The organism is Rhizobacter sp. SG703 (genome assembly GCF_012275445.1).
Lineage (GTDB): Bacteria > Pseudomonadota > Gammaproteobacteria > Burkholderiales > Burkholderiaceae_C > Rhizobacter.
Window position 1 is genome coordinate 55,868 of sequence record NZ_JAAZQK010000007.1, and the last position, 114,463, is coordinate 170,330.

Sequence of the window (114,463 nt, forward strand, 5' to 3'; positions counted from 1 at the left end):
TGAACCTGTCGAAGGTGGCCGGCGCCTTGTCGCTGCTGGCGCTGACCGGCTGCGCGTCCTTCTCGCCCGACGGCGGCTTCGACCGCGTCGCGTCGCTGACGCGCGAGCGCACCGGCATCGCACCGATCGCGCCGCGCGACGCCGGCGCGTCCGACGCGGCACGCACCCGCACCACCGAACTGCTGCAACACCCGCTGACGCCCGACGCCGCCGTCGAGATCGCACTGCTGAACCACCGCGGCCTGCGCGCGAGCTTCGCCGAGCTCGGCATCGCCGAGGCCGACCTCGTGCGCGCCGGCCGCCTGCACAACCCCTCGCTGCGCTTCGGCCGGTTGGCCGGCGGCGGCAGCGTCGAGATCGACCGCGCGGTGATCTTCGACGTGCTGGGGCTGCTGTCGATGCCGACTGCGTCGCGCATCGAGCGCGATCGCTTCGAGATCGCCCAGTTGCAGGCCGCCGCCGACGCGGTGAGCCTGGCCGCCGAAACGCGGCGCGCGTTCTTCGACGCGGTCGCCGCGCAGCAGTTGCTGGGCTATGCCGGGCAGGTGAAGGAGGCCGCCGACGCGTCGGGCGAACTCGCCCGACGCATGCGGGCAGTCGGCAACTTCAGCGGCCTGGAGCAGATGCGCGAGCAGGCGTTCGAGGCCGACGCGCTGGCGCAATGGCTGCGCGCGCGCCACCAGGCAGTGGCCGGGCGCGAGCGCCTGGCGCGCGCGCTCGGCCTGGCCGACGACCTGCCGCCGTTCACGCTGCCCGAGCGCCTGCCCGAGCTGCCAGCCGCGCCGATCGACGCCCGCAACGCCGAGCAGGCGGCGATGGACAAGCGCCTCGACCTGCTGATGGCCCGGCGCGGCGCCGAATCGACCGCCGCCTCGCTCGGCCTGACGAAGACGACGCGTTTCATCAACGTGCTCGACGTCGGCTACCAGAACCAGAGCAGCCGCAGCGACGCCGGTGGCGAGCCGCGTCGCAACGGCTACGAGATCGAGTTCGAGCTGCCGCTGTTCGATGCCGGCAGCACCCGCGTCGCGCGCGCCGAGGCCACCTACCGGCAGTCGGTCGACCGCGTCGCGCAGCTCGCGCTGCAGGCCCGCTCGGAGGTGCGCGAATCGCACTCCGCCTACCTCAGTGCCTACGCACTGGCGAAGCACTACCGCGACGAGGTGGTGCCGCTGCGCAAGCGCATCTCCGACGAACAGATGCTTCGCTACAACGGCATGCTCGGCAGCGTGTTCGAGTTGCTGGCCGATGCGCGCGAGCAGATCGCCGGCGTGACCGGCGCGGTCGAGTCGTTGCGCGACCACTGGATCGCCGAAACCTCATTGCAGACGGCGATCGCCGGACGGAGCCAGCCATGACCCAACGCAGAAACTTCTTCAAGGCCGCCGGCGCGACGCTGCTCGGCGCCGCCACCGTCAGCCGCGTCGGCGCGGCCTCGCTGCCCGAGGCGGTCACGCAGACGAGCGCGACGCTGCAAGCGCCGCCGCCACCGCCCACCGGCCGGCCGTTCAACCCGATCGTCACGCTCAACGGCTGGTCGCTGCCGTGGCGCATGAAGGACGGCGTCAAGGAGTTCCACCTGCTGGCCGAGCCGGTGGTGCGCGAGATCGCCCCCGGCATGAAGGCCAACCTGTGGGGCTACAACGGCCAGAGCCCGGGGCCGACGATCGAGGCGGTCGAAGGCGACCGGGTGCGCATCTTCGTGACCAACAAGCTGCCCGAGGTCACCAGCGTGCACTGGCACGGCATCCTGCTGCCGTCGGGCATGGACGGTGTGACGGGGCTGACCCAGCCGCCGATCGCGGTCGGCAAGACCTTCGTCTACGAATTCGTGCTGCAGCGCTCGGGCACCTTCATGTACCACCCGCATGCCGACGAGATGACGCAGATGGCGATGGGGATGATGGGCCTGTTCATCGTCCACCCGAAGGACCCGCGGCAGCTGCGCGTCGACCGCGACTACGGCTTCATCCTGAACGCCTACGACGTGGAGCCGGGGGCCGCGACGCCGCGCGTGAACACGATGCTCGACTTCAACCTGTGGACCTGGAACAGCCGGGCGTTCCCCGGCATCGATCCGATCGTCGCGCGCACCGGCGAGCGGGTGCGCATCCGCGTCGGCAACCTGACGATGACCAACCACCCGATCCACATGCACGGCCCGCACTTCGAAGTGGTCGGCACCGACGGCGGCTGGGTGCCGAAAACGGCGCGCTGGCCGGAGGTGACGACCGACATCGGCGTCGGCCAGATGCGTGCCTTCGAGTTCGATGCCGTGGCCGGCGACTGGGCGATCCATTGCCACAAGTCGCACCACACGATGAACGCGATGGGGCACGCGGTGCCGACGATGATCGGTGTCGACCACCGCGAGGTGGCGCAGAAGATCGCGAACCTGGTGCCCGACTACATGGTGATGGGCGACAAGGGCATGCACGACATGGCGGTGATGGAGATGCCGCTGCCCGACAACACGCTGCCGATGATGACCGGCACCGGCCCGTTCGGCCCGGTCGGCATGGGCGGCATGTTCAGCGTGGTGAAGGTGCGCGACGACCTGCCGCGCGGCGATCACCGCGACCCCGGGCCGTACCGGCACCCGCCAGGGACGCTGGCGCACGAGTACGGCGGCGAGCCCGGGGCCCCGGCGCGCGCGCCGGCGGCGCAACCCGATGCCGGCACGCTGCAGGTGCGCAAGCCGCAAGGCCATGCAGGCCATTGAAACCCGACCCGATACGACACGACACACGAAAGGACCTGAACCATGAACACCCGCTTCCCGATGACCCTGAGGACACCGATGACCCTGACGACCCTGCTGGCCCTGGCGGCCGCCGCACTGGCGCTGCACGCGGCTCCCGCATCGGCCCACGGCGATGAAGACCATGCCGCGCCGCGCCGCTACGACGCCGCCAAGGTCGAGGAGACCCCGTTCGGCCACGAAGGCAACCCGGCGAACGTGCGCCGCGTGATCCCGCTCGGCATGAGCGATGCGATGCGCTTCACGCCGGCCGACATCACCGTGCAGCGCGGCGAGACGGTGAAGTTCGTCGTGCGCAACGACGGCAAGCTGCTGCACGAGATGGTGCTGGGCACGCCGGCCGACCTGAAGGCCCACGCGGCGCTGATGCAGAAGTTTCCGGAGATGGAGCACGCGAGCCCGAACATGGCGCATGTGAAGCCCGGCGCCAGCGGCGAGATCGTCTGGCAGTTCACGAAGGCCGGCGACTTCCAGTTCGCCTGCCTGCAGCCCGGGCACTTCGAGGCCGGCATGCTGGGCCGGGTGCTGGTGGCCGGCGACGCGCCCGCGATGACGCAGGGCGAGGTGCGCCGCATCGACAAGGCCCAGGGCAAGCTCACGCTGCGGCACGGGCCGATCGCCAACCTCGAGATGCCGGGCATGACGATGGTGTTCAAGGTGTCGGACCCGCGGCTGCTCGAGAACCTTCGCGAAGGCGACACCGTGCGCTTCAGCGCCGAGCGGGTGAACGGGGCGATCGCCGTGACGGCGATCGAGCCCGCCGCGAGCGCCGCCCGGTGAAGGCCGGCGCGCGGGCGGACGCCATCGGTCAGCGCGTCGAGGCGACGCCGCCGTCCGACCGGCCCGACGCCGCGGCCAGGCACAGCAGCCCGAGCGTCGCGCTGCACTCCTCGGCCGTCGCGATGCACTCCAGCCCTTCGCGCTCGACATGCGCCGGCAGTTGCAGCCACGCGGCCGGCGCCTCCAGCATCACCTGCGCGCGCTCGGTGCGGACCCAGCCGGCGTCGGCCAGCTGGCCGAGGTAGATCCAGGTCTGCCGCCGCGACAGCCCGGCCAGCTGCCCCATGAAGGCCTGCGACACCGGCAGCCCGATGTGCAGCCCGCGGGCGCGCGCCTGCGCCGGCGCGAAGGCCGCCGCAAAGGTCGCCAGCACGTTCACCAGCCGCTGGAAGCCGCTGCCGGCGAGCCGCAGCGCGAGCTGCTCCTGCATGCGCAGCGCGGTCGCGGAATGCAGGCGGCCGATGTCGTCGCCCGGCCCGCGGTCGCCGGCATCGCGCGCGGCCCGCACCGTGGCCGCCGGCACCTTGACGGCCACGACATCGATCAGTGCCGTCACGTCATACAGCGCGCGGTCCTGCCCGAGCGGCGAGCCCCAGCCGATCACGTCGCCGCCCCACAGCACCGCGACGCCGACCTCGGTGCCCGCGGCCACGCGGATGTGCAGGCTGACCGCCCCCTGGCGGATCGCCATCCAGTCGGCCAGCTCGCCGCCGGCCCGCACGATGGCCTGCCCGCGGCGGAAGACCTGCTCCACCGCATCGTCGATCCAGTGCGCCGGCATCACCACACCGCGAGCGTCTTGGCCATCACGCGCTGCAACCAGCTGCGCGAAGCCGCCTCGGACACATCGCCGCTGCCGGCGCTCTCCAGCGCAGCATTGGCCACGTCGCGCGAGCTGACGATGTTGCCCAGCCGGATGTCCTGCGGGTTCACGATGCCGGAGAAGCGCAGCGCGCTCGCACCGCCGTTCACGCCGATGCGGCGCTCGCCGGCCACCACCAGGTGGCCGTTGGGCAGCACGTTGATCACCGAGACGGTGAGCTGCGCGCTGAACTCGGTCGCGACCTCGGTGCTGCCGCTGCCCTTGAACGAATCGCTGCTGCCGGCGTTCGCGTCGACGTTCAGGATCTTGTCGAACAGGCCGCCGTTTTTATCTCCATTGCCCGGACCTTTGACCGCCTGCTTGTTGTCGCGGCTGGTGTCGGTCGCGCGCTTCTGCGAGGCCTTCAGGCTTTCGGCGATGTCGACCTTCATCGTGTCGCCCACCGCCTGCGGCCGGCGCTCGCCGGAGAACAGCGAGGCCGCTTCGAGCTGCGGCTGCCAGATCGCGCCATTGCTGCGGCGCTCGATGAACATCGGCGCCAGCGGCGGCGCGGCGCTGACCGGTCCGGGCACCAGGCTGGGCGGCGGGCTCGCGCAGGCCGCCAGCGCCAGCATCAGCATCAGCACACCGGCCGCTGCCGCACCACGTACCGCGTACTTCGGGGGTTTCATTCGAATCCTTGGATGAGCGCCCGCACCACCGGTGCGAGCTTGGTTCTTGTCGTGGCCCACTTGCTGGCGCCGAAGCCGGCGTCGTCGACGCGGTAGCCGCTGCTCGCGAGCAGCGCGCCGCCCGATCGCTGCAGGCTCATCGACGCCGCGCTGAGGTACGGCCGGGTCGTGTCGCCGAACGGCGGCGTGTCCCAGTCGACCGTGGCGGCGTAGCGCAGCCAGACCTCGCAGTCGTCGGCACCGGTAGCCGCACCGGCACCGGCCTCGTAGACGCGGCTCGCGACGCCGATGCTGCGCAGCTCCGCCTGCAGCGCCGGCACCAGGTCGGGCAGCGGCGCGTTGCGGTTGAACTCGATGCACAGCCGCTTCACCGGCGCATCGCCGTAGTGCACGGTGTCGCTCGCATGCGACGGCGAGCGGCCGATCGCATGCGCGGTCGCGCTGCCGGTCGCCTTCACCAGCTCCCAGGTCGGCGCCGGGCTCAGCAGCGAGCAGCCGGCCAGGCCGCTGCAGGCCGCCGCCACCGCGACGGCGAATCGGTTCGGCAGACGTGTCGACACCGCGGCCTCAGGCGATCTCATCGATGCGGCCGGCCAGGTCGAGCCCGGCCTGCGTCGCATAGCCCGCAGCCGCCTGGGCCACGTCGGCGACCAGCCCGTCGGGCTCGCCGAGCACGGCCAGCGCGACGTGGGCGGCCACCCGCGCCGCATCGGCCATGTCGGGCGTGTCGTCGTCGGCACGCGCCCGGCCGGCGTCGCTGAGCGACACCAGCGTGCTGCTGGCGTCGCCGGGCGATGCCGGCGATGGCGGGTGGGCTGCGGCGCCGTGTGCACCGTGCGGTGCCGCGGCCGGGGCCGATGCATGCGCGGCAGGCGCACCGGCGCCGATCGAAGCGGTGTGTTCCATGGGGTCTCCCTCGCGAATTCGCCCGGCGCGGTCTGGGCCGCCGCCGGGCCGGATGCCGGGTGTCAGGCCGCCGGGCGCGGCGTGGTCGTCGCGGCCAGCGACAGCGTCGACAGCTGGCTCGCGAGGTCCGGCTTCGGCGGCGCCGCCGGTGCGGGCTCGGACCCATCGGGCGCCGCAGCCGAAGTGGCTGCAGGCTTCAGGCTGGAACCGAATCCACCCGGTGCCGCGGCCGGCGGGTTGGCGGCCTTCGGGAGTGCAGGGGTCGGCAGGTTGCCGGCGGGGCGGGCGATGTGCATGGTGCGGGGTGTGCGGGTTGCGATGAGTGAATTGTTCTCATCGCCCGCCGGGCCGATCGCCGGAAAAGCATGTCGCGCGGTGACCGCGGCGGGCGCTGGGTGATGGATGTCACCGAGGGCTCGGCGGCGGCGGGGCGGGACGGGGCAGCGGTCATGGTGCGGTGTCATTGCCACAGCCCTGGGGTCACGGCCCCATTCGTGCCACGATGTCCGACCGCAACCACCGGAGCGACCCATGAGCGACAACACCCCGCCCGACCTGCAGGCCGGCATCCCGCTCGAACGGATCGCCGACGGTGCGATGCTCGCCGGCCGGATCGACGGCGAAGACGCGCTGCTGGTGCGCCAGGGCGATGCGGTCTACGCGATCGGCGCGCAGTGCAGCCACTACCACGCGGCGCTGGCCGACGGCCTGCTCGACGGGCACGTGCTGCACTGCCCGATGCACCATGCGCAGTTCGACATCCGCAGCGGCACGGCGCTCTGTGCGCCGGCGCTCGACGACCTGCCGTGCTGGCGCGTCGAGCAGCAAGGCGGCCAGGTGTTCGCGCGCGAGCGCATCGTCGCCGCGCCGCGGTCTCGCCGGCAGGCACCGTCGGACGCGCTCGACGACGTGGTCATCGTCGGCGGCGGCGCGGCCGGCCTGGCCGCCGCCGACACGCTGCGCCGCGAGGGCTACGACGGCCGGCTCGCGATCGTCAGCGCCGATGCCGACCCGCCGGTCGACCGGCCGAACCTGTCGAAGGACTTCCTCGCCGGCACGGCCGAGGCTGACTGGATGCCGCTGCGGCCGGACAGCTGGTACGCCGAGCGCCGCATCGAGCTGCTGCTGGGCACGCGGGTCGACGCGATCGACGTGGCCGCGCGCCGGCTGCAACTGGCCGGCGGCGCGACGCGGCCGTTCGGCGCGCTGCTGCTCGCCACCGGCGCCGACCCGGTGCGCCTCGACGTGCCCGGTGCCGCGCCCGGCCAGGTGCTGCGCCTGCGCAGCTTCGCCGACAGCCGCGCGATCGTCGCGCGGGCGGCGTCGGCCCGCTCGGCGCTGGTGATCGGCGCGAGCTTCATCGGCCTCGAGGTCGCGGCGTCGCTGCGCACGCGCGGGCTGGCGGTGCACGTCGTCGCGCCCGATGCGGTGCCGATGCAGCGCGTGCTCGGCCCGGACCTCGGCGCCTTCGTGCGCGACCTGCATGCCTCGCACGGCGTGGTGTTCCACCTCGGCACGACGCTGGACCGACTCGACGGCACGCAGGCCCGGCTGGCCGACGGCACGGTGCTCGCGGCCGACCTGGTAGTCGCCGGCGTCGGTGTGCGGCCGGCGCTCGCGCTGGCCGAGCAGGCCGGGCTCGCCGTCGACCGCGGCGTCAGCGTCGACGCCTGGCTGCAGACCAGCGCGCCGGGCATCTTCGCGGCCGGCGACATCGCGCGCTGGCCCGACCCGCATTCGGGCGAGCGCATCCGCGTCGAGCACTGGACGCTGGCCGAGCGCCAGGGCCAGGTCGCCGCGCTGAACATGCTCGGCCGGCGTCGCGCCTTCGACATCAGCCCGTTCTTCTGGAGCCAGCACTACGACGTGACGCTGCAGTACGTCGGCCATGCCGAACGCTGGGATGCGATCGAGATCGACGGCTCGCTCGCGCAACACGACTGCAGCGTGCGCTACCGCCTGGGCGGCCGGGTGCTCGCGGTCGTGACGATCGGGCGGGACCTGGAAAGCCTGCGCGCCGAGCGCGCACTGGAGGCCGACCGGGTGCCGGTGGGCTGAAGCGCGTCGAGCGCTACTCGTGGTCGGCCGTCGTGCCGCCGGCCGCATGGCGCAGTCCGTCGAGCGCCGGCTGCACGACCGCCGCATCGGACTCTTCGGCGAACACCGCATAGGCCGGGTACAGGAACTCCGGCGCGCCCTTCACGCGGTGCAGCCGGCCGTTGTCGAGGTGCTTGCGCACGACCGCCTGCCGGAAGTAGCCGGACCCGCCGTTGGCCAGCACGAACTCGCGGCCCAGCGGGCCGAGCCCGGCCGACACCGCCGCATGGCCGAGCTGCGGGAAGGCCAGGCTGTGCTGCTGCGCGAACTCCGGGCCCCAGTCGACGTAGACGTAATCGGCCGGGTCGAGCTTGCGCGCCCGCTTGGTCGTGGGTTCGTGCGTGGTGACCAGCACCAGCTTCTCCTCGATCAGCAACTCGATGCGCAGGCCGGGGCGGCGCTGCGGCGCATAGACGACGGCGATGTCGAGCATGCCGGACGCCACGCGGTCCATCAGCTCGCCGGCGACGCCGACCTCGGTGCGCAGCGCGAGGTGCGGCGCCGCGTTGCGCATCCACAGCAGCCAGTCGAGCAGCAGCGGATCCCACAGGCTCATCTCGCAGCCGATCGTCAGCACCGATTCATGGCCGGCCGGCACCGCCACCTGGTGGCGCGCCCGCTCCCACACCTGCACCATCATCGACGCGTGGCGCACGAAGCGCTCGCCGGCCGGCGTCAGCGACGCGCCGGCCTTGCTGCGCACGAACAAGGTGGCGCCGACCGCTTCCTCGAGCGCCTTCACGCGCGCGCTGACCGCCGTCTGCGTGACATGCAGGCGCTCGGCGGCCCGCACGAAGCTGCCGGTGTCGACGATGTCGAGAAACGTGCGTGCCAGCGTGACGTCCACGGGGCCTCCGGTGCCTGCCTTGAATGCAAGATTATTGCTTTTATCGGCCAATAAAGATCGCTTTACCAGCGATCAATCAACGACCACCATCGGAACTGCTTGAACCACAGGAGTCCACGATGAACGAACGCTCTTCAACCGCGACGCCGCGGCCCGCCACGCAACGCCCGCAAGCCGCATCCGCATCGCGCAGCGATGCCCCGCAACGCGCTCCCGGCCTCCAACGCAGCCCGCCCGCGACCGCGAAGAGCCGCAGCGAGGCGCGCCACGCGACCCGCGTGGCGGCCGAGAACGAGGTGCTGATCGTCGGCGTCTGAGCGCCGTCGCCAAGCCCTTCAGCCCGCCACGGCCTGCGGCAGTTTCGCGATCACCTTGATCTCGAACTGGAAGCCGTAAAGCCAGGTGACCCCGACGCCGGTGAGCGTCGGATGGGGTGCGTCGCCCCAGTACTCCGGCACGATCTTCCAGACCGTCTCGAAGGTCGACTCCGGGTCGACGAGGAAGACCGTCACGTCGACCACGTCGTCGAACGTGCAGCCGGCTGCCGCCAGCACCGCATTCAGGTTCTCGAAGGCGAGCCGCGCCTGGGCCTGCAGGTCCGGTTCGGGCGAGCCGTCGGGCCGGCTGCCGACCTGCCCCGACACGAACAGGAAGCCGCCGGAGCGGATCGCCGGCGAATAGCGATTCCTGTCATACAGCGCCTGCCGCCCGGCCGGGAAAACCACATCACGTTGGCCCATCGTTTCCGTCCTTGAAGGGTCGAAGCCGACCCGTTTGATTGCGATGCAGGGACTCTAGGGAGCCGTGCCGCGCGGATCAACGAGGTCCGTCGACAATCACTGTTTGCGCAAGGCAAACAATCGACTTTCCCGGGAGGCGCCGCGATGGACCGTTTCGACGCAATGCAGGCCTTCGCCCGCGTGGTGGAGGCCGGCAGCTTCACGAAAGCGGCCGAGACGCTGCACCTGAGCAAGACCAGCGTGACGCAACTGGTGCAGCAGCTGGAGGCGCGGCTGCGTGTCAGGCTGCTGAACCGCACGACGCGCAAGGTCAACGTCACCGCCGACGGCGCGGCCTACTACGAGCACGTGCTGCGCCTGCTGGCCGACATGGACGACGCCGAGACCAGCCTGTCTGGCGCCGCGGCGGCGCCGCGCGGCCGCCTGCGGGTCGACGTGCCGAGCCCGCTGGCCCGCTTGATCCTGGTGCCGGCGCTGCCGGCCTTCCACGCGCGCTATCCCGAGATCCAGCTCGACCTGGGCGTCAGCGACCGCATCGTGGACCTGATCGGCGAGAAGGTCGATTGCGTCGTGCGCGGCGGCGAGCTGACCGACCTGTCGCTGGTGGCCCGACGCATCGGCGACCTGCGGCTGGGCGCCTGCGCGGCGCCGGGCTACCTGGCGCGCGCCGGCACGCCGACGCACCCGCGCGAGCTCGAAGACACGCACCACCGCATCGTCGGCTACAAGGGATCGCGCGCCGGCAAGGTCGTGCCGTACGCGATGCAGCGCGATGGCGAGCACATCGTGGTGACCGGCCGCTACGTGGTCGCGGTGGACGACGGCAATGCCTATCTCGCAGCCGGCCTCGCCGGCCTGGGCGTGCTCTGGCTGCCGCACTACATGTCGCAGTCCCACCTGGCACGCGGCGAACTGCTGCCGCTGTTCGAGGACTGGCGCTTCGACCCGATGCCGCTCCATATCGCGTTCCCGCCGAACCGCCACGTGAGCGCCAAGCTGCGGGTGTTCATCGACTGGATCGCCGAGCTGATGGCGCAGCACGCCCCGGTGGGGGTGCGGGACGCGTGACGCGTGACGAGACCAGAGCCCCATCGGCAACCTTGGGGATGGTCAACCGGCCGCCGCGCTTCAGAATGGGCCGATCCTGTGAGTCGTCCGGGCTTGAAGACTCAACCGCATGGGCAACCCCTACGACGATGTCGTTTACCGCTGCAGTCCGATCGAGTGGACCGCACCGGAACGCCTGTCGTTGTCCTCGATGCTGCACGGCGGCCCGCGCGCACCGTCGAACCGGTGCGACGTGCTCGAACTCGGCTGCGGCGATGGCGGCAACCTGCTGCCGATGGCCTTCCACCGCCCGCGTTCGACCTTCGTCGGCGTCGACGGCGCCGCGAGCCAGGTCGGCGTGGCGCGCGACACGGCGGCGCGCCTGGGCATTCGCAATGTCCGGTTCATCCATGCCGATTTCAGGCAGGCCAGCGACCGGATCGAAGGCCGGTTCGACTACGTGATCGGCCACGGGGTGTTCTCGTGGATCGACGACGAGGCGCGCGACCGGTTGCTCGACATCGCGCAGCGATGCCTGCGCGAGAACGGGCTCCTCTACCTGAACTACAACACGCTGCCCGGGTGGGCGGTGCGCGGGCTGGTGCGCGAGTTCCTGCTGGCGCAGACGGCGGGGCACGGCGGGTTGCGCGAGCGGGCCGAGCTCGCCCGGCGCGCCGCCGCCTGCATCGCCGCAGCGTCTGGCGTCGCCGACGACGCAGCAGCACCGTATGCCCGCCTGCTCGCCGACGAATTCCGCTTCCTGTTGAGCCACGACGTGTCCTACATCGCCCACGAATACCTGAGCGAACACAACCGTGCGTACTGGCGCAGCGAGTTCCTGTCGATGCTGCGTTCGAGGGACTTCCACGCCGTCGGCGATGCCGATTTCAACCATGCATCGGGCCGCGTTCGCCCGGGGTTGGACGACGAGCTCCGCCACGCCGGGCTGGTCGGCCGATCCATCGAGGACACGGTCGACCTGCTGCTCCATCGGCAGCTGCATTCGCCCATCCTGTCCTTCGGCGCGTTCGAGCCGGTGCCGCTGACGCTCGCGGAATGCGAAGCGCTCGAGATGGCATCCTGCCTGGCGCCGACCGGGCAGCGAACCGCAGCGGGATCGGCCTTGTTCGAGCATCCGACGACTCGCGTGCAGGTCGAGACGTCGGGGCCGGCGATGGAGCCCGCGCTGCGCCGCCTGCAGGCCGGGTGGCCGGACGGGGCTCCGGTCGCAGACCTGTTCGACGACGTCGCCGGCGCGATGGAGGACCTGCTGCTGCTGCACCGCAACGGACTCGTCGACCTGCGCCTGCCCGCCTTCAATGAAGCGGTCGCCGCATCGCAGCCGCTGGCCTGTTGGGAAGCCGGACGAGGCTACGCCACCACGCGCCATCACCAGCGCATGGATCACGCCACCTGAGATGACGGCATGTGGACCCTTCGCAACCGGACGCCGTACGCCGTGGGCAGGACCTGGGGCCGCGACAGGAACGGCATCCACCAGTGGATCGTCGCCGTGAAGGCCTCGTTCGACTGGGATGCGGCCGGTCGACTGCGACGCTCCGACCGGCAGGTCCCGCCGCTGATCGCGCCCGAATACCACGGCGACCCGGGCGCATCGAGCCTGCGCTACGAAGCCGACCTGACCGAGCCGAAGCCGCTGACCGACGTCCTGGTCCAGGGGATCGCACATGCGCCGGGCCACCGGGCGAGCACCGAGTTCCACGTCGCGTTCCGGCTTGGCGCCGTGCGAAAGGCGCTGACCGTTCGCGGCGACCGCACCTGGGCGGACGGGCGATGGGGTGCCAGGGCCTCTGCCGCGATGCCCGTGACGCAGGTGCCGATCGTCTACGAACGCTGCTTCGGCGGACAGGACCTGACGTCCGACGATCCGTCCCGGCATGTCTACGACCCGCGCAATCCGGTCGGCTGCGGACTGGCCGCCCCCGGTGGCGATCGAAGCGGCCACCGCCTGCCCAACTTCGAATACCCCGACGGCGATGTCGAGAAGACCGGACCGGCCTGCTTCGGACCGATCGACGGACACTGGTCGCCGCGCCGCGAAGCCATGGGCACGTACGACGACGCCTGGAGGGCGCACCGCGCGCCGCTGCTCGCCGAGGACTGGCACCCGCGCTCGCTTCAATGCGCGCCGCTCGACCAACAAGCCCGCGAGCCCCTGCGCGGCGGCGAACCGGTCGACCTGCTCAACCTGACACCGTCGGGCCGCGTGCAGTTCGACCTGCCGCGTGCCGACTTCGTGTTCTCGACCCGCATCGACGGCCACGGCGTCGAAGAGCATGCGGCACACCTGTCCACGGTGCTGCTGGAGCCGGAGCAGGCGCGCCTGACGATGCTCTGGACGACAGCGCTGACCTACCGCGGTGTGCCCGAGGACCTCGACCGGACCACCGTTCACGAGGCCTTCGCCGCGCCATGAACCGCCCCGTGCACATCGTCGCCTGCGGCGCCCGCACCTCCCTCGGGCTGCGCGCCGCATCGAGCGCGGCGGCCTATCGGGCCGGCCTCAGCGCGGCACGCGAACACCCGCATTTCCGCGATGCCAAGGGCAACGGCTTGATCACGGCGTTCGACCAGGCCCTCGACGTCGACGCCACGGGGGTCGAGCGGTGGCTGGCGCTGGCCGACACGGCGCTGCGCGAGGCCCGCGCGGCGGCCTCGCTGCCGCGCGGACAGGAGGTTCCGCTGATGCTGGCGCTTCCCGAGGTCCGGCCGGGCTGGGACGAGGCCTGGGCCGACGCCGTCCGATCCGCCATCGGGTCGGGCGAGGACCTGCGCCTGTGCCGGCTCGACTCGACGGTGCCCGGCCGGGGGCATGCCGGCGGCTTGGCGCTGATCGATGCGGCCGCGCGGCGCATCGCGTCCGGCGAGTTCCCGCTGTGCCTGGTGGGCGGCGTCGACAGCTACGCCGACGGCGCCACGATGAAGTGGCTCGCCGACAGCCGGCGCCTGTCCGGTGCGTCCACGCGCCTGGGCTTCGTGCCGGGCGAGGCCGCAGCCTTCGTGCTGCTGATGAGCGAATCGGCCATGGACGGCGCGGGCCTGCATTCGCAGGCGTGCCTCGTCGCCAGCGCCGTCGGGCGGGAAATGCGCACGGTCACGAGCGACGAGCCGTGCCTCGGCGAAGGCCTCAGTTCGACCATCGGCTCGGTCCTCGACCGGTTGTCGTCACGGCCGGGACGCTTCGATGCGGTCATCTGCGACATCAACGGCGAGCGCCATCGAAGCGAGGAATGGGGCTTCGTCTGCCTGCGGCACGGCGCAGCCTTCGACGATCCGACCGACTACTGGTCTCCTGCTGATGCCTGGGGAGACAGCGGCGCCGCTTCGGGCCCGCTCTTCGCCGCGCTGGCTTGCCAGGCGATGGCGCGCGGGTACGCCCGTGGACCTCGAACGCTCCTCTGGGCTGCCTCGGATGACGGCTCGAGGGCGGCCGCCGTGCTCGATTCCCCCTCACCCGCCGGGACTTGATGACATGAACAGCGTCGCCATCCACCCGCCCAAGACGCCGGTCACCGAAGGCAGCCTCGGCACGGCCAAGGCGACGCTGCCGAACATCTGCAAGATGCCGGCCCCGCCGGCGCCCTTCGTTCCCGCGCCCCTGCCGAACATCGCCAAGTCGAATCTTTCGCCGCAAGGCTATTCGACGAGCGTCACCATCGAGGGGCACGCGGTCGCCATCCGTGGTGCCATGTTCGAAAGCATCGGCGACATGGCCAGCAAGGGCACCGGCGGGGGGCTCATCTCGGCCAACACCCACGGCCCGGCGAAGTTCATCTCGCCGGGTTCGATGACCGTGAAGATCGAAGGCAAGTCGGTGCATCTTCTGGGCGAGCCGATGCTGAACAACTGCGGGCCGAGCGGCAGCCCGTCGAATACCGGCGCGACGATGGCGGGAGTCGATCAGTCCGAGCGGGAGATCGACGACTGCCCCGGCCACGAGATCGAATTCTCCGAACTGACGGACGACGCCGAAAAGAAGCGCCGGGAGGAATTGGAAGCGGCCAGGAAGCAGGATCTCGCCAACAGCGACGAGGCGGCCAAGCTGGCGGCCTTGCATGAGAAGACGGGTCGACCCAAGCTGGCCTACAGGGGCAAGGACAACCTCGACCCGGCAGCGCTGATGAAGATCGCGCTCGATGACGAGGGATATGCCGAAGACAAGGCATTCGAGCAGAAGGTGGCCGAAGACGTGAAAGCCGTCTGGACCAACATCAAGTACAAGTGCAAGCACTGCAAGCTGCACGGCGAGATCGACATCGTGATGCCCAGCGGCGCCATCAAGGAATGCAAGCGACCCGGGACGATCAAGGCCGACCAGGTCAAGAAGTACTCGATTGCGGGCCCGGCCTTGCTCGGCGGCAAGTTCAAGGGAGTGCACCAGGCCATCCCGGGAGACAAGGTGGCGACATTGCGAAAATCTGCCGCCAGCCAGCGCCTGGAGCCGGGCAAGGACTTCCACATCCAACCACATTGACTGCCATGGACACCTGCCTTCTGACCACGGGTATCCCGGCGGCGAACTGCGATGCAGCCTTCGCCCGATTGCGAACCTACCTGGCGCAATACGGATTCAAGGAGCGGCGCTACGCGTCGGACGAAGAGTTCGACGCCTACCGCCACAGTCTGGCCGAATGCGAGGCGCGTTGGCAGGCGTTCCTTGAGTCGGGCATGACCACTGACGTCACGGAATCCATGCAAGAGCCTTATCAATGGCTCCGCGCCGCCGGCGACATCGACATCGAAGGCCGCTTGCATCTCGTGGACCTGTTCGTTCACCCGACCGGCCCCCGCGAGGCCGCACTGTCCGTGCTGTTCGACGCATCCATCTGGGACGCGCTGCACAGCGACCGAGACTATGTCGACAAGATCATCGACGATGCCGTCAAGAAGGACTTCGTGGCGTTCCTGCTGCTGGCAGTCGAAAGTTTTGCACCGGCCGCGTTCGGATTGAAGCGGCTCGACGATGTGCCCGACTTGACCCGTCCGCCGGCCTCCGCCGACGTCGTCGAGTGGCTGGTTGCGCCGACCTTCGACGTCATCCGGCGTTGGAACTTCCAGTTGGCGGGGGTTCGACACGAGACCGTGCAGCGTCGCGAGGTCGAAGCGAAACGGTGGAGTGGGCGGCTGTTCGAGACAAGCTCGGGGTATCTCGTGCTTGACTTGATCGACGTCGCATGAAGGGGCCGGTCACCGCCATGACGGAGACCGAACGACTGGCGAACGAGGGCGTGCTGCCGCTCATGGTCGAGCAGCATTGGGACGATGCAATCTCCTTGCGCGCGCAGCGCAAGCGCATGGTTCGAGCCCCGCAAATCCGTTTGAAGGACCTGATCCGGCACGACGACCGCCTGCTGGCGCATCTGGACGGCCTGTACCTCGCGGGAGACTACGCCATCCGGCTGGCCCGGCAGGGCCTGGCCGAACCCGATGCCGGATCGATCTTCGTCGCGACGATCCTGGCCGTCCAGCATCGCGATGCCGGGGCGATCGATCGCCTGCTGTCGCTCGTCGAGGTCGTTCCCGACGCGGGCCCGGCCATGGCGTCCGCCTTCGGATGGAGCTCGGCGCCGCTGCTGCGCGGCCTGGTCTCTCGGCTGCTGACCCATCGGGCCGGCGTCGTCCGTGCCCTTGGCATCGCGGTCTGCGCGCAGCATCGCGTGGACCCGGGCGACGCGCTGGTGCAGGCGCTGGCGGACACCGATCCCGGGGTGCGCGCGCAGGGCCTGCGCGCCGTCGGCGATGTCGGTCTCGACGCACGGGCCGCGCAGTGCATGCGCAGCCTGGCCGACGGCGATGCACGGTGCCGATTCGAAGCGGCGCGGACCGCGGTGCTGCTCGGCCAGGGTCAGGCGGTCCATGAATGCCTGCACTCGGCGGCCATCGCCGACGACCCGATGGGGCAGCAGGCGCTTCTCGTGTCGCTTGTCGCCGCCGCGCCCGACGAGGCACGGCGGCTGGTGCGGCGACTCGCCGATGCGTCCGCGGACGTGCGCACGATGACGAAAGCGGCGGCCTGGACGGGCGACACCCGGGTGGTGCCCTGGCTCTTCGAGCGCATGGCGGACGATCGGCACGCACGCATCGCTGCCGAGGCCTTGTGCTTCATCACCGGTGCGGACCTCGCCTCGCTCGGCCTGAGGCGTGCCCCGGAGCAGGTTCCGGACGACGAGACCGCGAGCGACGAAGACGACGGACTGCCCTGGCCGGACACGCCTCGCCTGCGATCGTGGTGGACCACTGCGCAGCATCGCTTCCCGCCGGGCCGACGCTTCTTCGTGGGGGGCGCGGCAAACGCAGAGAACTGCCTTCGCGTGCTTCGCGAAGGCGTCCAGCGGCACCGCTCGGCCGCAGCGCTGCACCGGGCCGCGCTGCAGCCGGGGCAGCCCTTGTTCAACACGTCGGCACCCGGCTGGCGACAGCGCCGGCTGCTGGCGCCGGGCGGGCTGGCCGGGACTGGCGGGTAGGCCGGCGCGTTCCAGGCCACCAGGCGGCCTGCGGCGACAGCGCGCTGCAGTGCGGATTCGGACAACGCTTCGATTGACCGGCGTCACGCCGCGCCCGGGTCGACGGCTCCGCCGGGCCCGAGCTTGCGCGGCGGCAAGGTCGGGACGGCCGGAACGCGCTGCAATGGCGTGCCGGGGGATGTTCCCCGCGCACGACCCCACAGCCACAGGAAAGAGACCATGACTCCCCGCTCGATGTTCGCCCGCGCCGCGCTGGCGCTGGCCGCGCTTGCCGCCTTCACCGCCCTCCCCTGCGCCGCCCAGGCGCAGACCCAGGCCTCCGGCCCATGGCTGGTGCGCCTGCGCGCCGTCTACCTGGACAGCGCCAACAAGGACGACACCGGCCTTGACCTGAGCATCAACAGCAAGGTGATCCCCGAGGTCGACATCTCGTACTTCTTCACGCCCGAGATCGCCACCGAGCTGGTACTGACCTGGCCGCAGAAGCACGACGTGAAGGCCGGCGGCACGGTCATCGGCTCGCTGAAGCACCTGCCGCCGACGCTGCTGGCCCAGTACCACTTCACCGGCCTGAAGGGCTTCAAGCCCTACCTCGGTGCCGGCGTCAACTTCACGCAGTTCTCGAACGTCGAACTGCCCGCGGGCGTCGACATCGACCGCCACAGCGTCGGCCTCGCGCTGCAGGCGGGCGTGGACATCCCGCTGCAGGGCAATCTGTCGCTCAACTTCGATGTGAAGAAGGTGCAGATCCGCACCGACGTGAGTGCCGCCGGGACGAACCTCGGCACCTTCAAGGTCGACCCGCTGCTGGTCGGCGTCGGCCTCGGCTGGAGGTTCTAGCGCCGGGCCGGGACCCGGGCCCGGCTCAGGCCGGGACCTGGTAGTCGCGCTCGGTCATCAGGTCGATGCCGCAGCTCAGGCCCTCGGCCCACGTGATGAACTCCTTCACCGCCGGGCCGGCCAGCGGCGCGCCGTGCTGCGGCACCATCATGTCGATGCGCAGCGGGCGCACCATCTGCGCCCACAGCCTCAGCACCTTGTTCGACACCATGTAGCGCCGGTGGAACCCCTCCATCCGCGGCAACACCGCGGCCAGCGACGTGACCGGCTGCTGCGCCTGGGCGCCCGAACCCATCGACGCGCCGAGGTCGCCCGAGAACAGGATGCGGCTCACCGGGTCGTAGAACTGGAAGTTGCCCTCGGCGTGCAGGAAGTGCGCCGGCAGCGCGATCAGCTCGTGGCGCCCGATCGGGATGCGCTGCCCGGCATCCGGGATGCCGACGATGCGCCCCTTCACCTTGCCGGCCTTGCAGAAATGCGGCACGAAGCGCTCCCACACGCGCGAGATGTACAGCTTCGCGCTGCTGGTCGCCGTCATCCAGCGGTCGAGCGACGCGATGATGTCCGGATCGGCATGCGAGGCGACGATCGCCGACAGCTCGTGCGGCGCGAAATGGCGCGTCATCGCCATGTACAGCTCGTTGTAGGCGAGCGTGCCGCCCGGGTCGATGATCGCGCCGGTGCCGCGGTCGACGATCAGGAACTGGTTCGACTGCACCGCGTCGCCGTCCTCGTCGCAGAGGTCGGTGAACATCAGGCACTGGTGTCCGTCGGCATTGAAGAGTTCTGTCGGCATCGTGTGGTTTCGAGTGGGAGCCGGCGACTCTAGGAGCGCCAAGCCCGCCGCGGCTTGCGCCGCGTCAACATTGCTGCCGTCATGGATCCGCGCGCAGCCGCTTTACGTGCGCGGGTGCCTGGGCCACGATGGCGCCGTCCACCGACGGACCTGCCCCGAAGGAGCCCGATGAGCACCGACACCCCGGCCGACACCCGGATTGCCGCCCTCCTCCCCCAGGACATCAGCACCGAGGTGCTGCTCGAGAAATACGCAAAGGGCGACGAGCGCACCCCGGACGACGTGCGCCGGCGCGTCGCGCGCGCGATCGCGCAGGCCGAGCCTGCCGAGGCGCGTGCCGGATCCCGCGAACAATGGGAGGCGCGCTTCCTCGAGGCGCTGCAGGCCGGCTTCATCCCGGCCGGCCGCATCAACTCGGCGGCCGGCACCGAGCTCACCGCCACGCTGATCAACTGCTTCGTGCAGCCGGTGGGCGACGCGATCGCGCAGGAAGAAGACGGCCACCCCGGCATCTACACCGCGCTGACCGAGGCGGCCGAGACGATGCGCCGCGGCGGCGGCGTCGGCTACGACTTCTCGCGCATCCGCCCGCGCGGCGCGTGGGTCGCCAGCACGCAGGCGAGCGCCTCGGGGCCGGTGTCGTACATGCGGGTGTTCGACCGCTCCTGCGAGACGGTCGAATCGGCCGGCGCGCGGCGCGGTGCGCAGATGGGCGTGCTGCGTTGCGACCACCCGGACATCGAGGAGTTCATCCATGCCAAGGACCACGGCGACCTCAGCAACTTCAACCTCTCGGTCGGCCTGACCGATGCCTTCATGGAAGCGGTGCAACGCGACGCCCCGGTCGACCTGGTGCACCGCGCCGCGGCCGGGCCGCAGCAGGTGGCGGCCGGTGCGCACCAGCGCGAGGACGGTCTGTGGGTCTACCGGAGCCTGCCGGCACGCGCGCTGTGGGAACAGGTCATGCGCTCCACCTACGACCACGCCGAGCCGGGCGTGCTGTTCCTCGACCGCATCAACCTCGACAACAACCTGTCGTACTGCGAGACCATCACCGCCACCAACCCGTGCGGCGAGCAGCCGCTGCCGGCCTACGGCTGCTGCTGCCTCGGCTCGATCGACCTGACGCGCTTCGTGCGCGCGCCGTTCGACGCGGGCGCGCGCTTCGACGACGCCGGCTTCGCCCGCCTCGCGACGCTGGCGGTGCGCATGCTCGACAACGTGCTCGACATCAGCTTCTGGCCGCTCGACGCCCAGGCGCGGGAGGCCCGCAACAAGCGCCGCATCGGCCTGGGCTTCACCGGCCTGGGCGATGCGCTGGTGATGCTGGGCCTGCGCTACGACAGCGCAGCGGCCCGCGACGAAGCGCGCCGCATCGCCACGCTGCTGCGCGACACCGCGTATGCCGCGTCCTGCGATCTCGCGGCCGAGCGCGGCGCGTTCCCGCTCTTCAATGCCGACCTGTACCTGAGCCGTGGCACCTTCGCGTCGCGCCTGCCCGCGCCGCTGAAGGAGCGCATCCGCAAGCAGGGCCTGCGCAACTCGCACCTGCTGTCGATCGCGCCGACCGGCACCATCAGCCTGGCCTTCGCCGACAACGCGAGCAACGGCATCGAGCCGGCGTTCTCGTGGCGCTACCAGCGCCGCAAGCGCATGGCCGACGGCAGCATGAAGCAGTACCCGGTGGAAGACCACGCGTGGCGGCTCTTTCGCCATCTGAAGGGATCGCAGGCGCCGCTGACCGACGCCTTCGTCACCGCGCTCGAGATGAGCGCGCAGGCGCACGAGGAAATGGTGGCCGCCGTCTCGCCCTTCGTCGACACCGCGATCTCGAAGACGGTCAACGTGCCGGCCGACTACCCGTACGAGGACTTCCAGGACCTGTACCTGCGGGCGTGGACCTCGGGGCTGAAGGGCTTGGCGACGTACCGGCCGAACGCGGTGCTCGGTTCGGTGCTGAGCGTGGCGAGCGCGGGAAGTGCGGGAAGTGCGGAGCAGACCGCGCTGCCGCTGCAGCTGGCGCCGGCCGTGCACGCCAACCAGCGCCTGGCGATCGAACGGCCGCCGCAGCCGGTGCTGGCCTCGCTGCGCTGGCCGGGCCGGCCCGAGCTGATGGCCGGCAACGCCGCGTGGACCTACATGATCCGGCACCCGCATGGCGAGTTCGCGCTGTTCATCGGCGAGCTGCCGCAGGACGGCCGCAGCGCGCCGTTCGAGGTGTGGGTGAACGGCGCCGAGCAGCCGCGCGGCTTGGGTGCGCTCGCGAAGACGCTGTCGATGGACCTGCGGGCGAAGGACCCGGCCTGGGTCCGGCTGAAGCTCGACGCGCTGGCCACGGTGCAGGAGGAGCGCGCCTTCGACATGCCGTTCCCGCCCGAGGGCGCCGCGCGGCGCTTTCCGGGCGTGGTGGCGGCCACCGCCGCGGTGATCCGCTGGCGCTGCGAGCAGCTCGGGCTGTGGTCGGGCGCCGCCGGCGCACCCGTCTCCACCCCGGTGATCGACGCGATGTTCAGCCGCCAGGAACCGCTGACCGGACCGAACGGCACGCTCGCATGGTCGGTCGACATCCACAACCCGGCCAGCGACGAGGCCTTCACGCTGTCGCTGAAGGAGGTGCAGCTGCCGGAGGGGCTGGGCGGCCAGGGCGCGGCCGTCACGCTGCCGTGCGCGATGGGCTTGTCGGGCAACTACCCGCGGGCGATGGACGGTCTGGCGCGCATCCTGTCGCTGGACATGCGGGTGCTCGACCCGGCCTGGATCGGCATGAAGCTGCGCAAGCTGCTGAGCTATGCCGAGCCGCTCGGCCACTTCATGGCCTTCGTGCCGGGGCTCGCGCCCGGCCAGCAGCGCCAGCAGACCTGGCCGTCGACGGTGGCCTACCTGGCGCGGCTGGTGATCCACCGCTACACGATGCTGGGCGTGCTCGACGACGCCGGCTATCCGCTGCGCGACATGGGCATCCTGCAGCCGCCCGACCCGGGCGAAGCCGCCGCGACCGCGCCGCTGGCCGGCACGGCCTGCCCCGAATGCGGCAACCATGCGGTCATCCACAAGGACGGCTGCGAGTTCTGCACCGCCTGCGGGCACATCGGGAGCTGCGGCTGACCGGACGACATCCATTCGTGTCGCGCATGACACACATGCGCACACCGGCTCATCAAAGTGGGGGCTTGTAGGACAGCTGAGCTCTCCGACAGAATCCGCCGCAGCCGGGCGCGACCGAGATCGCACGCCGGATCACAACGATCCAGAACGTCATGTCACGAGGGAGATCCATGATCACTGCCTCCACGCGCGCCCTGTGGGCGTCCGCCCTGGCCGTTTCGCTGTCCACGCTGGCCGCCTGCGGCGGTGGAGGCGACAGTGGCTCGCCGGCCCCGGTCGCGGGCACGCCGCCGGCACCGGCACCGGCACCGGCACCGGCACCCGCACCCGCACCGGCACCCGCACCCGCACCCGCACCCGCACCCGCACCGGCACCTGCGCCTGCGCCTGCGCCTGCACCTGCACCTGCGCCTGCACCCGCACCGGCGAGCTACTGGGCCCGCACCTTCACGTACGCCTCGGCCGGCAACCATGTGTTGCGCTACTACTACTCCGACAACGTCGTCGACTCGACCGGCCGCAGCACCTACTACGACGTGCGTGAGGCCCAGTCGGGCGGCAAGCCGGCGGTGGTGGTGTACGACACCGTCCAGTTCGTCACCGCCGAGGGCTGGCACACGCCGTTGGACGGTGCCACGCCCAACCACAGCGGCCCGAACGGCGCCTACGACTACAACCACGGCTACATCGGCCAATCGACCTCGGTCGACACCGACGTGGCCGGCCAGACGATCGCGAGCGTCGTGGCCAAGGTGCAGGACCTGGGCACCAACACCTCGTCCACCATCGTCGGCGTCACCGCGGCGACCCTGACCGGCGTGATGCCGGCCGGCGCGAAGATCCGCGCGATCTCGAACACCGAGAGCCTCACCCCGGTCGGCTACCGGCTGACGGACGGCTTCGCCGGCAACAACGTGACGACGCTGGCGAACCTGGTCACCAGCTACCCGGCCGTGTCGAACGCCGCGGCGGTGTCGACGGCCAACACCGTGTCGATGGGCAACCTGCACGGCAGCAACGGCTGCGGGGCCCAGGTCTGCCTGCAGGAGCGGATGCGCGGCAGCTTCAATACCAACGGCACCGTGACCCTGCACCTGTGCGACCTCGACACGGTGTCCGGTGTGTTCTCCAACTGCAGCAGCATCGGCACCGCGAACTACCAGTCGACCACCGCGCTGGACGGCGTCACGCCGATCATGACGTTCAGCGGGTTGCCGGCCGCCGTGTCCACCCAGACCTTCACCCGCGTCTTCGTGCAGCGCGGCGGCCACGTCTACCAGGGCTTCCAGGACAAGCCGGCCGTGATGACGAAGCAGACCCGCCTCAACAAGGTCGCGTTCGAGGCGCTTGCCGCGAGCCTGGGCGTCACGCCGCCGGTCATTCCCGACCATCCGGCGGCCACGGCCGGCACCTGGAGCGTCACCTACGCCGGCGGCGACACCGGCAGCTGCACCGCGCTGTCGGTCAACGCCGCGGCCCACGTGATCGGCACCTGCACCTCGTCCGGCGTGGGCGGCAGCTTCATCGTCAGCGGCACGGTCGATGCCGCCGGCGGCCTCTCGGTGGGCAGCACCAGCAGCGACGCCAGCTTCACCGGCACGCTCGGCGCCGCCACCGGCTCGGGCACCTGGTCGCGCCCGAGCGCGTCGGCCACCGGCACCTGGGCGGCCACGAAGCAGTGACGACCCGGCGGGCCACGGCCCGCCGGCGGCATGCGTGTCTGACACCATCGCGGGAAAACCCCGCGTCACGTGGCGACACCATGCCGGTCAAAGCGCCGAAATAGCCTTGAAACTTCCTGCAGCTCTGCCGCTCCAAGCCCGGTCACAGCTCTATACTGGGTTCGCGTGAAGTCTTCATATCAGGCAGGAAGTGGGTCAATGATGGGTGCCAAACTCAAGGTCGCAGGCTGGATCACGCTGGGGGCCGTCGCTGGCGCGCTGACCACCATGCAGTTGCAGGCCACGGCCCGCAACACCGCCGCGCAACTCCCGCTGGAAGAACTCCAGCAGCTCGCCGCCGTCTTCGGGATGGTCAAGAGCGATTACGTCGAGCCGGTCGACGAAAAGAAGCTGATCACCGACGCCATCGGCGGCATGGTGGCCGGCCTCGACCCGCACTCCCAGTATTTCGACAAGAAGACCTTCAAGGAATTCCGTGAAGGCACGACCGGCCGCTTCGTCGGCGTCGGCATCGAGATCGGCATGGAAGACGGCCTCGTCAAGATCGTCTCGCCGATCGAAGGCTCCCCGGCCTTCCGCGCCGGCCTGAAGAGCGGCGACCTGATCACCAAGATCGACGACACCGTCGTCAAGGGCCTGACGATGGACCAGGCCGTCAAGCGCATGCGCGGCGAGCCGAGCACCAAGGTGCTGCTGACCATCTTCCGCAAGTCCGAAAGCCGCACCTTCCCGGTCACGATCACCCGCGAAGAGATCCGCGTGCAGAGCGTGCGCTCGAAGATCGTCGAGCCCGGCTACGCCTGGTTGCGCGTCAGCCAGTTCCAGGACCGCACCGTCGACGATTTCGCGCGCAAGCTCGAAGACATCTACAAGCAGGAGCCCAACCTGAAGGGCCTGGTGCTCGACCTGCGCAACGACCCGGGCGGCCTGCTCGAAGCGTCGGTCGCGGTGTCGGCCGCGTTCCTGCCGACCGATGCGGTGGTCGTCACCACCAACGGCCAGATCGCCGAATCGAAGCAGTCGTTCAAGGCCTCGCCGAGCGACTACCTGCGCCGTGGCGGCGGCGACCCGCTGCGCAAGCTGCCGGACGCGCTGAAGAAGGTGCCGCTGGTCGTGCTGGTCAACGAAGGCTCCGCCTCGGCCAGCGAGATCGTCGCCGGCGCACTGCAAGACCACCAGCGCGCCACCATCATGGGCACGCAGACCTTCGGCAAGGGCTCGGTGCAGACCGTGCGCCAGCTGTCGCCCGAGACCGCGCTGAAGATCACGACCGCGCGCTACTACACGCCGAGCGGTCGATCGATCCAGGCCAAGGGCATCGTGCCCGACGTGATGATCGACGAAACCGCCGACGGCAACCTGTTCTCGGCGCTGCGCGTGCGCGAAGCCGACCTGGAAAAGCACATCGGCAGCGGCCAGGGTGCCGAGCAGAAGGACGAAGCCCGCGAGAAGGCGCGCGAGGAAGCGCGCAAGAAGTTCGAGGAAGAGGCGGCCAAGAAGAACCCGCTGAAGCCGCTGCCGGAGTTCGGCAGCGAAGAAGACTTCCCGCTGACCCAGGCGATCAACCGCCTGAAGGGCAAGCCGGTCATCGTCTCGAAATCGGTCGTCGAACGGCATGCCGAGGCGCCGGCGACGAACTGATCTTCCCGTCACGTCCTGCCGAACGCCCGCCTTGCGCGGGCGTTTTGCTTGGTGCGAGGCTTCGACAGGCTCAGCCCGAACGGGTGCGACTCAACCCGGCCCTTCGACAAGCTCAGGGCGAACGGGGCCACTACCATCCCGCCATGAACGACGACCAGCTGCTGCGCTACTCCCGCCACATCCTGCTCGACGAGCTCGACATCGCCGGCCAGCAGCGGCTGCTCGATTCGCATGCGCTGGTGATCGGCGCCGGCGGGCTGGGCTCGCCGGTGGCGCTGTACCTCGCGACCTCGGGCGTCGGCACGCTGACGATCGTCGACCACGACACCGTCGACCTGACCAACCTGCAGCGCCAGATCGCGCACGACCTGTCGCGCGTCGGCCAGCCGAAGGCGGCTTCGGCCGCGCGCTCCATCGCGGCCATCAACCCCGACGTGCGGGTCCACGCGCTGACCGAGCGTGCCGATTCGCAGCGCCTGGACACGCTGGTCGCCGACGCCGACGTGGTGATCGACTGCAGCGACAACTTCGCGACCCGCCATGCGGTCAATGCCGCGTGCGTCCGGCACGCCCGGCCGCTGGTGTCGGGCGCCGCGATCGGCTTCGACGGCCAGATCTCGGTCTACGACACCCGCAGCGACACCGCGCCGTGCTACGCCTGCCTGTTCCCGCCCGACGTCGCGTTCGAGGAGGTCGCCTGCTCGACGATGGGCGTGCTCGCGCCGCTGGTCGGCATCATCGGGAGCATGCAGGCTGCCGAGGCGCTGAAGCTGCTGGCCGGCATCGGCAGCTCGCTGGCCGGTCGGCTGCAGATGCTGGACGCCCGCACGATGGAATGGACCGAGATCCGCCTCGCCCGCCAGGCCGGCTGCCCGGTGTGCGCGCAGCGCGGCCCCGCCAAGCTCAGTCGGCTTTGATGTTCGCCGCCTGAATCACCTTCGCCCAGCGGGCGACCTCGTCGCGCAGGAAGGCCGCGAAGGCCTCCGGCCCGCGCGCATCGATGCGAAAGCCCTGCGTGCGCGCCCGCTCCTCGAGCTCGGGCGTCTGCATGATGCGCACCACTTCAGCGGCGAGCTTCTTCACCGCGGCGTCGGGCATCGAGGCCGGCGCCATCAGGCCGGTCCAGTTCTCGGTCAGCAGCTCCGGCAGGCCGGCCTCGGCGGTGGTCGGCACGTCGGGCACCAGCGGGTGGCGGGCGGCGCTCGCGATGGCGATCGCGCGCAGCTTGCCGGACTTGACGTGCCCGATGCTCTCGGGAAAGTTGGAGAACACCACGTCGAGCTGGCCGCCGATCAGGTCGGTCATCGCCGGCGAACCGCCCTTGTACGGCACGTGCTGGATGGTGGTCTTGCTCAGCTCGTTGAACAGCGCCAGCGTCAGGTGCGGCGGCGTGCCGTTGCCGCTGGAGCCGGCATTCAGGTTGCGCGCCTTCGCGGCCGCGGTCAGCTCCTTCAGCGTCTGGATCGGGCTGGCCGCCGGCACCACCACCAGGATCGGCGAGCCGGCCAGCAGCGCGACCGGCCGCAGGTCCTTCGCGAAGTTGTAGGCCGCCTTCGGGAACAGCGTGACGTTGGCCGCATGCGTCAGCGTGATCGCGAGCAGCGTGTTGCCGTCGCCGGGCGACTTGGCGACCACGTCGGCGCCGATCTGCCCGCCGCTGCCGGGCTTGTTGTCGATCACGACGCTGACCTTCCAGCGCTCGCCGAGCTGCTGGCCGACCAGGCGGGCCATCACGTCGGTCAGGCCGCCGGGCGGGAACGGCACCACGTAGCGGATGGCCGCGCCGGGCTTCGGGTAGTCGCCCGCCTGCGAAAAACCCAGCGCCGGCCACAGGCCCGCGGCACCGATCAGTACTGCACGTCGCTTCACGCTCGTCTCCTTGGTCAGAAGGCCGGCATGCTGCCCGGGAGCCGGGCTCGCTGCAAACCTATCGTTATGCGCGGAAAGTCGTAGCTTCAGGACAGCTGTTGTGCCAGCACCTCCGACACCGTCAGTCCATCCCGCTCCGCGGCGCGCCGCAGCTGCTCGCGCCGCGCGCCCGGCAGGCGCACGCCGTCGTCGCGCAGCATCTCGCGCACCAGCACCTCCAGCCGGTCGAGGAACATCTCGCGGCCGGCCAGCGCGCCCGGGTCGATCACGATGAAAGTCTGGCCCAGGTGCGGCCGGTTGCCTTCGTCGACGAAGAAGCTCGACGCCTCGAAGCCGAAGTTCGCGCCGATCAGCGCCGTCACCAGCAGCTCGACCACCAGCGCCAGCATCGCGCCCTTCGGGCTGCTGGCCGCTCCGATCGCGAGCATCGAGCCGTCCATGCCGGCCTTCGGGTCGGTGGTCGGCTCGCCGTTCGCATCGAGCGCCCAGCCGAGCGGGATGCTGCGGCCTTCCTTGGCTGCCACCATCAGCTTGCCGCGCGCGACCTCGCTGAGGCTCAGGTCGATCAGCAGCGGATCGGCGCCGCGCCGCGGGAATGCCGCGGCCACCGGGTTGGTGCCGAAGATCGGGTGCTTTCCGCCGGCCGCCGGCATCGCCGACGGCGAGTTCGAGAAACCGAGCCCCGCCATGCCGGCCGCGGTGACCGCGCGCAGGTGGTCCACGACGACGCCGCAGTGGTGGCTGTTGACGACGCCGACGATGCAGATGCCGAACTCGCCGGCCGTGCGGATCGCCTCGGCGATGGCCAGGTCGCAGGCCGGGAACGCGAGCCCTTCCTGCGCATCGACGACCAGCGCGGCGCCCTTGCGCTTGACGACCTGCGGCTGCGCCGCGCCGTTGACGCGGTCGCAGCGCAGGTGGCCGCTGTACTGCGCGACGCGGCCCAGGCCGTGCGACGCGAGGCCCTGCGCCTCGGCCAGCACCAGCGCGCGGGCGGTCGATTCGGCCATCGCGGCGTTGGCGCCGGCGCGTTGCAATGCGGCGGCCACCCGGCGGCGCGCGTCGTCCATCGTCAACGTGATCACGCGAGGGCCTCCAGCACCTTGGTGGCGATCAGCGACGACACGCGCTCGTTCGCTTCGGCGGTGACACCGGCGATGTGCGGCGTCAGCAGCAGGTTCGGGCAGCCGGCGAGCGGGCCGCCGGCCGGCAACGGTTCGGCCTCGAACACGTCGAGCGCCGCGCCGGCGAGGTGCCCGGACCTCAGCGCGTCGGCCAGTGCCGCTTCGTCGACGACGCCGCCGCGCGCGGTGTTGATCAGCACTGCGCCCGGCTTCATCGCGGTCAGGCGCCGCGCGTCGATCAGGTGGCGGGTGCTGGCCAGCAAGGGCACATGCAGGCTGACGACGTCGGCCTGCGCCAGCAGCGCATCGAGCGACAGCGACGGCACATCGGCCCCCGGCGCCATCGCCGCATCGTGCGCGACGACCCGCATGCCGACCGCGCGCGCCAGCCGCCCGGTCAGCTGCCCGATGGAGCCGTAGCCGACCAGCCCGAGCGTCTTGCCGCCGATCTCGCGGCCGTTCGTCAGCGCAGCGCGCGGCCAGGCGCCCGCAGCCACCTCGGCCGACGACCCATAGGCTCCGCGCAGCAGCAGCATCGCGGTCGCGACGACGTACTCGGCCACGCTCTGCGCATTGGCGCCGGTGGCCGGGATCACGCGGATGCCGCGCGCCTCGCAGCCGGGCAGATCGAGGTTGTCGAGCCCGACGCCCAGCCGCCCGACGACCTTGCAGCGGGCGAGCGCATCGAGCAGCGCCCCGCGCACCTGCGTGCGGTTGCGCACGATGATCGCGTCGGCGCCGGACGCCAGCGCGATCATGCGCGCCGGGTCGTCGACCAGCGTCGCGTCGTGCACCACCTCGTGCTTCGCGGCCAGCTGCGCCACCGCCGGCGCGTCCATGAATTCGGTGATGAGGATCTTCATCGCCGGATCATGCACTCTCGAACAGGCGGGTCAGCACGAACTCGCGGTGGCCCAGCGCCTCGGCCGACGTGAGCCTGCCGTTCGCGGTGCGCAGCATCGATTCGAGCAACTGGTCGCCGGCCTGGTCGAGCGTGATCTCGCGCTGCAGCAGCCCCGAGGTGTCGACGTCGATGTGCTCGCCCATCAGCCGCACGGTGCGCGGGTTGGCGCAGATCTTGATCACCGGCACGATCGGGTTGCCGATCACGTTGCCCTGCCCGGTCGGGAAGAAGTGCAGCGCAAAGCCCGACGCGGCGCACAGCGTCACCATCTCGGCCGCGGCCGACGACGAATCCATGAACCACAGGCCGGGATGCGTCGGGATCTCGGCCTTGTCGATCACGCCGTCGACGGTGCAGACCTTGCCGATCTTCTGGATGTTGCCGAGCGCCTTCTCCTCGATCGTCGTCAGCCCGCCGGCGATGTTGCCCTTGGTCGGCTGGCTGTCGGAGAGGTCGCTGGTCTTGTGGCGGTTGATCATGTCCTGGTAGCGGTTGAACATGAACATGAAGCGCTCGCGCACCGCGTCGGTCGCGCAGCGCGCCGCGACGATCTGCTCGCCGCCGGTGATCTCGGACGTTTCGCCGAAGCACAGCGTGCTGCCCAGCGGGTGCAGCTTGTCGAAGGCGTTGCCGACCGTCGGGTTCGCGCCGCAGCCGGAGGTGGTGTCGGATTCGCCGCACTTGGTCGACACCCACAGCTCGCTGATGGCGCAGGCCTCGCGCTGTTTCTCGCTCGCCCACTGCACGTACTCGCGCGCGATGCGCGACGCACGCAGGATGGTGTCGTGGTCGCCGTGGCCTTCGATGCCGAAGCCGGTGACCGGCTTGCCGGTGGCGGCGATGCCGTCGACCACCTTCTTGGTCCAGCCGTCCTCGATGCCGATCACGACGACCGCCGCGACGTTCGGGTTGCAGCCGGCACCGATCAGCGTGCGGAAGTGCAGGTCGAGGTCGGCGCCGAACTGCAGCCGGCCGTACGGGTGCGGGATCGCCATCGTGCCCTTGATGTTGTGGGCGACGGCCTCGGCCGCGGCGTTCGACAGGTCGTCCAGCGGCAGGATGATCACGTGGTTGCGCACGCCGACGCGGCCGTTCTCGCGGCGGTAGCCGAGGAAAGTGGTGGTATTTGAGATGACGGACATTCAGGTTTCCTCTGGTTCAACGCTGAGGCGGCTCTTCGAGCCGCGAGACGACTACGGGCTGCGATCCCCACTTCGTGGGGCCCCTCTTTCGCCCTCCGCGTCTCACCACCGTTTGGTCTTGATGTTCTGCACATGGGCATGCTCGCCCGCCTTGATCGGCGCGACGACCTTGCCCATGTCGATGCCGTACTTCAGCACCGTGTCGCCGACCGCCATGTCGCGCAACGCGACCTTGTGGCCGATCGGGATGTCCTGCCGCGCGACCAGCTCGGTCATGCGGTCCTCGTCCATGATCCAGCCGGCCAGCGGCATGCCGGCCTTGACGCCTTCGACCACCACCACCGCGACGCTGTCGTGGGCGTCATGCAACACGAAATGAATCATCCGGAAACTCCTGCCGCGCAACGGCGGCTGCCTGCAACGATGGCGGCCAATATCTGCCCGCTCCCGGCGGCTGTCAAACGAGTCATTCATATGACTTGATTGACCTGTATCACCTGGACGTAGAATGGCCGGATGCCGACCGCGCCCCCGACGTCGCCAGCAACCCTGCACTTCGAGGCCATCGCCCCGGAGTCGGCCGGCATGCCGCTGTACCGCGTCGTCAAGCGCGCGCTGCTGCAGGCGATCGAGGGCGGCACCTGGGCCCCCGGCAGCACGTTGCCGAGCGAGACCGAGCTCGCCGCCGCGTTCGGCGTGTCGATCGGCACGCTGCGCAAGGCGGTCGACGAGCTGTCGGCCGAGCACATCCTGGTGCGGCGCCAGGGCCGCGGCACCTTCGTCGCGACGCACTCGCCCGACCGCTTCCTGTTCCAGTTCTTCCACGTCGAGCGCGCCGACGGGCTGCGCGAGGCGCCGTCGGTCGAGCTGCTGTCGTTCGACCGCGTGAAGCTCGACGACGCGCAGGCCGAGGCGCTGAACCTGCGCGCCGGCGATGCCGCGTTCCAGTTCGAGAACCGGCTCGCGCTGCAGGGCCGCGCGGTGATCCTCGACCGGCTGACGCTGCCGGCCGGCCTCTTCAAGGGCCTGACCGAAAAACGCCTGCGCGAGCGGCCGAGCACGCTGTACCAGCTGTACCAGAGCGAGTTCGGCATCACCGTCGTGCATGCCCGCGAACGCGCCCGCGCCGCGGCCGCCGACCGGCATGCGTCGCGGGTGCTCGGCATCGCGGCCGGGCTGCCGGTGATGCAGGTGCACCGCGTCGCGCTGACCTTCGGCGACAAGCCGGTGGAGCACCGCGAATCGATCATCAACACCGCGCACCACGACTACGTGAGTTTGTTGTCCCGAAAGGATGGCGCCCGATGATCGCTGTGCCCGGCTCCCTCGACCTGCTCGCCGCCTACCAGGTGGCCGAACGCGCGGCCCGCGCGGCCGGTGCCCACCTGCAGGCCTCGCGCTCGCGGCTGAACGCGGTGGCGCTGCTGCGCAAGCAACCGGGCGACCTGGCCAGCGAGATCGACCACGAGGCCGAGCAGTTGATCCTCGACGTGGTGCGCCGTGCCTGTCCGGGCCATGCTTTCCTCGGCGAAGAGCTCGGCCGGCACGCGGCTGCCGCGGTCGTGCAGGCGGGCCCGGGCGACGGCGAGCCGCCGCTGTGGGTGGTCGACCCGCTGGACGGCACCGCGAACTACCTGCGCGGCTACCCGCAGTACGCGGTGTCGATCGCGCTGGTGGTGGACGGCGCGCCGGTGCTCGGCGTCATCTTCGACCCGTGCCGCAACGAATTCTTCGCGGCGATCCGCGGACGCGGCGCGCGGCTGAACGGCGCGGCGCTGCAGTGCGCCGACCGGGCCCGGCCGATCGACGCGCTGGCCGCCACCGTGTTCCCGAAGCCCACCTCGCCGCGCATGGCGAGCTACCTGGGCGAATTCGGTCGGGTGCTGCGCGGCTTCGGCGGCGTGCGGCGTTCCGGCTCGATGGCGCTGGAGTTGGCCTACCTCGCGGCCGGCCGCATCGACGCGTTCTGGGAGCACGACATGGGCGCCTGGGATGCTGCCGCCGGCATCGTGCTGCTGCAGGAGGCCGGGGCTGGCATCGTCGCGCGCGACGGGTTGCCGCTGCTCGAGAGCCGGTCGCTGGCCGCCAGCACGCCGGCGATGCGCGAGGCCTTCGATGCGCTGCTGTCGCACGCCGGGTGACGCGGGGTGCCGATCCGGCCTGCGGCGGCGTTAAGCTGCGCGCCATGGACAAGCGAACCGACCTCACCGCCCGCAACTTCCCATCGGCCCGCCAGGAGGCCGACAAACCGAGTGCCCCGAACCGCTACGACGGCCCCGAGAGCGCCTACCGCCTGGCGTTCACCGACACCACCTTCCTGCTGCGCGAAGAGCTGCGCCCGGTGCGCATGCAGCTGGAGCTGCTGAAGCCCGAGCTGGTGCAGACCGAGCAGGGCATCGAATCGACGATCGTGATCTTCGGCAGTGCCCGCATCGTGTCGCCCGACGTTGCGCAGCGGCTGTTGAGCGATGCGCAGGCGGCCGGCGATGCCACTGCGCTGCGCATCGCCGAGCGGCATGTCGCGATGTCCCGCTTCTACGAAGAGGCGCGCCGCTTCGCCGAGATCGTCACGCTCAAGTCGAAGGCGCTGAGCACGCCGATCTACGTCGTGACCGGCGGTGGCCCCGGCATCATGGAAGCCGGCAACCGTGGCGCCCACGAGATCGGCGGCAAGAGCATCGGGCTGAACATCGTGCTGCCGCACGAGCAGGCGCCGAACCCCTACATCACGCCGGAGTTGTGCTTCCAGTTCCACTACTTCGGCATGCGCAAGATGCACTTCCTGATGCGCAGCATCGGGCTGGTGTGCTTCCCCGGCGGCTTCGGCACGCTCGACGAGATGTTCGAGGCGCTGACGCTGATCCAGACCGGCAAGTGCCGGCGCCGGCCGATCCTGCTGTTCGGGCGCGAGTTCTGGACGCAGCTGATCAACTTCGACTTGCTGGTGCAGACCGGCATGATCAGCGAGGTCGACCTGCAGCTGTTCCGTTTCGTCGAGACGGCCGAAGAGGCGTGGGACCTGCTGGAGGCCGAATACGGCTTCGAGCTGCGCGACATCGACCCCGACGACAAGAATCATTTCGCGACGGATCTCTGACATGAGCAAACAGATCAGCATCATCGGCGCCCCGACCGACATCGGCGCCGGCACCCGCGGCTCCAGCATGGGGCCGGAGGCCTTGCGCGTGGCCAACATCGTGCCGGTGCTCGAAGGGCATGGGCTGGAGGTGGCCGACCGCGGCAACCTGACCGGCCCGTCGAACCCGTGGCTGCCGCCCACCGACGGCTACCGCCACCTGCGCGAGGTGGTGGCGTGGAACCAGTCGGTGCACAACGCGGTGCATGCCGAACTGGTGCTGGGGCGGCTGCCGATCCTGCTGGGCGGGGACCACTGCCTGGGGCTCGGGTCGATCAGCGCGGTGTCGCGGCACTGCCGCGAGACCGGCAAGAAGCTGCGCATCCTGTGGCTCGATGCGCATGCCGACTTCAACACCAACATCCTGACGCCGAGCGGCAACCTGCATGGCATGCCGGTGGCCTGCCTGTGCGGGCACGGGCCGAAAGAGCTGATCGAGATCGGCGGGCACGTGCCGGCGATCAACCCGAAGTGGATCCGGCAGATCGGCATCCGCAGCGTCGACGAAGGCGAGAAGCGCTTCGTGCACGAGATGGACCTGGAGGTCTTCGACATGCGCTACATCGACGAGATGGGCATGCGGCATGCGATGGAGTTGGCGCTGGCGACGCTCGATACGAACACGCACCTGCATGTGAGCTTCGACGTCGACTTCCTCGACCCGGACGTGGCGCCGGGTGTCGGCACCACGGTGCGTGGCGGGCCGACGTACCGCGAAGCGCAGCTGTGCATGGAGATGATCGCCGACACCGGGCGGCTCGGCTCGCTCGACGTGATGGAGCTGAACCCGGCGCTGGATGTGCGCAACCGCACCGCGGAAGTGGCGGTGGACTTGATCGAGTCGTTGTTTGGCAAGAGTACGTTGATGAGGAAGTAGGAGCGTACCGCCCACGTTCTTGAAGGGAACTGGCGGGCGGTCTCTGTTACTCACCCTGCACGATGCAGCAGGGATGTCGCCTGCTGACCAAAGCAAAAGGCAGGAGACAACATGACGACCGAGATGCGCCTGTGGCGCAGGCGATTCATCGAGCTGACGGAGTCCCTCTATTGCTTGCGCGGGGAGACGCCCCCCACCGTCGACGATGCCTTCGACGGGAGCTGGCAGACGACGCTGAAACTGCGCGGCATCGGATTCCGGCTCCTGCACGATGATCCTGATGACACAGTCGGGAATTTTCTACTGCAGTGCCATTTCTGCAAGATCCCCCCTGAAGCTCCCGCTGGCGTGTTGCAGGCCGCCCTGGAGCTGAATCATGCATTTGCTCGGCAAGCCGCCGGCATGTTTGTGTTTGATGCGGACGAGAGGGAACTGATCTTCAGCCTGTTGTCGTCCTTGCGGAGCGCTTCCGCGCCTGGCGTCTTGCGAGCGATGGAGGGCATGGTCCCGACGGTTCAGCTTTGGCGTTCGTTCATGCAGCAGGCCGTGTGCCATTGATCGGGACGATGCGAGTGCGGCATTCTCGCCGCAGCGTTCACCAGTTCGCATGTCGCCATGCCACCCCTGTCAATCAACCTCTTCTTGCACGGCGAAGCATTGACGTTGACCCGCGTCTGCAGCATGGGAGCGGGCGATCAACTGATCATCGAATGTCGCGTTGGCCGCATTCCACCCGGGCGTGAAGCGTTCTGGCATGAACGGCTGCTCGTGTTGAATTTTCAGATTTGCACATTGCAACGCAGCGGCTACAGCCTCTGCCCGGACACCGCAGAAGTGACCTGCTCAGCTACATGCCCGCTCGATGGGCTCAGCCCGGAGACGATCTACGCCAGCGCGGTTCGCCTCGCGACGACCGTCCGCCAATGGCGTGTGTCTCTGTCTCAGGCAGATGCCTGACGCCGCTCCGAACGGAACTCCCGTTCTTGTGCTCGATTTCAAGTTCGCACCTTTTGCCCATCATGCTTCATTGCTTCAAGACCACCCGCAACGATCACCCCGAGCACATCGTCATCAGACCCTCGGACGGTGAAGAAGAGGCTTCTGACGATGACGGGATGGAATCCTCATCGGCTCATCGGGGCAGGCCCGCCGTCCGCGGTGGTTTGTCGACCCACGTCGATGTCCGGTCCGCGCTGAAAACAGGCGACGCCCTCGGGAAGACGATCGATGAACTGAATAAAGCCATCAAAGTCGAACGATCGACGTGGCAGAGGAAGTACGAATCGGAGTCCGAGTCCGGGACCAAACTCAAGAAGCTGGTCAAGAAGTACGACGCCGGCTATCAGCGCCTGCTGGAGGATCGGCAGGCCGGCATCGTCGGCCCCGTTGAGCTCGATCGCCGCGCAACCGCGCTCGGAACCTTGCTTGCGCGCGCTTACGGACTTGCCACCGAAGCGGGCTGGACAGACGAGACAAAGCGCCGGTGCAAGGCAATGGGCGATGCTTATGTCTACCCATCGGTATTCGTCAACGACCTCAGCAGCGGACTTCTTATCGCCAAGACCCTGCTCGGCCTGATTCTCGACGTGTCGACGATGGCGGCACCGGCCCATGCAGTTGCGTTGCGTGGCACCAAGATCGCCGTCAATCTCAGCTACGCCGTTCTTCAGTCATTCGTGACTTGCTGTGTAGGCACGGTGGGCAGCGGAACGCATCAGAGCAAGGTCGTTCAGGAGACAGCGCACGTCGCGACCGAATTCATGCCGGACCAGCCGACCACCAGTTACATCGATATGTCCGGCAACGAAGCGCCTCCTCCGTCGCTGCCTCATGTCAAGAAGAGCCTCAGGCTGGTCAATGCGGTCGTCGATACCTTCCAGCTGGACGCGAGCCCCAAGTCGACCGAGACCTTGTTGCACAACCTGGAGACGCGGCGCGAGCGGGTTGGGCGCGCCATTTCGGAGAAGAAGAGGGAGCATCCGGATCCGACGGGACACCAGAAGCTGGAAATGAAACGACTGGGCGAGCACCTGACCTTGATCGAAGATCTTCTCAACGCATTGACACCTGCCGGAACCGTCCTGAATCAGACAGATGACTCCTCTTCCAACGGCGGGACTGACAGCGAACGCGACTCGTATGCTGATCCACACGTCCTGGCGATGAGAACCGTCTGGGGGCACCGGACACGACTGCTGGACGAACTTGCGGTCGGAGACCGACTGCTTCGCGCCAATGTCCAGCACCACGTCGGCAACGGAAAATGGTGGCGCAGCATGTTCAACATGGGCAACGGCCTGGCCTCGATCATCAAAGCTGCTCACGAAGTCGCCGACAGCGACGCGAGCGGCTATGACTTCGGCGTCATCACTGCCGGCCTCGTTTCCACCGCGTTGAGCGTGACTCAGGCATTGCTCTACCGATGCACGCAGGGGTCTGCTTCGGGAGAGGACCACTGCGCCAAGATCGCCACCCTGTTTGCACTGATCGGCCAGACCAGAAAGGGTGACCTGCGGTCCGCCAGGACCGGTGAGATCGATCCGAAAGCGCTGGACAAGCTTGTGATCGGCCCTCGCATGACCCGCATGACGACCTTGGTCAAAGCACTGAATTTCAACAGTGCCGTTCACATGCTGGCCATCATTGGTCACATCAAGTCATCCACGCAAAGCAGCGAGGTTTTCAGCCTGAATGGCAAAAGGAAGGTGCCGCTGACCTTCCTGGGGCTGCAGCGCGAGTTCAATACCATCATCAAATCAAAGCATGACATCCATGCCTTTGTTCGCAAGACCCTGAATCACATCGAGGCAGATGAAGAAACCAAGTCGTCCGTCGAACGCCTTCTCACACAAGTTGCGGTAAACAATTCTGCTGTGAAAGCGTGCAAGAAGGGAAATTTGAGCAAACTCGATAATGCACATCTCCTGGCGCCTGAGGTCATGAAAACGCTTGTCGGGTCGCTCCAGCATGCACAGCACTTGTATTCCGGCGACGACCATGACGCTTTCGCCCAAGCGTGCGATGAGCGCCTCGTCCGCTGGGGAGCAGAAACCGAGATTCGCATGCTGACCGCCAACGCAAGACAGATCTCGAGCAAGGTGGGGCCCACGTTCAGCAACATCATTGGGGGGAACGGCAGCTTCTTCGCCACCAAGGCCATTGGCGGCACGGCATCATCGGTCGCACAACTGGTAGCGGGCATCGACAGTCCGAGCATGGCCAGCCAAGGAATCGATCTCGCCACGGCAATCTGCTCCTGCTGCGGTCCCTGCTGGGGATCGACCTCCGGCTATTCATACAGAACGGTGAAGCTCAAGAACGAGGGTCGCGGCGCCGACAAGGAAGCCGACGTGATCGCGCCACCCAACAGCGGCATTCAGAAGCAGGGCGAACACGACTTCGCCCCGGTATTCAGCTTGTCCACCATGCAGCGGCAAGCCGACAACTTCGACACCCTCATACCGCCGTTCATCGCACCGGGGGACATGCCGCCACCTTTCGACTACGACTGTGAAGTCTCGGTGATGCGCGACATATGGGAGCAAATGACGAAGCCGCAGCCGCTTCTTTCCAGCAAGGTTCTGAAGAAATGGGCCGGCCCGCCGTATCGCAAGCCCGGATCACTGGACCCCGACCCTGACGCGACGCTAGGGCTGGCACGAAAGAGAAAGAACCAGCCGGTAAAGACAGCGGATGACGTTTCCAGTGGCAGTGACTCGGAGGAAGCCTACGACATCGCCGCCGACCCAAAGCCCGTGCGCATCGTCAAAGGCACCAACAAGACGCCAGACGAGTACGTTGAAGGCCTGACTGCCACGACCCTCTTCGTCTGAGATCAATCTCCGAGTGCAGGCACCCGCAGTGCCTGTGCCAGCGCATCCGATGCACGGCGGTCCATCCACAGCCTGTCCCACTCAAGTGTCATCGCCCCCGCCTCCACCATCTCCAGCTGATGCACCCCGCGATGCACCGCGAAGTACAGGCTGACGCCACGCACCCCGAACTCCGCCGCGCTCGCCTCGTCGCTCAACGGCACGCGCAGCACCGGCACGCCGCCGAACGTGAAGGTCTCGATCGCGGCGCCGCCCAGCGGCCGCAGCGTCGTCGTGTCGCGGAAGATCACGCCGCCCTGGCCGTCGAAGCCCAGCTCGACCGCGCTCGCGTCCAGCCCGCGCAGCGCGCGCCATGAGCCGCTGCCATCGGGCTGCACGCGGCGCGTCGCGATGAACTGGTCGAGGCTCGCGAGCGTCATCCCGAATGGCTCGCCCTCTTCGTACGCGCGCGCATAGCCGCCGGCGCGCCACTGCACGCGGGCCTGGTGGCGAAAGCGTTGCGCGCCGGCGGGGTAGGTGCCAGCCACCACGACGTCCGCCGTGCCGCCCACGTCGTCGCGCGTGATGGCTTGGCCCGTCAGGTCCTCAACGTCATGGAACTCCGCGGCAATCGCGACCCCGCTGCGCAGCTGCAGCACGCGCCCCGCATCGAGCCGCTGCGCCAACGTGCCCTGCGGGTCGCCATCCAGCCAGCCGGCCGTCTCGTCCAGAAAGTCCGATCGCTCGCCGATCGGTGCGTAGCCGTGAAACGCGGTGTCCACCGCCGGGTCGAAGGTCCACACGCGCCGTGACGCCAGCATCTCGCCGGCGACCGGTCCTGCGGCCAGCTGCGTCGCCGTCGCGGTGTACACCGGGCCGTCGCGGCCCAGGTCGGCCGACAGCTCGAACACGCCCGCGCCCGACGCCGCGGTGAACCACGACTCCGACGGCCGGTGCAGCATCGCCATCAACCCGCGCGTCTGCTGGCCGAACCAGGCCACCGCCTGCTCGCGCACCCACGTCGCCTCGTCGCGGTGCAGCCCGTCGGCTGCGGCGATGTAGTCATCGTCGATCGCCAGGTCGACCAGGCCGGCACCGCGGCGCACGACGGCCTCGGCCTCCTCGCGCGCCACCCCGCCCCACACGAGTTGCTCGACGCGGGTACGCAGCGGCGTGAACAGGTAGCTGACGCGCCCCGCCTCGTACGGCCGGCTCAGCAGCACATGCTCGTCACCCACCGGCGCTCCCGTCGACGCCTCGACCGCCGCAGCCGGCACCACCGCGATCAAGCGCGTGGTCGCCAGCAGCGTCGCCTGCGCCGCCGTCAGTTCGAGCCGCCAGTCGCCTTGCGCATCGGTCAGCGCTGCCGGCTCGTCGCCATCGCAGTGGAGGTTGTCGTTGGCATCGACGCACACCGTCGCGCCTTGCAGGTAGCCGCGCATCACCTTCCCGCCGAGCGCCAGGCCGCTTGGCGCCGGCGGGCCGGGCTCGGGTGGGACCGCGCCGTCGCCGCCATCGCCGCCGCCGCCACAGGCGCTCAGCCAACAGGCCGCTGCCACGCCCCAGGCCGCCACCGCAGCACCCCGCCCGAAGCGTCTCATCGTCCAACCCATCGACGCTCCCTGTTGCCGTTGGCGCCGATGTTAGGGCGCCGCTGTCACCGATTCGTCTTCCGCCCCGGCAAACGATGTAACGGTCAGTGTGCGCCGACTTTGCAACTCCCATGCATCCTACGGAACACCCGCGGCTCGATCGCCCCGGGCTGCGCGAACAGCCCGCGCCGCGCGGCCTTCGCCTGCGCTTCGAGCGCCCCATAGCGGCCGCCATCGCGCCGCCGGTAGTGGTCGCCCCAGGCATGCCCGTGCGCCACCATCCACGCGGCCACATCGTCGCCGTCGACCGACACCCGCGCAATGCTGCGGTGGTAGCCGTCCTGCGCCACCGTCTCGAAGCGCACGCGCCGCTGCAGCACACGCTGGCCGAGCGCCTCGGCCGCCTGCGGTCCCCAGGCCTGGCAACGCTCCGGTGCATCGATGCCCTGCAGCCGCAGCTTCTTCGGCTTCGCGCGCGGCGATGCGCCGTCGACCCGCACCCACAGCGTGTCGCCATCGGTCACGTGGGTCACGACGCCACTGGCCGCCCCCGCCGGCCCCGCCGCGATCAGCAGGCCGAGCCACCACCCCCACTGCCGCGTCATGCGCCGAACAACCCGTGCCACAACCACCAGACGAAGCCGCCGACCAGCAGCAGCCACACGACGACGACCACGAACGCGCCCCACCACCAGCGCGGCAGCTTCTCGCGCGCCTTCTCGGCATCGACCAGCAACTGCTGCCACAGCGGGTCCGGCGTCATGCGCCGCACCAGCGCGACGCCGAGCGGAATGATCAGCAGGTCGTCCAATTGCCCGAGCACCGGGATGAAATCGGGGATCAGGTCGATCGGGCTGACGGCATACGCCAGCACCGCGACCGCCACCCATCTGGCGCCGCGCGGTGCCTGCGGGTGCTTGAACAGCTTCCACAGCGCGATCAGGTAGGTCGCCAGCCGGGCGGTGTTGGCCGCGCGCAGCAGCCGGGATTTGCGCAACATCATCGGGGGTCCTGGTTGCCGGGACCGGCCGCGCGCTCCATGTCCTTGAGCATGCGGGCCAGGCGGTCGTTGAGCTTCTCGGTGGTGAGTTTCTCGCGAAAGCGCTCCACCATCAGCGGCAGCGCGAACGGGCTGGGCACCTCGAGCTCGACGAACACGACGCGCTGGCCCCGCATGCGCTCCAAGCTGGCGGCGAGCCGCCGGATGTCAAGCTCCTGGCTCAGCACCTCGTTCTCCGCCTGGTCGAGCAGCCGGTTGCCGCCGTCGTACTTGCGGAACACCTCGTAGAACAGCGTGCTCGACGCCTGCAGCTGGCGCGCGCTCTTGGCCTGCCCCGGGTAGCCGGTGAAGATCAGCCCGGCCACGCGCGCGATCTCGCGGAAACGCCGGCGCGCCAGCTCGCTCGAATTCAGGCTCGCGAGCACGTCGTCCTGCAGCTGCGCGTCGCCGAACAGCGCGCCGTCCAGCAGCGGTTGCGGGTCGATCGGCAACGCGCTCAGCAGCTCCAGCCCGTAGTCGTTGATCGAGATGCTGAAGGTGTTGGGCGCGTCGCGCGCGAGCCGCCAGGCCAGCAGGCTCGCCAGGCCGATGTGCACGTTGCGCCCGCCGAACGGGTACAGGAACAGATGCTGGCCCTCGCGCGAGCGGATGCGCTCGACCAGCAGCGTGCCCGGCGTCGGCAGCCGCGAAATGCGCTGCTGCGCCAGCAGCATCGGCCGCGCGGCCTGCAGCTCCGGCGCGTCGAAATCGCCGGCGTCGGCCCCGGCCAGCACATCCAGCACCGCATCGGCCAGCTCGCTCGACAGCGGCATCTTGCTGCCGGCCCAGCTCGTCACGACGCCCTTGCGCCCCTCGGCGCGCCGCACGTAAGCCGTCATCTCCTGCGTGCGCACGTATTCGAGCGTGCGGCCGGCGAAGACGAAGCAGTCGCCGGCGCGCAACCTCGCGATGAAGCCTTCTTCCACCGTGCCGATGCGCCCGCCGCTCAGGTACTTCACCTGCATCGCCGAGTCGGCGACGATGGTGCCCACCTGCAGCTTGTGACGCCGCGCGATGCCGCGGTCGGGCACGCGGTACACGCCGTCGACCAGTTGCACGCGGTGGTATTCCGGGTAGGCCCCCAGGCTGCTGCCGCCGCGTTCGACGAAGGCCAGCGCCCAGTCGAACTCGTCGCGCGCCAGCGCGCGGTAGGCGTGCGCGGCGGTCACCTCGCCGTACAGCGCATCGGCGGTGAAGCCACCGCCGAGCGCCACCGTCACCAGGTGCTGCACCAGCACGTCGAACGGCTTCTCGGGCGTCGCGCGCTTCTCGATGCGACCTTGCTGCGCGGCGCGGCGCGCGGCCACCGCTTCCACCAGCTCGAGCGTGTTGGTCGGCACCAGCGTGATGCGGCTCGGCCGGCCCGGCGCATGGCCGCTGCGGCCGGCGCGCTGCAGCAGCCGCGCGATGCCCTTGGCCGAGCCGATCTGCAACACCCGCTCCACCGGCAGGAAATCGACCCCCAGGTCCAGCGACGAGGTCGCGACGACCGCCTTCAGCCGCCCCTCCTTCAGCCCCAGTTCCACCCATTCGCGCACCGACGGGTCGAGCGAGCCGTGGTGCAGCGCGACGGTGCCGGCCCACTCCGGGCGCTGCGCGATCAGCATCTGGTACCAGGCCTCGGCCTGCGAGCGCATGTTGACGAACACCAGCGTGGTGCCGGATCGCTCGATCTCGTCGACCACCGGCTGCTGCATCTGCTTGCCCAGGTGCCCGCCCCAGGAGAAGCGGCCCGGCTCGTGCGGCAGCAGCGTGTCGATCACCAGCCTCTTGTCGAGGCTGCCGCGCACCGCGGTGCCGGGCGTGTCGCCCAGCAGCACGCGCATCGCGTCGTCCAGGTTGCCGAGCGTCGCGCTCAACCCCCAGGTGACCAGGCCCGGGTTCCAGCGCTTCAGCCGCGCCAGCGCCAGCTGCACCTGCACGCCGCGCTTGTTGCCCATCAGCTCGTGCCATTCGTCGACGATCACGGTGTGCACGCCGGCCAGTTCGTCGCGCGCGGCCTCGCGGGTCAGCATCAGGCTCAGCGATTCGGGGGTCGTCACCAGCACGGTCGGGAAGCGCCGGTCCTGCCGCGCGCGCTCGGCCGACGCGGTGTCGCCGGTGCGCAGGCCGAGGCTCCAGCCGCTGCCCAGTTCGGCCAGCGGCACCTGCAGCGCACGCGCCGAATCGGCGGCCAGCGCACGCATCGGCGTGATCCACAGCACGCCCAGCGGCGGCGACTTGGCCGCCAGCGGGTCGACGCCGCAGCGCGCCGCGTTCGCCAGCGCGCCGAACCACACCGCATAGGTCTTGCCGGCCCCGGTGGTGGCATGCAGCAGGCCGCTGCGGCCGTCGGCCATCGCTTTCCACACCTCGCGCTGGAACGGGAACGGCTTCCAGCCGCGTTGCGCGAACCAGCGCGCGCCGAGGCCCGCCATGCGCCTGTTCATTGCGCCTGCGGATCCCGCGAGCGCAGCGCCATCGCGACCCGCGACACCCGCCCGTCCGCCATCTCCTGCACCTCGAAATGCGCGCCATGCCATTCGACGGCGTCGCCTTCGGCATGCCCGCGCGCCAGGCTGTCGGTCATCCAGTCGCCGAGCGACGGCCCGGCGTTGTGCGGCACCGGCAGCTGGAAGAACGCGAACACGTCGGCCAGCGGCAGCTGCGCGTCGAGCGTCAGCCGGCCCTGCACCGCGCGTTCTTCATCCGGCGGCAGCGCCGGCGGCTCGACCACGCCGAGCCGGTTCGCGACCCAGCGCAGCGAGGTGCCCTGCATCAGCAGCGACGCGAGCACCACGCCGAACGCGATGTTGAAGAAGCGGTAGCTGTCGGGCACCTGGGCCATCAGCGGGAACAGCGCCAGCACGATCGGCACCGCGCCGCGCAGGCCGACCCAGCCGATGAACAGCCGCTGCGCCGCCGGAAAGCGCAGCGGCGCCAGGCACAGCCACACCGCCAGCGGCCGCGCGACGAACAGCAGCGCCGCCACCACCGCGACGATCGGCACCGCCATGCCCAGCATCTGCCGCGGCGACACCAGCAGCCCGAGCAGCACGAACAGGCTGGCCTGCGCGGCCCACGCAAAACCGTCGAGCGCCGATGACGCGCCATGCGCCGCCGCCTCGGCCCGCGCCCGCACCTGCAGCCCGAACAGGTAGACGGCGAGGAAGCCCGAGCCTTCGACCAGGCCGGCCGCCGCGAACACCGCGAGCCCGCCCGACAGCACGATCAGCGCGAGCAGCCCGCCGTGCTCGACGGTCAGCGTCAGCCGGTTCAGCAGCCAGGCGACGCCCCAGCCGCCGGCCAGGCCGATCGCGAGGCCGAAGCCGGCCTGCGTCGCGAACAGCAGCGCGAGTTCGCCGAGCCCGGCGTGCGTGCGGATCGCGGCCGTCATCGCGAGCGTCAGGAACACCGCCATCGGGTCGTTCAGGCCGGACTCCATCTCCAGCGTGGCCGACACCCGCTCCGGCAGCTCGATGCCGGCATGGCGCAGCAGCGAGAACACCGCCGCCGCATCGGTCGACGCGACGATCGCGCCGAGCAGGAAGCCATGGCGCCATTCGACACCCATCACCGCCACCGCGACCGCGCCGACCATCAACGCGGTCAGAACGACGCCGAGCGTCGCGAGCGACAGCGCCGGCTTCAGCCCGGCGCGCACGCTGGCCATCGGGGTGCTGATGCCGCCCTCGAGCAGGATCACCGCGAGCGCGGCGTTGCCGACCCAGGCCGTCATCTGCGTGTCGTCGAAGCGCAACCCGCCCGGGCCGTCCACGCCGATCAGCATGCCGGCGGCCAGGAACACCAGCAGGAACGACAGCCCGAGCCGGGCCGAGAACACGCCCGCGAGCAGGCTGACGAAGATCAACAGCCCGCTCGCCAGCAGCAGGAGGAGGAAGGCGTGCATCGCGGCGACCTTATCAGAGGGCCTTCAACCCGAGGCACACTGGCGGACTGATTTCGCTGCAGTCCTTTGCCTACATCCGCATGAGCCTCGCCCTCGATACCGCTGTCTTCACGCTGACCAACGCCGCCGGCCTGTCCATCCAGGTGATGGACCACGGCGCCACCTGGGTGTCCTGCACCGTGCCGCTGCCCGGCAGCGCATCGCGCGAGGTCCTGCTGGGCTGCGCCCGGCTCGACGACTACCGCCGGCAGACCGGCTACCTCGGCGCCACCATCGGCCGCTATGCCAACCGCATCGGCGGCGCGCGCTTCCCGCTCGACGGGCGCGAGGTGGCGGTGGCGCCGAACGAAGGCCGCAACCAGCTGCACGGCGGGCCGGTCGGCTTCGACAAGCGCGTGTGGACGCCCGTCTCGCACACGCCGACCGAGCTGGTGCTGTCGCTCACCAGCGAAGACGGCGACCAGGGCTACCCGGGCCGCATGGAGACGACGGTGCGCTACCGGCTCGGCGACGACCTCGCCGTGCAGGTGGAACTGGCGGCCACCGTCAGCGCGCCGTGCCCGGTCAACCTGACGAACCATGCGTATTTCAACCTCGACGGCGATGCGCCGGGCGGCGACATCCGCGCACACCGGCTGCGCATCGCGGCGCAGCAGTTCCTGCCGGTCGATGCCGGTTCGATCCCGACCGGCGAGCGCCGCGACGTCGCCGGCACCGGCTTCGACTTCCGCGCGCCGCGCCCGATCGGCGAGGCGCTGATGCGCGACGAGCAGCAGCAGCTCACGCGCGGCTACGACCACTCGTACTGGCTGGATGCGGATTGCGCCGATGGCCGCGCACCGGCGGCCGAGGTGCTGTCGGGCGACGGCCGGGTGACGCTCGCGCTGCACACGCGGCTGCCGGCGCTGCAGTTCTACAGCGGCAACTACCTGCCCGGCACGCCGACGCGCGTGGCCGGCGCCACCTATGCGCAGCACGCCGGGTTCGCGCTGGAGCCGCAGTACTCGCCCGACACGCCGAACCACCCCGAGTGGCCGGGCTGCGTGCTGCGGCCGGGGCAGCGGTTCGAGCAGGCGCTGCGCTACGTGTTCACCGCGCGCTGAAAAGAAGCCTGAATAAAAACGATACACAGCGATACCGCCACGACAAGACGCCGGAAGACGCAGCGCCGAGCATGCAGGCCATGTTCACACCTGCAGGAGGATTCTTCATGCGACCCTGGCTCAAACGCACCTTGATCGGCGTCTTCGGCGCCTCGGCCCTGTTCGGCGGCTTCGCGGCGTGGTCGCAGCATCCGCACGGTTTCGGGCGCTGGGAATCGATGAGCGAGGCCGACGTCGCGCGCTTCAAGTCGCGGGCCATCGACCATGCGACGCGCAGCCTCGACCTCGATGCGGTGCAGCAGGCGCGGCTCGGCGTGCTGATCGACACCTTGCAGCAGCAGCGCCAGGCCTTGCGCGGCAGCGCCGACCCGCGCGCGCAGTTCCAGGCGCTGATGGGCGACGGCACCTTCGACCGCTGGCACGCGCAGGACCTGATCAACAGCAAGCTCGCGAGCGTGCGCGACGGCAGCCCGAAGCTGGTCGCGGCGGTCGGCGATTTCTACGACAGCCTGCGGCCGGAGCAGCAGCGGCAGGTGCGCGACTTCCTGCAGCGCCGGCACGGGCCGTGGAGCTGAATGACGGCCCCCACGTCGCTGCGCTCCTGCCCCCCGAGGGGCCGCCGCTCCAGAGGCCCGGCGAAGCCGGTTCCTCGGAGAGTTGCTTGATGGGTGCTTCGCTGCGCTTGCACAATCGCTCATGCAACGAATCCTGCTGATCGACGACGACGAACACTTGGCAGGGCCGTTGCGGACCTACTTTCACCGCCACGATCTCGACCTCGACGCCGTCACGCGGCCCAGCGCCGCGCTGCCGGCGCTGCGCGGCGTGACCTACGATCTCGCGATCCTCGACGTGATGCTGCCCGAGATGGACGGCTTCCAGGTGTGCCGCGAGATCCGCCGCTTCAGCGACATCCCGATCGTGATGCTGACCGCGCGCGGCGACGTGATGGACCGCGTCGTCGGCATCGAGCTCGGCGCCGACGACTACCTGCCCAAGCCCTTCGAGCCGCGCGAGCTGCTGGTGCGCGTGCAGGCCATCCTGCGCCGCACCCGGCCGAGCTCGCTGCGCCTGAACGCACCGACCCAGCTGGCGTTCGACGGCCTGCAGATCGACCTGCAACGCCGCGAAGCTCGCCGCCACGGCCAGCCGCTCGAGCTGACCAGCACCGAGTTCGAGCTGCTGGTGATGCTGGCGACGATGCCCGGCAAGGTGTTCTCGCGCGACGAGATCCTGGAGCAGCTGCGCGGCCAGGCCGCCGACGACCTCTACACCCGCGCCGTCGACATCCTGGTCAGCCGCCTGCGCAAGAAGCTCGAACCGCTGGACTGCATCAAGACGATGCGCAACGTCGGCTACCGCTTCGCGGCCGGGCCCGCCGCATGAACCCCTGGACGCGCCCCTGGTCTCGTTCCTGGAATCGCGCCCGCCAGCGGGTCAACCACTCGCTGAAGTGGAAGCTGGTGCGGCTGTTCCTGCTGCTCGCGCTCGGCACCACGGTGATCTTCCTGGTCGGCATGAAGGAGATCGTGCGCCTGGGCTGGCAGGGCTGGGGTCGCCCGCTGCTGGCCGACTACGTCACGCTGCTGGCCGCCGACATCGGCACGCCGCCCGACGTCGAACGCGCGAAGGCGCTGGTCGCGCGGCTGCCGATCTCGCTGCACATCGACGGCCCGCAGGTCCAGTGGGATTCGCACCCGCAGCGCCCGGCACCGTGGCAGCGCATCGCCTCGCCCGGCAACCCCGAGGGGATGATCCATATTCGCACGCTGGCCGACGGCCACCGGCTGGTGTTCGGCCTCGCGCCGCCCAGCCCGGCGGCGCACCCGAAATGGGTCGGCTGGGGCACGCTGACGCTGCTGCTGGCGATCACCTGGATCGCGTTCCGGCATGTGCGGCACCTGCTGCGGCCGCTGGACGACATCCGCGCCGGCGCGATCCGCTTCGGCCGCGGCGAGTTCGACGACGCCATTCCAGTGCGGCGCGACGACGAACTCGGCGACCTGGCCCGCCAGGTCAACACGATGGCGCAGGAGATCCGCGCGATGCTCGACGCCAAGCGCGGCCTGCTGCTGGCCATCAGCCACGAGCTGCGCTCGCCGCTGACCCGCGCGCGCGTGAACGCCGAGCTGATCGACGACAGCCCGGAGCGCGCCGCGCTGCTGCGCGACCTGGCCGAGATGCGCGACCTGGTCAGCGACCTGCTGGAGAGCGAGCGCCTGGCGTCCGGCCATGCCGCGCTGCAGCGCGAGCCGACCGACCTGAACGCGCTGGTCGCCGACACGCTGGCGGCGCATTTCGCCGGCCAGCCGGTCGAGCAGCAGCTGGCGCCGGCGCTGCCGATGCTGGCGCTCGACCGGATGCGGCTGCGGCTGCTGCTGCGCAACGCGGTCGACAACGCGCTGCGCCATGCGGCCGACGCCGGCCGGCCGCCGGTCGTCGCCACCCGGCTCGACGATGACGGCGGCGTGACACTCAGCGTGCGCGACCACGGCCCGGGCGTGCCGCCGGAGCAGCTGGCCCAGCTCAGCCAGGCCTTCTACCGGCTCGACCGTGCGCGCCAGCGCAGCACCGGCGGCGTCGGCCTGGGGCTGTACCTGTGCCGGCTGGTCGCGCAGGCGCACGGCAGCGCGCTGCAGATCCGGCTGGCCGGGCCGGGACTCGAGGTGTCGATGCGCTTCGCCCCCCCTGGACATGGGGGAACCAACGGGGCAAGAACGGAGCCCTGACCGTGAAGAAGTGACTTTCGGCAGATGTGGAGGACTCCCCTCCTTTCTAGAGTCCACCCCATCGTCACTGCCTGCCGTCCTGCACCTCCATGAACGCCCTCCCCGTCGAAGAACTGCTGGCGCCGCTCTCCGACGACGCGCCCTGCGGGCCGGACCTGGAGTACGACCCGGCGTTCCTCGCGCTGGAAGAAGCCTCGCGCGGCAAGCCCGAGCAGCAGTTCGGCGACACCGTGATCCCGGCCGAAGACCCCGACTGGCGCACCGTTTTCGAGCAATCCCGCCAGCTCGCCGAGCGCACCCGCGACCTGCGGGTGGCCGTGCTGCTGGCCCGTTCCGGCGCCCGCCAGCGCGGCGCGGCCATGTACGCCAGCGCGCTGGCGCTGATCGCCGGCCTGCTGGAACGCCACTGGGACCACGCCTACCCGCTGCTCGACGCCGACGACAACAACGACCCGACGATGCGCCTGAACGCGCTGGCACCGCTGGTCGATCCGTCGTTCGGGTTGGCCGACCTGCGCCACGCCCCGGTCGGCGGCGGCCGCACGCAACTCACCGTGCGCCAGATCGAGCTGGCCGCCGGCAAGGCCCAGCCGAACAGCAATGAATCCGCCCCCAGCCCCGAAGGCGTGCAGCAAGCGCTGAAGGCCGCCGAAGCCCAGGCCCCCGGCACGCTGGCCGCGCTGAAGCAGGCCGGCGACGAGATGGCCCGCATCGAGGCGGTGCTGATCGACAAGGTCGGCGGCAGCCAGGGCCCCGAGTTGCGCCCGCTGCGCGTGCTGGCCCAGTGCCTCGCGAGCGCCGCGGCGCAGGCCGAGGCATCCGACGGCGAGGCTGCCGCTGAAGCGACCGACGGCGGCGATGCCGGCGGTGCCACGGCCACCGGCGGCAGCGCCGTCGCGGTCGGCGCGCTGCGCAGCCGCGAGGACGTCAGCCGCACGCTGGACCGCGTCTGCGAATGGATCGAACGCAACGAACCCAGCAACCCGGCGCCGCTGCTGATCCGCCGCGCGCAGCGGCTGATGGGCAAGAATTTCATGGACATCATCCGCGACCTCGCGTCCGACGGCCTCGGCCAGGTCGAACGCATCGCCGGCAGTCCCGACCAGTAGCAAACCGAACCACCGAACCCGCCCTAGGGCCTGTCAACACCACGGAGTCCACCATGGCCACCAGCAGTCAGAAATTCATCGCCCGCAACCGCGCGCCGCGTGTCCAGATCGAATACGACGTGGAGCTCTACGGCGCCGAGAAGAAGGTGCAGCTTCCGTTCGTGATGGGCGTGCTGTCCGACCTGTCGGGCAAGCCGGCCGACCCGCTCGCGCCGGTGGCCGACCGCAAGTTCCTCGAGTTCGACGTCGACAACTTCGACAGCCGCATGAAGTCGATGAAGCCGCGCGTCGCGTTCCAGGTGCCCAACACGCTGACCGGCGAGGGCAACGTCAGCGTCGACCTCACCTTCAACAGCATGGACGACTTCTCGCCGGCGGCGATCGCGCGCAACAACGATGCGCTGCGCAAGCTGCTCGAAGCCCGCCAGCAGCTGTCGAACCTGATCACCTACATGGACGGCAAGAGCGGCGCCGAAGAACTGCTGGCCAAGGTGATGGCCGACCCGGCGCTGCTGAGCAGCCTGGCGGGCGCCAGGAAGGCCGACGAGCCGAAGGCCGAATAAGCGCAGCGCGACACAGGAGAACGCAATGGCAGAAGCACAGAACCAATCCTCCGCGCTGCAGGGCGTCGAATTCCAGGGCGGCGATTTCGCCAGCCTGCTGAACAAGGAATTCAAGCCGAAGAGCGACGAGGCGAAATCGGCGGTCGAGACCGCCATCCTGACGCTCGCGCAGCAGGCGCTCGCGCAGACCAAGCTGATCGGCACCGATGTCGTCAACTCGATCGAGGCGATGATCGCCGAGCTCGACAAGAAGCTCAGCGAGCAGATCAACCTGATCATGCACCACCCCGACTTCCAGCAACTGGAAAGCGCGTGGCGCGGGCTGCACCACCTCGTCAACAACACCGAGACCGACGAGCAGCTGAAGATCCGCGTGATGAACATCAGCAAGACGGAGCTCAGCAAGACGCTGAAGCGCTACAAGGGCACGGCCTGGGACCAGAGCCCGATCTTCAAGCGCGTCTACGAAGAAGAATTCGGCCAGTTCGGCGGCGAGCCGTTCGGCTGCCTGGTCGGCGACTACTACTTCGGCCAGACCCCGCCCGACGTCGAGCTGCTGGGCGAGATCGCGAAGGTCTCGGCCGCGGCCCACTCGCCGTTCATCGCCGCCGCCGACCCGAGCCTGATGCAGATGGGTTCGTGGCAGGAACTGGCGAACCCGCGCGACCTGAGCAAGATCTTCACGACGCCCGAATACGCCGGCTGGCGCTCGCTGCGCGAATCGGACGACGCCCGCTACATCGGCCTGGCGATGCCGCGCTTCCTGGCGCGCATCCCGTACGGCGCGAAGACCAACCCGGTCGAGGCCTTCAACTTCGAGGAAGACACCGGCAGCGCCGACCACACCAAGTACACCTGGGCGAACTCGGCGTACGCGATGGCGGTCAACATCAATCGTTCTTTCAAGCAGTATGGCTGGTGCTCGCGCATCCGCGGCATCGAATCGGGCGGCGCGGTCGAAGGCCTGCCGACGCACACCTTCCCGACCGACGACGGCGGTGTCGACATGAAGTGCCCGACCGAGATCGCGATCAGCGACCGGCGCGAGGCCGAGCTCGCGAAGAACGGCTTCATGCCGCTGGTGCACCGCAAGAACTCCGACTTCGCGGCCTTCATCGGCGCGCAATCGCTGCAGAAGCCGGCCGAGTACGACGACCCCGACGCATCGGCCAACGCCAACCTGGCCGCGCGCCTGCCGTACCTGTTCGCGACCTGCCGCTTCGCGCACTACCTGAAGTGCATCGTGCGCGACAAGGTGGGCTCGTTCAAGGAGCGCGACGAAGTGCAGCGCTGGCTGCAGGACTGGATCATGAACTACGTGGACGGGGATCCGGCCCACTCGTCGGAAGACACCAAGGCACGTCGCCCGCTGGCGGCGGCCGAGGTGGTGGTCGAAGAGGTCGAAGGCAACCCGGGCTACTACAGCTCGAAGTTCTTCCTGCGTCCCCACTACCAGCTGGAAGGTTTGACAGTGTCTCTGCGCCTGGTGTCCAAGCTGCCCTCCCAGAAGGCGGCCTGATCAGGTGCAGGAAAGCGGGGCCGGCGTGGAACCTCCCACGGCGTGCCGCGCGAATCGCAGCCCGGGAGGTTCAGCTTGCCGGGAAACGAAACAGAAACGCCGGGCGCGCGACGGAATACCCAGACGTCGCGGCACCCCTCTCCCGGCATCCCACAAGCGGGTCAACTCAGTTGAAGGAGAAGCATCATGGCTGTAGACATGTTCATCAAGATCGGTGACATCAAGGGCGAATCGAAGGATTCGTCGCACAAGGACGAGATCGACGTCCTGGCATGGAACTGGGGCTGCGCGCAGAGCGCCTCGTTCGGCAACGGCGCCGGCGGCGGTTCGGGCAAGGTCAGCATCCAGGACCTGTCGCTGACCAAGTACGTCGACGCCGCGTCGACCGCGCTGGCGATGGCCAGCTTCAAGGGCACGCACATCAAGCAGGCCGTGCTGACCGTGCGCAAGGCCGGCGACAAGCCGCTCGAGTACATCAAGATCACGCTCGAGAGCGTCATCGTGTCGTCGCTGTCGACCGGCGGCAGCGGCGGCGAAGACCGGCTGACGGAAAACATCAGCCTGAACTTCGCGAAGTTCAAGATGGAATACACCACGCAGTCGGACACCGGCGGCAAGGGTTCCACCAGCACCGTCGGCATCGACCGCGAGAAGAACGAAGTCAAGTGACCGGTCGCAGGCTTCCTGCGCACGCCACGGATCGGCCTTCGGGCCGTTTCGTGGCGGTGTTCATTGCGTGACCCCGACAACTCAAACGCCACCGAGGAAAGAACATGGCCAAGGCCGACATGTACCTGAAGGTCGAGGGCACGGCGCAGGGCCCGATCAAGGGCGAATCGCGCGATGCCAAGCACACCGACGAGATCGAGGTCGTCGGCTGGAGCTGGGGCCTGGACGGCAATGCGACCGCCTTCGGCAGCGCGGCCGCCCGCACGACGATGCAGGAACTGGTCGTGCGCAAGCGCGTCGATTCGGCCAGCACCGGGCTGATGTCCGCGCTGCGCAGCAACGAAATCATCAAGAAGGCGACGCTGTCGGTCCACAAGGCCGGCGGCATGGCGTCGATCCCGTACCTGACGATCACCGTCGAGAAGGCGCGCATCCTGTCGCATCGGCTGCGCAACGAGACCGACGGCGCGCCGGAGCTGATCGAGGAGATCCGCATCGCCTTCTTCAAGGTGAAGGTCGAGTACCGCGCGCAGGACATGGCGGGCGCCGCCAAGGGCGTGAACACCTTCGAGAACGAAGTGACGGCCTGACATGACGCCCGTCCAAGCCGCCGAACAGGCCCTGAAGGAGGGTCGCACCGATGCCGCATTGAAGAGCCTGCAGGACGGCGTGCGCGCCAAGCCGGCCGATCCGAAGCTGCGCGTCTTCCTGTTCCAGCTGCTGTGCGTGCTGGGCCAATGGCCGCGCGCGATGACGCAGCTGGAGGTGTGCGGCGAGCTCGACGCGTCGACGCTGCCGATGGTCAACACCTACCGCGAGGCGCTGAAGTGCGAGACGCTGCGCGAATCGGTGTTCGCCGGCAAGACCACGCCGATGGTGTTCGGCCGCCCGCAGGCCTGGGTGGCGTGGCTGGTCGAGGCGCTGATGGCCGATGCGCGCGGCGATGCGGCCGTCGCCGCGAAGCTGCGCCGCGATGCCTTCGACGCCGCGCCGCCGACGCCCGGCACGCTGAACGGCCAGCCGTTCGACTGGATCGCCGACGCCGATTCGCGGCTCGGCCCGGTGCTCGAAGCGCTGATCAACGGCCGCTACTGCTGGGTGCCGTTCAGCGCGCTGACGAAGATCACGATCGAGGAACCGGCCGACCTGCGCGACATGGTGTGGAGCGCCGCACAGCTCGACTTCACCAACGGCGGCCAGTCGGTCGCGCTGATCCCGACCCGCTACCCCGGCACCGCGACCGAAGGCGATGCGCTCGCGCAGCTGGCGCGCCGCACCGAATGGCACGCGCTGAACGACGAACACTTCCGCGGCATCGGCCAGCGCGTGCTGGCGCTGGGCGAGCACGACAGCGACCTGCTGGCGGTGCGCGAGATCACGCTCGAACCGCTGCCGGTGGCCGACGACGAGCCGACGCCGGACGCCGCGGCTTGACCGAAGACCATGGCCAACCATGAGGTACGCGATCGGCTGCAGCCGGTCCTGCTCGACCGCCTGACCGACCTCGACCCGCAGTCGCGCGTCGAGTCCGACGACAGCCGCGTGATGAACAAGGCGCAGATCCGCGAGGCGGTGCTGCGCGACCTGTCGTGGCTGCTGAACGCCGTCAAGCCGATGCCGCTGCTGTCGCAAACCTACCCGCTGGCCGGCGAGTCGGTCATCAACTACGGGTTGCCGCCGATGTCGGGACAGCTCGCGTCGCGCATCGACGTGCCGCTGCTCGAGCGCACGATCAAGCAGGCCATCCTGCGCTTCGAGCCGCGCGTGATGGAAGACTCGCTCGACGTCAAAGCGCTCGAACCGTCCAGCGTGCTCGACACCCACAACGTCATCGAGTTCGAGATCCGCGGCTTCATGTGGGCCCAGCCGGTGCCGCTGGAGCTGCTGCTGCGCACCCAGGTCGACCTGGAGGCCGGGCAGATCGAGGTGCGCGACGCCGCGGGCGGCTCCCTGAAACGAAAAACGTAAGCGGCCACGAGCATGGATCCGAACCTGCTGCGCCTGTACAACGACGAACTCGGGCACCTGAAAGAGGTCGGCGCCGAGTTCGCGAAAGAGTTTCCGAAGATCGCGGCGCGCCTGTCGATGGACGGCGTCGAGGTCACCGATCCGTACGTCGAACGGCTGCTGGAGGGCTTTGCCTTCATGGCCGCGCGGGTGCAGCTGAAGATCGACGCCGAGCACCCGCGGCTGATCCAGCACCTGCTGGAGACCGTCTACCCCGGCTTCCTGTCGCCGATGCCGTCGACGATGATCGCGCGCATGCGGCCCGACCCGCTCGATCCGAACCTGGCGCGCGGCTTCGGCGTCAAGCGCGGCAGCGCGCTGCACAGCGAGCTGGTGCGCGGCCAGAACACCCGCTGCGAATTCCGCACCGCGCACGACGTGACGCTGTGGCCGGTCGAGATCGACGCGGTGCAGTACTTCACGCACGCACCCGACCTGCCGCTGGCCCACCTGCCGCCGGCCCGCCAGGTGCGCGGCGGCCTGCGCATCCGGCTGAAGGCGAGCGCCGGCCTCAAGTTCAGCCAGCTGCCGATGGAGCAGCTGAGCTTCTACATCAGCGCCGGCGACGACGTCGCGTTCCGCCTGCACGAGCTGGTGCTGGGCGCGAGCCTCGCGACCTGGGTGCACGGTGGTGCCGCGCGCTCGCCGAACCAGGGCTATGCCGACGGTGCGTCGGTCGAGGCGGTCGGCTACGACGACGAGCGGGCGCTGCTGCCCGACACGCTGCGCGGCTTCAGCGGCCACCGGCTGCTGCAGGAGTACGCGGCGCTGCCGCAGCGCTTCCTGTTCTTCTCGGTCACCGACCTGGCGCGGCGGCTGGCGCGCATCGACAGCAGCGAATGCGAGATCGTGCTGCTGTTCGGCCGCGGCGAGCCGGCGCTCGAATCGCTGGTCGATGCGAACAGCCTCGCGCTGTACTGCACACCGGCGATCAACCTGTTCCCGAAGCGGCTCGACCGCATCCAGCTCGGCCCGGGCAGCTTCGAGCACCATGCGGTGCCCGACCGCACGCGGCCGATGGACTACGAGGTCCACACGATCGAGAGCGTCACCGGCTTCGGCACCGGCCAGGTCGCCGAGCAGCGCTTCCTGCCGCTGTACGCCACCTTCCACGAAGAGTCGCGCAACCACGGCGCGTTCTACACGCTGCGCCGCGAGCCGCGGCTGCTGTCGAGCCGGCAGCGCCTCGAGGGGCCGCGCTCGGCCTACGTCGGCCAGGAGGTGTTCCTGTCGCTGGTCGACCCGCGCAACGCGCCGTACCGCGAAGACATCCGCCAGGTCTCGCTGACCGCGCTGGTCACCAACCGCGACCTGCCGACGCTGCTGCCCGGCTCGGCCAGCACCTGGGCGCTCGACGTCGCCGGCCCGGCCGGCCGCATCGAGACGATGCGCGGCCCGTCGCGGCCGGTGCAGCGCATCGCGCGCGGCGACGTCGGCTGGTCGCTGGTCAGCCTGCTGACGCTGAACTACCTGAGCATCGCCGGCGAAGACCCGCGCCGTGCCGCGTCGGCGCTGCGCAGCCTGATGGCGCTGCACGGGCCGGAACAGGACGTCAGCTGGGCCAAGCAGGTCGAGGGCATCCAGGCGGTGGACGCGCGCGCGGTGGTGCGAAGGCTGCCCTTCCCCGGGCCGCTGACCTTCGGCTGTGGCGTCGAGGTGACCACCACCGTCGACGAGCTCGGCTTCCAGGGTTCGAGCGCCTTCCTGCTCGGCTGCGTGCTGGAGCATTTCTATGCCCGGCATGCGTCGGCCAACAGTTTTTCCGAAACCATCGTCCGCTCGGCGACGCGCGGCGAGATCCTGCGATCGCAGCCGCGCGTCGGCTCGAAGGCGATGCTGTGAGCGCCACGCCGCCGGACCCGCAGGCCCTGCACGAACGCCGCACGCGGCTGTTCGACGAGCTCGCGAAGCAGCCGTGGGCGCACGACTTCTTCGCGGTGCTGCGCCAGATCGATGCGCTTTGGCCGCAATCGCCGCGGCTCGGCTCGGCGCTGCGGCCCGGGGCCGAGCCGGTGCGGCTGGGCCAGGACCCGGAGCTCGATTTCGCGCCGGCCGGCGTGATGTCGTTCGACGCCAGCGAGCGCAACGTGCCGCGGCTCGGCGTGCGCTTCTTCGGGCTGTTCGGCCCGATGGGGCCGCTGCCGCTGCACTACACCGAACACGCGCGCGACCGGCTGCGCAACCACGGCGATGCCACCTTCGCGCGCTTCGCCGACCTGTTCCACCACCGCATGCTGCTGCTGTTCTACCGCGCGTGGGCGCAGTCGCAGCCGGCCGTGCAGGCCGACCGCGCGAGCGACGACCAGTTCGCCAAATGGGTCGGCGCGCTGTTCGGCCAGGCGCCTGCCGCGCTGCACCGCGCCGACCAGGTGCCCGATGCGGCCAAGCGCTTCATGAGCGGCCACCTGGCGAGCGCGACGCGCCGGCCCGAGTCGATCGTCAAGGTGCTGCGCCAGTACTTCGCGGTGCCGATCCGCGTCGAGTCGCACGTCGGCCACTGGCTGCCGCTGCGGCCTGAGGACCGCACCCGCCTCGGCGGCCGCGGCGGCATGGGCGCGACGCTCGGCGTCTCGGCGGTGGCCGGCAGCAAGGTGTGGGACCGCCAGTACAAGCTGCGGCTGCACATCGGGCCGCTGACGCTCGCGCAGTACCGACAGTTCCTGCCCGGCCAGCGCTCGCTGGTCGAGCTGCGCGACTGGATGCGCCAGCTGCTCGGCTTCGAGATGCTGTGGGACCTGCGGCTGATCCTGCAGGGCAGCGCGGTGCCGGCGCTCGGCCTGTCGGGCGCGACACCGGCGGCACTCGGCCTGACCAGCTGGCTCGGCCGCAAGACGCCGCACCCCGACCGCGGCGAACTCCTGTTGAACCCGGCGCAGATGACGGCCGTCACCGCGCACCCTTCCACCCCAAGGAACGACCATGGCTGAAATCAGTCGCACCGCCCTCTTCGGCAAGCTCAACCCGATCGCCTACAAGGCCATCGAAGGCGCCACGGTGTTCTGCAAGCTGCGCGGCAACCCTTATGTCGAGCTGCAGCACTGGATCTACCAGATCCTGAACGGCAACGACAGCGACCTGCACCGCATCGTCAAGCACTACGAGCTCGACGGCGCGCAGCTGGTGGCTGACCTGACGCAGTCGCTCGACCGGCTGCCGCGCGGCGCCACGTCGGTGACCGACCTGTCGAGCATCGTCGAGAACGCGGTCGAACGCGGCTGGGTCTACGGCTCGCTGATGTTCGGCGACCGCCAGGTGCGCACCGGCTACCTGCTGGTCGGCGCGCTGAAGACGCCGTCGCTGCGCAATGCGCTTCTGGCGATCAGCAAGCAGTTCGAACGCATCAAGCTCGACGACCTGATCGACCGCTTCGCGTCGCTGCTGGCGGCATCGCCCGAGCATGCGCAGGCCGCCAGCGACGGCGGCGCGCCGGGCGAGGCCAGCGAAGCGATCGCACCGGCCGCGATGGGCAAGCAGGAGGCGCTGAAGCGCTTCACGACCGACCTGACCGAGCAGGCCCGCGGCGGCAAGATGGACCCGATCGTCGGCCGCGACGACGAGATCCGCCAGGTGGTCGACATCCTGATGCGGCGCCGCCAGAACAACCCGATCCTGGTCGGCGAGGCCGGCGTCGGCAAGACCGCGGTGGTCGAAGGCTTCGCGCAACGCATCGCGCGCGGCGACGTGCCGCCGGCGCTGAAGGACGTGACGCTGCGCACGCTCGACGTCGGCCTGCTGCAGGCCGGCGCCAGCATGAAGGGCGAGTTCGAGCAGCGGCTGCGTTCGGTGATCGACGAGGTGCAGGCGAGCGAGAAGCCGATCATCCTGTTCATCGACGAGACCCACACGCTGGTCGGCGCCGGCGGCGCGGCCGGCACCGGCGACGCCGCCAACCTGCTGAAGCCGGCGCTCGCGCGCGGCCAGCTGCGCACCATCGGCGCGACCACCTTCGCCGAGTACAAGAAGTACATCGAGAAAGACCCGGCGCTGACGCGGCGCTTCCAGAGCGTGCAGGTCGACGAGCCGGACGAGCCGAAGGCGATCCTGATGATGCGCGGCGTGGCCTCCACGATGGAGAAGCACCACAAGGTGCAGATCCTCGACGAGGCGCTCGAAGCGGCGGTGAAGCTGAGCCACCGCTACATCCCGGCGCGCCAGCTGCCCGACAAATCGGTCAGCCTGCTCGACACCGCGTGCGCCCGCGTGGCCGTCAGCCTGCATGCGACGCCGGCCGAGGTGGACGACTGCAGCAAGCGCATCGAGGCGCTGGAGACCGAGCAGGGCATCATCGGCCGCGAGTCGGCGATCGGCATCGACACCCGCGAGCGCAGCGCGATCGTCACCGAGCAGCTCGGCATCGAGCGCCAGCGGCTCGATGAATTGAAGACGCGCTGGACGGCCGAGAAGGTCCTGGTCGACCAGCTGCTCGCGCTGCGCTCGAAGCTGCGCGGCGTGGCCGGCGCGGTCGAGGGCACCGGCAGCGCGCTGGAGAAGAGCGTGGAGAAGACTGCGGAGGTGGTCGCCGCCGACGTGCCGAAGCTGTCCGACGAAGACCGCGCCGCGACGCTCGCCGAGCTGAAGCGGGTGCAGGCCGAACTGGCCGCGCTGCAGGGCGAACACCCGCTGATCCTGCCGACGGTCGACTACCAGTCGGTCGCCGGCGTGGTCGGCGACTGGACCGGCATCCCGGTCGGCCGCATGGCGCGCAACGAGATGGAAACCATCCTGAAGGTGGCGTCGCTGCTGAGCCAGCGCGTGATCGGCCAGGACCATGCGATGGAGATGATCGCCAAGCGCATCCAGACCTCGCGGGCCGGGCTCGACAACCCGAGCAAACCGATCGGCGTGTTCATGCTGGCCGGCACCTCGGGCGTCGGCAAGACCGAGACGGCGCTGGCGCTGGCCGAGGCCTTGTACGGCGGCGAGCAGAACCTGATCACGATCAACATGAGCGAGTTCCAGGAGGCCCACACCGTCTCGACGCTGAAGGGCGCGCCGCCCGGCTACGTCGGCTACGGCGAAGGCGGCGTGCTGACCGAAGCGGTGCGGCGCAAGCCCTATTCGGTGGTGCTGCTCGACGAGGTGGAGAAGGCCCACCCGGACGTGCACGAGATGTTCTTCCAGGTGTTCGACAAGGGCTTCATGGAAGACGGCGAAGGCCGCTTCATCGACTTCAAGAACACGCTGATCCTGCTGACGACGAACGCCGGCACCGAGCTGATCGCCAACATGTGCAAGGACCCGGAGCTGATGCCCGAGGCCGAGGGGCTGGCGAAGGCGCTGCGCGAGCCGCTGCTGAAGATCTTCCCGCCGGCGCTGCTGGGCCGGCTGGTGACGATCCCGTACTACCCGCTGTCGGACGAGATGCTCGGGCAGATCGTCAAGCTGCAGCTCGGGCGCATCAAGAAGCGCGTCGAGGCGCGCTACAAGATCCCGTTCGAGGTCGGCGACGACGTGGTGAAGCTGGTCGTGAGCCGCTGCACCGAGAGCGAATCGGGCGGCCGGATGATCGACGCGATCCTGACCAACACGATGCTGCCGGACATCTCGAAGGAGTTCCTGACCCGCATGATGGACGGCGCGCCGATCGAGCGGGTGACGGTCAGCGTCGTCGACAACAACTTCCATTACGCGTTCTGAGGAGCGACCCATGGCCCTGTTCGACACCAAGCCCAAGGTCGCCCCGTACGTCGCGCCGACCGGTGCGATCACGATGGACCGGACGCAGTTCATCACCACGATGCGGCCGCGGCCGATCTTCCGGCGGTACAGCCAGGCGGTGGGCCTGCTGCCGGCCGGCACCGCGTTCGACAACGCCTTCACCGAAGCGCTGCGCGCGATGGGAGCCGACGGCTTCTGGCACTACGGCACCAACGCCAATGTCGGCAACCCGGCGGCGCTGCGCTTTGCCGACAACGCCGGCCTGACCTTCTTCATGACTGCGGTCGAAGGCCTGTTCGAGATGGACCTGACGCTGATCGAGCGGCGCGCGGCCTACGTGAACGGCTTGAAAGGCAAGGCCGGCTCCAACCTGCTGCTGCCGCAACTGCGCGCCGAGACGCAGCCCGAGGCCAGCTACTACCAGGCGCCGGCGCCGGTGGCGCAGAAGCCCGGCGTGCCGGCGGTGCCGCCGCGCTCGGAGCGCTCGCTCGACCAGGCCCGAGGGCTGGCCTGGCTCACGAGCGGCGTGCAGGGCGATGCGTCGGCCTACTCGCAGGTGCTGCTCGGGTTGGTCAAGCGCGACGGCAGCTTCCCCCTTGGCGGCACGCTCGCCCCGCTGCAGGCGGCCTGGCAGCGGATGGTGCCGCTGGCCCCGGCCTACCGCGGCTGGAACAACGCGGCCGGCATGCAGAAGTACCCGTCGAACGTCGGCGGCGCCAAGGTGCTGGGCGACGTGCTGTCCGACCTGAGCACCTCGCCGATGCCGGCGCAGGGCAGCGACGCTTGGTACGAGCGGGCGCTGTACCTGTACGGTGCGATCATCACCACGCAGGCCTTCACCGACGGCAACAAGCGCGCCGCACGCCTCGCCTACGTGCTGATGTTGCTGAGCGGCGGCGTGCCGATGGTCGTGCCGAACAACCGGCTCGGCGCGACGCTGGGCGACATGTGAAGCGCAATCCCTGTTTGATCCACTGACCGAGGTACCGCCGTGACCGAGCCTGCCGACCTCAGCCTCGACGACGCGCTGCAGTTCGCGATCGGGCTGCACCAGAACCAGCAGCTCGCCGGTGCCGAAGAGGTCTACCGCCGCGTGCTCGCGGTGGCACCGGACCACCCCGACGCGCTGCACCTGCTGGGCCGGGTGCTGCACGAGACCGGGCGCAGCGACGAAGGCATCGCGGCCATCCGGCGCGCGATCGCGCTGGTGCCGGACTACGCGGGCTATCACAACAACCTCGGCAACATCCACGTGTCGCGCCACGAGCTGCCGGAGGCGACCGCGGCCTACGAGCGCGTGGCCGAACTCGAGCCCGGCAGCGCGGACCTGCAGAACAACCTCGGCTCGCTGTACCGCGCGCAGAAGCGCCCGGCCGACGCACGCGCCGCCTACCTGCGCGCGATCGAGCTCGACCCGCGGCACCTGAACGCGCACAACAACCTCGGGCTGCTGGCGGCGTCGCAGGACGACCTGCCGGAATCGATCCGCTGGTACTGCAAGTCGATCGAGCTGCTGCCCGAGCACCCGGACGGCCGCAAGCTGCTCGGCATGACCTACTACACGATGGGCAAGGTGCGCGAGGCGGCCGAGGTGTTCCGCCAGTGGCTGGCCGACGAGCCGGGCCACCCGATGGCGCAGCACATGTTCGCGGCCTGTTCCGGCAGCGGTGCGCCGGAGCGCGCATCGGACGACTACGTCGAGTACACCTTCGACCACTTCGCCGACAGCTTCGAGACGCAGCTGAACGAACGGCTGGACTACCGCGCGCCGCAACTGTGCGCGCAACTGCTGGCGCGGCGGCTGCCGCCGGCGGCGAAGCAGTTCGCCGTGCTGGACGCCGGCTGCGGCACCGGGCTGTGCGGACCGCTGGTGGCGCCGTGGGCGCGCGTGCTGGCCGGCGTCGACCTGTCGGGCGGCATGCTGAAGCACGCGCAGGCCAAGGGCGTCTACGGCGACCTGTACAAGGCCGAGCTGACCGAGTTCCTGCGCGAGTCGCCGGGCCAGTGGGACGTGGTGCTGTCGGCCGACACGCTGTGCTACTTCGGCGACCTGATGCCGCTGATGGCGGCGGCGAGCGGCTCGGTGAAGCCGGGCGGGTGGATGGTGTTCACCGTCGAGGCGCTGGCCGATGACCGCCCGCAGATGTTCCACCTGGAGCCCCACGGGCGCTATGCGCATGCGCGGGCGCACGTCGAAGCGGCGCTGGCGGCGAGCGGGTTCACGCTGGTCGAAATCGGCCGCGAGACGCTGCGGCAGGAAGGCGGGAAGCCGGTGACGGGATGGCTGGTGGCGGCGCGGCGGTGAGGCTGGCCGCGAGATCAGTCGGGCACGGTCCGGCCGTGAATCAACGCGTCGGACAGATCGGCCACGTAGCGCTTCACGTCGCTTTCGCTCATGCAGACAGCGCTCATCGCGCCAGCGCACAGGCGCGAGTACTCCTCAAGCGGGATCTTCCTGAGCAGCGGCAACATCTCGGCCCCCTTCGACAGAATGGCCTCGTCCTTGCTCTCACCTCCACCGGCGTCAATCTGAAGGACGGCCGTCCGCGCCAAAGCTTCTGCAGCTGACTTCGTCGGAGAGCGCTGAAGTTGCAGGAACATGAATTCCAGCGACGATTCCAGCGCGCCGCGTGCATCCTGGTCCAAATTCGGCGTCGTCGCCAAGATCTTCACGATATGGAAGATGAACTGCCCGCCAATGCGGTCCTGCTCCTCATCGACAGGGGCAGCCAGCGCCGGAAGGTAGCTCAGCAGTGCCACCGCTGCTGCAATCAATCGACTACGCACATGACGCTCCCAGGTTCCGAATCGATCAGATCATTCAGTTCAGAGACCGTACTCGATTGACCCGTCACGCAACCCTTCGAGCAATAAGGCGGCGTTGTCGACGGACCAAAGGCGTTCAGGCAGCTGTGTGTTCGAAACTGATCTCGACCGAACGGGCGTGACGCCAGCGGTGGCAGGGGGGCCAGAGTCCGACCTCCAGGCATGTTGGTGAACTCGCTGCTCCAAAGCCAGCAGCCTCTCGGAATCGGCCCGACGTTTTGCATGCTCTCGCAACTCGCATTGTTCTTGCACCCGGCCACGCTGTTGTTGCCGGAAGCAAAGCTGCCCGACCACGTGAACTTTTCGCTTCCGTTGCGCATGCAGTCCATGCGCCCTGCGCCGACGGAGTAGACACAGGTTGCCAGCCCCTGCGGATCGACATGGCTCAATGGATTGCCCTCGACGTAGGTGTAGGTGCTGACCCCACCCGCCAGTCCGATCGGGTCGCTCTGCACGTAGTGCGCCATCGAGAGCTTCGGCTGACAGAGCACGACGACCAAGAGCGGCGCGGCGAAAGTCGATGCGATGTTCTCGAAGCACAGCCTCGCAGGTCGCGAGCAATGTGCGCGCGCCATCATCGGTGGAACCAGCCAGCGCCGGATCAGGTTGCGAACTCGTCGCCCGCCGCGATGCGGGCTCGACAGCGTGGGGTCCATGTCATCTCCCTGGGTTGGACTTCGCCAGCGAGTCTCGACAGGGACTTTGGAGAAAAAGTGCAGAAGCCCTTTGGCACGGCGCGGTCCTGGCGAGCTCCGCGCGCAGGGCCTGACGGCGTCTTGGGCGCCGCTGTCCAGGGCGGCGGCGCGGCGCTCAGGCCGGCCGCCTCACACATCTACAACGACTCGAGGAACGCGACGACCGCATCGCGGTCGGCCTTGCTCATCGCCTCGAACTTCGTGCGGCTGCCGGCACCCTCGCCGCCGTGCCAGCCGATCGCCTCCACCAGCGTGCGCGCCCGCCCGTCGTGCAGGTAGCGCACCGCCTGCGCGTCGGCGAAGCCGGTCTCCTTCTGCACGTACTTCAGCGAGCCCAGCCCCCACAGCGGCTGCGTGCGCCACAGGCTCGGGCCGGCCTGGCCTTCGGTCATCGTGTCGGCCAGCTCTGCGCCCATGTCGTGCAGCAGCACGTCGGTGTACGGGTGGATGGTCTGGTTGCGCAGTTCCTGGAACGGGTGGTTGCCGCCCGTCTTCAGCTCGGCGGTGTGGCAACCGGTGCAACCCGCCTGCGCGAACAGCTGGCTGCCGCGCGCAATCGCGGTGCGCGTCGCATCGCTGATGTCGTGCTCCGGCGGCGTCACCGTGCCGTCGGTGTAGCCGCTCGCGTACTTGCGCTGCGCCGGCACGCCCAGCAACTGCAGGTACGACGCGATGCGGTCGAGCTCCAGGTCGCTGACGGCCGGCGTCGCGGTGCTGGTCTTGCAATCGGCCGCGCCGCGCAGGCAGCCCAGCGTCTTGAAGGCCGGGGTGGTGACGCCCATGTCCTGCAGGAAGGCCCCTGCCGCCTGCTGGCGCACCGTCGCCTTGCCGGCCTTCCAGCCGTAGCGGCCCAGGTGGCGCTGGCCGGTCTCGGGGTTGGTCGACCAGTTCGGGATGCCGCGGATGCCGTCGCCGTTCTTGTCGTCCGGATCGGCCAGCGCGAGGATCGTCGCTTCGTCCAGCGCCTCGATCAGCCCCATGCCGACCACCTGCGGCGCCTGCCGCACCGACAGCTGCGCCGGCACCGGCCCCTTGAACGCATAGACCGGCTTCTGCAGCTCGACCGTCTCGCCGCCGGCCAGCGTGCGCACCGTCTTCACGTACGACTGGATGCTGACGCCGTAGTCGGCCGCGCCGGCGGTGCGCGACAGCTGCTGCACGTTGACGCCGTAGGTGGCGTCGGGCGTGACGCCCGCCGTGTTGCTGGCCGCCGCGGTCAGCACCGCGAACTTGTTCAGCGGCGTGCCGATGTCGGCCGCCGGGCTGCGGCCGTTCAGCGTGTGGCAGCCGAGGCAGCGCACTTCGTTGAAGCGTTCGCCCAGCTGGCCGGCATGCGCGGCGAACACCGGGTTCACCGTCGGGCTCTCGGAGTGCTTGCCGTCGAGGAACGAGGTGTGGAACAGCCGGCGCCCTTCGACGAAGCGCTGCATGTCGGCGATGCCGATGTTGTTGACCGACTGCTGGAAGACGCGGTGCGGCTCTTCCGAATAGTTGTACGAGACGCTCGCCTGGCCGCCGAGCAGCGCATCGTCGGGCAGCGGCGTGGTGTCGAGCTTCGGCGCGATGCCATACCACGGCACCATGCCCTTGCCGACGACGTAGAGCTGCTCGAACGAGTAGTCGCGGTTGTGCCCGCCGTCGATCAGCGCGATGTCGGTGCCGGGCACGTAGTCGAGGAACACGCCGGGCGACATCTCGATCTTGTCGCCGACCCGCAGCTTGTTGTCGGGCCGCGTGAGACCCTGGTACTGCGCCTCGTCGGCCAGTCGCCAGTAGTCGGTGATGCTCTGCGCCACGCACAGGTCGGCGATCGCGGTGGCCGGGTTGCAGCGCTGCGTGCCGTCCTTCGGGTTGGTGTAGCCGACGCCCATCTTCCAGCCGTACTCGATGACGTTCGGGTCCAGCCGGCGGAACGCGCTGAAGCTGTTGTTGATCATCGTGCCGACGTTCGGCTTCAGGTACGCGGTGATCTTCTGGCGGCCGGCCGGCACCTCGTCGCGGATCACCAGCCCGAAGGTGCGGTTCTGGAAATAGAACGGCGGGAACGCGAAGTAGCTGCCCGGCCCCTTGTCGACGGTGTCGGTCCACGGCTCGCCGCCTTCTCGCGCATGGCGCGGCGTCGGGCGGAAGCCGGCGTAGGTCACCAGCGTGCCGTCGGCCTCGCTGTACTGGATCTGCTCGATCAGCTTGGTGCCGCTGTTGAACAGCGGCACGTAGTCGCTCACGCCGGTGCCGGCGGGTGCAGGGGCCGACGAGACCGGCGTGCTCGGCGACGGCGCGGGGGCCGGTGCGGGCGCAGGGGACGGCGCTGCGGACGGCGCGGGAGCGGGTGCCGGTGAAGGCACCGGTGAAGGCGCCGGCGCATTGCTCGTCGGCGGCGGGCTGCTCGCCGGGCCGGCATCATCGCCGCCCCCCGAGCCGCAGGCCGACAGCGCCATTGCACTGCCGAACAGGATCGCCACCGCGGCGAGTGTTCGCGACCTGTCGTTCCGACCTGCTCTGGCCGGCATGCGCTGCTGATTCATGGAACCCTCCTGGCGTCGTTTGTTGATACGAACGGTTACCCATCCGTGCTGGCGTTCGATTTGTTCGACCACCCGTGCAAGACGCATTCCAGACCGGGCGCGTCACTTCACCAGTTGTGGATCTCCGCGTTCACGTAGGTGAAGTCGTTCGGGATCGCCAGGTTCGAGTACGAGAAGGACAGGCTCACGTCCAGCGAGGTCACCTGGTGCCACCAGCCGAGCGGCAGGAACATCGTCTCGCCCGGCTCGACGATCACCTCCAGCACCTTCACGCTCGCGAAATCGGGGTGGCGCACCAGGTCCGGCGCGTCGAGGTCGATCGGGCTGTAGACGCGGAAGTGGTTGTAGAGCTTCGGTGTCTCCAGCGGCGAGATGAAGCGCCAGCGCTTGCGGCCGACGATCTGCGTGTGCATCAGCATCAGCGTGTCGTGGTGCAGCGGCGTGCGCGTGCCGGCCGGCCCGAACCAGAACGACGAGCGCTGCGCGAGCTGCGCCGGGTCGCAGATCTCGGGCAGCGTGCCGATGTCCTTCAGCAGCGGCGCGAACTCCGGGCGCCGCAGCACCTCGTTGTTGGCCGTCAGGTAGTAGTCGTTGGTCGCGCCGCCGGCCAGCACCTGGTCGACGAAACTGCCCAGCCGCACCGTGCGCCGGTGCTCGAGCTTGTTCTGCTCGTAGTTCGCATCGGCATTGCGCTCGGCCTGGATCTCGACGTCGAGGTGGCCGAAGCGGGTCTTCAGGTCTTGCGGCGACCAGCGCGTGCGCGCCGGCCAGTCGCGGGCCGCTTCGGTCAGCACCAGCGGGCGGCTGCCGCGCACGTAGCGTTCGATGAACTCGTCGCGCGGCACATGGCTGCGCTTCTCGACGCGCCCGTAATGCGGCGACGATTCCCACAGCTTCTGCTGGTTCGCGAGCACCGATTCGAACTTGCGCTGCATCTGCTGGTAACGCTTCGCCGCGAGGTAGGCCGGGTCGCTGTCCATGCGGACGATGGCCGCTTCGGATTCGGCGCGCGACAGGCCGGCGGCCGTCATCGTCTGCAGCATCGATTCCATCGCGCAGTTGCGCAGCTTGTTCTCGGCCACCCACTGCAGCCAGCCGTTGTCGATCGGACGGGCCTCGGCCTCGATCTCGCGCGGGCGCGGTGCGGGCATCAGCGTGGAAGCGTTCATGGCAGAGCAGGTCTCGGTTGGGGTTGAAGGGGGACGGTGGCGTCCGCGGGCGTGGCCAGCGTGCCGGCATCGGCGGTGCCGCGCAAGCGGCGTCGCCACGGCACTTCGATGAAGCGGTGGCAGAGCACGGAGGCGGCCACGGTGCCGAGCAGGAACAGTCCGTGCACCGCCGGCGTGCCGGCCTCGCCGAGCCAGCCCAGGCGCAGGAAGGTCGTCACCGACCAGTGGATGATGTAGAGCGCGTAGCTGGCCTCGCCGAGCAGCACCATCCAGGGCTGCTTCAGCAGCGCGCTGAGAAAGGTGCGACCCGACGCCACGGCCAGGATCAGCGCGCTGAACGGCACGATGAAGATGCCGTACTTCACCGCCACGTCGAACACCCAGCGCTCCATCGACGGCCCGGTGTAGTCGGGCAGGCCGATGCGCACGCCGGCCGCCGCCAGCGCCAGCAGCACCATCGCATCGCGCACGCGGCGGGCACGGACATCGGTGCCGGTGAGCCACACCGCGCGCGGCCAGGTACCGGCCTGCAGCTGCAGGAACGCCAGGCCGGTCAGGCAGCCGCCCAGGAATTCGCTGTAGCGCAGCAGCGGGTTGTAGACCATCACGATGTACTGCGTCTGCGCCTCGGCATGCAGCACGACGTTCATCCACCAGATCACCGCGGCATACAGGCCGACGCCGAGCGCGACGCTGGCCGCGAGCAGCAACGCGAGGCCGCGCAGCCGCAGCCGAAGGCGCAGCAGCCCGGCGCACAGGAACGGGAAGGTCGCGTAAAAGAAGAACTCGGCGGCCACGCTCCAGGCCGGCGTGTTCCAGAACATCGCGAACGGCACCGCCGGCACCCAGGCCTGCAGCCCGACCAGGTTCAGCAGCCACGACGCCCACCAGGTCTGTCCGACCTCGGCCAGCTGGCCGGCCTGCGCGCGCTCGATCAGGTGCCACGGCGTGTCGAGCAGCAGCCCGAGCAGGTACACCGGGTAGATGCGCGCGAAGCGCAGTCGCTGGAAGCGCCAGAAGCGTCCATCGCGAACACCGCCATCGAACCAGTCGTGGTAGCGATAGGTCAGGATGAAGCCGCTCAGCACGAAGAAGAAGGTGACGCCGTACTGGCCGCCGACGATCGCGCGCAGCAGGCCGTCGGGCAGCGGGCCGAACAGGTCGCGGTAATGCAGCACGAGCACCGCGAAGGCCGCGATGAAGCGCAGGCTGGTCAGTTCGGGCAGGTGGTCCTGCGGGGCGGTTCTGGCGCCAGGCAATGTCATGAAGATCCCTCCGATGCGGTCGACGCGGGCGTCCTGGGGTGGCGCCCGTCTGCCCTCTTCCATTGCGCCGGGAATGTTACGGGCGCGGCGGGGCGTTGGACAACGGGGAATCGCCGGATCGGGGTGTGCAGGCGTAACGGTTGGTGAGCGCGGCGGCGTCCAAAATGCATCGGACCGCATGTCGTGCAGATGACTTTGGTCGTCGGGCTCGTGACGGCGTCGTTCTATGCTTGCGCCATGAGCGGATTCATTGTTCCGGGCACAGGCCAGGCACCGTCCGGGCGTGATGCACAGTCCGGCGAAATGCAGGCGCTGCACCAGGCGCTGGAGTCGTTGCAAGCCACGGCAGCTCACTTCGGCACCACGGGTCAGACCGATGCGAGGGTGCGCATGGAATACCAGGCGATGACCCGCAAGGCCGCACAGGACCTGTTGGCCGCCGTGCAACGCGGAGAAATGACGCCCGCTCAAGCCGCCCAGCAGGCCCAGACACTGCGCAACAGCGCGATGGAGATGATGCGTGCACGCACCAGTCCGACGATGCTGGCCTATGCGAAGTCGCTCAAGGAGCAGGGGAAGACGCTGACCGAGCTGTGCGAGAAATACGCGGGGAAACTCTACGCCAAGCCATTCGCGCAGCTGGGCGAAGCGGAGCAGGCTGCCGTGTGGCTTCACATCATCCGGCAGTCAGGGCAGCCGAATGCCCTGGTCAATCGCCAGGCAATGGGGCTGCGCTATGCCGGACGCGCATTGTTCGTGCTGTCCCTCGCGATCGCCCTCTCCGACATCATGGATGCCGAGGACAAGCCGCGCGAGGTCGCCCACCAGGGGTCCCTGATGGCGGCGGGTGTCGCCGGCGGCTACCTCGCCGGAGCAGGCGCCGTGTCGCTCGGCGTATGCGCTGCCACCGCGCCGGTTTGCGTGGGCGCGGCGGCGATCGTCGGTGCGATGGCCCTGGCGTTCGGCACGGACTGGGCGTTCAGCTCGCTGTGGCCCAAGCCGGCACGTTGAGCCACCTCATGCTCGACGATGCCGAGATCGCCCGACGCCTGCCGGCATGGTGCGCACTGTCGGAGCTGTTTGTCGACACCGAGTTCGACGAGGCCACGGCGCGCTCGATCGCCCGGCAGTTGCAGACCACCGGCTTCGATGACGCCGCGCTCGACCTCATGTTGCGCCGCGAGGTGGCTCCCGTCTTCGTCAGGAACGTCTTCGCCGGCAACTGGACCGGCTGGAAGGCCGAAGACGTGCGAGAGATGGTGCTCGATCACCTGCGTCGCCGCGAACGCTGGCCGGCCAGAATGGCGTCGCCGCTTCTGAAGCAGTTCGACAAGATGATGCTGTCTGCCTTCGCCGACGCCTGGCAGCAGGTCCGCAACGAGTTGTCGCGCCAGAGGCAAGCCGGCACGTGATCGGCGGCCTCTTGTCGCGGGGCCAGATGACTTTCGTCGCTTTACCCCCCCGGCCGGTTTTCCTACCCTGAGGACCATGGCGCACCTCCCGTGTGCTCCTCGTCTGCACAGCAAGCGCACCCATGGCCAATCCCATCACGCTGAGTTCACCACTCCCGCCAGAAGACCTGTTCTTCGAGTCGATGACCTTGTCGGCCGGCCTCAGCATGCTGGGCGAGATGCAGCTCTCGCTGTTGAGCGAGAAGCCCGACCTGAAGCCGCAAGACCTGCTCGGCAAGTCCGTCACCGTGAACGTGACGCTCGCCAGCGGCAGCAAGCGCCATTTCAACGGCTACGTCACGCGCTTCGGATTGGGAGCCCACAAGGGCCGTTACTTCGGCTATCGCGCGACGGTGCGTCCGTGGCTGTGGTTCCTGACCCGCACCACCGATTGCCGCATCTTCCAGGACATGTCGGTGCCCGACATCGTCAAGAAGGTGTTCGGCGACCATGGCGTCGCGAGCTTCGAGCCCAAGCTGTTTCGCACCTACCAGCCGCGCACCTACTGCGTTCAATACCGCGAGAGCGACTACAGTTTCATCGCGCGCCTGCTGGAACACGAGGGCATCTACTGGTACTTCCAGCACACCGACGGCGCCCACAAGCTGATACTGATCGATTCGCAGAGTGCGCACGACGCGGCACCGGGCTACGAGACGATGCGCTACATCGAAGATCCTTCGAACGCGCCGCCGGACCAGGAGTACGTCTCGAACTGGGTCTTCGACGAATCGGTACGCACCGGCAAGACCGTGATGACGAGCTACGACTTCGAGCGGCCGTCGACTTCGCTGGAAGTCGAGACCTCGAACACGCGCAGTCACGAACTTGCCGACTACGAACGCTTCGACTATCAGGGCGACTACGTTCAGAAAGGCGATGGCGCCCAATGGGCCGAGAACCGCATGGACGAAGTCCAGGCGCGCTATTCCCGCATGCACGGCATGTCGAATGCACTGGGGCTTCAGGTGGGCTGCAACATGAAGCTCAGCAAGCATCCGCGGGATGACCAGAACAGCGAATACCTGGTCACATCGATGGACGTGCAGGCCCATCTCGGCATCCATGGCGCCGAGGCCGGTTCCGGTGCCGGCTTCCACTGCGCGTTTTCGGCCATCCCGAGCAAGCAGCAGTTCCGTCCGCAGCGCATCACGCCGAAGCCCTTCGTGCAAGGCCCGCAGACGGCTGTCGTGGTGGGCCCCGGCGGCGAAGAAATCTTCACCGACAAGTACGGCCGCGTGAAAGTGCAGTTCCACTGGGACCGCTATGGCGAGAGCAACGAGAAGAGCTCGTGCTGGGTGCGCGTGTCGTCGCCGTGGGCCGGCAAGAACTTCGGCGGCATCTCGATCCCGCGCATCGGCCAGGAAGTGGTCGTCGGCTTCCTCGAGGGCGACCCCGACCAGCCGCTGATCACCGGCCGCGTCTACAACGCCGAGCAGATGCCGCCGTGGGAGCTGCCGGCCAACGCGACGCAGTCGGGCCTGCTGACGCGGTCGTCGAAGGGCGGCGGCTACGGCAATGCCAACGCGATACGCTTCGAGGACAAGCAGGGCGCCGAGCAGCTGTGGCTGCACGCCGAGAAAGACCAGCTGACCGAGGTCGAGAACGACGAATCGAAGTGGGTCGGCCGCGACCGCAGCAAGACCATCGACCGCGACGAGACGGTGCACGTCAAGCACGACCGCACCGAGACCGTCGACAACAACGAGACCATCACGATCGGCGTCGATCGCACCGAAAAGGTCGGCAACAACGAAGACATCACGATCGGCGTCAACCGCAACGAGAAGGTCGGCAGCAACGAGACCATCGCGATCGGCGTGAACCGCACCGAAACGGTCGGCTCGAACGAGACGATCACGATCGGCAGCAACCGCACCGTGACGATCGGCGCCAGCAAGACCGAGACGGTCGCGCTGCAGCGCACCCGCGCGGTCGGCGTCAACGAGACGGTGGCGATCGGCGCGGCGCAGGAAGTGGTGGTCGGCGCGGCGCAGAGCATCACGGTGGGCGCCACGCGCTCGGTCACGGTGGGCATCAACGAAAGCCATTCGATCGGCGCCAAGCAGAGCATCGACGTCGGCTCCGACCGCAGCCTGAGCGTCGGCGGCAAGCAGAGCGTGCAGGTGGCCAAGGCCCGCAACACCAGCGTCGGCGAGGACAACACGCTGAAGGTCGGCAAGAACTACGTGCTCGAGGCGGCCGACTCGATCACGCTGAAGACCGGCAACGCCAGCATCACGATGAAGAAAGACGGCACGATCATCATCAAGGGCAAGGACATCACGGTGGAGGGCTCCGGCGACATCAAGAAGAAGGCCGGCGGCAACATCGTGATGAAGGGCTCCAAGATCCTTCAGAACTGAGGCACACGATGAGCGGCCGCGACACGCTGGACCAACAACTTCTGCAAGCGCACGCGCGCGAAGAAGCCATCCCCGCCTCGCCCATCGGCGAGCCCGCCGATCGGGTCGATGCGCTGCAGCCGCTGCTGCAATCGCGCCCGGCCGTGCTGCGCAGCGAGCCGCTGCCGTCGCTGGTGATCGGCGAGCTGATCGCGATCGCCGACGACGGCGCGACGCCGCTGGTGCTCTACCCCGGCCAGCCCGGCACGGCCGCGCTGCGCGCGAGGACGGTGCTCGACCTGCATGGCGCGCACATCGGCGCCCAGGTGACGCTGATGTTCGAGAACGGCGATGCGGCGCTGCCGATCGTCACCGGCGTGCTGCGCCCGGCCGCGGGCTGGCCATTGGCCGACCGGCCCGACCAGGTGCAGCTCGACAGCGACGGCCAGCGCATGCTGGTCAGCGCGAAGAAGGAGCTGACCCTGCGCTGCGGCAAGGCCAGCATCACGCTGACCGAAGCGGGCAAGGTGCTGATCCAGGGCAGCTACGTGTCGAGCCGTTCGACCGGCGTGAACCGCATCAAGGGCGGCTCGGTGCAACTGAACTGACCGCACGGCTGTCGTACCCGCATGGAACTGATCAACGCCACCCGCATGACGGCGGGCTACAACATGGGCCTCGAACCGAGCGGGCGCGAGTCGCTCGTGGTCGTCATCAAGGGCACCTTCCGCTTCCCGCAGGCCGGCGAGCCGGCCACGCATTTCGCGCTGCACGACGAGCAGCTGCCGCTGGTGATGGCCGACACCTTCACCGGCGAGCCGGGGCTGTCGGCACCGGTGTACGAGGTCGACTTCGCGCCGCGCAAGCCGCGCGTCGACGTGCTGCTGCTGGGCAGCGCGCATGCGCCGCACGGCCGGCCGGCCACGCGCGTGGAGACCGGCATCCGCATCGGCGCCTGGAGCAAGCGCATCGCGGTGGTCGGGCCACGGCAATGGGACTGCGGCCTGGCCACGCTGCGCGCGACGCCGGCCGAGCCCTTCGTCACGCAGCCGATCAGCTACGACGTGGCCTATGGCGGAACCGACCTCGCGCATGAAGACCCGTCGCAGCATGCCGCCTACATGGCCAACCCGGTCGGCGTGGGCTTCCACAAGCACCTGAAGAGGGCCTGGGTCGACGGCAAGCCGCTGCCGCGCACCGAAGAGATCGGTCGCAGCATCAGCGACCCCGACAGCGACTACGCGCCGATGTCGTACGGGCCGCTGGGGCGCGGCTGGTCGTCGCGCTCGCGCTTCGCCGGCACGTACGGCGACGAGTGGCTCGAACAGCACTTCCCGTTCCTGCCGCCGGATTTCGACGAGCAATATTTCCAGGCGGCGCCGCTGGACCAGCAATTGCCGCTCGAGTCGTTCGCCGGCGGTCCGGTCGAGGTGGCGCTGGCGAACCTGACGCCCGAAGGACTGACGCGCTTCACGATCCCGAACCTGGTGGCGCCGGTGCACGTGTTCCCGAAGCGCGGTGCGCGCGAGGACTTCACTGCGATGCTCGACACCATCGTGATCGAGCCGGAGTTGCAGCGGTTCAGCCTGACCTGGCGCGTCTCGCGACCGCTGAAGAAGAACCTGTTCGAGATCGCGCAGGTGCTGGTGGGCAAGAAGGGGCGGGAATGGTGGCAGCAACGCGACCAGAACAGCTTCCCCATCCCCGTCGTGATGATCCACGTCCCCAGGCGTGAAACGGCCCACGCCCCCTGACACCATGCCGACGACTTCCATCGCCATACGGCAGACCGGCTTGGTCACCAGCGTGGGACTGACGGCGGCGACCGCCTGCGCAGCCATTCGCGCCAAGATCTCGAACCCGAGCCTGACCCGCTTCATCGATCCCGCCGGAAGGCCCATCGCGGCCCACGAAGTGAGCCTCGACAAGCCTTGGCGCGGGCTGTCCAAGCTGGCACGCATGGCCGCGATGGCGATCGAGGAAAGCCTGTCCGGCCTCGCTCGCGAAGAGTGGGCGCGCATTCCCTTGCTGCTCTGTGTCGCCGAGCAGGAGCGGCCCGGCCGCGAGAATGGCCTCGATGATCGTCTGTTCGGCGAAATCCAGGGACTTCTGTCGACACGCTTCGCGGCAGCATCGGCCGTCGTGGCGCATGGCAGGGTCGGTACCGCGGTGGCACTCGCCGCAGCACGCAGCCTGCTTCAGGACCCGCAATGCCCCGGCGTGATCGTGGCAGGCGTCGACAGCCTGGTGTCATGGCCCACCTTGAGCGTGATGGAGCAAGGCGACCGGTTGCTGACGGACACCAACTCGAATGGCTTTCTGCCCGGCGAAGCGGCCGGTGCCGTCCTGTTGGGACGGGCCGGAACTGCACGCATCGAACTGCGTTGCCTCGGCATCGGCTTCGGAGTGGAGAAGGCGCACCTGAACTCCGAAGAGCCGCTTCGCGCCGAGGGCCTGGCCAGTGCCATCAAGCAGGCACTGGCAGATGCCGGCCGCGAGATGCACGAGATGGATTTCCGCATCACCGATGTGTCGGGGGAGCAGTACTACTTCAAGGAAGCCGCTCTCGCGCTGTCGCGCACGCTGCGCCGACGCAAGGAAGCTTTCGACATCTGGCACCCGGCGGAGTGCATCGGGGAGACGGGCGCGGCGAGTGGCCTGGCCATCTTGTGCGTGGCCGAAGCAGCCTGCCGCAAGGGATACACGCTCGGGCCGAACATCGTCACGCACTTCGGCAACGATGCCGGACAACGTGCCGCCGCCGTTCTTCATTTCGCAGAGGCCTCGTGAGCAATCAAGTTTTCGCCAACATGATGGAAGTGTCGTGCAAGGCTGCCGCCGGCAAGTCGATCTGCGCCTTCCCGGATGTCTGCTTCACGCCACCGCTGACGCCGGCCACGCCTCCGGGCGTGCCGATTCCCTACCCCAATACGGGCATGGCCTCGGACTGCACCGATGGATCCACGACCCTTCAGATCTCCGGCAAGGAGGTGATGCTCAAGAACAAGTCGTACTTCAAGACGAGCACTGGGGATGAAGCCGGTTCGGCACCGAAGAAAGGCGTCGTGACCAGCAAGATCAAGGGCAAGGTCTACTTCACGATGTGGTCGATGGATGTGAAGGCCGAGGGCGAGAACGTCGTCCGGCACCTCGACCTGACCACCCACAACCACGCATCCCAGGGCCCCAACACGACACCGTGGCCTCACATCGACGAGATGACGATGGCTGCAGGCGGGGGCAACTGCAAGGATGACGTGGCTCGAGAGAAGACGGCTTGCGAAGAGTACGCACCGTACAAGGACACCGACGTTTGCGCCGACGCCGGTTTGAGCGGCAACGTGGTCCAAAGCAGCTCCGAGGCTCAGGCCGCAGGGTTCGCGACGCCCAAGGCATGGGCCGACGACAAGAGCAAGAAGTCGGCCGCCAACAAATGCCTGGCCGCGCGCCGCTGCCGCCTGGTGCCGTACAACGCGAAGAAGGATGGCGTTTCGGGTTGCTGCCCGGCGCAGACTGCCGATCACCTGGTGCCGAAGGCCTCGTTCTTCGTTGACGGCTACAAGGACGGGGCGGGCGAGAAGCTTGCGGACTGGCCCCACTACGACGATTCCAAGGCACCGTGCATGTGTGCGGAAGGCGGCAGCAACACCGCCGGCAGCCATGGCCTGCGACATTCGCACCACAAGGCCAACGGCCCGGGCAAGGGTGTCTACCACCCGTTTGAAACCGAGGTGACGCTGGCGGCTGCGGGTGCTGCGGAGGTCTTCCAGGGGTCGGGCTGCAGCCCGAGCTGCATCGAGGATCAGCTCAGGCAGGGCCACAAGGGCATGGGCAAGCAGGAAGGCAACGTCAAGCACAGCCCGTCCGGCAGTACGATGTCCAACGAAGAAATATCCTCACGCGCCCAGGCCTACAAGCCTGAGGTCGTCCTCCGCTAAGAGCCTCGGACGAGGCCGAAAATCTCATGGAAAAACCCATCTCCAAATCCACCGTGTTCGGCGTCGGTGCCGCACGCTTCGGCGACCTGGTCTACGTCATCGGTCGGGACCGCAGCCTGGATCAGCAGCACGTCGAGCACTCCCGGCTGATCGGCTTCGACGGCGGCAAGTTCGGCCACATGGGCGATCGCAACTGGACTGCCACGGCGATTGCCATTGCAAAGCGGCCCAGCGAACGGATGGTGGTCGTCAGCGAAGAGGGGGCGGTGTTCACTTACGCTGCGGGCAAGCACACCGAAGAACAACTGACGCCCACGCCCAGCGTGATCCGTTCGGCCGGTGTCGTCGACGGCCTGGTCTATGCATGCGGCATGAAGCGCCAGGTCTACCGGCGTGACGAAGAAGGTCGTTGGACCGACATCAGCGCACCCGCGCCCGCCCCTGGAACCAATGCCGGCTTCGAGGCCATCGGCGGTTTCGCGGCAACGGAGGTTTACGCGGCCGGGTGGGCCGGAGAGATCTGGCGCTGGAACGGCGCGGCCTGGACATCCCTCGGCTCGCTGACCAACTACATCCTCACCGCGCTGTGCACCACCGACAACGACGTCGTCATCTGCGGCCAAGGCGGCAGCCTGCTGCGCGGCCGCGGTCAGCAATGGGATCTCGTCGACCTGGGGGATTTCGCCGAAGACCTGTGGGACGTCGCCTGGTACAAGGGGCAGCTCTACATGAGCAGCATGACCGATCTGTTCGTGTTGACGGACGACGGCCTGCAGTCTGTCGACTTCGGAGCCGACCGCCCAGCCACGTTCTATCGCCTGACGCAGGCTGAAGGTGTCCTGTGGTCCATCGGGGCTTCGGACATCTTCTGCTTCGACGGCAGTGCCTGGAAGCGCATCGACTGATGTCCGCGCTGCCCGCCTCCGCCTCGACGTTTCAGAGAGGGTCCGTCTCGGTCGTTCTGCAGCAGCATCTCGAAGACGCCGCGGTGCTGCGCTCGACACGCTCGTCTCTGGTCCGCGCACCGCACATTCGCCTCCATCACCTGCGACGGCTCGATGACCGGTTGGCAGCGCACCTGGATGGGGTGGCAGAGGCTGGCGCAGACGGGGCGCGGTTGAGCCTGCAAGCCCTGGAGCAACCAAGCACCGGCGCGATGTTCACGGCCGGTGTCAACGTCATCCGGCACCAGGACCTGCCGAGCCTCGAAACGCTGCTCGCCATCGCGGAGGTCGAGCCGGCCGCCATGGTCGGCCTGATTTCAGCCTTCGGCTGGGTGGCCGCCAGCGAGTTGCGAGGGATCGTCCGCAACCTGCTGGACTCCGCCAGCGCCGCTCGACGCGACATGGGCCTGGCCGCATGCCGACTGCATCAGGTGGACCCTGGGGCGGCCCTGGACACTGCGCTGTCCAGCGGGCAGTACACCGCCAGGGCGCTCGCCGCGGCAGGTCAGTCGGGCCGCTCGGAGCGGCTGCCGGCGTGCCTGGACGCCTTGACCACGGCGAACCCGGCATTGCGGCTTGTTGCTGCCCGCTCCGCCCTGTTCCTGGGCGACCGCACGGCTGCCATGGAGGCATTGTTGTCCCTGATGCGCATCCCCGGCCCCGAACAGGCCGTGGCCGCCGGGTTGTGGCTGAGGGTCGCCGCAACCGACCAGGCTTCCGACTGGCTGCGCGGACTCGCCAGGGAGCCGGGGCAAAGTCGGCTTCTGATTCGCTCCATTGCGGCGGCAGGGGATCCGTTCTATGTGCCGTGGTTGATCAAGCAAATGTCCGACGTCGGGCTGGCGCGCCTTGCTGGCGAGTCGTTCAGCATGATCACGGGGCTCGATCTTTCGATGCTCGACATGGAACTCGACGCACCGGCCGACGCGGAGCCGGGGCGTGACGAGGACGCCGGCGACAGCGATGTCGCCTTGGACGAGGACCTCGGCCTGCCGTGGCCGGACCCATCGAAGATCACTGCCTGGTGGCAAATCCACGGGTCGGGCTTCGTTGCGGGCACGAAGTATTTCGTCGGTGCATCCCCCAGCTCGGCACATTGCCTGTCCGTGCTCGGTACAGGCTTGCAACGTCAACGTCGGTCGGCGGCAGAGTATCTTTGCCTGATGAATCCGGGAACGGCCTTGTTCAACACCGCGGCGCCCGCGTGGCGGCAACAACGGCTGCTCGCATCGATGACGGTTTGAGGGCGATCGCTGCCCCTTGCGCGCCCGGTCCGGCATCGCGCCCGCACAGGCCCCGTGCAATACTCCCCGCGGCCCCTTGCGCGGCTCACCAGAACACCCAGGAAGACCCGATGCCCCCCATCGACGCCAAGCTGATCCTCGCCATCCTCGGGCCCGCCTTCCTTGTGCTCGGCCTGGCACGCTGGCTCACTGCCGGCCGCGTGATCCCGCAGGCCAAGGCCTGGCTGCTGGTCGGCGCGATCTTCTCGGCGGTGGCCACGTGGTTGTGGTGGCAAGCACTTTCTTCACACGGATGACGGGGTGAAGCGGTTCTGATCCGCCCCCGGCTCGGGGCACAATCTGCCGTTCGCCCCAGCGGCGCCGCCCGCACCCGGGCGGCCCCCGGCTGCCGGGCTCCGCTCACTTCGACTGAAGATGGAACGCATGATCGCAACCACTGATCGCACGGCACCGTCCCGCCTCGCCGGCACGGCTGCCTTGATGACGGCCCTGGTCGCGGCGCTGGCGCTGTCGGCCTGTGCCACCAAACCGGCCGAGCCTCCCCCCGAACCGCCGGCCGCCACGCCGGCCCCCGCCCCCGCGCCGGAACCGCCGCCGCCGCCGACCCCGGCGATGCAGGCCCAGTCGCAGAAGGTCGCGCAAGGCGTCGTCGAACTGCTCGAGGCCGGCAACGAAGAGCAGGCGCGCGCCGAACTGCAGCGCGCGCTGACGCTGGATCCGGCCAACAAGCTGGCGCTGAACCTGCAGAAGCAGATGACCGAAGACCCGCAGGCCACGCTCGGCCGCGAGTCGTTCCCGTACGTGGTGCGCTCGGGCGACACGCTGTCGCGCATCGCCGGGCGCTTCCTCGGCGACATCTACAGCTTCCACATCCTCGCGCGCTACAACAACATCAAGGTGCCGCGCCAGGTCGGCGAAGGCACGACATTGCGCATCCCCGGCAAGGCGCCCCCGCCCGAGCCGACCCGCCCGCCGCGGCCGTCGCCGGCCAGGCCGGAACCGGCACCCGAACCGGCACCGCCGCCGGTGGCTACCGCGCCGGTGGCGCCGGCCGAACCTTCAGCAGGCGAGAAGGCGTTCCGCGCGGCCGAGGCCTCGGCCAAGGCCGGCAACCTGGAACGCGCACTGGCCGACTACAAGCAGGCGGCCAGCCTGGGCGTGGCCGCGGCCGGACCGAAGGCGGACGCGACCAGCAAGCGGCTGGTCGACACGCACTCGCGCAATGCCCGCTCGGCGCTGGCGCGCCAGGACCTGGACGGTGCGGTGAAGTCCTGGGACAAGGTGCTCGAGCTCGATCCGTCCAACGAGACGGCCAGGCTCGAACGGCAGAAGGCCCTCCGCCTGAAGGAAAAAGTCAACGCGCTCTGAGCTGCTTCGGCGGCGTAGGAAATGCCCTACGCCGCTGCGGCATGCCGTCCGATTCTCGCGACCGGTCATGCCGGGGACTCTTGGTGTCACGCAAGCCACGACATGACATCAAGGAGGAACCCATGCCCCAGGAAGCCCAGATCATCGGCAAGGTCGAGTACCGCGAAGGGGACGGCCAGGCGATCGAGATCCGTCCCGGCCCCATCGAGGTCGAGACCACCCTCACCGACGCGACGCTCAGTTGGGTCGACGGTGACACCCACGGCTCCACCGCGATCCCGATCGGCGATTTCCAGCGCTACGTGGCGCGCGGCACGATCGAGCTGAAGCACTAGCCGGGTCGCTGGCCGGCCACCGAGCGCCGTCCGTACAGCTCCAGCAGCACCTCGCTGACGTTGCCGAGCAGCAGCCGCGCGACGCCGTCCGCATAGAAGTTGAACTGCGTGCTGACGCGGTAGTGGGTGCGCATCGTCAGGCGGGTGCCGCCGCGCTCGGGCTGCAGTTCGAAGGCGGTGTCGTGCAGGTCGAAGTACAGGCCGCCGATGCGCACGTGGTCGTCGAGCGCGCCCGACGGCACCGAGTCGTCGGCGAAGCGGTAGGTCCACGCGATGCGGCGCGGTGGTTGCCAGTCGGTGATGTCGGCATCGAAGTGAATGCCCTTGCCCATCCGGAAATGCTGCACACGGCCGCCGGCCGATCCGGTGATGCCGGACTGCGGCGGCGGCACGCCGATGCGGTAGGCCCAGCCGCGTTCGACCTCCGCGGCCTGGATGTCCGGCAGCTGTGTCAACTGCTGCCACACCACCGCGGCGGGGGCTGCGATCCACAGGCTGCGTTCGATGCGGCTGTGTTCGTCCTGCAACGCGGTGCCGGGCACCAGTCCGCCGAGCAGCAACGGCAACGCGCCGACCACATACAGCGTGGGCCGCGGCCAGCCGGTGACGCGGCAGGCGACGCCCATCAGCAGCCCGCCGACGCTGCCGAGCACGCCGAACAGCGGCGCGATGACGATCGCGCAGATCAGCCCTTCGATGTTGATCAGCAGCGTGCCGAGGACGAACAGCCCGGTGGCGAGGAACGGCGCCGCGATGCAGTAGCCCCAGGAGCACCGCGCCTCGCGCTCGGCGATGTAGACGGTGACCATGCCCACCGCGATCGGCGCGAGGAACACGAAGGCGCCGGCCATCGCCGACCACCGGCTGCCGGCCGCGCCGGAGAACGCCAGCCGCAGCACGATGCCCGCCAGCGCGCCGGCGAGCACCGGCCAGCGGTAGCGGTACGGAAGGTGGCCGGCGCTCATCGGGTGTGCGCGATCCACAGCAGCACGGCGAGCACGCCGATCGTCAGCTTCTGCGCCAGCGAGACGGTGCGCGCGAAGCGGGCGCGCCACTCGATGCGCGGCTCGGGCGGGCTGATGCGCAGGCCTTGCGCCAGCGCAGTCGGGCTGCGGCCCAGCAGGGTCGGCAACGCATTGGTCGCCGGCACGCTGCCGCGTTCGAGCAGGTGCAGCGTCTCGGGGCTGAACGACTTCTGCGGCAGCACGCCTGCCACGCGGGCTGCGAGCTTCATCAGCGGCATCGGCACCGGCAGCCACAGCGGCTCGCCAAGACCAAGTGCGGTGCGGTAGCCGGCGAGCATCTCGCGATAGCTGACGGGCTCGGGACCGCCGAGCTCGTGCACCACGCGCAACGCGCCGCGCTGCTCGACCAGCCGCGCAATCGCCTCGGCCAGCTCGTAGACATGCAGCGGCTGCAGGCGCTGCGTGCCCCGCCCCGGCAGGCTGACGGCCGGCAGCGCCGCGAGCGTCGCGAACAGCGCCGCACTGGCGCTGCGCGGCCCGTACACCAGCGACGGGCGCAGCACCGCCCAGTCGAGCGGCAGCGTCGCGAGCAGGTCGTCGGCGAGCAGCTTGCTGTGCAGGTACTGGCTGTCGATGCCGCCGGGTCCGACGCCGAGCGCCGACACCTGGATCACGCGCCGCACGCCGGCCAGCGCCGCGCCGCGGAACAGCTCGATCGGCCCCTGCGCATGCACGCGCTCGAAGCGCTGCCCGCGCGAGGGCTTCAGGATGCCGACGCAGTTGACGACGGTGTCGACCTGCGCGTCGCGCAGCCGCTCGGCCCAGCGCCGCGGTGCCACCGGGGTCGAGAAATCCAGCAACCAGCGCTCGCGCGCCGCGCCCGGTCGGCGCGAGGCTTCGACGACCTTGTGGCCGCGCGCACGCAGCGCATGGACGACGGCCGCACCGATGCAGCCGGTCGATCCGCAGACGAGGACCTTCATGACGTACTCCTTGGAATGCAGGGCCCGGGCCGCGCGGTATCGAGCACGCGAGCGGCCTCGGGTTCGAGCGCCTGAAGCCCGGCGCGGGGCGGCAAGGTGGCCGGCAGGCTGATGTCCCACACCAGGCCGAGACGGTGCAGCGCGCACAGCACCCACCAGCCGGGATCGGCCTGGCCGGGGTAGAGCCCGAGGCGGGCCGAGCCGGGAAACGCGTGGTGGTTGTTGTGCCAGCCCTCGCCGAAGGTGATGAGGCCGCAGCCGCGCACGTCGTGGCCTTGCACGCCGGCCCCGTCGACATGCCAGCTGCGGGGGCCGACGCGGTGCGCGAAGTGGCCGATCATCCAGTGGCCGGTGAGGCTGACGACGCAGCGCAGGCACACGCCCCACAGCACCGCGCCGATGCCGCCGAGCGCGAAGAACAACAGCGCCCATGGCAGCTGCTGCAGCAACCAGTGCCGCTCGATCCACATCAGCACCGGGTCGTCGGCCAGGTGCCCGGGCAGCTCGAAACGCGGCGGGCGGACCAGGCGCAGTTCGCAGTGCAACTGCCACCAGGCGTCGACGAAGAAACCGCGCCGGTGCGCGAAGAAATCGTGGCAGCGCGTTTGCCGCTGGGCCCAGTCGCGCAGGTCGTGGGTGCGCATCATGCCGACCGGCCCGGCCATGCTGACCAGCACGCCGAGGTAGACCAGCCCGCGTTCGAGCCACAACGGGCAGGCGTAGGCGCGGTGGATCAGCCGCCGGTGCATGCCGAGCGAATGGCCGAGGCACAGCGTGACGGCGCTGCTGGCGAGGAACAGCGCGAGCCCGCTCCAGCTCGGAAACACGCCGACGGCCAGCACGCCGCCGGCGGCCATCGCGAACCACCACAGCGAACGCGCCGGGGCCCAGGCCACGCGGCCTTCGACGGCGCTGGCGCGCGCATCGGCATGGACAGTGGTGACGTCATTGCGCATGGCGATGGCTCCGCGATCAGCGGGCACGGCGATCGGCGCAGCGGCCATCGCGACAGGCCCGCGGGTCCAGCGCGGCGCGACGCGCACGCCATGCGCGGATGCCGCGCACCAGCGGTGCCGCGGTCGCCGAAATCGCATGGCGGTGGCGCGCGAACCACCGGTAGCTGGTGTCGAGCGCCGGCTGCAGCGGCGCCCATTGCAACGGCCGCCACATCCAGCCCAGCCCGACGGCCTCGTAGGCGAGCCGCACGACATGCACGCCGCGCAGCCACTGCCCGTCGCCGGTCAGCCCGTGGATCTCGGCGTCCATCGCCTCCCGCGTGGTGCCCCATGGCGAGGCATCGAAGCCCGACGCGCTGATGTCGACGAACACCAGCCGACCGTCGGCGTCGCGCTCGCGCAGCGAGTCCATCTCGAGCGAACACACCGGGCAGGCGGCGTCGTAGAAGAGGGTCAACGGGTAGGTGATGGCGGCCATGGTGGGTGATCTCGTGTGTTATTTACGTCAGTAATTTCTGTTTATAGAGAAATACAAGATCAAAAAAATGGGGCCCTCAAGGCCCGAGCAATTGAACCGGATTGACCTCGTCGGGTGCCGCCGCGCTATCGCGGCCGAGCAGCTTCTTGATCTTCGCGCCGAGCTTCAGCACCTTGGTCAGCGTGTCGGTGTCGAGTTTCAGCATCTCGTCGCTCCAGGCGGTCAGCGTGACCAGCAGTTCCTGCGTCTCGCGGATGCGCAGGCGGGCCTCGGCCGGGTCGCGGCTCAGCGCCGGATCGGCCAGCAGCTCGTTCAGCACCTCGATCGTCGGCGCGATCTCTCGACGTTGGCGCTCACGCACCACGGTGCGCAGCAGCTCCCACACCTGGGTCGAGGTCTCGAAATGGTCGCGCCGGTCGCCGGCCAAGTGCGTCAGCTTGATCAGGTTCCAGCCCTGCAACTCGCGCAGGCTGTTGCTGACGTTGGAGCGCGCGACGTCGAGCGTGTCGGCGATTTCCTCGGCGTGCATCGGCCGGCCGGTGATGAACAGCAGCGCATGGATCTGCGCGACCGTGCGGTTGACGCCCCAGCGCGTGCCCATCTCGCCCCAGTGCAGCACGAATCGGGAAAGGGTCGGCGACAGGTTCATGCGGCGGACTCTAGGGCCGCCTGATATTTCTGTCAATGCAGAAATTGAAAAATCAATCGACCGGCGACGAAACGATCCAGCCTTCGAGCGGATCGGCATCGGCCGGCCTGCCGAAGCCCGGTTGCGCGGCCGCCCACGCGGCCTGCATCAGGCACAGCACCGCGTCGAGCCGGTCGCCCGATGCATCGGCCACCAGCGCATCGCGCTGCGCATGCGACAACCGCAACCGCAGCCCGAGGCGCGAGCGGCCCTGCTCCAGCGCATCGAGCAGGTCCTTGCGGGCGATCAGGCGATCGGGGGTCTGGCGCGCCTTGTCGTCGGCCTTGTACGAGCGCCGGCCGATCAGCTCGCGCGCCAGCAGGCCGGGGTAGCCCTCGAGCGCAACGCGCTGCGCATCGCCGGCGTGCAGGCCCGGCAGGTCGACGCCGGCATCGATCAGCAGCGGCACGCCGGCATGCAGCATCAGTGCGACCGGCGGGTTGACCCATTTCATCGACGGCGACGAGCCGGCCGGGCCGTCGGCCGCGCGGTGCGCGAACTTCGCGCCGACCGGCCGCGCATCGCAGAAGGCCGCGAAGCGCGTGCGGATCTCGTCGCGCGACAGCCCGGCGTAGTGGCGCATCAACGGCAGCCAGTCGAGCGGCCAGCCCAGCGCCTGCACCAGCTCGCGCGGCAGGCCGAACGGGAAGTCGAAGGCCGCGAGCCACGGGCCGGGCGTGCGAAGCCAGGTGGAGAAGCTGTCGAAGTGCTCGTGCGCGTCGAGACGATCCAGCTTCACGACGGCATGGGCGAGGTGGCCATGCGCCACGGTGATCGGCTTGCGCCGTGTCGGCCGGCTGGTGAAGTCGACGCCGGCCAGCGGGCAAGCGGTGTTCGGGAGGGAAGCGAAGGTCATGAGGTGCCGGACAGGTCGGTCTCGCACTCTAGCGGCCCCCGGGCAGGCCATCGCGCCACGTCCGGTGCGAAGCGAACGTGTATCAGCCCGCGGCCAGCCCCACCACGCCCATCGCAATGCAAGCCGCCCCCACGATGCGCGTGCCACGCTCGCCCTCGCCCAGCAGCCGCCCGCCGAGCAGCGCGGCGAACAGCATCGACACCTCGCGCGCCGGCGCCACGTGCGACAGCGGCGCGAGCCGCGCCGCGTACAGCACGAGCACATAGCCGAGCGGGCTGATCACCGCCAGCACCAGCGCGTGCTTCCACAGCGCGCGAGCCGACGTCACGAAGGCCTCGGGCCGCCGCAAGGCCGTGGGCAGCATGAACGGCACCCGCAGCAGGTTGCCAAAGTAGTCGATCAGGATCGGCGAGATCAGCATCACCTTGACCGAGTAGCCGTCGATCAGCGTGTACAGCGCGATCATGCAGCCGGTGGCTGCGCCGTAGCCGAGGCCGGCCATCACGCGCTGCCGCTGCACCGGGTCGTGCGCGCGTGCCCACAGCGACGGGCCGCCGGCGATCAGGAACACGCCGCCGGTGACCGCGAACACACCCAGCACGCCGCCTGCACTCATGTGCTCGTCGAGCAGCAGCAGTGCACCGAACGAGCTGATCAGCGGCCCGGTGCCGCGCGCCACCGGGTACACCACCGTCAGGTCGCTCGCCGCATAGCCGCGCAGCAGCACGTTGAAGTACACGAGGTGGGCCATGCCGCTCGCGAAGACCAGCGCCCATTCCTTGCCGCCCCACAGCGGCACCGCGCTCCAGCCGACCCAGATGCCGACCGGCCCCCACAGCACCAGGATCATCAGGCTGCACAGCAGCGCGAAGCGGCTGTCGCCGCCGGCCTTCTTCGCGACCAGGTTCCAGGCGGCATGCAGCAGGGCGGCGATCAGGACGAGGCAGAGCGCGAACAGGGACATGGAGACGACGGCGCAGGCGAGGCAAAACCCGCATTGTCACCAGAGTTGCCAGCCTGGCCGGCACGGCCCGCCGCGTCACGCGCGCAGCTCGAGTGCCTCCGCCAGCACGCGGTCGAACAAGGCCATCAACGCGGGCTCATCGAATTCCACGAGGCGCGCGCGGGCCCACGGCGAGAATCGGCCGCGGTCTGGTTCGACGGCCCCGATCAGCGTTCGTCGGAGGGCGCGATGCCGATGCGTTCGCAGGCAGGCGGATCACGTCTCAGAATGACGGCAACGGTGTCATTGCAATTCCTCTTGTGCGCTGTCGGCCGCCGTCTCCCCGATCATCTCGACATCCGGCGTTTGACCGACACGCGTCGAGTCGCCCAAACGCTGCATCGCGCGCGTCAGCTCGTCGCTCAAAGCTTCGTTGTCTATGCCCGCCTTCATTGTCTCCAGCAGCGCCCTGTCCGCCGGTTGCAATGCAATCGCCTGCGCGACCGCGTGGCCGCAGACGAGTGCCGCAACCTCCTGTTGACGCACGACGTCGCCTCCGGCCGCATGAGCGCTTCGCAGCATCTGTTGCGCGAAGTCCCACGCGACGAGCCCGACAACGTTCGGCCGCAAGGCGCAGGCTCCCCGCTTCAGCAACAGCTTCACCATCTCGGCTCCGCCGGCCTCTATCGCCAGGATCAATCCATTCTCCAGACCGTGAGACGTACCGAACTGCGCGCCCGCCTTCAACAGCCGTTTGACGCCCCGTACGTCGAGGTGCGTGCAGGCCATCATCAGCCATCTCGAGCCCTGGTCTGCGGAGGCCGCGATGCTTTGCGTGTTCAGCCAGCTTGTCAGGGCCAGCGTATCGCGATTCTTCAGCGCGTCGTCGATCATGCGCATCCGCAGCATCGTCTGCATCTGCGTTGCCGTGGGCGCGTCGACGGCGTTGCTGTAGAGCTCGGCGATTAGCGCCATGTTGCGCTCATCAAGCGGGCCGCACAATGCCATGTTCACGGCGCCGAGACACAGGTTGCGATGGCGTTCGGGGAACCATTCGCGCACGTCGGTGCGCTGCAACAGTGGAGTCAGTGTCTGAAGGTCCCGGCGGGCGATTGCGGCTTCCACATCGAGTTCCCATCGCGCTTGGTGCAGATGCAACTTGGGAAATGCGGGATCGTTGACGCGGCGGAGCGAAGATTCAGCGACCACGTCGTTGGCGTAGTACCTGCCGCCATGGTGATAAACGATTCTTTCGTTGGGCTGCAATCCGCGCTCGGCCGCCTGGTTTTCCGTCAGCAGGCAATCGGATTCGATCCTGTCGAGCAGGTGGCCGAAAATGATCTTTCGTCTGGCATACGCTATCAGATCCTGCGGCGTCCCATCCCCGACCAAGCACCGCCACGCAGCACGAAGTTCACCGTCAAGAATCGGGCCGGCATCCTTTGCCTGCTGCTTCAAGTCCTCCCACCGCTGCGGCAGCGGATCTCCCGGCGACCAGCTTGACTCCACGATCAGGCCATCTGCGCTGCTGAACCTGCCGTCCTCCGCCAGGAAGGCCTCAGGGTTGATCCATTGATCGTGAATCACCATGGCGCCGTCCTTCATGACGACTCGCGCGAACACATGATCCATGCTCGGTGACCAGACAAGCTCGACGCGATCGCACCGCGGATTCGCCTGACTCGCGTAGTGTTCGATCAAGATCGCTCGCGTCGCCTCGGCTATCGACCCGCATTGCCTCGCACCCTCTCGCAGGGCTTGAAAAAGCCAGCCTTTGGTGCCTGGATCTGATACTAGAAATGCGCGAGAAAGCAACCAGTTCGACTTGCCGTTCGATGTGGCGATGTGCTGCATCACATTGCCGGAATCGCGTGAAAAGCCTTCGCCGAGCTTTCTTTTCACCATGGGAGCCAGCTGCACGGAATGCATGGCGTCATCGCTCACGTCCACGATCACATAGACGGGGTCCCGCCCGGTCGTCGCCTTGTAGTGGCTGACACGCCGATCCCACAGATCCTCCACCTTGCCCTTCACGATGGCACTGGCCGGCTCGCTCGGCCCTTGCGCTTTGTCAATGATCGCGTTCAGCGGCACACGCGGGTTGTTTCGGTAAGACGCGGAGGCGGGGTACTGCATGGTTCACGCTCGTGACGATGAAAGGGTTGGATGGCATGCCGCTCGTTCGCAGTGGTCGCGCGAGACCGGCCTCGCCAAGGTATCGCGGTGAGTGGTCATCGCGGCGCCGCGGTTCCCACCGCGCACGCCGGCATGTGTTCCGGTTGCAACGCCCCCGAGCCAGGCATTCCGATCCGTCTTTCGCCTCACATACCCGGCGCCGCCCGCCTTGTCATCAAGGTCAAACGCTGGGAAGCAGGTCGACAATGCTTCGGTGCCCGCTCTGCACCGCGTACATCTGCGCCGTCATGCCAGCTTCGTCCTTCTGGCCGGCGGACGCGCCACGCGCCACAAGCACCTTGACCATCGGAACCGCGCCTTGCATGCACGCCCGCATCAACAGCGTCTGTTCGTATGCCCCGCGCTCATCGACCTTGGCTCCTGCATCGAGCAACATCCCGACCAGGCGCGTCGCGGCCTCTCCAACGCAATTGCCAACGAAACCGAGCCCCGCCGAAACGAGCGGCGCCACGTCGGTCGTCCTCATGGCGAGGAGCACTTCCATCAGTGCGGGGTTGTCCGCACGACAAGCACTTCCGAACAAGTCTCTCCAGCGCTCAACGGGCAATTCAGTGCCGGCGTCGATCAGTGCAGTGACGACCTGCCGATTGATCGGCGAGGCCGAGAGCGCCAACCCGAGCATCTGCTTGAAGACAGGTTCGACGTCGCTGCGACCTTTCCGTCGGGCCAGAGCGAGCAGGCGTTCGCCCGACGGCGTCGGCGGACATGGACAGCCATGCATCAACAGCAGGTGCACGATGCTCCAATGCCCTTCCGATGCGACCAACATGGGCAACGACATGTTCGGCGGAACACAAGCTGCGACCGAAGCGCCCTGCTCCTCGCCCGCGTCGAGAAGGATCTGCGCCAGGTCAGCCGTGCCCCGCAAGCAGGCTCGCGCCAGCGGCGTCGCTCCATCACGGTCAAGCGAGTCGAGCGGAGCTCCGGCATTCAGCAGAAGGCGGGCGATGCGCCCCCTCTGATGATCGGGCCAACTGTGGTCGATCAACCTGGTCAGTTCTGCGCTCAGCGCAAGCCGGTGACCCGGCTGCCCGCGCACTTCGTCGTTGGCATGCATGAGCAAGAGCTCGACGGCCGCCGAGTCCAGCCGCGTGCAGAGCGCGTTCAGTGCGTTTCCCCATTCCTGCAACGCCATCCGGCCGACGTGGCCAGCCGCAAGCGTCGCCACGAGGTTGGTTTGGTTCAGGCGCAGCTCACTTTGAAGCAATGCTTCCCGAGCCGACAGCAGCACCAGGTCCGGGTTGTGACTTTCGCCGGTCTCTTCACACACATACACAGGGCGGCGTCCGATCCTGTTGTCATACGCCGTGCCGAGCGCAGACAGAACATTCCACTGCCGCTGAAGCTTGCCATCGAGCCAATCGGCCACGTGGCAGTTCAATCCCAGATCCGGACTGACCGGCGCGTCCTCGGACATCGAGGCTTTCAACAGGCCGAGTGCGATGCCACTTTCTTTGAGTTGCGTCCATGGGCAGGTCGGGCTCGAGCCTGGGTACCAGGTCTCGCGCTTCACGGGGGCACCGAAGCACAACAAGGCCGCATCCTTGGCCAGCAGGCTGCGCCTGTCTGGAGTCCAGGCGTCGACGACGACTGCGTGCTCGCCATCGCCGATCTGCACCCATTCGTGAGCATCGTTCGTCACCCTGTGCACAGGCTGCCATTGATCCTGCGGGACATCGGCCAAGGCGCCGTCGTACCAGTGGATCACCATTTTGAAGATGACCGCGCTCAGGTTGTTGCACACGCCACTGTCCACGGCAACAGCTGCCAGCGCACGCTTTTCAGCGGATGGTTGGGACAACTCCGCGTAGGCCAGCCTGGTTCTCTCGGCCGGGCGTCCGGCATGCAGCGCATTGCCCCATCTCTGGTTGGCAGGAGCCGGCGTCATCACCTGCGGAAATTCCGCCAGGGCAAGGTCACCCACCTGCAGCGCCGTCATGACCTTCGGCTCGACGGCTTCGATCTCGTACGTCGGGGCACGACCGGTGGTCGCCTGGTACCAGCTGGCCCGCGCTTCGTGATAGCACACCTCTGCGTCGACCCGCATTTCCAAGGGCTGCTGCAGCGCTGCGTATCGTGATTTGAAGGAAGAGTTGTGCATCGCGCCGCCGCCCGTCAGACCCGCATTTCGCCGTGCAGCGGCTCGCGCGCATCGGGCTCGGGCAGCGGCTCGCGCAACCAGTCCCGCACGGCACTCGCCGCAGCCAGCAACCTGTCGAACAAGGCCACGACACCCGCTTCGTCCAGCTCAGCCAGTCGCTGGCGCGCCCACAACGAGAAACGACCGCTGTCGGCCTGCACCGAACCGATCAACGGCGGGTGCTCGGCGGTGAAGCCGTTGGCCGACAGAAGCGGCAGCAGCCGCTGTGCGTCACCGGTGTCGACCAGCTCGGGCAGCTCGGCGATCACCACCAGAAATCCCGGCTGATGCCCGAGCAACGCAACGGTCAGGCTCTCATCCACCATCAGCGTGACCACCAGGCGTTGCGGGTCCCTGGATTCGGCCATGCCCATGCGCGCAAGCAAGGGGCGGATGACGTCTTGAAATTCCGTCGCAGCACTTGCATCCATCAAGCAACTCCTGGTGAGGATCGAATGCGATGAGGCCGCGTGTGGACCTTCGCAAATACGTCACCCTGAGTCACCAACTCATGCCGGTCGTTCCCTCCAGCGTCTCGTCATGTGTCTCTGTCCGTTTTGCAATCGGCTGCAGCGACATGTCGCCCCGCAGATCGCATCGCCGACCATCGCGCCCCTTCACCCCCTCGACGCCGCCACCCGCATCGTCACGAACTCCTCCGCCACCGTCGGGTGGATGCCGATCGTGCGGTCGAGCTGCGCCTTCGTCAGCCCCGCCTGCACCGCGACCGCGAAACCCTGCAGCACCTCGCCCGCATCGCCGCCCACCATGTGCGCGCCGAGCAAACGGTCGCTCGCGTCGTCGACCACCAGCTTCAAGAGCGTGCGCTCGGTGCTGCCGCTCAGCGTGTGCTGCAGCGGCTTGAACTCGCTGCGGTAGATGCGCAGCACACCGTGCCGCGTGCGCGCGACCTCTTCGCTCAACCCCACCGTCGCGACCTGCGGGTGCGTGAAGATCGCGGTCGGCACCGTCGCGTAGTCGAGCGCCGGCCGGCGCCCTTCGCCGAACAGCCGGCCGATCAGCACCATCGCCTCGGCCAGCGCCACCGGCGTCAGCGCCTTGTTGCCGACCAGGTCGCCCAGCGCATGCACCGACGGCACGTTGGTCGTGAAGCCCGCATCCACCGGCACCGTGCCGTCCTCGTTGACCTTCACGCCGACCTCGGCCAGCCCCAGCCCGCGGCTGCGCGCGCGCCGGCCGGTGGCATGCAGCACGGTGTCGGCCTCGAGCACGCTGTCGTCGGCCAGTTGCAGCCGCTGCACCTCGCCGCGCCGCTCCACCGCGGCGATGCGCGATTCGAGCCGGATGTCGATGCCCTTCTTGCGCATCTCGGCAGTGACGAAGCGCGCCATCTCGCCGTCGAAGCCGCGCAGCAGCTGCGGCCCGCGGTGCAGCAGCGTGACCTTCGAGCCGAGGCCGTGGAAGATCGATGCGAACTCGCACGCGATGTAGCCGCCGCCGACCACCACCAGCCGCTTCGGGAATGGCGACAGGTCGAACATGTCGTCGGAGCTCATCGCCCACTGCGCGCCCGGCCCTTCGATCCGCAGCGGCTCGCCGCCGGTGGCCAGCAGGATGTGCCGCGCGGTGAAGCGCTGTTCGTGGGTGGTGGTCTTGACGGCCACGGTGTGCGCGTCGAGCAGCTTGGCCCAGCCGCGCACCAGCTGCACGTTGGCCCCGCGCAGCAGCTCGGCATACACGCCGTTGAGCCGCGCGATCTCGGCGCCGCGCCGCGCCTTCAGCACGTCCCAGTCGAACTCGGGCTCGGCCAGCGTCCAGCCGAAACCGCGCGCCTGCGCGAACGCCTCGTGGTAGTGCGCCGCATAGCTGTACAGCTTCTTCGGGATGCAGCCCAGGTTCACGCAGGTGCCGCCGAGCGCGCTGCCTTCGGCCAGGATGACCCGGGCGCCGAGCTGCGAGGCCACGCGGCTGGCCCGCACACCGCCGCTGCCGGCACCGATCACGAACAGGTCGCAGTCGTAGGATGCGTCAACCGATACCGTCATTCGAAAGCTCCCTCTCTCTTCGTCCACCGTCATCCATCAGGGCCTTGAGCGTAGCGAGGCTGTCGGCCTCATGCAAAGGCTTGTCGTGCCGGATCCGCAGCATGCGTGGAAAGCGCACGGCGATTCCGCTCTTGTGGCGAGGGCTCGCGTTGATGCCCTCGAAGCCCAGCTCGAACACCAGCGTGGGCCGCACGCTGCGCACCGGACCGAACTTCTCGAGCGTCGTCTGCCGGATGATGCGGTCAACCTCGGCGAATTCGCCATCGCTCAAACCCGAATAGGCCTTCGCGAAGGTCACCAGCTGCAGCGCCCCGGGCTGTGCCGGCTCGCGCCGCGCGATGGCGTCGACCACCTGCTGCGCCTCGGCGGCATCCTGCGGCGGGTGGCTCCACACCGCGAAGGTGTAGTCGGTGTAGACGCTGGCGCGCCGGCCATGCCCGGCCTGCGCATAGACCAGCACCGCGTCGACGCTCAGCGGGTCGATCTTCCACTTCAGCCAGGTGCCGCCCGCCAGCCCTTCCTGCTTGCGCCGGCCGCTGCCGTACTGCGCCTGCCCATGCTTCAGCATGAAGCCCTCGACGCCGCGGGCGCGCGATTCCTCGCGCAGCGCGGCCAGCGCGGCCCAGCTGTCGCGCTGCTCGACCGGCGAGACCCGCATGCTGCGCCCGGCCGACGCGGCTTCGAGCAGCGCACGCCGCTCGCGCTGCGGCCGGGCGCGCAGGTCGACGCCCTGCCATTCGAGCAGGTCGTACGCGATGAAGCTGGCCGGCGCATCGGCCAGCACCCGCTTCGTCAGCGTCTTGCGCGCAATGCGCTGCTGCAGCAGGTTGAACGGCGCCGGGGCATCGCCCTTCCACACCAGGATCTCGCCATCGAGCACGGTGCCGTCCGGCCACTCCTGCGCGAGCGCGACGACCTCGGGAAAACGCTCGGTGACGAGCTCTTCGCCGCGCGACCAGATCCAGGTCTGACCTCCGCGCCGCACGACCTGTGCGCGGATGCCGTCGTACTTCCATTCGACCAGCCAGTCGCCGGGTGCGCCGAGCCGCGCGTCGAACTCGGATGGCAGCCCCTCGACGGCATGCGCGAGGAAGAACGGATACGGCTGGCCGAGCGGCGCCGCGCCCCCCGCGCCTTCGGCCGCCAGCAGCGCCGCGAAGCGCGCCGCATCGGGCGTCTGCTTCGCATCGGTCCAGCCCATCATGCGCTGCGCGAGCAGCTTGTCGTCCAGCCCGGCGTGTGCCGCCAGCGCGCGCTGCACCAGCAGCTTGCTGACGCCGACCCGGAAGCCGCCGCCGATCAGCTTGGTCAGCAGGAAGCGGCCGGTGGTGTCGAGCTCGTCCCAGAACGCCGCGATGCGCGCCGCCTGCTCGGCGGGCGACAACCCGCGCAGCGGCAGCAGCCGCTGCTCGACCCAGTCGGCCAGCCCGACATCGCTCTCGTGTTGAGGCGCCGGCAACACCAGCGCGATCGTCTCGGCGAGGTCGCCGACCGCCTGGTAGCACTCGTCGAACAGCCAGTCGCTGATGCCGGCGCGCTCGCAGGCCAGCGCGCGCAGCGTGGCGGTGGGCACGACCTGGCGCGGCTTGCCGCCCGACAGGAAATACACCGCCCAGGCCGCATCGGCCGGCGCGGCGTCGGCGAAGTAGCGCTGCAACGCGGCGACCTTGGCCGAGGTGGCGGTGGTCGCGTCGAGTTCGGCGAAGAGCCGCGAGAAGCGCTTCATGCGGCCGGCTCCGGACCGGGCGCGGCGGCAGCATCCGCGGCGGCATCGGAGGCAACACCGGGATCCGCCGCGTCGCTGCGCTCGTCGTCGTATTCGGTGTGGAACGCGCCGGCCTGCAGCCCCTGCTCCTGCAACCAGCGCACCATCACCGCCTCGTAGCCGTGCGTGACGATCACGCGCGCCGCGCCGGTCGCGGCGATCGCCCGCTGCAGCCCGGGCCAGTCGGCATGGTCGCTCAGCACGAAGCCGCGGTCCACCGCGCGCCGGCGGCGCGTGCCGCGCAGCTGCATCCAGCCGCTCGCGAACGCATCGCCGTAGTCGCCGAAGCGGCGCGTCCAGGCCGAGCCCTGCACCGAGGGCGGCGCGATCACCAGCGCCCGCGCGAGGCTCGCCTTGTCGGTGACGTCGCTCGCCAGCTGAGTCGGCGGCAAGGCCACGCCGGCCGCGCGGTAGGCCTGGTTCAGCGGATCGACCGCGCCGTGCACGACGATCGGCCCGATCGACGCATCGACCCCCGCCAGCAACCGCTGCGCCTTGCCGAAGCTGTAGGCCATCAGCAGGCTTGCGCGGCCGGCGTCGGCATTGGCGCGCCACCATGCATCGATGTCGGCGAACACCTCGCGCTGCGGCTGCCAGCGGTAGATCGGCAGTCCGAAGGTGGATTCGGTGATGAAGCAATCGCAGCGCACCGGCTCGAACGGCACGCAGGTGCGGTTGTCGTCGCCGGCGCCGCTGACGAAGTAGTCGCCCGACGCCACCCAGGTGCGGCCGCCGTGCTCCAGCCGCACCTGGGCCGAGCCGAGCACGTGGCCGGCCGGGTGCAGCGACAGCCGCACGCCGCGGTGTTCGATCGACTCGCCGTAGTCCAGCGTCTGCAGTGCGATGTCGTCGCCGAGCCGCGCGCGCAACACGCCTTCGGAGGGGGCCGACGCGAGGTAGTGCGCATGCCCACGCCGCGCATGGTCGCCATGCGCATGCGTGATCACCGCGCGCTCGACCGGCCGCCACGGGTCGATGAAGAAGTCGCCGGGCGGGCAGTACAGGCCTTCGGGCCGTTCGATCACCAGGTCGTCGGGGGTCATCAATTCAATACCGGCCTGTTTGCCCCGCGATGCGCAAATACACATGCGCGCACCAGGCGACGAAGCCGCGCCGCAGCGTGCCGGCCAGCGTGCGGGGGTGCGCGAGCTTCGGGTCGATCTCGCGCGACTGCGCGACCGCGGCATCGAAGCGCTCGGCCAGCGCGCGCGTGAAGCCCTCGTCGCGCACGATCACGTTGGCCTCGAGGTTCAGCAGCAGCGACAGCGGGTCGATGTTCGAGCTGCCGACCGTCGCCCAGTCGCCGTCGATCACCGCCACCTTGGCGTGCAGGTAGGCGGGCGTGTATTCGTGGATGCGCACGCCGTGCGCCAGCAGCTCGTCGTACAGCACGCGCGCGGCCAGCCCGGCGATGCGGTAGTCGAGCTTGCCCTGCAGCAGCAGCCGCACCGCGACGCCGCGGTCGGCCGCATCGCGCAGCGCGCGGCGGAATGACCGGCCGGGGTAGAAGTACGGGCTGATCAGGTCGACGCGTTCGCGCGCGGCGCGGATCGCATCGATGTAGCTGCGCTCGATGGTGCGGCGCTGGCGCAGGTTGTCGCGCAGCACGAACGCGGCCCGCACCGGTGGCAGCGCGTCCGGGCTCAGCTGCAGGCCCTTGCTGCGCGGCATGCGCAGGCGGCGCAGCAGGCGCTTGGCACGCGCGAGCGGCTCTGCGCTGCGCGCGAGCGCCACCATCTCGTCGCGAAAATCCTGCCCCAGGTCGGCACGCGTCCACACCGCGCGGATCGCCTGCTCGACCGGCGCGACCACCAGCCCGCGCAGCTGCACCGCGAAATCGAGCCGCGGCTGCTCGGTCGCGCCGTGCACCAGGTCGATGCGGTCGTCGATCTGGTTGATGCCGCCGACGAAGCCGACCTCGCCATCGACCACGCACAGCTTCTGGTGCAGCCGGCGCAGCTGGCCGGGCTGGAACCAGCTCCACCAGCTGGTGATCGGGCGGAACACCGCGAGGTCGACGCCGGCGTCTTCGAACAGCGGCTGCAGCTGCGGCAAAAAGGCGCGCGAGCCGAAGCCGTCGAGCACCACCCGCACCGCGACGCCGCGCGCCGCGGCCGCCAGCAGCGCATCGGTGACGGCGGTGACGCTGCCCTCGTGCTGGTAGATGTAGGTCGCGAGCCAGACCTCGTGCCGCGCCGCATCGATGGCCCTTGCCATCGCCGGAAAGAGTTGGTCGCCGCCGCTGAGCAGCTCGACCTGGTTGCCGCCGCAGAACAGCGCGCGCGGCACGGTGCTCCACAGGTCGTCGGGCAGCGGCTCGCCGTGCCGGCGGCGATGTCGGCGGCTCACGGGAGCAAGCCTCCGCTCGCCAGGCGGCCTGGAACGATTCCTTCCGCGCGGTGACTCAGCGCGGTCACATCATCACGGCGGAACGACCTCTCGCCATGGCCTGCATGCAACCCTCCACCCGTTTCACGACACTGAGCCTGGCCGAAATCGGCGCGCGGCAACTCAAGATGAAGGGCAAGGACGGCGTTGCGGTGTCTCCGCACGAGCTGGTCGTTTCTGCGCAAACCCTCGCGCATGCCCGGGCGGCCGGCGATGCCAACCGCTGGGCCCGCAAGCTGCTCTTTCGAGGCGTTCGCAACAACCCCTTCCTCGTGAACTGCGACCAGCAGCTCGCCGACAAGGCGATCAACCTGCTCAGCGCCGAGCTGGCCACCATCGAGCGCGAGTCTCGGGACCCCTGGGCGAAACTCGTCGCCCGCTGCGAAGCCATCGCCCGCCACGGCATCGGGAACTGCCACGAATGCAGCGAGTTGACCTTCCTGTACCTGGCAGCCACGCTGGCGACGCCACGCATCGATCAGGTGCTCTATGGCGATCGGGATCACGTCGTCACGCTGGTCGGCAACGGCGACGACCTCGTCCGGGCAGACCCCTGGACGACGATCGCCGTGCCGGTGTTGCAGAACCACGGCAACAAGAAGCTCGACTTCGACCTGCTGACCGTGCAGATGGGATCCTTCGGCTTCGGCAGCGGGCTCCCGCTGGGCGAGGTGCTCCGTTCTTGCACCCGCTTGACGGACGGGCAGCGGCGCCTGCTGCAGCAGGCGGTGGCCCGGCTGGACCGCCTGACACCCGCCGACTGCATCAGCGACGAGGCCATTCGCGACGCCTCCGAACCGCCCACCACGAAGCGCACCGGCGCGGCGATGGACGATGGCACGCTGTGGCCGCTGTCGAAGCGGCGGCCGGTCACGGCACTGGTCTGCGGCGACCAGCGGCTCGACGTCGACACCTACAGCGTGAACGACTACTTCCACGCGCTGTTCAACCCGCTGCCGCGCCAGGACGACAAGCCGTTTCCAACCGGCTGCTTCGATTTCGCCGATGCGATCGAGCGCCTGCTCGGCAACGATGCCGAACCGTTGCGCAGCCTCGTCGACCACCACGGCTTCGACCCTGGTACCGCCGCCCTGCTGCTGGCCGAGCTGTTCGAACTGGCGATTCCTGACGAGGACACGCGCCACGAGGCCAGCCGCAAGCTGAAAGCCGCGTGGCCGGTCGGTGGCGATGAGGTCAACTCGTAGCGCCATCGAGCTCGAGCTCCGCGACCAGCGGCAGGTGATCAGACATGCGCGCCCAGGCCGCCCCGCGCGGGACCGAGGTGCCGGTGCAGCGGAAGCCGCGCGTGTAGATGCGGTCGAGCGAAAACACCGGCATGCGCGACGGGAAGGTGCGCTGCGAGCTGACGCCGCGCCGTTCGGCGCGGTACAGGCCGAGCGCATGCATCGGCGCGTCGAGCTTGCCGCCCCAGTCGTTGAAATCGCCGGCCAGCACCACCGGTTCGCCGGCCGGCACCTGGCTCGCGACGAACGCGCCGATGCGCTCCACCTGCCGCACGCGGCTCGAATGGATCAGCCCGAGGTGGGCCACGATCGCATGCACCACCACCGCGTTCCAGTGCACCCGCACGTGCAGCAGCCCACGCTGCTCGAAGCGGTGGTCGGAGACGTCGTGGTGCCCGATCTCGTCGCCCAGCGGCCAGCGCGACAGCAGCGCGTTGCCATGCTCGCCGCCCGGCGTCACCGCGTTCGTGCGGTAGGCCGCGTGGTAGCCGTCGGGCGCCAGGTACTCGGCCTGCGGCACGCGCGGCCAGCCGATGTGGGTGTCGGGGAAGCGCCGCGCTTCGCCATGGTGGAAGCTGCGCACCTCCTGCAGGAACACCATGTCGGCGTCGAGCGCCTCGATGCCCAGGCCGAGGTTGTGGATCTCCAGCCGCTTGCGCGGGCCCACGCCGCGCACGCCCTTGTGGATGTTGTAGGTGGCCACGCGCAGCACGTGCGGCGGGTGCAGGGTCGACGGTGACGCGTTCATCTCGCGGTGGCTCCCAGGTCGAGGATGGCGGCTGCATTGGTGCGCGAGAAGCACCGCGCGGCGGCGTCGCGCCACGGCAGCCATTCGAAGCGCAGGTGTTCGTGCGGGCTCAGGCGGACCGGCGTCCCGCGATCGACCTGCAGCGTGAACACATGCTCGGTGTTGTGGGTGATGCCCGGCGCATAGCGGTGCGCCCAGGCCGGCAGGATCTCGTAGACGTGGCGGCGGTCGAGGTCGACCAGCCGAGTGGCCGGGACCGCCGCCGAGCCGATCACGATGCCGGTTTCCTCGGCGACCTCGCGCACCGCGGTGTCGCGCAGCGGCTCATCCGCCGACGCGCGCGAGCCGGTCACGCTCTGCCAGCCGCGCAGCGCATCGTTGCGTTCCAGCAGCAGCACGTCGCGCTGCGGCGTGTGGATCAGCACCAGCACCGATTCCGGCAGTTTCATGCGTGAAGGATAGCGGCTCGCCGCGGCCGGCCCGTGTCGGCCGACACCTCGCCGGCGGGTCGGGCAAACGCCCGGCCCCTGCGCTTCATCGCGGCATCGCCCCCCGGGTCAGCCCTTCGCGCCGGCCTTCACCGCGACCGCGGGCGGCAACTCCTTCGATTGCAGCATGCGCACCTGGGTCACCAGGTGGTTGTGCGCATCGAGGAATGCGGCCGCGATCACCTTGCCTTCGTTGCTGTTGCTCCAGCCGGCGCCGGCCGCGCCGCCCAGCTTGCCGAGCACCAGCCCTCCCATGCCGAGGTCGGTGACGCGGACCGAGCCGGTCGACGCCGCGAGCTGCTCGGTGGTCTCGTTGTCGGTCAGCAGCAGCGCGACCTGCGCTTCCTTCAGCTTCACGCTGTCGGCCATGCCGACGAACTTGTTGAGCACCGGGATCATGCCGAGGATGCCGCCGATCTCGCGGCCGGCGTTCTGTTCGCTGAAGGTGAGGCTGGGCGTCAGCGAGTACTGCGCTTCATAGCCCTTGCCCTTGGCCACCGTGCCGTTCTGGCGCAGCACGCCGGCGTTCTTCAGCTCCTGCTCCTGAACCGTGGCGCGCAGCCCGGCCGAGCGGTCGACCACGCGGAAGCAGCCGCTTTGCTGCGCCAGCAGCCGGATCAGAGGCACCGGCGATTGCGGCAGGTTGTAGCCCGACACCATCGTGTAGCCGTTCGGGTTCTCGACCAGCGCGAGCGTGGCGACCGGCGCGTCGCACCGCACCAGCTCGCGCGCTGCCGATTGCGCACCGGCCGGGCCGGCCGAGCCGGTCACGACCGAGCCGCCTTCGCCGAGCGCTGCGCCCTGCTTGCCGCAGCCGGCAACGACCAATGCCAGCACCAGACCTGATGCAACGGTGACGCGGTTCATGCGGGAGCCTTTCCAAGCCATCGATACCAGACAAGGCGCCGATCATGCCAGCGCAACCACCGGCATCCGGCAGGCCCCCCTCAATCACGGGTCCATCAATTCGTAGCACTTTGTTCTCGGTTGCATGGCTCGCCGGTCTGCACAAGTTCTGCAAATTCGGTCAGCAAGCTCCGTCGATCCCGCAGCCGCCTCCGGCACCCCTCGTGTCGGCCGGCACATTCCAGGAGCAGAAGACCGCCATGAAGCACCCGGCCCCCATCGACCACATTCGCCCCGGTTCATCCCGACCCTGGCGCCGTGCAACGGCCTGGCTCGTCGCGCTTCTCATCACCGGTTGCGGCGGTGGCGGCAGCGACAGTGGCAGCAGCAGCGGCGATTCCTCCGGCGGCATCGTGCCCGTCGTGGCCCCGGCTGCGGTGACCGATGTGGTCGCCACCGCCACCGATGACACCGTCGTGCTGACCTTCACCGTGCCCGAGCCGCAGAACGTGACCGGCTTCAAGGCCACCTGCGTCGGCGCCGACCAGACCGTCACGGCCACCGGCGTGGCCCATGGCACCGCCACCGACGAAGTGCGGGTGGTCGGGCTGACGAATGCACAGGACCAGCACTACAGCTGCAGCGTCGTTGCGTTCAACAGCGGCAGTATCCCGAGTGCGGCCAGCGCCTCGGTGGTGGCCACGAACAGCAGCAGCGGCAACATGCCCGGCCAGCCCGGCAACACCACCGTCACTGCGGGGCCCTCTTCGGCCGTGATCAGCTTCAACGAGCCCATGGCGAACGGCGGCTCGGCCATCAGTTCCTACCTCGGGGTCTGCTCCGGCTCCGATGTCACGTCGTCCAGCTATGCCGTGGCGAGCCCGGTCGTGGTGACAGGGCTGACACCCGACGTCGACTACACCTGCTGGGTCAGTGGCATCAACGCCAACGGTGTGGGCACGGCATCCGAGCCGTTGCCGGTGCGGCCGCTGGCCAACGCCACCGTGAGCGCCGACGCGCCGGCGGCACCGGTCAACGTCGTCGCCACCCCCGGTGCCGGCTCGGCATCGATCGCCTTCGACCCCGTGCCCGGTGCCGGTGGAGCCGGCACCGGTGTGCTCTACCGCGCCACCTGCTCCGCCGCGCTGAGCGTCGTCAGCGCCGAATCGACCGGCAGCCCGATCACCGTGCCTCGCCTGGACAACGGCAGCACCTATTCATGCGTCGTCACGGCCACGACCGCCACGGGAACCAGCGGCAAGTCGCTGGCAGCCACCGTCGTGCCGTTCACGGTGCCGGGCGCGCCCACGCTGTCGGCCATCGCCGCAGGCGACCGCATCGCCACCTTGAGCTTCACCGCGCCGGCCTTCGACGGCGGCTCGGCGATCCAGGGCTACCGCGCGACCTGCCGCTTCGATACCCAGACGGCCAGCGCTGACGCGACCAGCGCCGGAACCATCACCGTGGCCGGCCTGGTGAACGGCAACCTCTACAGCTGCAGCGTCGTCGCCCGCAATGCGGCCGCCGGCACCAGCGACGCATCGGCGTCGCTCAGTGTCACCCCTCAGCAAGCCAGGGGCACGCAAGCGCCGGATGCCAGCCAGTTGCCCGCCCCACCGCAGGTGACCCCGGCCACCCCGGGCAGCGACAGCGCCTCCTTCTCGTTCACCCCCGTCACCGGTGGCGGACTGACCGTGCTCGACTACACCGTCACCTGCAGCGCCGGCAACGAGACGGTGACGGCCACCGGCACCAGTTCGCCGATCGTCGTGAGCCCGTTGCGCAGCGGCGTCACCTACACCTGCTGGGTCACGGCACGCACTGAAGCCGGCAGCGGCGAGGCTTCGGCCACGCAACAGATCACGCTGGCAGCCACCGCCCCCGGTGCGCCGACGCTGAACAGCGTGACCCCCGGCAACGGCTCGATCACGCTGAACTTCACCACCCCGGCGGACGGCGGCTCGGCCATCACCGGCTATACCGCCACCTGCGGCAACTTCCCGGGCACCGGCAGCAGCAGCCCGATCACCGTCCCGGGGCTGACCAACGGGACCATCTATGCCTGCTCGGTCTACGCGACCAGCCAGGCGGGCGGCAAGGGCAAGGCCTCCAACAGCATGTCGACCAAGCCCCGCACCGTACCCGGCCAACCCGGTTCGGTGACGGCTGTCGCCGCCAACCAGTCGATCACCGTGAGCTATGCGGCACCGGCCGACAACGGCGGCGCCGACATCTCCAGCTACATCGCGGCGTGCACCAATGGTGGCATCCGGCATGTGGCCGAATCGACCTCGCCGAACGATCGCTCGATCACCGTGACCGGGCTCGTGAACGACAAGGCGTACGACTGCAGCGCGCAGGCCGTCAATCCGGCCGGTGCCGGCGCGGCTTCCGCTGCAGCCAGCGCCGTCACGCCGACCGCCAGCGCGGTGCAGACGGATTTCGTGGCGCCGGAGGCACCCACGGTGAGCATCGGCGACAGACAGCTGAGTTTCAAGTTCGACCGGCCGAGCGGCAACGGCAGCGACGTGAGCTACTCCCTCGACTGCTCGCCCGGCCCCATCAGCAAGCCCGCCGACAGCGGCGCGGTGACCGCCACCGGGTTGACCAACGGCACGGAATATTCGTGCCAGATCAGCGCCAAGCGCGCCGCAGACACCAAGAAGTCAGCCACCGTGTCGGCCACGCCCAATGCGATGCCCATGGCCGCGGTGCTCGGCACCGTGACGGCCGGCGATGGCATGCTGACGATTCCGTTCACCAAGCCGGGTGGGAATGGCCTGGATGTCGTCTACGGCGCGAGCTGCGGGGCAGGCACCGTGTCACTCGACAACTTGACCTTCGTGGTCAGTGGCCTGACGAACGCCACGCCCTACACCTGCAGCGTCAGCGCCACCAACAGCGCCGGCACCGTCCTGAGCACGGTGACCGCGACCCCAACGGTCACGCCGACCCCGGCGACCCAGCTCACGGCGCCGTACAACATCGCCGTGAAGCTCGGCGATGCGAGCGTGACGCTGAGCTTCAGCACCGACAACGTGGGCGGAGTCACCTACTCGGCCGCCTGCGGCAGCAAGAACAGCTTTACCGCCAATGCCAATGGCAGCCTGACGGTGACAGGCCTGACCAATGGCAGCACTTACAGCAATTGCGCCGTGACGGTGTCAAATGGCACCGCCGACAAGGCGACCGCGGCAGTGCCCAGCTTCACGCTGCCCAATGCGCCGGTAAAGCCGGCGATCATCATCGTGACACCGGGCGACGGCGAAGTGACGCTGTCCTTCGCCCCGCACCTGAGCGGCATCACCTACTCGGCCACCTGCGCCGCCAATGACAGCTTCAGGCGCGAAACGAATGGCAATCTGACCGTCACCGGCCTTGGCAACGGCACGAAATACAACTGCTATGTGACGGCCACCAACGACATCTCCGGCGTGAAGACCACCTCCGCGGCATGGATAGTCACGCTACCGGCCGCGCCGGCGACGCCCTTCATCTCAAGCGCCGTGCCGGGGGATCAAAAGATCGTGCTGAGCTTCAGCCCGAACAATGAGAGTGGCGTGACCTACACCGGACGCTGCAACGGCGGCACGAGCTTCAACAAGGGCTCGGAGGGCAAGGTGTCGGTGACGGGGCTGACCAATGGCTCCCCCTATACCTGCACCATCACGGCCATCAACTCGACCAACGTGTCCGTCACGTCGGCCGCAAGCCAAAGCGTGATCCCCAACCAAGCGCCCACCGCACGCACGCTGGCGCTCGATGGAGAAGGCTACAAGGTCCTCAGCTACACGTTCACGCCCATTTCCGGTGAGACTTACGACGCTTCGTGCACCGAGGTCAACAACACCGCGATATCTGTGGGCACAGCGGCCATCAACAACGGCAAGGTCGTCGTCGCGGGACTGAACAACGACACCACCTACAGCTGCGCGGTCAAATCGACCAACTCTGTCGGCTCTGCGATATCGGCCTCGGTCAATGGCACGCCCAGGGCGAGGCTGACCCCGCGCACGCTGACGCTCGCGCGGGTGGAGAGCGCGGCGCTCCTCTACACGTTCAAGCCCGTTCCCGGCGAGACCTACGCCGCCTTGTGCACCGTCGTCAATGACACGACACCCAAGGACACCGCGTACGTCAACGGTGGCGAACTCGTGGTCGCAGGCTTGATCAACGGCACCACCTACAGCTGCTCGATCAAATCGACCAACTCCACCGGCTCTGTACGATCGGACCTGGTGAATGGCACGCCCAACGCGGCCCCTACCACACCGACGCTGACGCTCGCGTCGGAGCGCGACACGTCGCTCAACTACACGTTCTCGCCCGTTTACGGCGAGACCTACGCTGCTTCGTGCACCGAGGCCAACAATCCCACGGTACCTGCCGGCACCGTGACCATCGCTGGCAGCACCGTCTCCGTTGCAGGGTTGAGCAACAGCGTTACTTACAGCTGTACGGTCAAGTCGACCAACTCCGCCGGCTCTGCGACGTCGAACCCGATCAGCGGCACGCCCAGACAAGGTACCGCTCCAGGCGCACCAACCGAGGTCGCCGCCAATGCGTATTGCAAGGGCGGGTTCGACCCAAGGCTGGCGGTGACGTATGGCGCACCATTGTCCGATGGTGGATCGGACATCACGTATACCGTCAAGCTCGTTGAAGATGACGTCTCTTACGCCCCGAGCGGTGCCGCCAGCCACACCTACCACACCAGCACGGCGTCCAATCCTCCAAGCGCGACGAAGAGCTTCGATCTGGACCTGAGTTACGACGGCTATTCGATCGAGGTCAAAGCAAAAAACTTGCGGGGAGAAAGCAGTGCCGTCACGTTGAAGGGAAGTACTCCTACCTGTACCCCCGTGACCCCTACCTAGTACGTCCGGTGCAGCGTCCGATCAACGGAAGCTGCACCTCGCCAATGCGCACTCACCCCGCCGAAGCCGCCTGCGGATTCCTCAAGCGAATGTGCAGCTCCCGCAGCTGCTTCTCGTCCACCGGGCTGGGCGCATGCGTCAGCAGGTCTTGCGCACGCTGCGTCTTCGGGAACGCGATCACGTCGCGGATCGACTCGGCCTTGGTCATCAGCGTCACCAGGCGATCGAGCCCGAAGGCCAGGCCACCGTGCGGCGGGGCGCCGTACTGCAGCGCGTCGAGCAGGAAGCCGAACTTCAGCTGAGCTTCTTCCGGCCCGATCTTCAGCGCACTGAAGACCTTGCTCTGCACCTCGGCGCGGTGGATACGGATCGAGCCGCCGCCCAGTTCCCAGCCGTTCAGCACCATGTCGTAGGCCTTGGCAATGCACTTGCCCGGGTCGCTGTCCATGTAGTCTTCATGGCCGTCCTTCGGCGCGGTGAACGGGTGGTGCACCGCGTTCCAGCGCTCGCCGTCGTCGTCGTACTCGAACATCGGGAAGTCGACGACCCACAGCGGCGCCCACTTGTCCTCGAACAGGCCGTTCTTCTTGCCGAACTCGCTGTGGCCGATCTTCACGCGCAGCGCACCGATCGCGTCGTTGACGATCTTGGCCTTGTCTGCACCGAAGAAGATCAGGTCGCCGTTGCGTGCGCCGGTGCGCGCGATGATCGCGGTGATCGCGGCGTCGTGCAGGTTCTTCACGATCGGGCTCTGCAGGCCTTCGCGGCCCTTGCCGGCATCGTTCACCTTGATCCAGGCCAGGCCCTTGGCGCCGTAGATCTTCACGAAGTCGGTGTAGGCGTCGATCTCGCCGCGGCTCATGTCGCCGCCGGCCGGCACGCGCAGCGCCACCACGCGGCCGTCGGCCGCGTTGGCCGGGGCCGAGAACACCTTGAAGTCGACGTCCTTCATCAGCTCGGTGAGCTCGGTGAACTCGAGCTTCACGCGCAGGTCGGGCTTGTCGGAGCCGAAGCGGAACATCGCGTCGGCATACGTCATCACCGGGTACACCGGCAGCTCGACGCCGATGGTGCTGCGGAAGACGTTGCGGATCATGCCTTCGAACATGCCGCGGATCTCTTCCTCGGTCAGGAAGCTGGTCTCGATGTCGATCTGCGTGAATTCCGGCTGGCGGTCGGCGCGCAGGTCTTCGTCGCGGAAGCACTTGGTGATCTGGTAGTAGCGGTCGAAGCCGGCCACCATCAGCAGCTGCTTGAACAGCTGCGGGCTCTGCGGCAGCGCGAAGAACATGCCTTCGTTGACGCGGCTCGGCACCAGGTAGTCGCGCGCGCCCTCCGGCGTGCTCTTCGTCAGCATCGGGGTCTCGATGTCGATGAAGCCGTTGGCGTCGAGGAACTTGCGCACCTCCATCGCCACGCGGTAGCGCAGGATCAGGTTCTTCTGCATCGCCGGGCGGCGCAGGTCGAGCACGCGGTGCGTCAGGCGCGTGGTCTCCGACAGGTTGTCGTCGTCGATCTGGAACGGCGGCGTGACGCTCGGGTTCAGCACCTCGAGCTCATGGCACAGGATCTCGATCTTGCCGCTGGTGAGGTTGCCGTTCTCGGTGCCGGCCGGGCGCGGACGCACCTTGCCGACGATCTTCAGGCAGAACTCGTTGCGCACGCCCTCGGCGACCTTGAACATCTCGGCGCGGTCGGGGTCGCACACCAGCTGCACCAGGCCTTCGCGGTCGCGCAGGTCGATGAAGATCACGCCGCCATGGTCGCGGCGGCGGTGGGCCCAGCCCATCAGGGTGACGGTCTGGCCCATCAGTGCCTCGCTGACGAGGCCGCAATACGTTGTTCTCATGTGTCTTCTCCGGAATCGGTCATCGTGGCCGGCGCGCTGCGCACGGCGCGCGTCGGCATCAAAGTGTCAGGCGTTGGCGGGCGCGGTTGCAAGCCCCGCGGGCGGCGCATCGGTTGAGCGGCTGCCAGGCGCTCAACCGGTCTGATTTCGCGGCTCGTCCGGCGGCATCGCCAGTGGCGGCGCCGGCATCGGCGGGGCCACCACGCCCATCGAGATCACGTACTTCAGCGCTTCGTCGACGCTCATGCTGAGCACCACCACGTCGGCGCGCGGCACCATCAGGAAGAAACCCGAGGTCGGGTTCGGCGTGGTCGGCACGTAGACGCTGAGGTAGTCGCCGCTCAGGTGCGTGGCCGCTTCGCCGCCGGGGCGGCCGGTGACGAACGCGATGGTCCACGACCCGGCGCGCGGGTACTGCACCAGCACGGCTTCGCGGAACGCATTGCCGCTGCTCGAGAACAGCGTGTCCGACACCTGCTTCACCGAGCTGTAGATCGACTTGACGATCGGGATGTGGTTGAGCACGCGGTGCGCCTGCGTCAGCCACCACTGGCCGAACATGTTGGCGGCGAACATGCCGGTGAGCAGCAGCCCGGCGATCAGCAGCACGATGCCCAGGCCGGGGATGTTGCGCAGGTCGGTCAGCGGCTGGCGTGCTGCCTCGGGCAGCACCGCCTGCGACGCCGAGACCAGGCTGCCGAACACGTCGTCGAGCAGCCCCAGCACCGAGTGCAGCACCCAGATGGTCACGGCCAGCGGCAGCCAGACCAGCAGGCCGGCGATCAGGTATTTCTTCACTGGGTTCCTTGCGGCTTCGGCGGAGCGACCGGCGTGGCGGCAGGCGGTGCCGCGGCCGGGGCATCGGCCTTCGGCGCGGCGGCCTCGGACGTGCCGGCGGCGGCCTTGTCAGCCCCCGACGCCGCGGTGCCGGTGGCCGGCGGGGTCGAGCCGTTGCGGAAATCGGTGACGTACCAGCCCGACCCCTTCAGCTGGAAGCCGGCGGCGGTGACCTGCTTCTGGAAGGCTTCGGCACCGCAATTCGGGCACACGGTGAGCACGGGGTCGGAGATCTTTTGCAGCACGTCCTTGGCGTGGCCGCAGGCCGCACACCGGTAGGCGTAGATGGGCATGGCTAAGCCTTTGATTCAAAACACGAAATTATAGGTGGCCCGGGCTTGACCCCCGACAGCGCGGGGCGGCCCGTGCCGCAGCCGGCCCGGCGCTCAGCCGTTCGAGCCCGCCGCCAGGTGGCGCGGCTCGTGCCGGTTCTGCAGCACCTGGGGTGCCAGCGAACCCGCGATCATGCCCGCAAACGCGGCGATCAGCCCGGCCAGCTGCCCCGGAAAGTGCTCGCCCCACGAGGAGATCTGCGGGAAGAACACCACCCACACCGCGATGCCGGCGCCGAGCGACACGATGGCGCCCTGCGTGGTCGAGCGCTTCCAGTACAGGCCCATCACCAGCGGCACGAAGGCGCCGACCAGCGTGATCTGGTAGGCCGCCGACACCAGGTCGTAGATCGACGTGCCCTTCATCGCGATCGCATAGGCCAGCACCAGCGCGGCGAACACGACGATGGTGCAGCGCATCGCGAACAGCTGCTCGCGGTCCTTCATGCCGGGGCGCAGGTTCTTCAGGATGTTCTCGACGAAGCTGGTGCTGGGCGCGAGCAGCGTGGCCGACGAGGTGCTCTTGATGGCCGACAGCAGCGCGCCGAAGAACAGGATCTGCATCACCAGCGGCATCTTCGTCAGCACGAAGGTCGGCAGCAGGCGCTGGTAGTCGTTCTTGGCCAGCTCGACCGCGCTGTCGCCCATCACGATCACCGCGCAGGCCACGATGAACATCGGCACGAACGCGAACAGGATGTAGCTGACGCCGCCGATCACCGCGCCGTTGCGGGCGGTCCCGGCGCTGCGTGCCGACATCACGCGCTGGAACACGTCCTGCTGCGGGATGCTGCCCAGCATCATCGTCAGGCCCGCGCCGACGAACATCGCGATCTCGGTGAAGCTGGGCGCCGGCAGGAAGTGCCACAGGTCCTTCTGCTGCGCGAGCGCGAGCACCTTGCCGGTGCCGCCGGCCAGGTCGCTCGCGAACACCGCGATGATGCTCAGGCCGATCACCAGCACGATCATCTGGATGAAATCGGTCCAGGCCACCGCGAGGAAGCCGCCGACCACCACGTAGATCAGCACTGCCAGCGTGCCGACGATCATGCCGGCCGTCTCGGACATCGCGCCGTTGGTGAGCACCGAGAAGACCAGCCCGAGCGCGGTGATCTGTGCCGCCACCCAGCCGAGGTAGCTCAGGATGATGGCCATCGAGCAGAACACCTCGACGCCCTTGCCGTAGCGCTTGCGATAGAAATCGCCGATGGTCAGCAGGTTCTGCCTATAGAGCCGGGTCGCGAAGAACAGGCCGACCAGGATCAGGCAGGTGCCGGCGCCGAACGGGTCTTCGACGATGGCACCCAGGCCGCTCTGCACGAACTTGGCCGGGATGCCCATCACGGTCTCGGCGCCGAACCAGGTCGCGAAGGTGGTGGTGACCACCATGATCAGCGGCAGGCTGCGGCCGGCGATCGCGAAATCGCGGGTGTTCTTGATGCGCGTGCCGGCCCAGACGCCCAGGCCCAGGGTTCCCAGCAGATACAGCACGACGAAGGAAATCAGGGTGGTGTTCATCGACCTAGGCACGCGGCGCGGGTTGGAGGCGGGCGGAATTATCCATGGTGGAGCGCCCGTCCATGCAAGTGCCGGGCCCGGTGTTTCACCTCAGGTGGGTCATCACCTGTGTCGCGACCAGCCCCAGCACGAATCCGACCGCGCCGTAGATGATCGCCCGCAGCAGCCGGTTGGTGCGCCGCTGCTCGGCCAGCACCGCCTCCAGCAGCCGCGGCTCGGTGCCGCGCGGCTGCTGCAGCGCGTGGTGCAGCAGCCGCGGCAGCTCGGGCAGCAGCTGCACGTAGCGCGGCGCCTCCCTCTTCAGGTTCTGCAGCAGCCCGCGCCAGCCGACCTGCTCGTTCATCCAGCGTTCGAGGAAGGGCTTCGCGGTGTTCCACAGGTCGAGCTCCGGATCGAGCTGGCGGCCCAGGCCCTCGACGTTCAGCAGCGTCTTCTGCAGCAGCACGAGCTGCGGCTGGATCTCGACGTTGAAGCGGCGCGAGGTCTGGAACAGCCGCAGCAGCACCTGGCCCAGCGAGATGTCCTTCAGCGGCCGGTCGAAGTGGGGTTCGCAGACCGCGCGGATCGCGCCTTCGAGCTCGTCGACCCGCGTGTTCGCCGGCACCCAGCCCGACTCCACGTGCAGCTCGGCCACGCGCTTGTAGTCGCGGCGGAAGAACGCGATGAAGTTCTGCGCGAGGTAGTCCTTGTCGATCTCGGTCAGCGTGCCGACGATGCCGAAATCGAGCGCGATGTAGTGCCCGAAGGTCTTCGGGTCGAGGCTGACCTGGATGTTGCCGGGGTGCATGTCGGCATGGAAGAAGCCGTCGCGGAACACCTGCGTGAAGAAGATCGTGACGCCGTCGCGCGCGAGCTTCGGGATGTCGACGCCGGCATCGCGCAGCCGCTGCGACTGGCTGATCGGCACGCCGTACATGCGCTCCATCACGATCACGCTGGTGGTGCACAGGTCCCACACCATCTCGGGCACCAGCACCAGGTTCAGGCCCTGCATGTTGCGGCGCAGCTGCGCGGCGTTGGCGGCCTCGCGCACCAGGTCGAGCTCGTCGTGCAGGTAGTTGTCGAACTCGGCCACCACCTCGCGCGGCTTCAGGCGCTTGCCGTCGGACGACAGGCGCTCGATCCAGCGCGCGACGCTGCGCAGCAGCGTCAGGTCGTCCTCGATCACCGCAAGCATGCCGGGGCGCAGCACCTTCACCGCGACCTGGCGGCCGCTCTTCAGCGTCGCGAAGTGCACCTGCGCGATCGACGCGCTGGCCACCGGCTCGGCGTCGAAGCTCGCGAAGATCTCCTCGATGGGCCGGCCGTAGGCCCGCTCGACCAGCTGGCGCGCGAGCGCGGCCGGGAATGGCGGCACGTTGTCCTGCAGCCGGGCCAGCTCGTCGGCCAGGTCGTCGGGCAGCAGGTCGCGCCGGGTCGACAGAACCTGGCCGAACTTGACGAAGATCGGGCCGAGCCGCTCCAGCGCCTCGCGCAGCCGCACACCGCGCGGCGCGTGCAGCCGGCGGCCGAGCGTCATCACGCGCACCAGCAGGCGCACCCAGCGCTGGCGGAAGCCCGACAGCGCGAGCTCGTCGAGCCCGTAGCGCAGAACGATGAAGCCGATGAACAGCAGGCGCAGCAGGTGCCTCATCGAGGGGTGCCGCCCCCATTGCGGTTCACCAGGCCCTGCAGCACGTGCACGGCTTCGCGCAGGCCGCCGGCCACCATCGCGGCAAAGCGCGACAGCTCGTGCGCCGGCGCCGGGCCGATCAGCTTGGCGAGGTCGTCCTGCAGGTCCCAGCGCAGGTTGTCGATCAGCCAGCTGACATCGGCGGCGAAGGCCGAATCGCCCTCGATGCCGACCTTCGGGCGCACGCCGCCGAACCATTGGGCGGCCAGCCGCGCCGGGTTCGAGGCATCCAGCGTCACGCGCAGGTCGGGTGTGGCGACCGGCTCGCCGCCGGCGTATTCGAGCAGCCCGGCCGGCGTGATGCGGAATGCGATCTGCGGAGGCGGCGGCAGCATCGCCGGCCAGCCGGTCAGCGTGAGCTGCACGCTGCGGCCGGCGTGCGGCTTGAGGCGATCGGTCGCGACGGTTTCGGACGCGATCACATGGTTGAGCAACAGGGTGATGCGCTCCAGCGCACCGGCGCCTAGCGACGCGAAGAAGGCATTCAGCATGCGCGGGATTGTAGGTGGCGCACCGCGTCCCTTCATCCCGGGGGCTCGCGCGCAGCGGCCTGCGGCCTATCATCCCCGGCCCTGCGCAGAACGAACGATTGCCATGCCCACGATCCTGCTGACCGGTGCCACCGGCTACATCGCGTCCCACACCTGGCTGGCGCTGCAGGCGGCCGGCTTCGACGTGGTCGGCGTCGACAACTTCGCGAACAGCTCGCGCATCGTGCTGGACCGGCTGGCCGAGCTGGGCGGGCACACGCCGGTGTTCGTCGAGGCCGATGTCTGCGAGCGGTCGGCGATGGAAGCGGTGTTCCGCCGCCACCGCGTCGATGCGGTGGTGCATTTCGCGGCGCACAAGGCGGTCGGCGAATCGGCGCAGAAGCCGCTGGAGTACTACCGCAACAACCTCGGCGGGCTGATCAACGTCGCGCAGGTCATGCAGGACCATGGCTGCAAGCGGTTGGTGTTCAGTTCGTCGGCCACCGTCTACGGCCAGCCGGAGCGGCTGCCGATCACCGAGGATGCGGCGCTGTCGGCCACCAACCCGTACGGCACCACCAAGCTGCTCGGCGAAGAGCTGCTGCGCGAGCTGGCGCGCTGCGACGCGGCGTGGCAGATCGCCTTCCTGCGCTACTTCAACCCGGTCGGCGCGCACCCGAGCGGTCGCATCGGCGAAGACCCGCGCGGCGTGCCGAACAACCTGATGCCGTACGTCGCGCAGGTGGCGGTCGGCCAGCGCGAGTTCCTGCAGGTGTTCGGCGACGACTACGACACGCCCGACGGCACCGGCGTGCGCGACTACATCCATGTGATGGACCTGGCCGACGGGCATGTCGCGGCACTCGACTACCTGCTGAAGCAGCAGAAATCGCTGACGGTCAACCTCGGGACGGGTCGCGGCTACAGCGTGCTGGACGTGGTGAAGGCCTTCGAGCGGGCCAGCGGCCGGCCGGTGCCGCACCGCGTGATGCCGCGGCGGGCGGGCGACGTGGCGGCCTGCTATGCGGACCCATCGCTCGCGCGCAAACTGCTGGGCTGGACGGCGACGCGCGACATCGACGCGATGTGCGCCGATGCGTGGCGGTGGCAGAGCGGGAATCCGCGCGGGTTCGAGTAGCGCGGACGCCCATCCGGGACCCGCGGGAAGCGCCGGGCAAAGGGATGCGCGAGACACCCTGCACAGACGACACCGGCCCCGGAGAGAACAACACAACGGTGAACTTGCAGCGCTGGAGCGTCACTCAATCGCCGGACTCGTTGTAAAGGGTATCGGCAAGAATCTGGTCCGCACAGGCAATGCGAAACGAACGTTTTGCTCGTTTCGAACAGCTGCCTCAGCTGCCTTGAATTCATCCCGTCGATTGGAACCTTCCTCGCCCGATTGCGACCAATGTGGTCCTGCGTGAAGAGTTTTCGCATCTTCATCAAGACAAACTTTCGAGATTTCAAATGCAACACAAAGTCAGTCGATCATCGCGGCGGGATCCAATTCAACAGACAGATTTCCTGCACGACGCATCGGAAATCAAGCCCTTCCGAGACAGTGTTGTCGCCGCACGGGTCACCATGGACATCGTCGCGGCATCGTATATTTTGCTGCGCAAAACGACAGCCCCAACAGACGAAATATCATCCGACGGGGAAGGCAATATCGAATCGACGTCAAAACAACACGACGACGAATCCGATAGAAAAGAATGGCGAGAAGTATCCGAAGGGCTGTTGACAGCATACATCGGCACGGAAGATGCCGATCAAAAGGCGAAGAAGATCAAGTATCTTGAGAATTTTGAGGCAATGCCTGTCAAGTTCAGGGATGTGCTGGCTCAGGAAATTTGGAGAACCGTCAATAGCCCCAAGGCGAAGAAAAAAAATTGGAAACCTCATCAAGGCGCGGGCAAGAAGCCAAGCCAAGAAGATATAAATTCCCTGAAGAATCTTTATGCAAAATGCTACGCGAGCGTCGCGCAAGAATTAGGAAAAGTACACCTCAGACAGGCCCTTGAAAGCGCCGAACAATCGTGGGCAATCAAAATTGAAAACAAGTATTTCATTGAATTCTCCATCAACATCCCGGCAATCGAAGAAATTATCGAGAAGAACAAGACGCCCGGATATAACAAAATAGTACAGCTCGTCCGCTGCCTGCTTATTTACGACGTGCAGAAAGCACAAGACCTGTGGGATGCCGTCAGATCCCGAGCTCATGACACCAATCCGGCCTTCCGAGCCGCGAAAGAAGCGCTCAACACCCACCTTGAAGAGTGCATCGCAAAGAATTCACCGTGGCGAGACAACCCAGTACTCAAACGTAATTTCAATGCCGGCTGGGAGAAATTCGAACTTGACGCAACCAAGAAGTTGCTCTGAAAGAGTAGCTCACGCAAAAACGCTTGCAGACGCAGTGAAGCACGCTCTGCCATCACCCGCCAAACCGCTGCAGCAGCCGCTGCCCGATCGCCGCCACCACCCGCTGCCGCGCCGCTTCGCGCGAGAACGTGTGGTCGGCGTCGTCGATGAACTCCAGCGCGAGGTCGCCGCTCTTGATCGCCCGCCGGGCGGTCTGGCGCGCGCCGTCCTGCAGCATGTCCCAGCCGGGGTCGCCGGACGACACGATCAGCGTCACGTGACGCTTCGCCGCGAACAGCTGCCGCAGCTGCCGTGACAACAGCGGCCCGCGCGACGGAAAGAAGATCTCGTTGAGCGCGCTCACGCGCGACGCTACCTGCTTGCGCAGGTGCGACAGCACCACGCCACCGAGGTAGACCAGGTTCACCTGCCCGCGCAGCAGCTTCTTCCAGCTGTCGAGCCGTCGCATCGTGCCCTTGTAGTGCGCCACTGCCGAGAAATGCTTGGTGTCGACGGCATCCCCTTCGACCCAGCGCCAGGTCAGCGGGTTGATCAGCACCAGCTCGCTGATCTGTGCCGCCTGCTCGACCAGCCCGGTCTGGAACGCGGTGTACGCGCCGGAGCACAAGCCCATCAGCACGAACTCGCGCACGCCGAAGCGCTCGCGCAGGCTGTGCAGGACCTGCTGCGCATCGGGCACCGCGCTGTCGGGGTACGGGTGGTTCTCGCGCCCGGTCCCGCGCTGCACGCTGTCGCCCAGCCCTTCGAGGTCGCAGCGCAC

General features: G+C 68.8%; 103 protein-coding genes (2 of these 103 cut by a window edge). 56 read left to right on the forward strand and 47 right to left on the reverse strand.

The genetic code is table 11. From position 1 onward, the window contains the following. From FHT26_RS15865 to FHT26_RS15875, 3 genes are all read left to right on the forward strand, one after another. A protein-coding gene (locus FHT26_RS15865; RefSeq protein ID WP_168561097.1) for a TolC family protein crosses the window boundary here: on the forward strand, positions 1-1,358 show its 3' portion. It extends 7 nt beyond the left edge of the window; the window shows 1,358 of its 1,365 coding nt (coding positions 8-1,365); the start codon falls outside the window, past its left edge; its stop codon occupies positions 1,356-1,358. Next, complete coding sequence (locus FHT26_RS15870; protein WP_168561098.1) at positions 1,355-2,722, forward strand: multicopper oxidase family protein; 1,368 nt, start codon at positions 1,355-1,357, stop codon at positions 2,720-2,722. The genes FHT26_RS15865 and FHT26_RS15870 overlap by 4 nt, the downstream gene beginning before the upstream one ends. 78 nt (positions 2,723-2,800) lie before the next feature. Next, entirely contained in the window at positions 2,801-3,541 is a 741-nt protein-coding gene (locus FHT26_RS15875) for a copper-binding protein (RefSeq protein WP_168561099.1), read from the forward strand. Positions 3,542-3,569: 28 nt separating this feature from the next. On the opposite strand, the gene FHT26_RS15880 is transcribed toward FHT26_RS15875, so the two are convergent. The 5 genes from FHT26_RS15880 to FHT26_RS15900 all read right to left on the reverse strand — a co-directional run bounded on the left by FHT26_RS15880 (position 3,570) and on the right by FHT26_RS15900 (position 6,237). Next, the gene (locus FHT26_RS15880) at positions 3,570-4,322 is read right to left on the reverse strand and encodes a Crp/Fnr family transcriptional regulator (protein WP_168561100.1); all 753 of its coding nucleotides are present in this window, start codon (positions 4,320-4,322) and stop codon (positions 3,570-3,572) included. After that, positions 4,322-5,035, reverse strand: a complete 714-nt coding sequence (locus FHT26_RS15885) for a flagellar basal body L-ring protein FlgH (RefSeq protein ID WP_246867925.1) — start codon at positions 5,033-5,035, stop codon at positions 4,322-4,324. The genes FHT26_RS15880 and FHT26_RS15885 overlap by 1 nt, the downstream gene beginning before the upstream one ends. Then, a complete protein-coding gene (locus FHT26_RS15890; RefSeq protein ID WP_168561101.1) occupies positions 5,032-5,616 on the reverse strand; it encodes a cell division protein FtsI in 585 nt (194 codons plus the stop codon). Before FHT26_RS15890 ends, FHT26_RS15885 begins: the two co-directional genes overlap by 4 nt. Next, a complete protein-coding gene (locus FHT26_RS15895; RefSeq protein WP_168561102.1) occupies positions 5,603-5,941 on the reverse strand; it encodes a hypothetical protein in 339 nt (112 codons plus the stop codon). The genes FHT26_RS15890 and FHT26_RS15895 overlap by 14 nt, the downstream gene beginning before the upstream one ends. 62 nt (positions 5,942-6,003) lie before the next feature. Then, positions 6,004-6,237, reverse strand: coding sequence for a hypothetical protein (locus FHT26_RS15900; RefSeq protein WP_168561103.1), 234 nt, complete (start codon positions 6,235-6,237; stop codon positions 6,004-6,006). A 235-nt stretch (positions 6,238-6,472) separates the two neighbouring features. Between FHT26_RS15900 and FHT26_RS15905 the strand changes: the two genes are divergently transcribed. Further along, positions 6,473-7,999, forward strand: a complete 1,527-nt coding sequence (locus FHT26_RS15905; protein ID WP_168561104.1) for an FAD-dependent oxidoreductase — start codon at positions 6,473-6,475, stop codon at positions 7,997-7,999. Between the two features lie 13 nt (positions 8,000-8,012). Here FHT26_RS15905 and FHT26_RS15910 read toward each other — a convergent pair whose 3' ends face one another. Next, a complete protein-coding gene (locus tag FHT26_RS15910; RefSeq protein ID WP_168561105.1) occupies positions 8,013-8,885 on the reverse strand; it encodes a LysR family transcriptional regulator in 873 nt (290 codons plus the stop codon). A 119-nt stretch (positions 8,886-9,004) separates the two neighbouring features. On the opposite strand from FHT26_RS15910, the gene FHT26_RS15915 reads away from it, so the two are divergent. Further along, entirely contained in the window at positions 9,005-9,202 is a 198-nt protein-coding gene (locus FHT26_RS15915) for a hypothetical protein (RefSeq protein WP_168561106.1), read from the forward strand. A gap of 18 nt (positions 9,203-9,220) precedes the next feature. On the opposite strand, the gene FHT26_RS15920 is transcribed toward FHT26_RS15915, so the two are convergent. Then, positions 9,221-9,625 carry a RidA family protein gene (locus tag FHT26_RS15920; protein WP_168561107.1) on the reverse strand — a complete coding sequence of 135 codons (405 nt, stop codon included), beginning with the start codon at positions 9,623-9,625 and terminating at the stop codon, positions 9,221-9,223. 144 nt (positions 9,626-9,769) lie between these two features. Here FHT26_RS15920 and FHT26_RS15925 point away from each other — a divergent pair, with 144 nt between their 5' ends. From FHT26_RS15925 to FHT26_RS15960, 8 genes are all read left to right on the forward strand, one after another. Beyond that, the gene (locus FHT26_RS15925; RefSeq protein WP_168561108.1) at positions 9,770-10,693 is read left to right on the forward strand and encodes a LysR family transcriptional regulator; all 924 of its coding nucleotides are present in this window, start codon (positions 9,770-9,772) and stop codon (positions 10,691-10,693) included. A 109-nt stretch (positions 10,694-10,802) separates the two neighbouring features. Further along, entirely contained in the window at positions 10,803-12,089 is a 1,287-nt protein-coding gene (locus tag FHT26_RS15930; protein WP_168561109.1) for a class I SAM-dependent methyltransferase, read from the forward strand. 9 nt (positions 12,090-12,098) lie between these two features. Then, positions 12,099-13,109 carry a DUF2169 family type VI secretion system accessory protein gene (locus FHT26_RS15935; RefSeq protein WP_246867926.1) on the forward strand — a complete coding sequence of 337 codons (1,011 nt, stop codon included), beginning with the start codon at positions 12,099-12,101 and terminating at the stop codon, positions 13,107-13,109. Further along, entirely contained in the window at positions 13,106-14,161 is a 1,056-nt protein-coding gene (locus tag FHT26_RS15940) for a beta-ketoacyl synthase N-terminal-like domain-containing protein (protein WP_168561111.1), read from the forward strand. Before FHT26_RS15935 ends, FHT26_RS15940 begins: the two co-directional genes overlap by 4 nt. Positions 14,162-14,165: 4 nt before the next feature. After that, the gene (locus FHT26_RS15945; protein ID WP_168561112.1) at positions 14,166-15,167 is read left to right on the forward strand and encodes a PAAR-like domain-containing protein; all 1,002 of its coding nucleotides are present in this window, start codon (positions 14,166-14,168) and stop codon (positions 15,165-15,167) included. 5 nt (positions 15,168-15,172) lie between these two features. Then, complete coding sequence (locus FHT26_RS15950) at positions 15,173-15,871, forward strand: hypothetical protein (protein WP_168561113.1); 699 nt, start codon at positions 15,173-15,175, stop codon at positions 15,869-15,871. Further along, positions 15,868-17,157, forward strand: coding sequence for a TIGR02270 family protein (locus FHT26_RS15955; RefSeq protein ID WP_168561114.1), 1,290 nt, complete (start codon positions 15,868-15,870; stop codon positions 17,155-17,157). Before FHT26_RS15950 ends, FHT26_RS15955 begins: the two co-directional genes overlap by 4 nt. 219 nt (positions 17,158-17,376) lie before the next feature. After that, entirely contained in the window at positions 17,377-17,997 is a 621-nt protein-coding gene (locus FHT26_RS15960) for an OmpW/AlkL family protein (protein WP_246867927.1), read from the forward strand. 25 nt (positions 17,998-18,022) lie between these two features. On the opposite strand, the gene FHT26_RS15965 is transcribed toward FHT26_RS15960, so the two are convergent. After that, positions 18,023-18,793, reverse strand: a complete 771-nt coding sequence (locus tag FHT26_RS15965; protein ID WP_168561115.1) for an oxygen-binding di-iron domain-containing protein — start codon at positions 18,791-18,793, stop codon at positions 18,023-18,025. A gap of 168 nt (positions 18,794-18,961) precedes the next feature. Between FHT26_RS15965 and FHT26_RS15970 the strand changes: the two genes are divergently transcribed. The 4 genes from FHT26_RS15970 to FHT26_RS15985 all read left to right on the forward strand — a co-directional run bounded on the left by FHT26_RS15970 (position 18,962) and on the right by FHT26_RS15985 (position 26,138). Then, positions 18,962-21,898: an adenosylcobalamin-dependent ribonucleoside-diphosphate reductase gene (locus tag FHT26_RS15970; RefSeq protein ID WP_168561116.1), complete on the forward strand. Its 2,937-nt coding sequence runs from the start codon at positions 18,962-18,964 to the stop codon at positions 21,896-21,898. 170 nt (positions 21,899-22,068) lie between these two features. Continuing rightward, complete coding sequence (locus FHT26_RS30365; RefSeq protein ID WP_282597178.1) at positions 22,069-23,580, forward strand: hypothetical protein; 1,512 nt, start codon at positions 22,069-22,071, stop codon at positions 23,578-23,580. Positions 23,581-23,781: 201 nt separating this feature from the next. Then, the gene (locus FHT26_RS15980; RefSeq protein ID WP_168561117.1) at positions 23,782-25,221 is read left to right on the forward strand and encodes a S41 family peptidase; all 1,440 of its coding nucleotides are present in this window, start codon (positions 23,782-23,784) and stop codon (positions 25,219-25,221) included. Positions 25,222-25,364: 143 nt separating this feature from the next. Next, on the forward strand, positions 25,365-26,138 hold the full coding sequence (locus FHT26_RS15985; protein ID WP_168561118.1) for a HesA/MoeB/ThiF family protein: 774 nt from the start codon (positions 25,365-25,367) through the stop codon (positions 26,136-26,138). Here FHT26_RS15985 and FHT26_RS15990 read toward each other — a convergent pair. The 5 genes from FHT26_RS15990 to FHT26_RS16010 form a co-directional block, all read right to left on the reverse strand. Then, a complete protein-coding gene (locus FHT26_RS15990; RefSeq protein WP_349238163.1) occupies positions 26,125-27,090 on the reverse strand; it encodes a Bug family tripartite tricarboxylate transporter substrate binding protein in 966 nt (321 codons plus the stop codon). The two genes, FHT26_RS15985 and FHT26_RS15990, sit on opposite strands and share 14 nt — an antisense overlap. An 86-nt stretch (positions 27,091-27,176) precedes the next feature. Beyond that, the gene (locus tag FHT26_RS15995; protein ID WP_168561119.1) at positions 27,177-28,175 is read right to left on the reverse strand and encodes an Ldh family oxidoreductase; all 999 of its coding nucleotides are present in this window, start codon (positions 28,173-28,175) and stop codon (positions 27,177-27,179) included. Next, on the reverse strand, positions 28,172-29,077 hold the full coding sequence (locus FHT26_RS16000) for a hydroxyacid dehydrogenase (protein WP_168561120.1): 906 nt from the start codon (positions 29,075-29,077) through the stop codon (positions 28,172-28,174). Before FHT26_RS16000 ends, FHT26_RS15995 begins: the two co-directional genes overlap by 4 nt. Positions 29,078-29,084: 7 nt before the next feature. Beyond that, the gene (locus tag FHT26_RS16005) at positions 29,085-30,260 is read right to left on the reverse strand and encodes a UxaA family hydrolase (RefSeq protein WP_168561121.1); all 1,176 of its coding nucleotides are present in this window, start codon (positions 30,258-30,260) and stop codon (positions 29,085-29,087) included. A gap of 102 nt (positions 30,261-30,362) precedes the next feature. Further along, the gene (locus FHT26_RS16010) at positions 30,363-30,644 is read right to left on the reverse strand and encodes a UxaA family hydrolase (RefSeq protein ID WP_047503134.1); all 282 of its coding nucleotides are present in this window, start codon (positions 30,642-30,644) and stop codon (positions 30,363-30,365) included. A gap of 132 nt (positions 30,645-30,776) precedes the next feature. On the opposite strand from FHT26_RS16010, the gene FHT26_RS16015 reads away from it, so the two are divergent. From FHT26_RS16015 to FHT26_RS16045, 7 genes are all read left to right on the forward strand, one after another. Further along, positions 30,777-31,568: a GntR family transcriptional regulator gene (locus tag FHT26_RS16015; RefSeq protein WP_168561122.1), complete on the forward strand. Its 792-nt coding sequence runs from the start codon at positions 30,777-30,779 to the stop codon at positions 31,566-31,568. Beyond that, the gene (locus FHT26_RS16020; RefSeq protein WP_168561123.1) at positions 31,565-32,401 is read left to right on the forward strand and encodes an inositol monophosphatase family protein; all 837 of its coding nucleotides are present in this window, start codon (positions 31,565-31,567) and stop codon (positions 32,399-32,401) included. The genes FHT26_RS16015 and FHT26_RS16020 overlap by 4 nt, the downstream gene beginning before the upstream one ends. Before the next feature lie 44 nt (positions 32,402-32,445). Further along, positions 32,446-33,357 carry an LOG family protein gene (locus FHT26_RS16025; RefSeq protein WP_168561124.1) on the forward strand — a complete coding sequence of 304 codons (912 nt, stop codon included), beginning with the start codon at positions 32,446-32,448 and terminating at the stop codon, positions 33,355-33,357. Between the two features lies 1 nt (position 33,358). Beyond that, positions 33,359-34,273 (forward strand): arginase, encoded by a 915-nt coding sequence (gene rocF / locus FHT26_RS16030; protein ID WP_210427437.1) that lies wholly within the window; start codon positions 33,359-33,361, stop codon positions 34,271-34,273. Between the two features lie 111 nt (positions 34,274-34,384). Further along, positions 34,385-34,831 carry a CesT family type III secretion system chaperone gene (locus FHT26_RS16035; protein WP_168561125.1) on the forward strand — a complete coding sequence of 149 codons (447 nt, stop codon included), beginning with the start codon at positions 34,385-34,387 and terminating at the stop codon, positions 34,829-34,831. A 57-nt stretch (positions 34,832-34,888) separates the two neighbouring features. Continuing rightward, positions 34,889-35,230 (forward strand): CesT family type III secretion system chaperone, encoded by a 342-nt coding sequence (locus FHT26_RS16040; RefSeq protein ID WP_168561126.1) that lies wholly within the window; start codon positions 34,889-34,891, stop codon positions 35,228-35,230. A gap of 62 nt (positions 35,231-35,292) precedes the next feature. After that, positions 35,293-38,106 (forward strand): hypothetical protein, encoded by a 2,814-nt coding sequence (locus FHT26_RS16045; protein WP_168561127.1) that lies wholly within the window; start codon positions 35,293-35,295, stop codon positions 38,104-38,106. 2 nt (positions 38,107-38,108) lie between these two features. Here the strand turns inward: FHT26_RS16045 and FHT26_RS16050 are convergent, their stop codons facing one another. From FHT26_RS16050 to FHT26_RS16070, 5 genes are all read right to left on the reverse strand, one after another. Then, positions 38,109-39,698 (reverse strand): hypothetical protein, encoded by a 1,590-nt coding sequence (locus tag FHT26_RS16050; RefSeq protein ID WP_168561128.1) that lies wholly within the window; start codon positions 39,696-39,698, stop codon positions 38,109-38,111. Positions 39,699-39,781: 83 nt separating this feature from the next. Further along, positions 39,782-40,282: a thermonuclease family protein gene (locus FHT26_RS16055; RefSeq protein WP_168561129.1), complete on the reverse strand. Its 501-nt coding sequence runs from the start codon at positions 40,280-40,282 to the stop codon at positions 39,782-39,784. Continuing rightward, positions 40,279-40,677: a YkvA family protein gene (locus FHT26_RS16060; RefSeq protein WP_168561130.1), complete on the reverse strand. Its 399-nt coding sequence runs from the start codon at positions 40,675-40,677 to the stop codon at positions 40,279-40,281. The genes FHT26_RS16055 and FHT26_RS16060 overlap by 4 nt, the downstream gene beginning before the upstream one ends. Further along, positions 40,677-43,133, reverse strand: a complete 2,457-nt coding sequence (locus FHT26_RS16065) for a ligase-associated DNA damage response DEXH box helicase (RefSeq protein WP_246867928.1) — start codon at positions 43,131-43,133, stop codon at positions 40,677-40,679. Before FHT26_RS16065 ends, FHT26_RS16060 begins: the two co-directional genes overlap by 1 nt. 8 nt (positions 43,134-43,141) lie before the next feature. Beyond that, positions 43,142-44,605 carry a potassium/proton antiporter gene (locus FHT26_RS16070; protein WP_168561132.1) on the reverse strand — a complete coding sequence of 488 codons (1,464 nt, stop codon included), beginning with the start codon at positions 44,603-44,605 and terminating at the stop codon, positions 43,142-43,144. A gap of 80 nt (positions 44,606-44,685) precedes the next feature. Here FHT26_RS16070 and galM point away from each other — a divergent pair, with 80 nt between their 5' ends. The 16 genes from galM (at position 44,686) to FHT26_RS16150 (ending at position 62,267) form a co-directional block, all read left to right on the forward strand. Next, positions 44,686-45,708 carry a galactose-1-epimerase gene (gene galM, locus FHT26_RS16075; RefSeq protein WP_168561133.1) on the forward strand — a complete coding sequence of 341 codons (1,023 nt, stop codon included), beginning with the start codon at positions 44,686-44,688 and terminating at the stop codon, positions 45,706-45,708. A 107-nt stretch (positions 45,709-45,815) separates the two neighbouring features. Then, positions 45,816-46,283 (forward strand): Spy/CpxP family protein refolding chaperone, encoded by a 468-nt coding sequence (locus FHT26_RS16080; RefSeq protein ID WP_168561134.1) that lies wholly within the window; start codon positions 45,816-45,818, stop codon positions 46,281-46,283. 121 nt (positions 46,284-46,404) lie between these two features. Further along, positions 46,405-47,094 (forward strand): response regulator transcription factor, encoded by a 690-nt coding sequence (locus FHT26_RS16085; protein ID WP_168561135.1) that lies wholly within the window; start codon positions 46,405-46,407, stop codon positions 47,092-47,094. Beyond that, entirely contained in the window at positions 47,091-48,437 is a 1,347-nt protein-coding gene (locus FHT26_RS16090; RefSeq protein WP_168561136.1) for a HAMP domain-containing sensor histidine kinase, read from the forward strand. The genes FHT26_RS16085 and FHT26_RS16090 overlap by 4 nt, the downstream gene beginning before the upstream one ends. Positions 48,438-48,526: 89 nt before the next feature. Further along, a complete protein-coding gene (tssA, locus tag FHT26_RS16095; RefSeq protein ID WP_168561137.1) occupies positions 48,527-49,546 on the forward strand; it encodes a type VI secretion system protein TssA in 1,020 nt (339 codons plus the stop codon). A 53-nt stretch (positions 49,547-49,599) separates the two neighbouring features. Continuing rightward, entirely contained in the window at positions 49,600-50,109 is a 510-nt protein-coding gene (tssB, locus tag FHT26_RS16100) for a type VI secretion system contractile sheath small subunit (RefSeq protein ID WP_168561138.1), read from the forward strand. Positions 50,110-50,134: 25 nt separating this feature from the next. Next, positions 50,135-51,628, forward strand: a complete 1,494-nt coding sequence (gene tssC / locus FHT26_RS16105) for a type VI secretion system contractile sheath large subunit (protein ID WP_168561139.1) — start codon at positions 50,135-50,137, stop codon at positions 51,626-51,628. A 186-nt stretch (positions 51,629-51,814) separates the two neighbouring features. After that, on the forward strand, positions 51,815-52,297 hold the full coding sequence (locus FHT26_RS16110; protein ID WP_168561140.1) for an Hcp family type VI secretion system effector: 483 nt from the start codon (positions 51,815-51,817) through the stop codon (positions 52,295-52,297). Positions 52,298-52,401: 104 nt separating this feature from the next. Next, entirely contained in the window at positions 52,402-52,887 is a 486-nt protein-coding gene (locus tag FHT26_RS16115; protein WP_168561141.1) for an Hcp family type VI secretion system effector, read from the forward strand. Between the two features lies 1 nt (position 52,888). Then, the gene (locus FHT26_RS16120) at positions 52,889-53,731 is read left to right on the forward strand and encodes a type VI secretion system accessory protein TagJ (protein WP_168561142.1); all 843 of its coding nucleotides are present in this window, start codon (positions 52,889-52,891) and stop codon (positions 53,729-53,731) included. 9 nt (positions 53,732-53,740) lie between these two features. Next, positions 53,741-54,265 (forward strand): type VI secretion system baseplate subunit TssE, encoded by a 525-nt coding sequence (gene tssE, locus FHT26_RS16125; RefSeq protein ID WP_168561143.1) that lies wholly within the window; start codon positions 53,741-53,743, stop codon positions 54,263-54,265. Between the two features lie 12 nt (positions 54,266-54,277). Beyond that, a complete protein-coding gene (tssF, locus tag FHT26_RS16130; RefSeq protein ID WP_168561144.1) occupies positions 54,278-56,146 on the forward strand; it encodes a type VI secretion system baseplate subunit TssF in 1,869 nt (622 codons plus the stop codon). Next, a complete protein-coding gene (gene tssG, locus FHT26_RS16135; RefSeq protein ID WP_210427438.1) occupies positions 56,143-57,231 on the forward strand; it encodes a type VI secretion system baseplate subunit TssG in 1,089 nt (362 codons plus the stop codon). Before tssF ends, tssG begins: the two co-directional genes overlap by 4 nt. Further along, positions 57,224-59,941, forward strand: coding sequence for a type VI secretion system ATPase TssH (gene tssH, locus FHT26_RS16140; RefSeq protein ID WP_168561145.1), 2,718 nt, complete (start codon positions 57,224-57,226; stop codon positions 59,939-59,941). The genes tssG and tssH overlap by 8 nt, the downstream gene beginning before the upstream one ends. Positions 59,942-59,951: 10 nt before the next feature. Continuing rightward, positions 59,952-60,914, forward strand: a complete 963-nt coding sequence (locus tag FHT26_RS16145) for a Fic family protein (RefSeq protein WP_168561146.1) — start codon at positions 59,952-59,954, stop codon at positions 60,912-60,914. A gap of 39 nt (positions 60,915-60,953) precedes the next feature. Continuing rightward, on the forward strand, positions 60,954-62,267 hold the full coding sequence (locus FHT26_RS16150; protein WP_168561147.1) for a tetratricopeptide repeat protein: 1,314 nt from the start codon (positions 60,954-60,956) through the stop codon (positions 62,265-62,267). Positions 62,268-62,281: 14 nt separating this feature from the next. Here FHT26_RS16150 and FHT26_RS16155 read toward each other — a convergent pair whose 3' ends face one another. From FHT26_RS16155 to FHT26_RS16175, 5 genes are all read right to left on the reverse strand, one after another. Then, positions 62,282-62,722, reverse strand: coding sequence for a hypothetical protein (locus tag FHT26_RS16155; protein WP_168561148.1), 441 nt, complete (start codon positions 62,720-62,722; stop codon positions 62,282-62,284). A gap of 11 nt (positions 62,723-62,733) precedes the next feature. Next, positions 62,734-63,444 carry an RHS repeat domain-containing protein gene (locus FHT26_RS16160; protein WP_168561149.1) on the reverse strand — a complete coding sequence of 237 codons (711 nt, stop codon included), beginning with the start codon at positions 63,442-63,444 and terminating at the stop codon, positions 62,734-62,736. Between the two features lie 176 nt (positions 63,445-63,620). Beyond that, the gene (locus FHT26_RS16165) at positions 63,621-65,945 is read right to left on the reverse strand and encodes a di-heme oxidoredictase family protein (protein ID WP_210427439.1); all 2,325 of its coding nucleotides are present in this window, start codon (positions 65,943-65,945) and stop codon (positions 63,621-63,623) included. 170 nt (positions 65,946-66,115) lie between these two features. Continuing rightward, entirely contained in the window at positions 66,116-67,177 is a 1,062-nt protein-coding gene (locus tag FHT26_RS16170; protein ID WP_168561151.1) for a cupin-like domain-containing protein, read from the reverse strand. Then, positions 67,174-68,442, reverse strand: a complete 1,269-nt coding sequence (locus FHT26_RS16175; RefSeq protein WP_168561152.1) for an acyltransferase family protein — start codon at positions 68,440-68,442, stop codon at positions 67,174-67,176. Before FHT26_RS16175 ends, FHT26_RS16170 begins: the two co-directional genes overlap by 4 nt. Positions 68,443-68,631: 189 nt before the next feature. Between FHT26_RS16175 and FHT26_RS16180 the strand changes: the two genes are divergently transcribed. The 12 genes from FHT26_RS16180 (at position 68,632) to FHT26_RS16235 (ending at position 80,067) form a co-directional block, all read left to right on the forward strand. Then, positions 68,632-69,453, forward strand: coding sequence for a hypothetical protein (locus FHT26_RS16180; RefSeq protein ID WP_168561153.1), 822 nt, complete (start codon positions 68,632-68,634; stop codon positions 69,451-69,453). Positions 69,454-69,461: 8 nt separating this feature from the next. After that, the gene (locus FHT26_RS16185; RefSeq protein ID WP_168561154.1) at positions 69,462-69,854 is read left to right on the forward strand and encodes a DUF7079 family protein; all 393 of its coding nucleotides are present in this window, start codon (positions 69,462-69,464) and stop codon (positions 69,852-69,854) included. Positions 69,855-69,976: 122 nt separating this feature from the next. Next, positions 69,977-72,259, forward strand: coding sequence for a type VI secretion system Vgr family protein (locus FHT26_RS16190; RefSeq protein WP_168561155.1), 2,283 nt, complete (start codon positions 69,977-69,979; stop codon positions 72,257-72,259). 8 nt (positions 72,260-72,267) lie between these two features. Continuing rightward, positions 72,268-72,846 carry a DUF6484 domain-containing protein gene (locus FHT26_RS16195; RefSeq protein ID WP_246867929.1) on the forward strand — a complete coding sequence of 193 codons (579 nt, stop codon included), beginning with the start codon at positions 72,268-72,270 and terminating at the stop codon, positions 72,844-72,846. 21 nt (positions 72,847-72,867) lie between these two features. After that, on the forward strand, positions 72,868-73,992 hold the full coding sequence (locus FHT26_RS16200) for a DUF2169 family type VI secretion system accessory protein (RefSeq protein WP_168561156.1): 1,125 nt from the start codon (positions 72,868-72,870) through the stop codon (positions 73,990-73,992). A gap of 4 nt (positions 73,993-73,996) precedes the next feature. Further along, entirely contained in the window at positions 73,997-75,028 is a 1,032-nt protein-coding gene (locus tag FHT26_RS16205) for a hypothetical protein (RefSeq protein ID WP_168561157.1), read from the forward strand. Further along, positions 75,025-76,176, forward strand: a complete 1,152-nt coding sequence (locus FHT26_RS16210) for a PAAR-like domain-containing protein (protein ID WP_168561158.1) — start codon at positions 75,025-75,027, stop codon at positions 76,174-76,176. The genes FHT26_RS16205 and FHT26_RS16210 overlap by 4 nt, the downstream gene beginning before the upstream one ends. A gap of 26 nt (positions 76,177-76,202) precedes the next feature. Next, positions 76,203-77,081, forward strand: coding sequence for a beta propeller repeat protein (locus FHT26_RS29970; RefSeq protein WP_246867930.1), 879 nt, complete (start codon positions 76,203-76,205; stop codon positions 77,079-77,081). Then, positions 77,081-78,364: a TIGR02270 family protein gene (locus FHT26_RS16220; protein ID WP_168561159.1), complete on the forward strand. Its 1,284-nt coding sequence runs from the start codon at positions 77,081-77,083 to the stop codon at positions 78,362-78,364. Before FHT26_RS29970 ends, FHT26_RS16220 begins: the two co-directional genes overlap by 1 nt. 110 nt (positions 78,365-78,474) lie before the next feature. Then, complete coding sequence (locus FHT26_RS16225; RefSeq protein WP_056815283.1) at positions 78,475-78,660, forward strand: hypothetical protein; 186 nt, start codon at positions 78,475-78,477, stop codon at positions 78,658-78,660. A gap of 127 nt (positions 78,661-78,787) precedes the next feature. Continuing rightward, on the forward strand, positions 78,788-79,732 hold the full coding sequence (locus tag FHT26_RS16230; RefSeq protein WP_168561160.1) for a LysM peptidoglycan-binding domain-containing protein: 945 nt from the start codon (positions 78,788-78,790) through the stop codon (positions 79,730-79,732). A 122-nt stretch (positions 79,733-79,854) separates the two neighbouring features. Further along, complete coding sequence (locus tag FHT26_RS16235; protein ID WP_056815275.1) at positions 79,855-80,067, forward strand: hypothetical protein; 213 nt, start codon at positions 79,855-79,857, stop codon at positions 80,065-80,067. Here FHT26_RS16235 and FHT26_RS16240 read toward each other — a convergent pair. The 14 genes from FHT26_RS16240 to clsB form a co-directional block, all read right to left on the reverse strand. Beyond that, on the reverse strand, positions 80,064-81,032 hold the full coding sequence (locus FHT26_RS16240; protein WP_168561161.1) for an SRPBCC family protein: 969 nt from the start codon (positions 81,030-81,032) through the stop codon (positions 80,064-80,066). The two genes, FHT26_RS16235 and FHT26_RS16240, sit on opposite strands and share 4 nt — an antisense overlap. Continuing rightward, positions 81,029-82,015: an NAD-dependent epimerase/dehydratase family protein gene (locus FHT26_RS16245; protein WP_168561162.1), complete on the reverse strand. Its 987-nt coding sequence runs from the start codon at positions 82,013-82,015 to the stop codon at positions 81,029-81,031. The genes FHT26_RS16240 and FHT26_RS16245 overlap by 4 nt, the downstream gene beginning before the upstream one ends. Then, on the reverse strand, positions 82,012-82,971 hold the full coding sequence (locus FHT26_RS16250) for an acyl-CoA desaturase (protein WP_210427440.1): 960 nt from the start codon (positions 82,969-82,971) through the stop codon (positions 82,012-82,014). The genes FHT26_RS16245 and FHT26_RS16250 overlap by 4 nt, the downstream gene beginning before the upstream one ends. A 16-nt stretch (positions 82,972-82,987) precedes the next feature. Further along, entirely contained in the window at positions 82,988-83,449 is a 462-nt protein-coding gene (locus FHT26_RS16255; RefSeq protein WP_168561163.1) for a thiol-disulfide oxidoreductase DCC family protein, read from the reverse strand. Positions 83,450-83,525: 76 nt separating this feature from the next. Beyond that, positions 83,526-84,098, reverse strand: coding sequence for a GbsR/MarR family transcriptional regulator (locus tag FHT26_RS16260; RefSeq protein ID WP_168561164.1), 573 nt, complete (start codon positions 84,096-84,098; stop codon positions 83,526-83,528). Between the two features lie 52 nt (positions 84,099-84,150). Next, positions 84,151-84,993 (reverse strand): DUF429 domain-containing protein, encoded by an 843-nt coding sequence (locus FHT26_RS16265; protein WP_168561165.1) that lies wholly within the window; start codon positions 84,991-84,993, stop codon positions 84,151-84,153. A gap of 82 nt (positions 84,994-85,075) precedes the next feature. Next, positions 85,076-85,957: a DMT family transporter gene (locus FHT26_RS16270; RefSeq protein ID WP_168561166.1), complete on the reverse strand. Its 882-nt coding sequence runs from the start codon at positions 85,955-85,957 to the stop codon at positions 85,076-85,078. Positions 85,958-86,239: 282 nt separating this feature from the next. Then, a complete protein-coding gene (locus tag FHT26_RS16275; protein WP_168561167.1) occupies positions 86,240-88,072 on the reverse strand; it encodes an ankyrin repeat domain-containing protein in 1,833 nt (610 codons plus the stop codon). A gap of 220 nt (positions 88,073-88,292) precedes the next feature. Next, complete coding sequence (locus tag FHT26_RS16280) at positions 88,293-90,233, reverse strand: ankyrin repeat domain-containing protein (RefSeq protein WP_168561168.1); 1,941 nt, start codon at positions 90,231-90,233, stop codon at positions 88,293-88,295. A 14-nt stretch (positions 90,234-90,247) separates the two neighbouring features. Next, positions 90,248-90,703, reverse strand: coding sequence for a CesT family type III secretion system chaperone (locus FHT26_RS16285; RefSeq protein ID WP_168561169.1), 456 nt, complete (start codon positions 90,701-90,703; stop codon positions 90,248-90,250). Positions 90,704-90,889: 186 nt separating this feature from the next. After that, positions 90,890-92,278, reverse strand: a complete 1,389-nt coding sequence (gorA, locus tag FHT26_RS16290; protein WP_168561170.1) for a glutathione-disulfide reductase — start codon at positions 92,276-92,278, stop codon at positions 90,890-90,892. Then, positions 92,262-94,004, reverse strand: coding sequence for an ATP-dependent DNA ligase (locus FHT26_RS16295; protein ID WP_168561171.1), 1,743 nt, complete (start codon positions 94,002-94,004; stop codon positions 92,262-92,264). The genes gorA and FHT26_RS16295 overlap by 17 nt, the downstream gene beginning before the upstream one ends. After that, entirely contained in the window at positions 94,001-95,086 is a 1,086-nt protein-coding gene (locus FHT26_RS16300; RefSeq protein WP_168561172.1) for a ligase-associated DNA damage response exonuclease, read from the reverse strand. The genes FHT26_RS16295 and FHT26_RS16300 overlap by 4 nt, the downstream gene beginning before the upstream one ends. Before the next feature lie 4 nt (positions 95,087-95,090). After that, entirely contained in the window at positions 95,091-96,392 is a 1,302-nt protein-coding gene (clsB, locus tag FHT26_RS16305; protein WP_349238165.1) for a cardiolipin synthase ClsB, read from the reverse strand. 50 nt (positions 96,393-96,442) lie between these two features. On the opposite strand from clsB, the gene FHT26_RS16310 reads away from it, so the two are divergent. Further along, the gene (locus FHT26_RS16310) at positions 96,443-97,636 is read left to right on the forward strand and encodes a hypothetical protein (protein ID WP_168561173.1); all 1,194 of its coding nucleotides are present in this window, start codon (positions 96,443-96,445) and stop codon (positions 97,634-97,636) included. Here FHT26_RS16310 and FHT26_RS16315 read toward each other — a convergent pair. The 3 genes from FHT26_RS16315 to FHT26_RS16325 all read right to left on the reverse strand — a co-directional run bounded on the left by FHT26_RS16315 (position 97,626) and on the right by FHT26_RS16325 (position 99,778). Continuing rightward, positions 97,626-98,423, reverse strand: coding sequence for an endonuclease/exonuclease/phosphatase family protein (locus FHT26_RS16315; protein ID WP_168561174.1), 798 nt, complete (start codon positions 98,421-98,423; stop codon positions 97,626-97,628). The two genes, FHT26_RS16310 and FHT26_RS16315, sit on opposite strands and share 11 nt — an antisense overlap. Continuing rightward, positions 98,420-98,872 carry a dihydroneopterin triphosphate diphosphatase gene (gene nudB, locus FHT26_RS16320; RefSeq protein WP_168561175.1) on the reverse strand — a complete coding sequence of 151 codons (453 nt, stop codon included), beginning with the start codon at positions 98,870-98,872 and terminating at the stop codon, positions 98,420-98,422. The genes FHT26_RS16315 and nudB overlap by 4 nt, the downstream gene beginning before the upstream one ends. 108 nt (positions 98,873-98,980) lie before the next feature. Continuing rightward, positions 98,981-99,778 (reverse strand): CsgG/HfaB family protein, encoded by a 798-nt coding sequence (locus tag FHT26_RS16325; RefSeq protein ID WP_490362793.1) that lies wholly within the window; start codon positions 99,776-99,778, stop codon positions 98,981-98,983. 239 nt (positions 99,779-100,017) lie between these two features. Here FHT26_RS16325 and FHT26_RS16330 point away from each other — a divergent pair, with 239 nt between their 5' ends. Further along, positions 100,018-104,634: a fibronectin type III domain-containing protein gene (locus FHT26_RS16330; RefSeq protein ID WP_168561177.1), complete on the forward strand. Its 4,617-nt coding sequence runs from the start codon at positions 100,018-100,020 to the stop codon at positions 104,632-104,634. 52 nt (positions 104,635-104,686) lie between these two features. On the opposite strand, the gene aspS is transcribed toward FHT26_RS16330, so the two are convergent. The 6 genes from aspS to FHT26_RS16360 form a co-directional block, all read right to left on the reverse strand. Then, on the reverse strand, positions 104,687-106,483 hold the full coding sequence (aspS, locus tag FHT26_RS16335) for an aspartate--tRNA ligase (RefSeq protein WP_168561178.1): 1,797 nt from the start codon (positions 106,481-106,483) through the stop codon (positions 104,687-104,689). A 132-nt stretch (positions 106,484-106,615) separates the two neighbouring features. Next, entirely contained in the window at positions 106,616-107,281 is a 666-nt protein-coding gene (locus FHT26_RS16340; protein ID WP_168561179.1) for a DUF502 domain-containing protein, read from the reverse strand. Further along, entirely contained in the window at positions 107,278-107,613 is a 336-nt protein-coding gene (locus FHT26_RS16345; protein WP_168561180.1) for an FmdB family zinc ribbon protein, read from the reverse strand. The genes FHT26_RS16340 and FHT26_RS16345 overlap by 4 nt, the downstream gene beginning before the upstream one ends. 93 nt (positions 107,614-107,706) lie before the next feature. Then, positions 107,707-109,170: a high affinity choline transporter 1 gene (locus tag FHT26_RS16350; RefSeq protein ID WP_168561181.1), complete on the reverse strand. Its 1,464-nt coding sequence runs from the start codon at positions 109,168-109,170 to the stop codon at positions 107,707-107,709. Between the two features lie 85 nt (positions 109,171-109,255). Continuing rightward, the gene (ubiB, locus tag FHT26_RS16355) at positions 109,256-110,803 is read right to left on the reverse strand and encodes a ubiquinone biosynthesis regulatory protein kinase UbiB (protein ID WP_168561182.1); all 1,548 of its coding nucleotides are present in this window, start codon (positions 110,801-110,803) and stop codon (positions 109,256-109,258) included. Beyond that, entirely contained in the window at positions 110,800-111,333 is a 534-nt protein-coding gene (locus FHT26_RS16360) for a hypothetical protein (protein WP_168561183.1), read from the reverse strand. Before FHT26_RS16360 ends, ubiB begins: the two co-directional genes overlap by 4 nt. A gap of 103 nt (positions 111,334-111,436) precedes the next feature. On the opposite strand from FHT26_RS16360, the gene galE reads away from it, so the two are divergent. Then, positions 111,437-112,450, forward strand: a complete 1,014-nt coding sequence (gene galE / locus FHT26_RS16365) for a UDP-glucose 4-epimerase GalE (RefSeq protein ID WP_168561184.1) — start codon at positions 111,437-111,439, stop codon at positions 112,448-112,450. 332 nt (positions 112,451-112,782) lie between these two features. Beyond that, positions 112,783-113,703, forward strand: a complete 921-nt coding sequence (locus FHT26_RS16370; protein WP_168561185.1) for a hypothetical protein — start codon at positions 112,783-112,785, stop codon at positions 113,701-113,703. Between the two features lie 52 nt (positions 113,704-113,755). Here FHT26_RS16370 and FHT26_RS16375 read toward each other — a convergent pair whose 3' ends face one another. Then, positions 113,756-114,463, reverse strand: the 3' end of a protein-coding gene (locus tag FHT26_RS16375) for an alpha/beta fold hydrolase (RefSeq protein ID WP_168561186.1). The gene runs 1,110 nt beyond the window's last position; 708 of the gene's 1,818 nt are visible here — the last part of the coding sequence; its start codon lies off the right edge, out of view; the stop codon is at positions 113,756-113,758.

Bases quoted from the DNA above. Each gene is read 5' to 3' on its own strand.
- FHT26_RS15870 (WP_168561098.1), top strand. From the start codon at position 1,355: ATGACCCAACGCAGAAACTTCTTCAAGGCCGCCGGCGCGACGCTGCTC.
- FHT26_RS15875 (WP_168561099.1), top strand. From the start codon at position 2,801: ATGACCCTGACGACCCTGCTGGCCCTGGCGGCCGCCGCACTGGCGCTG.
- FHT26_RS15880 (WP_168561100.1), bottom strand. From the start codon at position 4,322: ATGCCGGCGCACTGGATCGACGATGCGGTGGAGCAGGTCTTCCGCCGC.
- FHT26_RS15885 (WP_246867925.1), bottom strand. From the start codon at position 5,035: ATGAAACCCCCGAAGTACGCGGTACGTGGTGCGGCAGCGGCCGGTGTG.
- FHT26_RS15890 (WP_168561101.1), bottom strand. From the start codon at position 5,616: ATGAGATCGCCTGAGGCCGCGGTGTCGACACGTCTGCCGAACCGATTC.
- FHT26_RS15895 (WP_168561102.1), bottom strand. From the start codon at position 5,941: ATGGAACACACCGCTTCGATCGGCGCCGGTGCGCCTGCCGCGCATGCA.
- FHT26_RS15900 (WP_168561103.1), bottom strand. From the start codon at position 6,237: ATGCACATCGCCCGCCCCGCCGGCAACCTGCCGACCCCTGCACTCCCG.
- FHT26_RS15905 (WP_168561104.1), top strand. From the start codon at position 6,473: ATGAGCGACAACACCCCGCCCGACCTGCAGGCCGGCATCCCGCTCGAA.
- FHT26_RS15915 (WP_168561106.1), top strand. From the start codon at position 9,005: ATGAACGAACGCTCTTCAACCGCGACGCCGCGGCCCGCCACGCAACGC.
- FHT26_RS15920 (WP_168561107.1), bottom strand. From the start codon at position 9,625: ATGGGCCAACGTGATGTGGTTTTCCCGGCCGGGCGGCAGGCGCTGTAT.
- FHT26_RS15925 (WP_168561108.1), top strand. From the start codon at position 9,770: ATGGACCGTTTCGACGCAATGCAGGCCTTCGCCCGCGTGGTGGAGGCC.
- FHT26_RS15930 (WP_168561109.1), top strand. From the start codon at position 10,803: ATGGGCAACCCCTACGACGATGTCGTTTACCGCTGCAGTCCGATCGAG.
- FHT26_RS15935 (WP_246867926.1), top strand. From the start codon at position 12,099: ATGTGGACCCTTCGCAACCGGACGCCGTACGCCGTGGGCAGGACCTGG.
- FHT26_RS15940 (WP_168561111.1), top strand. From the start codon at position 13,106: ATGAACCGCCCCGTGCACATCGTCGCCTGCGGCGCCCGCACCTCCCTC.
- FHT26_RS15945 (WP_168561112.1), top strand. From the start codon at position 14,166: ATGAACAGCGTCGCCATCCACCCGCCCAAGACGCCGGTCACCGAAGGC.
- FHT26_RS15950 (WP_168561113.1), top strand. From the start codon at position 15,173: ATGGACACCTGCCTTCTGACCACGGGTATCCCGGCGGCGAACTGCGAT.
- FHT26_RS15955 (WP_168561114.1), top strand. From the start codon at position 15,868: ATGAAGGGGCCGGTCACCGCCATGACGGAGACCGAACGACTGGCGAAC.
- FHT26_RS15960 (WP_246867927.1), top strand. From the start codon at position 17,377: ATGACTCCCCGCTCGATGTTCGCCCGCGCCGCGCTGGCGCTGGCCGCG.
- FHT26_RS15965 (WP_168561115.1), bottom strand. From the start codon at position 18,793: ATGCCGACAGAACTCTTCAATGCCGACGGACACCAGTGCCTGATGTTC.
- FHT26_RS15970 (WP_168561116.1), top strand. From the start codon at position 18,962: ATGAGCACCGACACCCCGGCCGACACCCGGATTGCCGCCCTCCTCCCC.
- FHT26_RS30365 (WP_282597178.1), top strand. From the start codon at position 22,069: ATGATCACTGCCTCCACGCGCGCCCTGTGGGCGTCCGCCCTGGCCGTT.
- FHT26_RS15980 (WP_168561117.1), top strand. From the start codon at position 23,782: ATGGGTGCCAAACTCAAGGTCGCAGGCTGGATCACGCTGGGGGCCGTC.
- FHT26_RS15985 (WP_168561118.1), top strand. From the start codon at position 25,365: ATGAACGACGACCAGCTGCTGCGCTACTCCCGCCACATCCTGCTCGAC.
- FHT26_RS16000 (WP_168561120.1), bottom strand. From the start codon at position 29,077: ATGAAGATCCTCATCACCGAATTCATGGACGCGCCGGCGGTGGCGCAG.
- FHT26_RS16005 (WP_168561121.1), bottom strand. From the start codon at position 30,260: ATGTCCGTCATCTCAAATACCACCACTTTCCTCGGCTACCGCCGCGAG.
- FHT26_RS16010 (WP_047503134.1), bottom strand. From the start codon at position 30,644: ATGATTCATTTCGTGTTGCATGACGCCCACGACAGCGTCGCGGTGGTG.
- FHT26_RS16015 (WP_168561122.1), top strand. From the start codon at position 30,777: ATGCCGACCGCGCCCCCGACGTCGCCAGCAACCCTGCACTTCGAGGCC.
- FHT26_RS16020 (WP_168561123.1), top strand. From the start codon at position 31,565: ATGATCGCTGTGCCCGGCTCCCTCGACCTGCTCGCCGCCTACCAGGTG.
- FHT26_RS16025 (WP_168561124.1), top strand. From the start codon at position 32,446: ATGGACAAGCGAACCGACCTCACCGCCCGCAACTTCCCATCGGCCCGC.
- rocF (WP_210427437.1), top strand. From the start codon at position 33,359: ATGAGCAAACAGATCAGCATCATCGGCGCCCCGACCGACATCGGCGCC.
- FHT26_RS16035 (WP_168561125.1), top strand. From the start codon at position 34,385: ATGACGACCGAGATGCGCCTGTGGCGCAGGCGATTCATCGAGCTGACG.
- FHT26_RS16040 (WP_168561126.1), top strand. From the start codon at position 34,889: ATGCCACCCCTGTCAATCAACCTCTTCTTGCACGGCGAAGCATTGACG.
- FHT26_RS16045 (WP_168561127.1), top strand. From the start codon at position 35,293: ATGCTTCATTGCTTCAAGACCACCCGCAACGATCACCCCGAGCACATC.
- FHT26_RS16050 (WP_168561128.1), bottom strand. From the start codon at position 39,698: ATGGGTTGGACGATGAGACGCTTCGGGCGGGGTGCTGCGGTGGCGGCC.
- FHT26_RS16055 (WP_168561129.1), bottom strand. From the start codon at position 40,282: ATGACGCGGCAGTGGGGGTGGTGGCTCGGCCTGCTGATCGCGGCGGGG.
- FHT26_RS16060 (WP_168561130.1), bottom strand. From the start codon at position 40,677: ATGTTGCGCAAATCCCGGCTGCTGCGCGCGGCCAACACCGCCCGGCTG.
- FHT26_RS16065 (WP_246867928.1), bottom strand. From the start codon at position 43,133: ATGGCGGGCCTCGGCGCGCGCTGGTTCGCGCAACGCGGCTGGAAGCCG.
- FHT26_RS16070 (WP_168561132.1), bottom strand. From the start codon at position 44,605: ATGCACGCCTTCCTCCTCCTGCTGCTGGCGAGCGGGCTGTTGATCTTC.
- galM (WP_168561133.1), top strand. From the start codon at position 44,686: ATGAGCCTCGCCCTCGATACCGCTGTCTTCACGCTGACCAACGCCGCC.
- FHT26_RS16080 (WP_168561134.1), top strand. From the start codon at position 45,816: ATGCGACCCTGGCTCAAACGCACCTTGATCGGCGTCTTCGGCGCCTCG.
- FHT26_RS16085 (WP_168561135.1), top strand. From the start codon at position 46,405: ATGCAACGAATCCTGCTGATCGACGACGACGAACACTTGGCAGGGCCG.
- FHT26_RS16090 (WP_168561136.1), top strand. From the start codon at position 47,091: ATGAACCCCTGGACGCGCCCCTGGTCTCGTTCCTGGAATCGCGCCCGC.
- tssA (WP_168561137.1), top strand. From the start codon at position 48,527: ATGAACGCCCTCCCCGTCGAAGAACTGCTGGCGCCGCTCTCCGACGAC.
- tssB (WP_168561138.1), top strand. From the start codon at position 49,600: ATGGCCACCAGCAGTCAGAAATTCATCGCCCGCAACCGCGCGCCGCGT.
- tssC (WP_168561139.1), top strand. From the start codon at position 50,135: ATGGCAGAAGCACAGAACCAATCCTCCGCGCTGCAGGGCGTCGAATTC.
- FHT26_RS16110 (WP_168561140.1), top strand. From the start codon at position 51,815: ATGGCTGTAGACATGTTCATCAAGATCGGTGACATCAAGGGCGAATCG.
- FHT26_RS16115 (WP_168561141.1), top strand. From the start codon at position 52,402: ATGGCCAAGGCCGACATGTACCTGAAGGTCGAGGGCACGGCGCAGGGC.
- FHT26_RS16120 (WP_168561142.1), top strand. From the start codon at position 52,889: ATGACGCCCGTCCAAGCCGCCGAACAGGCCCTGAAGGAGGGTCGCACC.
- tssE (WP_168561143.1), top strand. From the start codon at position 53,741: ATGGCCAACCATGAGGTACGCGATCGGCTGCAGCCGGTCCTGCTCGAC.
- tssF (WP_168561144.1), top strand. From the start codon at position 54,278: ATGGATCCGAACCTGCTGCGCCTGTACAACGACGAACTCGGGCACCTG.
- tssH (WP_168561145.1), top strand. From the start codon at position 57,224: ATGGCTGAAATCAGTCGCACCGCCCTCTTCGGCAAGCTCAACCCGATC.
- FHT26_RS16145 (WP_168561146.1), top strand. From the start codon at position 59,952: ATGGCCCTGTTCGACACCAAGCCCAAGGTCGCCCCGTACGTCGCGCCG.
- FHT26_RS16160 (WP_168561149.1), bottom strand. From the start codon at position 63,444: ATGGACCCCACGCTGTCGAGCCCGCATCGCGGCGGGCGACGAGTTCGC.
- FHT26_RS16170 (WP_168561151.1), bottom strand. From the start codon at position 67,177: ATGAACGCTTCCACGCTGATGCCCGCACCGCGCCCGCGCGAGATCGAG.
- FHT26_RS16175 (WP_168561152.1), bottom strand. From the start codon at position 68,442: ATGACATTGCCTGGCGCCAGAACCGCCCCGCAGGACCACCTGCCCGAA.
- FHT26_RS16180 (WP_168561153.1), top strand. From the start codon at position 68,632: ATGACTTTGGTCGTCGGGCTCGTGACGGCGTCGTTCTATGCTTGCGCC.
- FHT26_RS16185 (WP_168561154.1), top strand. From the start codon at position 69,462: ATGCTCGACGATGCCGAGATCGCCCGACGCCTGCCGGCATGGTGCGCA.
- FHT26_RS16190 (WP_168561155.1), top strand. From the start codon at position 69,977: ATGGCCAATCCCATCACGCTGAGTTCACCACTCCCGCCAGAAGACCTG.
- FHT26_RS16195 (WP_246867929.1), top strand. From the start codon at position 72,268: ATGAGCGGCCGCGACACGCTGGACCAACAACTTCTGCAAGCGCACGCG.
- FHT26_RS16200 (WP_168561156.1), top strand. From the start codon at position 72,868: ATGGAACTGATCAACGCCACCCGCATGACGGCGGGCTACAACATGGGC.
- FHT26_RS16205 (WP_168561157.1), top strand. From the start codon at position 73,997: ATGCCGACGACTTCCATCGCCATACGGCAGACCGGCTTGGTCACCAGC.
- FHT26_RS29970 (WP_246867930.1), top strand. From the start codon at position 76,203: ATGGAAAAACCCATCTCCAAATCCACCGTGTTCGGCGTCGGTGCCGCA.
- FHT26_RS16220 (WP_168561159.1), top strand. From the start codon at position 77,081: ATGTCCGCGCTGCCCGCCTCCGCCTCGACGTTTCAGAGAGGGTCCGTC.
- FHT26_RS16225 (WP_056815283.1), top strand. From the start codon at position 78,475: ATGCCCCCCATCGACGCCAAGCTGATCCTCGCCATCCTCGGGCCCGCC.
- FHT26_RS16230 (WP_168561160.1), top strand. From the start codon at position 78,788: ATGATCGCAACCACTGATCGCACGGCACCGTCCCGCCTCGCCGGCACG.
- FHT26_RS16235 (WP_056815275.1), top strand. From the start codon at position 79,855: ATGCCCCAGGAAGCCCAGATCATCGGCAAGGTCGAGTACCGCGAAGGG.
- FHT26_RS16240 (WP_168561161.1), bottom strand. From the start codon at position 81,032: ATGAGCGCCGGCCACCTTCCGTACCGCTACCGCTGGCCGGTGCTCGCC.
- FHT26_RS16245 (WP_168561162.1), bottom strand. From the start codon at position 82,015: ATGAAGGTCCTCGTCTGCGGATCGACCGGCTGCATCGGTGCGGCCGTC.
- FHT26_RS16250 (WP_210427440.1), bottom strand. From the start codon at position 82,971: ATGCGCAATGACGTCACCACTGTCCATGCCGATGCGCGCGCCAGCGCC.
- FHT26_RS16255 (WP_168561163.1), bottom strand. From the start codon at position 83,449: ATGGCCGCCATCACCTACCCGTTGACCCTCTTCTACGACGCCGCCTGC.
- FHT26_RS16260 (WP_168561164.1), bottom strand. From the start codon at position 84,098: ATGAACCTGTCGCCGACCCTTTCCCGATTCGTGCTGCACTGGGGCGAG.
- FHT26_RS16265 (WP_168561165.1), bottom strand. From the start codon at position 84,993: ATGACCTTCGCTTCCCTCCCGAACACCGCTTGCCCGCTGGCCGGCGTC.
- FHT26_RS16270 (WP_168561166.1), bottom strand. From the start codon at position 85,957: ATGTCCCTGTTCGCGCTCTGCCTCGTCCTGATCGCCGCCCTGCTGCAT.
- FHT26_RS16275 (WP_168561167.1), bottom strand. From the start codon at position 88,072: ATGCAGTACCCCGCCTCCGCGTCTTACCGAAACAACCCGCGTGTGCCG.
- FHT26_RS16280 (WP_168561168.1), bottom strand. From the start codon at position 90,233: ATGCACAACTCTTCCTTCAAATCACGATACGCAGCGCTGCAGCAGCCC.
- FHT26_RS16285 (WP_168561169.1), bottom strand. From the start codon at position 90,703: ATGGATGCAAGTGCTGCGACGGAATTTCAAGACGTCATCCGCCCCTTG.
- gorA (WP_168561170.1), bottom strand. From the start codon at position 92,278: ATGACGGTATCGGTTGACGCATCCTACGACTGCGACCTGTTCGTGATC.
- FHT26_RS16295 (WP_168561171.1), bottom strand. From the start codon at position 94,004: ATGAAGCGCTTCTCGCGGCTCTTCGCCGAACTCGACGCGACCACCGCC.
- FHT26_RS16300 (WP_168561172.1), bottom strand. From the start codon at position 95,086: ATGACCCCCGACGACCTGGTGATCGAACGGCCCGAAGGCCTGTACTGC.
- FHT26_RS16315 (WP_168561174.1), bottom strand. From the start codon at position 98,423: ATGAACGCGTCACCGTCGACCCTGCACCCGCCGCACGTGCTGCGCGTG.
- nudB (WP_168561175.1), bottom strand. From the start codon at position 98,872: ATGAAACTGCCGGAATCGGTGCTGGTGCTGATCCACACGCCGCAGCGC.
- FHT26_RS16325 (WP_490362793.1), bottom strand. From the start codon at position 99,778: ATGAACCGCGTCACCGTTGCATCAGGTCTGGTGCTGGCATTGGTCGTT.
- FHT26_RS16330 (WP_168561177.1), top strand. From the start codon at position 100,018: ATGAAGCACCCGGCCCCCATCGACCACATTCGCCCCGGTTCATCCCGA.
- aspS (WP_168561178.1), bottom strand. From the start codon at position 106,483: ATGAGAACAACGTATTGCGGCCTCGTCAGCGAGGCACTGATGGGCCAG.
- FHT26_RS16345 (WP_168561180.1), bottom strand. From the start codon at position 107,613: ATGCCCATCTACGCCTACCGGTGTGCGGCCTGCGGCCACGCCAAGGAC.
- FHT26_RS16350 (WP_168561181.1), bottom strand. From the start codon at position 109,170: ATGAACACCACCCTGATTTCCTTCGTCGTGCTGTATCTGCTGGGAACC.
- ubiB (WP_168561182.1), bottom strand. From the start codon at position 110,803: ATGAGGCACCTGCTGCGCCTGCTGTTCATCGGCTTCATCGTTCTGCGC.
- FHT26_RS16360 (WP_168561183.1), bottom strand. From the start codon at position 111,333: ATGCTGAATGCCTTCTTCGCGTCGCTAGGCGCCGGTGCGCTGGAGCGC.
- galE (WP_168561184.1), top strand. From the start codon at position 111,437: ATGCCCACGATCCTGCTGACCGGTGCCACCGGCTACATCGCGTCCCAC.
- FHT26_RS16370 (WP_168561185.1), top strand. From the start codon at position 112,783: ATGCAACACAAAGTCAGTCGATCATCGCGGCGGGATCCAATTCAACAG.